109 protein-coding genes and 1 pseudogene (2 of these 110 running past the window's edge) are annotated in these 113,903 nt (G+C 62.6%); 56 read left to right on the forward strand and 54 right to left on the reverse strand.

What is annotated here, in order from left to right:
* Positions 1 to 1,293, forward strand: partial view of a TAXI family TRAP transporter solute-binding subunit gene (locus PW947_RS01005; RefSeq protein ID WP_299628850.1) — the 3' portion only. Its footprint begins 75 nt before the window's first position; the window shows 1,293 of its 1,368 coding nt (coding positions 76-1,368); its start codon lies off the left edge, out of view; its stop codon occupies positions 1,291 to 1,293.
* Between the two features lie 31 nt (positions 1,294 to 1,324).
* Here the strand turns inward: PW947_RS01005 and PW947_RS01010 are convergent, their stop codons facing one another.
* The gene (locus PW947_RS01010; protein ID WP_299628852.1) at positions 1,325 to 2,134 is read right to left on the reverse strand and encodes a ProQ/FinO family protein; all 810 of its coding nucleotides are present in this window, start codon (positions 2,132 to 2,134) and stop codon (positions 1,325 to 1,327) included.
* Between the two features lie 193 nt (positions 2,135 to 2,327).
* The gene (locus PW947_RS01015; protein ID WP_299628854.1) at positions 2,328 to 2,801 is read right to left on the reverse strand and encodes a PRC-barrel domain-containing protein; all 474 of its coding nucleotides are present in this window, start codon (positions 2,799 to 2,801) and stop codon (positions 2,328 to 2,330) included.
* A 419-nt stretch (positions 2,802 to 3,220) separates the two neighbouring features.
* Between PW947_RS01015 and PW947_RS01020 the strand changes: the two genes are divergently transcribed.
* From PW947_RS01020 to PW947_RS01040, 5 genes are all read left to right on the forward strand, one after another.
* Positions 3,221 to 5,551: a DUF3141 domain-containing protein gene (locus PW947_RS01020; RefSeq protein WP_299629284.1), complete on the forward strand. Its 2,331-nt coding sequence runs from the start codon at positions 3,221 to 3,223 to the stop codon at positions 5,549 to 5,551.
* An 81-nt stretch (positions 5,552 to 5,632) separates the two neighbouring features.
* Positions 5,633 to 6,592 carry a phosphate acetyltransferase gene (locus tag PW947_RS01025; RefSeq protein ID WP_299628855.1) on the forward strand — a complete coding sequence of 320 codons (960 nt, stop codon included), beginning with the start codon at positions 5,633 to 5,635 and terminating at the stop codon, positions 6,590 to 6,592.
* 9 nt (positions 6,593 to 6,601) lie between these two features.
* Entirely contained in the window at positions 6,602 to 7,780 is a 1,179-nt protein-coding gene (locus PW947_RS01030; protein ID WP_299628857.1) for an acetate/propionate family kinase, read from the forward strand.
* 2 nt (positions 7,781 to 7,782) lie between these two features.
* Positions 7,783 to 8,562 carry an enoyl-ACP reductase FabI gene (gene fabI / locus PW947_RS01035; protein WP_299628859.1) on the forward strand — a complete coding sequence of 260 codons (780 nt, stop codon included), beginning with the start codon at positions 7,783 to 7,785 and terminating at the stop codon, positions 8,560 to 8,562.
* A gap of 178 nt (positions 8,563 to 8,740) precedes the next feature.
* Positions 8,741 to 10,441, forward strand: a complete 1,701-nt coding sequence (locus PW947_RS01040; RefSeq protein ID WP_299628861.1) for a tetratricopeptide repeat-containing glycosyltransferase family protein — start codon at positions 8,741 to 8,743, stop codon at positions 10,439 to 10,441.
* A 30-nt stretch (positions 10,442 to 10,471) separates the two neighbouring features.
* Here the strand turns inward: PW947_RS01040 and PW947_RS01045 are convergent, their stop codons facing one another.
* Positions 10,472 to 10,867 (reverse strand): DUF3303 family protein, encoded by a 396-nt coding sequence (locus PW947_RS01045; RefSeq protein ID WP_366146080.1) that lies wholly within the window; start codon positions 10,865 to 10,867, stop codon positions 10,472 to 10,474.
* A gap of 175 nt (positions 10,868 to 11,042) precedes the next feature.
* Between PW947_RS01045 and PW947_RS01050 the strand changes: the two genes are divergently transcribed.
* Both PW947_RS01050 and PW947_RS01055 read left to right on the forward strand, forming a co-directional pair.
* Positions 11,043 to 12,140 carry a hypothetical protein gene (locus PW947_RS01050; protein WP_299628863.1) on the forward strand — a complete coding sequence of 366 codons (1,098 nt, stop codon included), beginning with the start codon at positions 11,043 to 11,045 and terminating at the stop codon, positions 12,138 to 12,140.
* A gap of 284 nt (positions 12,141 to 12,424) precedes the next feature.
* Complete coding sequence (locus PW947_RS01055) at positions 12,425 to 13,468, forward strand: DUF3089 domain-containing protein (protein WP_299628865.1); 1,044 nt, start codon at positions 12,425 to 12,427, stop codon at positions 13,466 to 13,468.
* A gap of 3 nt (positions 13,469 to 13,471) precedes the next feature.
* On the opposite strand, the gene PW947_RS01060 is transcribed toward PW947_RS01055, so the two are convergent.
* Positions 13,472 to 14,203 carry a winged helix-turn-helix domain-containing protein gene (locus PW947_RS01060; RefSeq protein ID WP_299628867.1) on the reverse strand — a complete coding sequence of 244 codons (732 nt, stop codon included), beginning with the start codon at positions 14,201 to 14,203 and terminating at the stop codon, positions 13,472 to 13,474.
* Positions 14,204 to 14,431: 228 nt separating this feature from the next.
* On the opposite strand from PW947_RS01060, the gene PW947_RS01065 reads away from it, so the two are divergent.
* Positions 14,432 to 15,451, forward strand: a complete 1,020-nt coding sequence (locus PW947_RS01065; RefSeq protein WP_299628869.1) for an NADP-dependent oxidoreductase — start codon at positions 14,432 to 14,434, stop codon at positions 15,449 to 15,451.
* Positions 15,452 to 15,468: 17 nt separating this feature from the next.
* Here the strand turns inward: PW947_RS01065 and PW947_RS01070 are convergent, their stop codons facing one another.
* Positions 15,469 to 16,374 carry a LysR family transcriptional regulator gene (locus PW947_RS01070; protein ID WP_299628871.1) on the reverse strand — a complete coding sequence of 302 codons (906 nt, stop codon included), beginning with the start codon at positions 16,372 to 16,374 and terminating at the stop codon, positions 15,469 to 15,471.
* A gap of 143 nt (positions 16,375 to 16,517) precedes the next feature.
* On the opposite strand from PW947_RS01070, the gene PW947_RS01075 reads away from it, so the two are divergent.
* The 3 genes from PW947_RS01075 to PW947_RS01085 all read left to right on the forward strand — a co-directional run bounded on the left by PW947_RS01075 (position 16,518) and on the right by PW947_RS01085 (position 19,107).
* Positions 16,518 to 17,627 (forward strand): alkene reductase, encoded by a 1,110-nt coding sequence (locus PW947_RS01075; RefSeq protein WP_299628873.1) that lies wholly within the window; start codon positions 16,518 to 16,520, stop codon positions 17,625 to 17,627.
* Positions 17,628 to 17,695: 68 nt separating this feature from the next.
* Positions 17,696 to 18,376 carry a type 1 glutamine amidotransferase domain-containing protein gene (locus PW947_RS01080; RefSeq protein WP_299628875.1) on the forward strand — a complete coding sequence of 227 codons (681 nt, stop codon included), beginning with the start codon at positions 17,696 to 17,698 and terminating at the stop codon, positions 18,374 to 18,376.
* A 326-nt stretch (positions 18,377 to 18,702) separates the two neighbouring features.
* A complete protein-coding gene (locus tag PW947_RS01085) occupies positions 18,703 to 19,107 on the forward strand; it encodes a DUF427 domain-containing protein (protein WP_299628877.1) in 405 nt (134 codons plus the stop codon).
* 113 nt (positions 19,108 to 19,220) lie between these two features.
* On the opposite strand, the gene PW947_RS01090 is transcribed toward PW947_RS01085, so the two are convergent.
* Positions 19,221 to 20,366, reverse strand: coding sequence for an FUSC family protein (locus PW947_RS01090; RefSeq protein WP_299628879.1), 1,146 nt, complete (start codon positions 20,364 to 20,366; stop codon positions 19,221 to 19,223).
* Between the two features lie 279 nt (positions 20,367 to 20,645).
* On the opposite strand from PW947_RS01090, the gene PW947_RS01095 reads away from it, so the two are divergent.
* Positions 20,646 to 21,188 (forward strand): DNA-3-methyladenine glycosylase I, encoded by a 543-nt coding sequence (locus PW947_RS01095; protein ID WP_299628881.1) that lies wholly within the window; start codon positions 20,646 to 20,648, stop codon positions 21,186 to 21,188.
* A gap of 34 nt (positions 21,189 to 21,222) precedes the next feature.
* Here PW947_RS01095 and PW947_RS01100 read toward each other — a convergent pair whose 3' ends face one another.
* Positions 21,223 to 22,146: a LysR family transcriptional regulator gene (locus PW947_RS01100; protein ID WP_299628883.1), complete on the reverse strand. Its 924-nt coding sequence runs from the start codon at positions 22,144 to 22,146 to the stop codon at positions 21,223 to 21,225.
* 287 nt (positions 22,147 to 22,433) lie between these two features.
* Here PW947_RS01100 and PW947_RS01105 point away from each other — a divergent pair, with 287 nt between their 5' ends.
* The 5 genes from PW947_RS01105 to dapA all read left to right on the forward strand — a co-directional run bounded on the left by PW947_RS01105 (position 22,434) and on the right by dapA (position 28,963).
* Complete coding sequence (locus PW947_RS01105; RefSeq protein WP_299628884.1) at positions 22,434 to 23,891, forward strand: FAD-binding oxidoreductase; 1,458 nt, start codon at positions 22,434 to 22,436, stop codon at positions 23,889 to 23,891.
* 72 nt (positions 23,892 to 23,963) lie between these two features.
* Positions 23,964 to 25,061, forward strand: coding sequence for an ABC transporter substrate-binding protein (locus tag PW947_RS01110; protein WP_299628885.1), 1,098 nt, complete (start codon positions 23,964 to 23,966; stop codon positions 25,059 to 25,061).
* A 34-nt stretch (positions 25,062 to 25,095) separates the two neighbouring features.
* Positions 25,096 to 26,196: an ABC transporter ATP-binding protein gene (locus PW947_RS01115; protein ID WP_299628887.1), complete on the forward strand. Its 1,101-nt coding sequence runs from the start codon at positions 25,096 to 25,098 to the stop codon at positions 26,194 to 26,196.
* Between the two features lie 123 nt (positions 26,197 to 26,319).
* Positions 26,320 to 28,032 carry an ABC transporter permease subunit gene (locus PW947_RS01120; protein ID WP_299629288.1) on the forward strand — a complete coding sequence of 571 codons (1,713 nt, stop codon included), beginning with the start codon at positions 26,320 to 26,322 and terminating at the stop codon, positions 28,030 to 28,032.
* 25 nt (positions 28,033 to 28,057) lie between these two features.
* Positions 28,058 to 28,963 carry a 4-hydroxy-tetrahydrodipicolinate synthase gene (gene dapA / locus PW947_RS01125; protein WP_299628888.1) on the forward strand — a complete coding sequence of 302 codons (906 nt, stop codon included), beginning with the start codon at positions 28,058 to 28,060 and terminating at the stop codon, positions 28,961 to 28,963.
* 30 nt (positions 28,964 to 28,993) lie between these two features.
* Here the strand turns inward: dapA and PW947_RS01130 are convergent, their stop codons facing one another.
* Positions 28,994 to 29,827 carry an IclR family transcriptional regulator gene (locus tag PW947_RS01130; protein ID WP_299628890.1) on the reverse strand — a complete coding sequence of 278 codons (834 nt, stop codon included), beginning with the start codon at positions 29,825 to 29,827 and terminating at the stop codon, positions 28,994 to 28,996.
* A gap of 185 nt (positions 29,828 to 30,012) precedes the next feature.
* On the opposite strand from PW947_RS01130, the gene PW947_RS01135 reads away from it, so the two are divergent.
* Positions 30,013 to 30,444 (forward strand): PRC-barrel domain-containing protein, encoded by a 432-nt coding sequence (locus PW947_RS01135; RefSeq protein ID WP_299628891.1) that lies wholly within the window; start codon positions 30,013 to 30,015, stop codon positions 30,442 to 30,444.
* A gap of 50 nt (positions 30,445 to 30,494) precedes the next feature.
* Here the strand turns inward: PW947_RS01135 and PW947_RS01140 are convergent, their stop codons facing one another.
* The 3 genes from PW947_RS01140 to PW947_RS01150 are packed head-to-tail and all read right to left on the reverse strand — an operon-like array spanning position 30,495 to position 33,854.
* Positions 30,495 to 31,499, reverse strand: a complete 1,005-nt coding sequence (locus tag PW947_RS01140) for an asparaginase (RefSeq protein WP_299628892.1) — start codon at positions 31,497 to 31,499, stop codon at positions 30,495 to 30,497.
* Positions 31,496 to 32,752: a D-amino acid dehydrogenase gene (locus PW947_RS01145; RefSeq protein WP_299628894.1), complete on the reverse strand. Its 1,257-nt coding sequence runs from the start codon at positions 32,750 to 32,752 to the stop codon at positions 31,496 to 31,498. The genes PW947_RS01140 and PW947_RS01145 overlap by 4 nt, the downstream gene beginning before the upstream one ends.
* A 7-nt stretch (positions 32,753 to 32,759) precedes the next feature.
* Positions 32,760 to 33,854 (reverse strand): branched-chain amino acid ABC transporter substrate-binding protein, encoded by a 1,095-nt coding sequence (locus PW947_RS01150; protein WP_299629290.1) that lies wholly within the window; start codon positions 33,852 to 33,854, stop codon positions 32,760 to 32,762.
* Positions 33,855 to 34,088: 234 nt separating this feature from the next.
* Between PW947_RS01150 and PW947_RS01155 the strand changes: the two genes are divergently transcribed.
* From PW947_RS01155 to PW947_RS01175, 5 genes are all read left to right on the forward strand, one after another.
* The gene (locus PW947_RS01155) at positions 34,089 to 35,258 is read left to right on the forward strand and encodes a helix-turn-helix domain-containing protein (RefSeq protein WP_299628896.1); all 1,170 of its coding nucleotides are present in this window, start codon (positions 34,089 to 34,091) and stop codon (positions 35,256 to 35,258) included.
* A gap of 54 nt (positions 35,259 to 35,312) precedes the next feature.
* Positions 35,313 to 36,062, forward strand: a complete 750-nt coding sequence (locus PW947_RS01160; protein ID WP_299628898.1) for an IclR family transcriptional regulator — start codon at positions 35,313 to 35,315, stop codon at positions 36,060 to 36,062.
* Between the two features lie 67 nt (positions 36,063 to 36,129).
* Positions 36,130 to 36,885, forward strand: a complete 756-nt coding sequence (locus tag PW947_RS01165) for a transporter substrate-binding domain-containing protein (RefSeq protein WP_299628900.1) — start codon at positions 36,130 to 36,132, stop codon at positions 36,883 to 36,885.
* 24 nt (positions 36,886 to 36,909) lie between these two features.
* Positions 36,910 to 37,578: an amino acid ABC transporter permease gene (locus PW947_RS01170; protein ID WP_299628902.1), complete on the forward strand. Its 669-nt coding sequence runs from the start codon at positions 36,910 to 36,912 to the stop codon at positions 37,576 to 37,578.
* Positions 37,575 to 38,360: an amino acid ABC transporter ATP-binding protein gene (locus PW947_RS01175; RefSeq protein ID WP_299628904.1), complete on the forward strand. Its 786-nt coding sequence runs from the start codon at positions 37,575 to 37,577 to the stop codon at positions 38,358 to 38,360. The genes PW947_RS01170 and PW947_RS01175 overlap by 4 nt, the downstream gene beginning before the upstream one ends.
* A gap of 72 nt (positions 38,361 to 38,432) precedes the next feature.
* On the opposite strand, the gene PW947_RS01180 is transcribed toward PW947_RS01175, so the two are convergent.
* From PW947_RS01180 to PW947_RS01190, 3 genes are read right to left on the reverse strand one after another with little or no spacing between them, the layout of a single operon-like run.
* Positions 38,433 to 39,191, reverse strand: coding sequence for an SDR family NAD(P)-dependent oxidoreductase (locus PW947_RS01180; RefSeq protein ID WP_299628906.1), 759 nt, complete (start codon positions 39,189 to 39,191; stop codon positions 38,433 to 38,435).
* 43 nt (positions 39,192 to 39,234) lie between these two features.
* Positions 39,235 to 39,963 carry a sulfite exporter TauE/SafE family protein gene (locus tag PW947_RS01185; protein ID WP_299628908.1) on the reverse strand — a complete coding sequence of 243 codons (729 nt, stop codon included), beginning with the start codon at positions 39,961 to 39,963 and terminating at the stop codon, positions 39,235 to 39,237.
* Positions 39,963 to 41,321, reverse strand: coding sequence for an aminotransferase class III-fold pyridoxal phosphate-dependent enzyme (locus tag PW947_RS01190; protein WP_299628910.1), 1,359 nt, complete (start codon positions 41,319 to 41,321; stop codon positions 39,963 to 39,965). Before PW947_RS01190 ends, PW947_RS01185 begins: the two co-directional genes overlap by 1 nt.
* A 91-nt stretch (positions 41,322 to 41,412) precedes the next feature.
* On the opposite strand from PW947_RS01190, the gene PW947_RS01195 reads away from it, so the two are divergent.
* The 4 genes and pseudogenes from PW947_RS01195 to PW947_RS01210 all read left to right on the forward strand — a co-directional run bounded on the left by PW947_RS01195 (position 41,413) and on the right by PW947_RS01210 (position 46,014).
* Positions 41,413 to 42,942: a PLP-dependent aminotransferase family protein gene (locus PW947_RS01195; RefSeq protein ID WP_299628912.1), complete on the forward strand. Its 1,530-nt coding sequence runs from the start codon at positions 41,413 to 41,415 to the stop codon at positions 42,940 to 42,942.
* 305 nt (positions 42,943 to 43,247) lie between these two features.
* Positions 43,248 to 44,308: pseudogene (gene tauA, locus PW947_RS01200) on the forward strand (taurine ABC transporter substrate-binding protein).
* A 42-nt stretch (positions 44,309 to 44,350) separates the two neighbouring features.
* Positions 44,351 to 45,136, forward strand: a complete 786-nt coding sequence (locus tag PW947_RS01205; RefSeq protein ID WP_299628914.1) for an ATP-binding cassette domain-containing protein — start codon at positions 44,351 to 44,353, stop codon at positions 45,134 to 45,136.
* Positions 45,136 to 46,014, forward strand: a complete 879-nt coding sequence (locus tag PW947_RS01210; RefSeq protein WP_299628915.1) for an ABC transporter permease subunit — start codon at positions 45,136 to 45,138, stop codon at positions 46,012 to 46,014. The genes PW947_RS01205 and PW947_RS01210 overlap by 1 nt, the downstream gene beginning before the upstream one ends.
* 122 nt (positions 46,015 to 46,136) lie before the next feature.
* On the opposite strand, the gene PW947_RS01215 is transcribed toward PW947_RS01210, so the two are convergent.
* The gene (locus PW947_RS01215; RefSeq protein WP_299628917.1) at positions 46,137 to 48,341 is read right to left on the reverse strand and encodes an OsmC domain/YcaO domain-containing protein; all 2,205 of its coding nucleotides are present in this window, start codon (positions 48,339 to 48,341) and stop codon (positions 46,137 to 46,139) included.
* Positions 48,342 to 48,676: 335 nt separating this feature from the next.
* Between PW947_RS01215 and PW947_RS01220 the strand changes: the two genes are divergently transcribed.
* Together PW947_RS01220 and PW947_RS01225 are read left to right on the forward strand one after the other, a co-directional pair.
* Entirely contained in the window at positions 48,677 to 49,078 is a 402-nt protein-coding gene (locus PW947_RS01220; RefSeq protein ID WP_299628919.1) for a GFA family protein, read from the forward strand.
* Positions 49,079 to 49,275: 197 nt separating this feature from the next.
* Complete coding sequence (locus PW947_RS01225; RefSeq protein WP_299628921.1) at positions 49,276 to 52,605, forward strand: metallophosphoesterase; 3,330 nt, start codon at positions 49,276 to 49,278, stop codon at positions 52,603 to 52,605.
* Between the two features lie 277 nt (positions 52,606 to 52,882).
* Here PW947_RS01225 and hpxZ read toward each other — a convergent pair whose 3' ends face one another.
* From hpxZ to PW947_RS01250, 5 genes are read right to left on the reverse strand one after another with little or no spacing between them, the layout of a single operon-like run.
* The gene (gene hpxZ / locus PW947_RS01230) at positions 52,883 to 53,299 is read right to left on the reverse strand and encodes an oxalurate catabolism protein HpxZ (protein ID WP_299628923.1); all 417 of its coding nucleotides are present in this window, start codon (positions 53,297 to 53,299) and stop codon (positions 52,883 to 52,885) included.
* Positions 53,299 to 54,732, reverse strand: coding sequence for an AtzE family amidohydrolase (locus tag PW947_RS01235; RefSeq protein ID WP_299628925.1), 1,434 nt, complete (start codon positions 54,730 to 54,732; stop codon positions 53,299 to 53,301). The genes hpxZ and PW947_RS01235 overlap by 1 nt, the downstream gene beginning before the upstream one ends.
* Entirely contained in the window at positions 54,729 to 54,929 is a 201-nt protein-coding gene (locus PW947_RS01240) for a DUF4089 domain-containing protein (protein ID WP_299628926.1), read from the reverse strand. The genes PW947_RS01235 and PW947_RS01240 overlap by 4 nt, the downstream gene beginning before the upstream one ends.
* An 11-nt stretch (positions 54,930 to 54,940) precedes the next feature.
* The gene (locus PW947_RS01245) at positions 54,941 to 56,098 is read right to left on the reverse strand and encodes an amidase (protein ID WP_299628928.1); all 1,158 of its coding nucleotides are present in this window, start codon (positions 56,096 to 56,098) and stop codon (positions 54,941 to 54,943) included.
* 11 nt (positions 56,099 to 56,109) lie between these two features.
* Positions 56,110 to 56,913, reverse strand: coding sequence for a cysteine hydrolase (locus PW947_RS01250; RefSeq protein ID WP_299628930.1), 804 nt, complete (start codon positions 56,911 to 56,913; stop codon positions 56,110 to 56,112).
* 210 nt (positions 56,914 to 57,123) lie between these two features.
* Here PW947_RS01250 and PW947_RS01255 point away from each other — a divergent pair, with 210 nt between their 5' ends.
* Genes PW947_RS01255 through PW947_RS01275 form a run of 5 tightly spaced genes read left to right on the forward strand, consistent with a single transcriptional unit; the run spans position 57,124 to position 62,640 of the window.
* Entirely contained in the window at positions 57,124 to 58,143 is a 1,020-nt protein-coding gene (locus PW947_RS01255; protein WP_299628932.1) for a BMP family protein, read from the forward strand.
* Entirely contained in the window at positions 58,140 to 59,744 is a 1,605-nt protein-coding gene (locus PW947_RS01260) for an ABC transporter ATP-binding protein (RefSeq protein WP_299628934.1), read from the forward strand. Before PW947_RS01255 ends, PW947_RS01260 begins: the two co-directional genes overlap by 4 nt.
* On the forward strand, positions 59,741 to 60,862 hold the full coding sequence (locus tag PW947_RS01265; protein WP_299628936.1) for an ABC transporter permease: 1,122 nt from the start codon (positions 59,741 to 59,743) through the stop codon (positions 60,860 to 60,862). Before PW947_RS01260 ends, PW947_RS01265 begins: the two co-directional genes overlap by 4 nt.
* Before the next feature lie 23 nt (positions 60,863 to 60,885).
* Positions 60,886 to 61,803 carry an ABC transporter permease gene (locus PW947_RS01270; protein WP_299628938.1) on the forward strand — a complete coding sequence of 306 codons (918 nt, stop codon included), beginning with the start codon at positions 60,886 to 60,888 and terminating at the stop codon, positions 61,801 to 61,803.
* 57 nt (positions 61,804 to 61,860) lie between these two features.
* A complete protein-coding gene (locus tag PW947_RS01275) occupies positions 61,861 to 62,640 on the forward strand; it encodes a TetR/AcrR family transcriptional regulator (protein WP_299628940.1) in 780 nt (259 codons plus the stop codon).
* 66 nt (positions 62,641 to 62,706) lie between these two features.
* Here PW947_RS01275 and PW947_RS01280 read toward each other — a convergent pair whose 3' ends face one another.
* The 3 genes from PW947_RS01280 to PW947_RS01290 form a co-directional block, all read right to left on the reverse strand.
* Complete coding sequence (locus PW947_RS01280; protein WP_299628942.1) at positions 62,707 to 63,009, reverse strand: H-NS family nucleoid-associated regulatory protein; 303 nt, start codon at positions 63,007 to 63,009, stop codon at positions 62,707 to 62,709.
* A gap of 361 nt (positions 63,010 to 63,370) precedes the next feature.
* On the reverse strand, positions 63,371 to 63,970 hold the full coding sequence (locus PW947_RS01285; protein ID WP_299628944.1) for a LysE family transporter: 600 nt from the start codon (positions 63,968 to 63,970) through the stop codon (positions 63,371 to 63,373).
* A gap of 41 nt (positions 63,971 to 64,011) precedes the next feature.
* A complete protein-coding gene (locus PW947_RS01290; protein WP_299628946.1) occupies positions 64,012 to 64,182 on the reverse strand; it encodes a hypothetical protein in 171 nt (56 codons plus the stop codon).
* 130 nt (positions 64,183 to 64,312) lie between these two features.
* On the opposite strand from PW947_RS01290, the gene PW947_RS01295 reads away from it, so the two are divergent.
* Positions 64,313 to 64,537: a hypothetical protein gene (locus PW947_RS01295; protein ID WP_299628948.1), complete on the forward strand. Its 225-nt coding sequence runs from the start codon at positions 64,313 to 64,315 to the stop codon at positions 64,535 to 64,537.
* Between the two features lie 121 nt (positions 64,538 to 64,658).
* On the forward strand, positions 64,659 to 65,006 hold the full coding sequence (locus tag PW947_RS01300; RefSeq protein WP_299628950.1) for a response regulator: 348 nt from the start codon (positions 64,659 to 64,661) through the stop codon (positions 65,004 to 65,006).
* A gap of 79 nt (positions 65,007 to 65,085) precedes the next feature.
* Here PW947_RS01300 and PW947_RS01305 read toward each other — a convergent pair whose 3' ends face one another.
* From PW947_RS01305 to PW947_RS01315, 3 genes are all read right to left on the reverse strand, one after another.
* Complete coding sequence (locus PW947_RS01305; RefSeq protein WP_299629292.1) at positions 65,086 to 65,361, reverse strand: GlsB/YeaQ/YmgE family stress response membrane protein; 276 nt, start codon at positions 65,359 to 65,361, stop codon at positions 65,086 to 65,088.
* Between the two features lie 186 nt (positions 65,362 to 65,547).
* Positions 65,548 to 66,675, reverse strand: coding sequence for a cell division protein ZapE (gene zapE / locus PW947_RS01310; RefSeq protein WP_299628952.1), 1,128 nt, complete (start codon positions 66,673 to 66,675; stop codon positions 65,548 to 65,550).
* 3 nt (positions 66,676 to 66,678) lie between these two features.
* Positions 66,679 to 67,305, reverse strand: a complete 627-nt coding sequence (locus tag PW947_RS01315) for a TetR/AcrR family transcriptional regulator (protein WP_299628954.1) — start codon at positions 67,303 to 67,305, stop codon at positions 66,679 to 66,681.
* A gap of 172 nt (positions 67,306 to 67,477) precedes the next feature.
* On the opposite strand from PW947_RS01315, the gene PW947_RS01320 reads away from it, so the two are divergent.
* A complete protein-coding gene (locus PW947_RS01320; protein ID WP_299628956.1) occupies positions 67,478 to 68,641 on the forward strand; it encodes an MFS transporter in 1,164 nt (387 codons plus the stop codon).
* Positions 68,642 to 68,773: 132 nt separating this feature from the next.
* Here the strand turns inward: PW947_RS01320 and PW947_RS01325 are convergent, their stop codons facing one another.
* Positions 68,774 to 69,358 carry a DUF4142 domain-containing protein gene (locus PW947_RS01325; protein WP_299628957.1) on the reverse strand — a complete coding sequence of 195 codons (585 nt, stop codon included), beginning with the start codon at positions 69,356 to 69,358 and terminating at the stop codon, positions 68,774 to 68,776.
* A gap of 166 nt (positions 69,359 to 69,524) precedes the next feature.
* Positions 69,525 to 70,586 carry a purine nucleoside permease gene (locus PW947_RS01330; protein WP_299628959.1) on the reverse strand — a complete coding sequence of 354 codons (1,062 nt, stop codon included), beginning with the start codon at positions 70,584 to 70,586 and terminating at the stop codon, positions 69,525 to 69,527.
* A 582-nt stretch (positions 70,587 to 71,168) separates the two neighbouring features.
* Here PW947_RS01330 and PW947_RS01335 point away from each other — a divergent pair.
* A complete protein-coding gene (locus PW947_RS01335; protein ID WP_366146081.1) occupies positions 71,169 to 72,146 on the forward strand; it encodes a ferritin-like domain-containing protein in 978 nt (325 codons plus the stop codon).
* A 66-nt stretch (positions 72,147 to 72,212) separates the two neighbouring features.
* Positions 72,213 to 73,523 (forward strand): Nramp family divalent metal transporter, encoded by a 1,311-nt coding sequence (locus PW947_RS01340; protein WP_299628963.1) that lies wholly within the window; start codon positions 72,213 to 72,215, stop codon positions 73,521 to 73,523.
* Here the strand turns inward: PW947_RS01340 and PW947_RS01345 are convergent.
* A complete protein-coding gene (locus tag PW947_RS01345; protein ID WP_299628965.1) occupies positions 73,493 to 74,221 on the reverse strand; it encodes a DUF899 family protein in 729 nt (242 codons plus the stop codon). The genes PW947_RS01340 and PW947_RS01345 overlap by 31 nt on opposite strands.
* Positions 74,222 to 74,279: 58 nt before the next feature.
* Positions 74,280 to 74,939 carry a glutathione S-transferase family protein gene (locus PW947_RS01350; protein WP_299628967.1) on the reverse strand — a complete coding sequence of 220 codons (660 nt, stop codon included), beginning with the start codon at positions 74,937 to 74,939 and terminating at the stop codon, positions 74,280 to 74,282.
* 439 nt (positions 74,940 to 75,378) lie between these two features.
* Here PW947_RS01350 and PW947_RS01355 point away from each other — a divergent pair, with 439 nt between their 5' ends.
* Positions 75,379 to 76,140, forward strand: a complete 762-nt coding sequence (locus PW947_RS01355) for a flagellar brake protein (protein ID WP_299628969.1) — start codon at positions 75,379 to 75,381, stop codon at positions 76,138 to 76,140.
* An 11-nt stretch (positions 76,141 to 76,151) separates the two neighbouring features.
* Here the strand turns inward: PW947_RS01355 and PW947_RS01360 are convergent, their stop codons facing one another.
* The 12 genes from PW947_RS01360 to PW947_RS01415 all read right to left on the reverse strand — a co-directional run bounded on the left by PW947_RS01360 (position 76,152) and on the right by PW947_RS01415 (position 86,837).
* Positions 76,152 to 76,985 (reverse strand): ThiF family adenylyltransferase, encoded by an 834-nt coding sequence (locus PW947_RS01360; RefSeq protein ID WP_299628971.1) that lies wholly within the window; start codon positions 76,983 to 76,985, stop codon positions 76,152 to 76,154.
* Positions 76,986 to 77,069: 84 nt separating this feature from the next.
* Positions 77,070 to 77,879, reverse strand: a complete 810-nt coding sequence (locus PW947_RS01365) for a helix-turn-helix transcriptional regulator (protein WP_299629294.1) — start codon at positions 77,877 to 77,879, stop codon at positions 77,070 to 77,072.
* Between the two features lie 187 nt (positions 77,880 to 78,066).
* A complete protein-coding gene (locus PW947_RS01370; protein ID WP_299628973.1) occupies positions 78,067 to 78,315 on the reverse strand; it encodes a hypothetical protein in 249 nt (82 codons plus the stop codon).
* Between the two features lie 157 nt (positions 78,316 to 78,472).
* Positions 78,473 to 78,781, reverse strand: a complete 309-nt coding sequence (locus tag PW947_RS01375; RefSeq protein ID WP_299628975.1) for an EthD family reductase — start codon at positions 78,779 to 78,781, stop codon at positions 78,473 to 78,475.
* Between the two features lie 60 nt (positions 78,782 to 78,841).
* Entirely contained in the window at positions 78,842 to 79,786 is a 945-nt protein-coding gene (locus tag PW947_RS01380; protein WP_299628977.1) for an MBL fold metallo-hydrolase, read from the reverse strand.
* A 77-nt stretch (positions 79,787 to 79,863) separates the two neighbouring features.
* A complete protein-coding gene (locus tag PW947_RS01385) occupies positions 79,864 to 80,748 on the reverse strand; it encodes a quinoprotein dehydrogenase-associated SoxYZ-like carrier (RefSeq protein WP_299628979.1) in 885 nt (294 codons plus the stop codon).
* 25 nt (positions 80,749 to 80,773) lie between these two features.
* On the reverse strand, positions 80,774 to 81,715 hold the full coding sequence (locus tag PW947_RS01390) for a quinoprotein relay system zinc metallohydrolase 2 (RefSeq protein ID WP_299628981.1): 942 nt from the start codon (positions 81,713 to 81,715) through the stop codon (positions 80,774 to 80,776).
* The gene (locus PW947_RS01395) at positions 81,712 to 82,719 is read right to left on the reverse strand and encodes a LysR family transcriptional regulator (RefSeq protein ID WP_299628983.1); all 1,008 of its coding nucleotides are present in this window, start codon (positions 82,717 to 82,719) and stop codon (positions 81,712 to 81,714) included. Before PW947_RS01395 ends, PW947_RS01390 begins: the two co-directional genes overlap by 4 nt.
* A 17-nt stretch (positions 82,720 to 82,736) precedes the next feature.
* The gene (locus PW947_RS01400) at positions 82,737 to 83,519 is read right to left on the reverse strand and encodes a hypothetical protein (RefSeq protein ID WP_299628985.1); all 783 of its coding nucleotides are present in this window, start codon (positions 83,517 to 83,519) and stop codon (positions 82,737 to 82,739) included.
* Entirely contained in the window at positions 83,516 to 84,346 is an 831-nt protein-coding gene (locus PW947_RS01405) for a substrate-binding domain-containing protein (protein ID WP_299629296.1), read from the reverse strand. The genes PW947_RS01400 and PW947_RS01405 overlap by 4 nt, the downstream gene beginning before the upstream one ends.
* 159 nt (positions 84,347 to 84,505) lie before the next feature.
* Positions 84,506 to 84,919, reverse strand: a complete 414-nt coding sequence (locus tag PW947_RS01410) for a c-type cytochrome (protein ID WP_299628987.1) — start codon at positions 84,917 to 84,919, stop codon at positions 84,506 to 84,508.
* Between the two features lie 100 nt (positions 84,920 to 85,019).
* Positions 85,020 to 86,837 (reverse strand): methanol/ethanol family PQQ-dependent dehydrogenase, encoded by a 1,818-nt coding sequence (locus PW947_RS01415; RefSeq protein ID WP_299628988.1) that lies wholly within the window; start codon positions 86,835 to 86,837, stop codon positions 85,020 to 85,022.
* Positions 86,838 to 87,236: 399 nt separating this feature from the next.
* Here PW947_RS01415 and PW947_RS01420 point away from each other — a divergent pair, with 399 nt between their 5' ends.
* The 9 genes from PW947_RS01420 to PW947_RS01460 all read left to right on the forward strand — a co-directional run bounded on the left by PW947_RS01420 (position 87,237) and on the right by PW947_RS01460 (position 95,331).
* On the forward strand, positions 87,237 to 87,623 hold the full coding sequence (locus PW947_RS01420) for a 4a-hydroxytetrahydrobiopterin dehydratase (RefSeq protein ID WP_299628990.1): 387 nt from the start codon (positions 87,237 to 87,239) through the stop codon (positions 87,621 to 87,623).
* Positions 87,624 to 87,819: 196 nt separating this feature from the next.
* Positions 87,820 to 88,869, forward strand: a complete 1,050-nt coding sequence (locus PW947_RS01425) for a beta-ribofuranosylaminobenzene 5'-phosphate synthase family protein (RefSeq protein WP_299628992.1) — start codon at positions 87,820 to 87,822, stop codon at positions 88,867 to 88,869.
* A gap of 114 nt (positions 88,870 to 88,983) precedes the next feature.
* Positions 88,984 to 89,910: an NAD(P)-dependent methylenetetrahydromethanopterin dehydrogenase gene (locus PW947_RS01430; RefSeq protein ID WP_299628994.1), complete on the forward strand. Its 927-nt coding sequence runs from the start codon at positions 88,984 to 88,986 to the stop codon at positions 89,908 to 89,910.
* 23 nt (positions 89,911 to 89,933) lie between these two features.
* Entirely contained in the window at positions 89,934 to 91,163 is a 1,230-nt protein-coding gene (locus tag PW947_RS01435) for an ATP-grasp domain-containing protein (RefSeq protein ID WP_299628996.1), read from the forward strand.
* Positions 91,126 to 92,190, forward strand: a complete 1,065-nt coding sequence (gene mch / locus PW947_RS01440; RefSeq protein ID WP_299628998.1) for a methenyltetrahydromethanopterin cyclohydrolase — start codon at positions 91,126 to 91,128, stop codon at positions 92,188 to 92,190. Before PW947_RS01435 ends, mch begins: the two co-directional genes overlap by 38 nt.
* Positions 92,187 to 93,215, forward strand: a complete 1,029-nt coding sequence (locus tag PW947_RS01445; RefSeq protein ID WP_299629000.1) for a RimK family alpha-L-glutamate ligase — start codon at positions 92,187 to 92,189, stop codon at positions 93,213 to 93,215. The genes mch and PW947_RS01445 overlap by 4 nt, the downstream gene beginning before the upstream one ends.
* 1 nt (position 93,216) lies before the next feature.
* Positions 93,217 to 94,110 carry a triphosphoribosyl-dephospho-CoA synthase gene (locus tag PW947_RS01450; RefSeq protein ID WP_299629001.1) on the forward strand — a complete coding sequence of 298 codons (894 nt, stop codon included), beginning with the start codon at positions 93,217 to 93,219 and terminating at the stop codon, positions 94,108 to 94,110.
* A 183-nt stretch (positions 94,111 to 94,293) separates the two neighbouring features.
* On the forward strand, positions 94,294 to 94,803 hold the full coding sequence (fae, locus tag PW947_RS01455; RefSeq protein WP_299629003.1) for a formaldehyde-activating enzyme: 510 nt from the start codon (positions 94,294 to 94,296) through the stop codon (positions 94,801 to 94,803).
* 108 nt (positions 94,804 to 94,911) lie between these two features.
* Positions 94,912 to 95,331: a hypothetical protein gene (locus PW947_RS01460; RefSeq protein ID WP_299629005.1), complete on the forward strand. Its 420-nt coding sequence runs from the start codon at positions 94,912 to 94,914 to the stop codon at positions 95,329 to 95,331.
* Between the two features lie 78 nt (positions 95,332 to 95,409).
* Here PW947_RS01460 and PW947_RS01465 read toward each other — a convergent pair whose 3' ends face one another.
* The gene (locus PW947_RS01465) at positions 95,410 to 95,877 is read right to left on the reverse strand and encodes a dihydroneopterin aldolase (RefSeq protein WP_299629298.1); all 468 of its coding nucleotides are present in this window, start codon (positions 95,875 to 95,877) and stop codon (positions 95,410 to 95,412) included.
* A 419-nt stretch (positions 95,878 to 96,296) separates the two neighbouring features.
* Here PW947_RS01465 and PW947_RS01470 point away from each other — a divergent pair, with 419 nt between their 5' ends.
* Genes PW947_RS01470 through PW947_RS01480 form a run of 3 tightly spaced genes read left to right on the forward strand, consistent with a single transcriptional unit; the run spans position 96,297 to position 100,401 of the window.
* Entirely contained in the window at positions 96,297 to 98,420 is a 2,124-nt protein-coding gene (locus PW947_RS01470) for a sigma-54-dependent Fis family transcriptional regulator (protein ID WP_299629007.1), read from the forward strand.
* On the forward strand, positions 98,417 to 99,016 hold the full coding sequence (locus PW947_RS01475; protein ID WP_299629009.1) for a flavoprotein: 600 nt from the start codon (positions 98,417 to 98,419) through the stop codon (positions 99,014 to 99,016). The genes PW947_RS01470 and PW947_RS01475 overlap by 4 nt, the downstream gene beginning before the upstream one ends.
* A complete protein-coding gene (locus tag PW947_RS01480; protein ID WP_299629011.1) occupies positions 98,995 to 100,401 on the forward strand; it encodes a DUF6513 domain-containing protein in 1,407 nt (468 codons plus the stop codon). Before PW947_RS01475 ends, PW947_RS01480 begins: the two co-directional genes overlap by 22 nt.
* Here the strand turns inward: PW947_RS01480 and PW947_RS01485 are convergent.
* From PW947_RS01485 to PW947_RS01520, 8 genes are all read right to left on the reverse strand, one after another.
* Positions 100,398 to 100,955 carry a thioredoxin family protein gene (locus PW947_RS01485; protein ID WP_299629013.1) on the reverse strand — a complete coding sequence of 186 codons (558 nt, stop codon included), beginning with the start codon at positions 100,953 to 100,955 and terminating at the stop codon, positions 100,398 to 100,400. The two genes, PW947_RS01480 and PW947_RS01485, sit on opposite strands and share 4 nt — an antisense overlap.
* A gap of 84 nt (positions 100,956 to 101,039) precedes the next feature.
* Positions 101,040 to 102,077: a class II fructose-bisphosphate aldolase gene (fba, locus tag PW947_RS01490; RefSeq protein ID WP_299629300.1), complete on the reverse strand. Its 1,038-nt coding sequence runs from the start codon at positions 102,075 to 102,077 to the stop codon at positions 101,040 to 101,042.
* An 18-nt stretch (positions 102,078 to 102,095) separates the two neighbouring features.
* Entirely contained in the window at positions 102,096 to 104,180 is a 2,085-nt protein-coding gene (gene tkt, locus PW947_RS01495) for a transketolase (RefSeq protein ID WP_299629015.1), read from the reverse strand.
* 57 nt (positions 104,181 to 104,237) lie between these two features.
* Positions 104,238 to 105,110 (reverse strand): phosphoribulokinase, encoded by an 873-nt coding sequence (locus tag PW947_RS01500; RefSeq protein ID WP_299629017.1) that lies wholly within the window; start codon positions 105,108 to 105,110, stop codon positions 104,238 to 104,240.
* Between the two features lie 76 nt (positions 105,111 to 105,186).
* A complete protein-coding gene (locus PW947_RS01505; RefSeq protein WP_299629019.1) occupies positions 105,187 to 106,284 on the reverse strand; it encodes a class 1 fructose-bisphosphatase in 1,098 nt (365 codons plus the stop codon).
* A gap of 18 nt (positions 106,285 to 106,302) precedes the next feature.
* Entirely contained in the window at positions 106,303 to 107,232 is a 930-nt protein-coding gene (cbbX, locus tag PW947_RS01510; RefSeq protein WP_299629021.1) for a CbbX protein, read from the reverse strand.
* 84 nt (positions 107,233 to 107,316) lie between these two features.
* Positions 107,317 to 107,745 carry a ribulose bisphosphate carboxylase small subunit gene (locus PW947_RS01515; protein ID WP_299629023.1) on the reverse strand — a complete coding sequence of 143 codons (429 nt, stop codon included), beginning with the start codon at positions 107,743 to 107,745 and terminating at the stop codon, positions 107,317 to 107,319.
* Between the two features lie 50 nt (positions 107,746 to 107,795).
* Positions 107,796 to 109,295, reverse strand: coding sequence for a ribulose-bisphosphate carboxylase large subunit (locus tag PW947_RS01520; RefSeq protein ID WP_299629025.1), 1,500 nt, complete (start codon positions 109,293 to 109,295; stop codon positions 107,796 to 107,798).
* Between the two features lie 369 nt (positions 109,296 to 109,664).
* On the opposite strand from PW947_RS01520, the gene pqqA reads away from it, so the two are divergent.
* The 3 genes from pqqA (at position 109,665) to PW947_RS01535 (ending at position 111,196) form a co-directional block, all read left to right on the forward strand.
* On the forward strand, positions 109,665 to 109,739 hold the full coding sequence (gene pqqA / locus PW947_RS01525; RefSeq protein ID WP_299629302.1) for a pyrroloquinoline quinone precursor peptide PqqA: 75 nt from the start codon (positions 109,665 to 109,667) through the stop codon (positions 109,737 to 109,739).
* 113 nt (positions 109,740 to 109,852) lie between these two features.
* A complete protein-coding gene (locus PW947_RS01530; RefSeq protein WP_299629027.1) occupies positions 109,853 to 110,437 on the forward strand; it encodes a DUF447 domain-containing protein in 585 nt (194 codons plus the stop codon).
* Between the two features lie 48 nt (positions 110,438 to 110,485).
* Positions 110,486 to 111,196 (forward strand): (5-formylfuran-3-yl)methyl phosphate synthase, encoded by a 711-nt coding sequence (locus tag PW947_RS01535; protein WP_299629029.1) that lies wholly within the window; start codon positions 110,486 to 110,488, stop codon positions 111,194 to 111,196.
* A gap of 30 nt (positions 111,197 to 111,226) precedes the next feature.
* Here PW947_RS01535 and PW947_RS01540 read toward each other — a convergent pair whose 3' ends face one another.
* The 3 genes from PW947_RS01540 to PW947_RS01550 all read right to left on the reverse strand — a co-directional run.
* Positions 111,227 to 111,817, reverse strand: a complete 591-nt coding sequence (locus PW947_RS01540) for an aspartate kinase (protein WP_299629303.1) — start codon at positions 111,815 to 111,817, stop codon at positions 111,227 to 111,229.
* 129 nt (positions 111,818 to 111,946) lie between these two features.
* Positions 111,947 to 113,056: a hydantoinase/oxoprolinase family protein gene (locus PW947_RS01545; RefSeq protein WP_299629305.1), complete on the reverse strand. Its 1,110-nt coding sequence runs from the start codon at positions 113,054 to 113,056 to the stop codon at positions 111,947 to 111,949.
* Positions 113,057 to 113,094: 38 nt separating this feature from the next.
* Positions 113,095 to 113,903 carry the 3' portion of an ATP-grasp domain-containing protein gene (locus PW947_RS01550; RefSeq protein WP_299629031.1) on the reverse strand. It continues 283 nt past the right edge of the window, so only the last 809 of its 1,092 coding nucleotides appear in the window; its start codon lies beyond the right edge, outside the window; its stop codon occupies positions 113,095 to 113,097.

The raw sequence follows: 113,903 nt of genomic DNA on the forward strand, positions 1-113,903 counted from the left end.
GTGTTCCTGCTGACGTTCGTGCCGGTCGCGCTGCTGATCGTCGTGGCGGTGTCGCTGGTGGTGTGGCTGGTCGATCCCGCGCCGCCGCACACCATCACGATGAGCGCGGGGCCGCGCGACAGTTCGTTCTTCGCGGCCGCGCAAGACTACAAAAAGATTCTCGCGCGCAACGGCGTCACGCTCGACGTGCTGGAGTCGGACGGCTCGCTGCAAAATCTTCAGCGGCTGCTCGATCCGAAACAGCATGTCGATCTCGCGCTGGTTCAGGGCGGCGTGTCGGACGGGCTGGCGACGTCGTCGCTGATGTCACTCGGTAGCGTGTTCTATGCGCCCGTGATCGTGTTTTATCGCGGCCGCGGGCTGACGCAGCTGTCGGCACTGGAAGGCAAGCGGGTTGCGATCGGCCGCGAAGGCAGCGGCACGCGCGTGCTGGCGCTCAAGCTGCTGGACGCGAACGGAATCGAGGCGAACGGCAACACCACGCTCGTGCCGATCGACGGCATTCAGGCGGCGACCGCGCTGGTGTCGGGCGAGGTCGATGCGGCGATCCTGAACGGCGATTCGGCGACGCGCGCGTTGATGCTGCGGCTGCTCAAGGTGCCGGGCATTTCGGTGATGAATTTCGACGAGGCGAGCGCATATACACGGCTCTTTCCGTTTCTCGACGAGATCGATCTGCCGCCGGGCGTGCTCGATCTGAAGCGGCGTATTCCGCCTGAAACGGTGCATTTGATCAGCCCGACCGTGGAGCTCGTCGCACGGCCGAATCTGCATCCGGCGATTTCCGACCTGCTGGTCGAGGCCGCGCAGGAAGTGCACGGTTTGCCGGGTCTGTTGCAACACGCCGGCCAGTTTCCGAGTCCGATTCCGCGCGAATATCCGGTCAGCGAGGACGCACAGCGCTATTACCGGACCGGCAAGAGTTTTCTGTACCGGACCTTGCCGTTCTGGCTCGCGAGCGCGGGCGACCGCACGCTGGTGCTGTTGCTGCCGATGGCCGTGCTGCTGTTCCCGGCGATGCGGCTGATACCGGCGCTGTACCGATGGCGCGTGAGATCGCGAATCTACCGGTATTACGGCGCGCTGATCGCGATCGAACGCGGCGCGTTGAGCAAGGACACGACGGAAAGCGAACGGCGGGCGCTGTTCGAGGAACTGGATGGGATCGAGGAGTCGCTGAACCGCTTGCGGATGCCGCTCGCACACGCGGATGCGTTGTACGTATTACGCGAACATGTCGGGTTCGTGCGATCGCGGCTGAGCGCGACGGCGCGGCAGTCGGGCCACGTCTAGCGGTGGCCCGATTGCCGCGCAACGAGACAGATCAGGCAGCCGGGCTCGGCGTGGACGCCGGTGCGGGGGTTGCTTCTGCGGCCGGAGCGGGGGTTGCTTCGGCGCTTGCTTCGGTGTTCGCGGCGACGTTGGTTTCAACGTTCGCTGCCGCATCCGCGTCGGGCGTCGCTTCGGCCTGTGCAGCCGGTGCTGCGGCGTCGCCTTGCGTCACGGCTTCGGCGGATGCTTCCGCGCCTGCCGCTGCGGGCGTTGCCGCGCCGTCGACTGCGGGCGTGCGCGCAGCCGCGCGTGCGGCGCGATGCGCTTGCAGACGTTGCGCGCCGGCAGCTTCCGTCGGCGAAACACGACCGGCTTCGGCACCCGACAGATCGACGCGGATCGCGTTTTCGACGAGGCTCGTCCAGTAACGCGCGCCACGGCACCACGTCTTGATTGCGTCGCGCAGTTCAGCTTCCGTCAGCGACAACTCGGCGACGTGCGCCTTCAGGTCTTCGAAGATACCGACCTTCAGCGGCAGCTTGGGTGCCGGGCTTTTCGGGAACACCGTCGGGAAGCGCTTTTGCAGGCGGCCGATGGTCCGGACTGTCGGGTCAACCGGCTTCGCATTGGCAGGCTTCGCGTGCGCGGGCTTGCCGTTTGCATGTTTTGCATGCGTGGGCTTCGGGCCCGCGGGCTTCGCCTGAACCGGCTTCGAGTTCGCCGATTGTGCATCGGCGGGCTGTGCATTTGCCGCGGGCGCGGGGCGACGCGCCTGCTGCGGCCGCGGCTTCGCCTTCGGCTTTGCTGCTTCAGCCTGCTTTGCGAGTTGTTTCTTTAATTCAGCGAGTTGTTCGAAACCCATATCCGACAGCCAATAGAGAAGAAACGAGATTGTAGCAGCGCGTCGATAAACGGCTTGTGACAACGTCTGCCGGGATGTAACGGTGACGCGGGCATACAGCATCACGCCATCGCGATGCCCTGCGATGGCGTGATGAAAACTCCCCTACCGGCGCGCATCGACCGCTATGCGCGCTGGATGCGGCGTATCGCCGTCAATGTTCGAGGGGCCGGGTTGCCGGGTCGCTTTCGACGACGTCACGCGTAGCGGACCAGTACGGCTGACGGTTGTAATACGTGTGCGTGGAGAGTCCCCACTGCGTATCGGCCATCGACGGCCAATGATCCTTGTCGAAACCCGGATCGTCTTTCAGACGTTGCGCGAGAATATCCACGTGGAAGCATTTCTGATCCGTATCGAGCGTCAGCGCAGTCCAGGGAATCGCGTGCAGCGTCGATCCCATTCCGAGAAAGCCGCCTTCGGACAATACCGCATATGCAATTCTGCCGCTGCGCACATCGAGCATGATGTCAGAAATTTTACCCACGTCTTCGCCATCCGACGACATCACTTTATTACCGTCGAGCGTCGCTGCGGCCATGATGTCCGGCCCCGGACCGTCGCCCATGCCGCCGCCTACGATGTTCGCGCCGCGTTGTGTGTCGCCTAGCGGATTGATCGAGCCCATGATTCACCTCCTTGAGAAAAATGGTGCATTCGAATCGCGCAAGCGCCATACCCGCCAAACTTTCACACAATATTTAGAAAATCAATTCCGGTCGCGCCACACGTTTCGATTTACGTATCTGTTTTCCGCATGATTCACGGCCTGATTCGCGATGCTGAAAGCTTTTTCAGTTGATGCAACGCAGTACGCACTTTGTTTCAAACATTTTGCGTTGCTTTAAGGATTAGCGGCTCCTAGACTGATTTCGTGCCGCAATGCAGCAAGCGTTTTTGCGATGCCTTGTCGATTGTTCATCTTTCAGGGAGTTCACAGCAGCTATGGTTCAGCCTCCCCTGCAGTCCGGATTCAATTTCTTCAGCGCGTTCCCGCTTTCCGGCGACGCCGCCACGCCGCAGATTCCTTTCGATGTCACCGCGCTGATGCCCGCGCGCCGCTGGCTCGCCACGTCGGCGGCCGGGTATTCGATCGACGCGTGGCAGCGCTTCGTGCTGTACGCCGACGTGATGCGTCAGCGCGGCAACCAGTACCAGACGCATCTCGCGGAACTCACGCCCAACGTACTGGACTTCGAAGCAACCCTCGTGATGGACGGCCGCGATTTGCCGCGTCCGGTGAATTACGGGCTGGTGCGCATCGTCGCCCCCGACGATCTCGCGCCGCCGTCGGAGCGCGTCACCGCCGACCCCGGCCGCCTGCGTCCGTTCGTGGTGGTCGATCCGCGCGCGGGGCATGGTCCCGGCATCGGCGGCTTCAAGCGCGACAGCGAGATCGGCGCCGCGTTGCGGGCCGGTCATCCGTGCTATTTCATCGGCTTTCTGCCCGATCCGGTGCCCGGCCAGACCGTCGAAGACGTGATGCACGCCGAAGCCGCGTTCCTCGAAAAAGTCATTGCGCTGCATCCGGACAGTCCCGGCAAACCGGCGGTCATCGGCAACTGCCAGGCGGGCTGGCAAATCCTGATAACGGCGGCGATGCGCCCGGAACTGTTCGGCCCGATCATCGTCGCGGGCGCGCCGGTGTCGTACTGGGCCGGCTGGCGCGGCAAGAATCCGATGCGCTATTCGGGCGGTCTGCTCGGCGGTTCGTGGCTGACCGCGCTGACGGGCGATCTCGGCAGCGGGCGTTTCGACGGCGCGTGGCTGGTGCAGAACTTCGAGAACCTGAACCCGGCCAACACGCTCTGGCACAAGAACTACGCGCTCTACGCGAACATCGACACCGAAGCGCCGCGCTACCTCGGTTTCGAGAAATACTGGGGCGGCCATGTATTTCTGAACGCGGGCGAAATGCAGTACATCGTCGATAACCTGTTCGTCGGCAACCGGCTCAGCAGCAGCGAGATCGTCACCGCCGACGGCACGCGCCTCGACCTGCGCAAGATCCGCTCGCCGATCGTCGTGTTCTGCTCGTACGGCGACAACATCACGCCGCCGCCGCAAGCGCTCGGCTGGATCACGGACCTCTATGCTGACGACACGGACCTGCACGCGCACGATCAAACCATCGTCTACGCGACCCACGAGAGCATCGGCCATCTCGGCATTTTCGTGTCGAGCAGCACCGGCCGTAAGGAACATCGCGAGTTCATCAGCAATATCGATCTGATCGATCTGCTGCCGCCGGGTCTCTACGAAGCGCAAATGGGCGACAAGACCGCCGCCACCGAGCACTCGGAACTGGTCGAAGGCGATCACGTGCTGTCCATCGCGCGCCGCACGATCGACGACGTCCGCACGATCGTCACGCCCGACGCCGACAGCGACCGCCGCTTTGCAACCGCCGCGTGGCTGTCCAACGTGAATCTCGGCCTGTATCGCAGCTTTCTGCAACCGTGGGTGCGCGCGTGCGTGACGCCGAACGCCAGTTACGCGATGACCATGCTGCATCCGCTGCGGGTTTCTTACGAAACATGGTCCGACCGTCATCCGCTTGCCGGCGTGGTCGAGCAGCAGGCGGAGCGGATTCGCGAAAGCCGCACGCCGGTCGATGCGGACAACCCGTTCCTGCAGATGCAGCGCGTGGTATCGGACGCGATCGAGGCGTCGCTGAATTTTTACCGCGATATTCGCGACGACCTCAGCGAGAAAACCTTCGAGACGGTCTACAGCATGCCGTGGCTTCAGGCGCTGGCCGGTTTCGGCGTGGATCGTGAAGGTCATACCGCCAGTCCGCGGCCGCATCCGGGCACGTCGCCGCAGGAACACGCGCAAGCCATGCTCGAACAGGAGCGGTTACGCGGCGAAATGGCCAACGGCGGTCTCGTCGATGCCGCCGTGCGGGCGTTGCTGTACGTGCGCCACTCGGGCGGCGAAGCCGACGAGCGACGCTTCAATCTCGCGCGGACCTTGCTCGAAACCGTGTCGGATCGCGGCATCCTGTCGTTCAAACCGGTGGTCCGCCAACAGGCCGCGTTGCTGCATCTCGACACCGATGCCGCCCTCGCCGCGTTGCCGTCGATGCTGGCCGGCGCACCGGACGACGACATTCGCGGGGTCGCCCGCGATATGGAAAAGCTGTGCGGCACGACGCCGCTGAGCGACGCGGAAGGCCACGCATTGGCGCAAGTGTTGGCCATTTTCGACGCCGCCGCGAACGCGAAGGAACCACCGAAGACGTCGGCGAAACCCGCGACCAGGCCTGCCCCCAAGGCCGCACCCAAACCCGCGACGAAAGCGGCGGCCAAGCCTGTCACCAAACCCGTCACGAAGCCCAGCGCGAAGCGCACGACCCGCGAACGCCCGGTGGAATGACACGCCGGCTGGCGCGCGCCGGTGTCCGCACCGGCGCGCATCGTCAAGTTCACACCGACCGGAACCCGTCAGGACATCTCTATGCAACCGACGCAGCCACAGCCGCACGCACGCGAAAAATACGAACGTCTGGTCAGCTTCGCGGCGACCTTGCCGCCCACGCCCACCGCCGTCGCACATCCGTGCGATTACGAGTCGCTGGAAGCCGCGATCGAAGCCGCGAAACTCGGTCTGATCGCGCCGATCCTCGTCGGTCCGACCGAAAAAATCCAGGCCGTTGCCGCGCAACACGGCCTCGACCTCGGCAAGCTGCCGATCGTCGATGCGCCGCACAGCCACGCCGCCGCCGAAACCGCCGTGCGTCTCGTGCATGAAGGCAAAGCGCAGGCGCTGATGAAAGGCTCGCTGCATACCGACGAACTGATGGGCGCGGTGGTCGCGCGCGACACGGGTTTGCGCACCGAGCGGCGCATCACGCATTGCTTCGTGATGGACGTGCCCGGTCACGAAGAAGCGCTGATCATCAGCGACGCCGCGATCAACATCGCGCCCACGCTCGAAGACAAGCGCCATATCGTCCAGAACGCCATCGACCTCGCGCTCGCGCTGCGCTTTCCCGAAGCGCGCGTCGCGATTCTGTCCGCGATGGAAACCGTCAATCCGAAAGTGCCGTCCACCATCGAAGCCGCTGCGTTGTGCAAGATGGCCGACCGTGGCCAGATCACCGGCGGTCTGGTGGACGGTCCGCTCGCGCTCGACAACGCGATCAGCCCGCAGGCCGCGCAGATCAAGCACATCGTGTCGCCGGTCGCCGGGCGCGCCAACATCCTCGTCGTGCCCGACCTCGAAGCCGGCAATCTGCTCGCGAAAAGCCTGTCGTTTCTGGCCGGTGCGGACGCCGCGGGCATCGTGCTCGGCGCGCGCGTGCCGATCATCCTGACCAGTCGCGCGGATTCGATCATCACGCGGCTGGCGTCGTGCGCGGTGGCGTCGATGGTGGCGCTGGCGCGTCGCGCGACGCCTGCCGCCATCGTCAACTGAGGAGCCGCGATGGACGTCATTCTGGTGATCAACGCGGGCTCGTCGAGCATCAAGTTTTCAGCGTTTTCGGTGTCGGGCGACACGCTGACGCCGCTGGCCGCCGGCAAGCTCGAAGAGATCTATACGAATCCGCGTTTTCAGGTCAAACGCCAATCCGGCGAAACCATCGAAGACAAGCGCTGGCCCGAAGGCGAGCGTCTCGGTCACGACGCGGCGATCAAGTTCCTGCTCGCGTGGCTCGGCGACCATTCGCAAGGGGCGAATCTGCTCGCGGTCGGTCACCGCATCGTTCACGGCGGCAGCCGCTACACGGAGCCGGTGCGCATCACGCCCGCGGTGATGACGCAACTCGAAGCGCTGATTCCGCTCGCGCCGCTGCATCAGCCGCACAATCTCGCGGCAATCGACGCGATCGCCTCGCACGATCCCGATCTGCCGCAAGTCGCCTGTTTCGACACCGCGTTTCATCACACGCAGCCCAACCTCGCCACGCGCTTTGCGTTACCGCCGGAAATCACCGGGCGCGGGGTGCGGCGTTACGGCTTTCACGGTCTGTCGTACGAGTACATCGCGCGCACGCTGCCGGATTACGACGCGCGCGCTGCGCTCGGTAAAACCGTGGTGCTGCATCTGGGCAACGGCGCGAGCATGACGGCGATGTCCGCGAGCAAGAGCGTCGCGAGCACGATGGGCTTTACCGCCGTCGAAGGACTGCCGATGGGCACGCGTTCGGGCAGCCTCGATCCCGGCGTCGTGCTGTGGATGATGGAAGAGGCGCAGATGGATGCGAATGCGATCAGCGCCCTGCTCTACAAGCGTTCAGGGCTGCTCGGCGTATCCGGCATTTCGAGCGATATGCGCACGTTGCTCGACAGCGACGACCCCCGCGCCGCCGAAGCGGTCGATCTGTTCTGCTATCGCATTTCGCGCGAACTCGGCTCGCTGGCGGCGGCGCTCGGCGGGCTCGACGCGATCGTGTTCACGGCGGGCATCGGCGAGCGCGCCGCCGCGGTGCGCGAGCGCGTCGGCAAGCTGGCGAGCTGGCTCGGCGTGTCGATCGACCCCGCCGCGAACGCGCGTCACGGGCCGCGCATCAGCACCGCCGACAGCCGCGTCGATGTCTGGGTGATTCCCACCAACGAGGAACTGATGATCGCGTTACACACCTTCCACCGACTGGAGCGCTGAATATGGACAAGCTGACCGGCCAGCCGTTCAACGGCCACAAGGTGCTGATCGTCGGCGTGGCAAACGAGCATTCGATCGCCTGGGGTTGCGCGCGCGCGTTTCACGAACTCGGCGCGGAGCTCGCCATCACGTATCTGAACGACAAGGCGAAACCGTATGTCGCGCCGCTCGCGGAATCGGTCGGTGCGTCGATCTTCCTGCCGCTCGACGTGTCGAATCCCGGCGAGCTCGAAGCGGTATTCGACGCGATCCGCACGAAATGGGGCAAGCTCGACGTCGCCGTGCATTCGATCGCGTTCGCACCGAAAGCCGATCTACAAGGCGGCCTGCTGAACAGTTCCGCCGAAGGCTTCGCGACCGCGATGGACATCTCGTGCCATTCGTTTATCCGGATGGCGCGGCTCGCCGCGCCGCTGATGACCGACGGCGGCTCGATGTTCGCGATGAGCTATCTCGGCGCCACGCGCGTGGTGCCGAACTACGATCTGATGGGCCCGGTCAAGGCCGCGCTCGAAGCCAGTTGCCGCTACCTCGCGCACGAACTCGGCCCGCGCCGGATCCGCGTGCATCCGATCTCGCCGGGACCGCTGAAAACGCGCGCGGCATCGGGTCTGAAAGATTTCGATCTGCTGCTGACCGACGCCGCATCGCGCGCGCCGATCGGCGAAATGGTCGACATCATGGACGTCGGCTACGCCTGCGCATTTCTTGCAACGCCTTACGCGCGGCGCATGACCGGCAACACGGTTTTCGTCGACGGCGGCGTCAGCATCATGGACTGACGGGGGTTTCGCGGATGTGCGGCGCACACGCCGCACATCCGCGCGTCGGCCGATGAAAGACTTGTAACCGCCATCTCACGAATAACCCAAAAAAATCCGCGCATATCTGGCGCTTGGACCGTCCGCGCGTCCCTTATCCTGCAACCCAATCGACTTCAACATGTGGGTATTCGGGGTTATGGCAGTTCTGGTTCAAGCACAGTCGCTTTGTCTGTCCGGTCGCTTCGCCGATGCGCTGGCGTTGCTCGCGCCGCTGCTTGCGTCGCCCGACACGGCACACGCCGAACGCGTCAAGTCGCTGGACATCGCCGCCGTCTGCTCGCTTGGCGTCGGTGAAATGGCCGATGCCGAAACCTACTGGCGCCGCGCGATCGAAATCGAGCCCGATTTCATCGATTCGTACAACAACCTCGGCATCATGCTGAAAGGTCTCGGCCGTTTCGCCGAAGCCGAAGCGCTGTTTCGTCAGTTGCTGATGCAGCGTCCGGACATCGTCGAGGCGCACAACAATCTCGGCACCGTGCTGTATGCGCTGAAACGGGTACCGGAAGCCGAACGCGCATACCGTCATGCCATTTTGCTGCGCGACGGTTATGCCGACGCGCGCTACAACCTCGCGCTGCTGCTGTTCCACGCCGACCGACTGACCGAAGCCGAAGTCGAATACCGTCAGGTGCTGCGGCTTCGCCCGGACGCCGCCGAAGCGCACAACAATCTCGGCAATCTGCGTCAGGTGCTCAACCACCTGTCGGACGCTGAAGTGCATTACCGGATGGCGATCGGGCTGCAACCCGGTCTGGCCGAAGCGCATTACAACCTCGGCAGCGTCACGCGCGAAGGCGGCCGCCTCGACGAGGCCGAAGCGGCGTACCGTCAGGCGCTCGCGTTGCGTCCCGACTATCGCGATGCGCAATTCGGTCTCGCGACGCTGCTGATCAGCACCGGCCGTTTCGACGAAGGCTGGCAGCGTTACGAATCGCGCTACGACAATCCGCTATTCATCCACGGACAAACGCGGGCCCTGCTGCACTGCGCGCAATGGCGCGGCGAATCGCTGGCGGGAAAATCGGTGCTGGTGTGGCAGGAAGACGGTCTCGGCGACATGATCCAGTTCGGCCGTTATCTGCCGCTGCTGAAGGCGGCCGGGGCGCGCCATATCACGCTCGCGTGCGTGCCGGCGTTGCATCGGTTGATGGCGAACGTCGAAGGCGTCGATGCGGTGCTCGATCACGACACCGCGCAGGCACAGGCGTCCGGCCACGATTACTGGACCAGTCTGCTGAGCGCGCCGCTGCATCTGCGCACCCGCTTCGACGCGATTCCCGCGCCGCTGCACGTGCCGCACGATCCGGCGCTGCACGCGCCGTGGCAAGCCTCGCTCGATGCGTTGCCCGACGGCGTCAGGATCGGTCTGGTGTGGAAAGGCAACCCGAAGCATCACAACGACGCGAATCGTTCGCTGCCGTCGCTATCAACACTCGCGCCGCTGTGGGAGCTGCCGGACGCGCAGTTCGTGAGTCTGCAAAAAGGCCAGGGCGAGGACGAAGCGCTCGCGGCGCCGGGCGGCATGCCACTGCTGCATCTGGGCTCGACAGTGACGGATTTTGCGGACAGCGCAGCGGTGATCGCACAACTCGACCTGCTGATTTGCGTCGATACGTCGATGGCGCATCTGGCGGCGTCGCTGGGAAAGCCGTGCTGGCTGCTGTTGCCCGCGCGCGATATCGACTGGCGCTGGATGCACGACCGCGACGATTCGCCGTGGTATCCGGAAACGATGCGGCTGTTCCGGCAGGCTCGCGGCGAAACGTGGGCGGACGTGGTGATCAGGATGAAAGCGGCGTGCGCGACATGGCTCGGGGAAACCGTAACGGCGTGAGCCGTCGGACCGTGCGCACCGCCGCGCGACTCAAGGCGCTGCCGCGCGATTCGCGGCCAGCGCCGCCCCCGCCTCTTCATCGGTCAGCGCCGGTGAAATCTTGAACGTCAGCAAGTCGTTCCACTGAAGCACCCAAAGGGAAAGCGCGGTGAGGTCGTCGGTCTCGGCGATGGCCACGCCACGCGATTCACCGATCGCATGCCAGCGCCCCAGCATTCGCACGCCTTCGGGCGGCCGTCCACCGGTTTTCAGAAAACGCTCGGTGGTTTCGCGTTCTCGCGTCGGTTCTCCAGTCCACTGCACCAAAAATCTCATGGCACGCTCCTGCGACAGGTCGTAAGCGGCTTCATCAGTCAGTGAAACAGAAGCCGTCCGGAAAAAGCCCCAAACCTGTCCAGAATGCGATCCGGCCAGGCCGCGATTCAAATATCTGATTAACAATAGATCGCGCGCGTGGCATTGATAGTGGGTTTATCCCGAGTTCGCGAAACGTGCAGATTAAAAAGGTGACAAAGCCGTTTTTCCGCGTTTATTATCGATTCGACTCAATGTTTAAACTAAGTATATTTTTATAAACATCGAACCACGGAACCGATAATTTATGAAACTGCTTACCGCGGCGGGTCATATGCTGTGCGTCGGTTTACTGTTTACGGGATGCTCGACGACCGGCGATGTCAGTCGAAACTGGTCGAGCACAATGCGCGAGCTTGGCATCTATCCGGTTTTTCCACCCAGCGCCGATTATCGCGTCGGCGATATCCGTACTATTCCACTGTGCGAATTCGACGACCGCACGAGTAAATATCAGGGAATCGGCTTGCTGGCTGGATCGATCGAACCGTTCCTGCTAACGGCTTCCAGCACGGACCTGGCTGCTACCCCGGCTCTCAGCCAGACGCTGGTCGATCGCAACACCCACCGCGCGGCATTCCCCGACTATCCGCAGCCCGCCTCGGGCGCAAGTGACGCGGCGACGACCTTTGTCCCGGCAACTGCGCCGAAATCGGGTTCAAATGAATTGCCGTTATCACAAGTGGCATTTCCGGGTTTCGTCAATGTCACAGCGCGTGGCGCAGAAATCTCCGCACTATTTCCTCTTGCCGGACTTCCGGTGCCAATGGGCGCCAGCTTTACACAAAATGCATCCGCGAACGTCAATATTAGCGTCGCCGACTCTTATTCGATGCCAGCCGGGCCATTATTGAAGATTTTCGAATCTCATGAATCGTCGCTATTGCCGTCGAAATTATTTCTCGCAAGCCAGACTGATAAACGACGACCATGCAGCGGCAAACTCGTCGTCACATTAATTAACGAAGTGTTCTATGGCCGCGTGTTCGACGTCACGCTGAATGAAGAGGCCGCTGCCGCATTAAGCGCGTCGATCCAGCGAGCAACCCTTCAGACCGCGACCTTGCCCGTCACCGCCGGCGTCGCGGCCGCGTCGGGCGCGGCCAGCGACGCAATAGCGGCGGCGACTAGCGCTGCCGCATCGGCCGCATCGGGCGTCGCCGTGACGCTTTGGACGGCCACCTCGTCGTCGATCAGTCTGCGACGCACGTATCAGCAACCGATTGCCGTCGGATACCGGGGAATCCGGATGATCTATTCGTTGGGCGCCCGCGGCTTGCAGATTGATGGAATAACCAGTTCGAACGACAGCAACGGCGCCGTCCGTGCTGCCGCACCGGAGTGAAAGCTCGCGTCACCGCAACTGCCTGGCACCGGATCGGGCTGCGGCCAGGAACACCCTCAGCGGATCACGGCACGGACGCGAAACGATCCCACAGATTTCGACGACGTAAGCGTTGATGTCAATCCATGTCACGGCGTGCCAGACGCCATCAAGCGGCGGAATATGGGCGTCCACCTGAATGTCCCGCGTATCCGCGTGGCCGACATCCGCCGATACCTTTTAGAGAGCGTTCCGTTATGCCGTTTGTACGCGTACAGAGAGCCGTCGTTCTGGCGATCGTGTTCATGCTTGGCAGTTGTTCGTTGATGAGCAACGCGCAATCGTTCGACCCGTCGAACGTGCCGCCTTTACCCGACTACAGCCGTCCCGACGCGTGGCTGGCATTTCCTGGCCGGCCGGGTCTCGAACACGCCGCGCCGACAGGCGAAGCGCCCGTAAATGACCATCTGGCGCGTGTGGACGTATTTTTCATTCACCCCACCACGGTCATGGGCGGCGGCATCACCAACGCCCGCTATGACGCGGTTGCGCCGTTCAACGCAGCGGTTCTGGTGCAACAGGTCAGCGTCTTCAACAGTTGCTGCCGCCTCTTCGCTCCGCAATACCGGCAAGCCACCTTGCGCGCATTGAATGACGACCAGGCGGTTGAACTCGCCTACTCCGATGTCTTGCGTGCGTTCCGCTACTACATCGCTCACGAGAATCACGGTCGCCCATTCATCATCGCGTCGCATAGTCAGGGGACGACGCACGCGGTCCGGCTTCTCCAGGAAGCGATCCTGGGCACGCCTTTGCAAAGCAGAATGGTGGCAGCGTATCTGATCGGAGGATACGTTCCCGACAACTTCGGAGACCTGGGCTTGCCGACTTGCGATAGTGCAACCCAGACCGGATGCGTCCTCTCTTACAACACGAGTCAGACCGGCCGTTCGGGCGCGCGGTTTTTGATCGATAGCAAGACGTATTGGTGGCGCGGCGAAAACACACCGCGCGCGCAGCAACCGGCCATTTGCGTGAATCCGTTGACGTGGAACGAGAGCGGGTCCGCACCTGCGGCGGCGAATCCGGGCAGTCTGCCGTTGCTGCGACGCCCAGTCGAACAGAAGCCGGGCCCGCTCGATCTCGCTGCGAATTTAACGGGTGCCGTTTGCCGCAACGGGCTGCTGGAAGTCGATATTCCGGCATCGTCGCCGCCGGGCTTTCACGACAGGTTGAGCGTCCTCACCGGCAGCTACCATCTGAACGACTACGGAATTTTCTATGAGAGCCTTCGTCGCAATGCGCGGCAGCGGGCCGACGCGTGGCTTGCGTCCCGGCACAAACCTTAATCCTCAAGCGATCGACGCCAGACCGCGCTCGCCGTCCGGCACGAACATATAACCGCGTCCACGGACGGTCTGAATCAAGCGCGGTGACGACGGGTCACGTTCGAGGATGCGGCGCAGACGCCAGACCCGCACGTCGACGCCGCGATCGCTGACGTCGTATTCCGGGCCGAGCATCGTTTTCAGCAGACGGTCGCGGCTGAGCGTGCACATCGGTGCATTGACGAAAATCGTCAGCAAAGCAAATTCACCGGCAGACAAGGCCATCGGTTGATTGTCGAGCGTCAGCGCGCGCGCCTGGAAATCCAGCGTGAAACGGCCGAACCTGAACGGCAGACGAACTTGCGGCACGGACGCGGGCGGCGCCGGGCGGTTCCGTCGCAACACCGCCTGAATGCGCGCCAGCAATTCCCGTGGATCGCATGTCTTCGCCACACAATCGTCCGCGCCGCTGTCCAGTCCGACGATGCGTTCGTCGTCGTTCGCCGTGCCGGTCAGCAGGACGACCGGCGTTTCGTCGCCGGATTCGCGCAACCTGCGCAACGCGGACAAACCGCCGACACCGGTTTTCGGCATCGGCGTCAGCACGATCATGTCCGGCCGGTCGCGTTCGACGCGATAAGCTAGCGCACGCACATCGTGCAGCACATGGACTTCGAGCGCCGGGTTGGTCAGATAGCGGCGAAGCGCGTGGCCCAGTTCGGCGTCTTCGTCTACGACAAGAAGGTGAGTCGGCATCGGTTCAGAATAGGCATGCGAAGATGCGTCGATTGCCAACGCCCGCGTCGCGGTATGACAGGGCCGCGAAATCAGACACGATGACGTCGAACGCCGTTTCGAGATTCGAGGACGCCGAATGTAGCGGAGTTCTTTTTCGCGAGAAATCGGAAAAACATGTCAATTCATGTCACGTGCGGACCGGGCACTCAACCCTCATTCACCGTAACGCTTCACGGAGAAAAGACAATGGCGGATCCCATCATCAACCGGCGTATCGTGCTGGCGAAATATCTTGAGGGCGAGCCCAGCGACAGCCACTTCCGGATCGAACAGACTCCAATGCGAGAACTGGGCGACGGGGAAGTCCTGCTGAAATCTGTGTTCCTTTCGCTCGATCCCTACGTGCGTAACCGGATGACGAACGCGCAGTCGTATGCGAAGGGATTGTCGATCGGGGATGTCGTGATCGGCGAAACGGTTGCCGAGGTCGTCGCGTCCAGGCATTCCGCATTCGGTCCCGGCGATCGGGTTTTGAGTTGGGTCGGATGGCAGGAGTACGCGATCTCGGACGGCTCGGATCTTCGTCTTCTGCCGTATGCCGATGTGCCACCGTCGACATTTCTGGGCGTGCTGGGGATGCCCGGCATGACCGCCTATACCGGCCTCGCGGAGATCGGAAAACCTCAGGCAGGCGAAACCGTCGTGGTGCCGGCTGCGAGTGGTCCCGTCGGATCGGCGGTCGGCCAGATCGCGCGGATTCAAGGTGCGCGTGCCGTGGGAATAGCGGGCGGTGCAACGAAATGCAAGCGCCTGATCGACGACTACGGTTTCGACGCAGCGGTCGACCATCGCGCCCCCGACTTCGAAGCGCAATTGCGTCACGCGTGCCCAAATGGAATCGACGTGTACTTCGATAGCGTGGGCGGGCACCCTCTCACCGTCGCGACATCGATGCTGAACGATTTCAGCCGGATCCCGCTGTGCGGCACGATTGCCGACTACACGCTGCCCGCGTCGCCTCCGGGACCGGACCGCAGACCGTCGTTCGTACGGGCGCTACTGACGCATCGCGTGACGATGCGCGGCTTTATCGTCTACGACTTTGCGCATCGCAAGGCGGAGTTCGAAGAAGCGATGAGCGCATGGATACGCGCCGGCACGATCAGATATCGCGAGGATATATCGGTCGGTCTCGAATCCGCGCCTGGCACTTTTATCGGGATGCTGGGCGGGAAGAACGACGGCAAGGTGATTGTCGCGTTGTAGGTCGAGTCTTGGGTCGACTAACCGGACGCCAACGCCGGGCTCAACGTCTCCACGAGAAAATCGATAAACACGCGCACCCGCGCCGTCATATGACGCTGGCTGCTGAAAATCACGTGGATATCTTCGATGTCGCCCGGATTGTACGAAGGCAGCAGTTCGACGAGCCGTCCCGACGCCAGATCGTCCTTGATGTGAAACAGCCCAAGGCGGCTGATGCCGAGTCCGGCGAGGGTCAACTGGCGCATGGTCGCGCCGTTGTTCGTCAGGATGTCGCCGCGCACCGGAAAGTGAAAAGTCCGCCCGTCGATCCGGAACGGCCACTCGTCCAGCGATCGCCTGAAATTGAAGTTGAAGCAGCGGTGTTGTTCGAGATCGTCGGGCTTGTGCGGTGTTCCGTGTGCCTCCAGATAGCCCGGCGAGGCCACCACCGCGCGCCCTGTCGACCCCAGCTTGCGGGCGTGGAAATTCGCGTCGGACAGCGGACCCGTGCGCACCGCCACGTCGACGCCTTCGCGCTGAAGATCCACCACCGCGTCCGTCAACGACAGATCCACCCTGATGCCCGGATAGCGCGCGGTAAACAGCGGCATCAGCGGCACGATGTAATGCGTTCCCATCGGAATCGACACGTTGATGCGCAGCGCGCCGTGCGGCGCAGTCATGCCGTCGGAAATGCCGTGCTCGGCTTCGTCGATGTCGTCGAGGATGCGCACGCAGCTGTCGTAAAAGAGCCTGCCCTCGTCAGTCATCGCGAGGTGGCGCGTCGAACGCTGAAACAACAGCACGCCAAGCCGCTCTTCAAGCCGGCTGATCACCTTGCTGACCGCCGACGCGGTCAACTCCAGCGTCCTGCCGGCCGACGAAAAACTGCCGGTTTCGACCACCCGCGTGAACACCCGCATTTCGCCGCTTCGACTGTCCATACACTCATTCGAGAAAATAATTCACAAATGATATTCCATTGCACCGGCTAGGAAAAGGAATCGGAGGGTCTCGCAATTTATGGCTGGAAGACGTGCCGCCGCGCTTGCGCGCGAACGCCGTTGCAAACCGAACAGGAAACGAAATGACGACACTTTTTGACGCTTACGATCTCTCTGGCCGGATGCTCAGGAACCGCGTCGTGATGGCGCCGATGACGCGCGCCCGCGCGCCGGGCCATTTGCCCAACGACGAAACGGCGCGCTATTACGCGCAGCGCGCCAGCGCAGGCCTGATCGTCACCGAGGGCACGCCGATCAGCCCCGAAGGCAACGGTTTCGTCGATTGCCCCGGGCTCTGGAACGATGCGCAGGTCACGGCATGGCGAACCGTCACCGACGCGGTTCACGACCTCGGCGGCACGATCTTCACGCAGATCTGGCACGTCGGCCGGATGAGTCATGTGTCGCTGCAGCCGGGCGGCGCCGCGCCGGTCAGCTCGACGTCCGTGCAAGCGGCGAAAAGCTCGGCATTCGGCTACGACGAGACCGGCAAACCGGCTTTCGTGACCGCGAGCAAGCCGCACGCGCTCACACTCGACGAGATTCCGCGCGTCGTCGAAGACTTCGCCAATGCAGCGCAGAACGCCGTGGCCGCAGGCTTCGACGGCGTGGAAATCCACGGCGCGAACGGCTATCTGGTCGAGCAGTTCATCAACGGCGCGGTGAACGACCGCACGGATGCGTACGGCGGCGACACCGTGGAGAATCGCGCGCGCTTCGCGCTCGACGTGGTGGACGCCTGCATCGCGCGAATCGGACCCGAGCGTGTGGGCATCCGGCTGTCGCCTTTCGGGCGGCTTCACGAACTCGGCGACTTCGCAGGCGAAGACGAGACGTTTATCTATCTCGCCCGCGAACTCGGCGCGCGCGGCGTCGCTTATGTGCACATCATGGATCAGGCGAGCCGCGGCGCGCCCGCGATGCCCGAGGGCTTTCTCGAACGGTTCCGCGAAGCGTTTTCCGGCACGCTGATCCTCGCGGGCGGGCTCGATTTCCGGAAGGCCAGCGACCTTATCGGCAACGGCACCATCGACCTCGCGGCATTCGGCGCGCCGTATATCGCCAATCCGGACCTCGTCGAACGGTTCCGTCACGGCTGGTCGATCGCGAAGGTCGATCAAAGCACGTACTACGGCGGCACCGCGCACGGCTACACCGACTACCCGCATTACACGGGCGCAGAAACGGTCTGAAACACCGTCGTCGCCGTCCGGACCCTTCACCGATCCACGAACCTTTCTTCTCTCTCGCGAGCATCAGAATGAAACCTGTACTTTTTGTCATGACCAGCCACGGCACCCAAGGCGAAAGCGGGGAACCGACGGGCTTCTACCTGTCCGAAGTCACGCATCCGCTCGCCGTACTCGACGAAGCCGGCATACCCGTCGAGTTCGCATCGATCCAGGGCGGTGAGCCGCCTGTCGATGGTCTGGATCTCGACGATCAGACCAATGCACGCTACTGGAACGACGCGCAATTTCGCGCTGCGATTGCGCAGTCGAAAGCCCTTGCCGATATCGACGCAAGCGCTTATTCCGGGATCTTTTTTGCAGGCGGCCACGGCGCGATGTGGGACTTCCCGACGAGCGCGGCCGTGACCGCGAAAACCCGTGACGTGTGGAACGCAGGCGGCGTCGTGGGCGCGGTCTGCCACGGTCCTGCGGCCTTGGTCAATGTGACGCTCGACGACGGCAGCTACCTCGTTGCGGGGCGAAAAGTCGCCGCTTTCACCGATGCGGAAGAAGAAGCGGTCGGCTTGACGCAAGTCGTGCCGTTCCTGCTGTCCAGCACGCTCGCGCAACGCGGCGCCGACATGCAGCCGGGCGCCGAATGGACCCGCACGGTCGCGGTCGATGGCAAGCTCGTGACCGGTCAGAATCCGCAATCCGCGACGGCCGTGGGCGAAGCCATGCGCGATCTGCTGAAGCCGACGCAATCCTGATTGTCAGTGGCTGAGCGGATGCGGCCGAAGCGAACAGGTTTTGCGGCCGCTACCCTCGTGGCGTCTGGATCACGCCCGGCGTCGTGTCCGGTTGCTTCGGACCATCACCGCCTGGCTTTATGTCCGGATACGTTGCGATAGTCGCCTTATATTACGGCTGGGCATTCCGTTAGCGCGCTGTTAGCGCGCTGTCGGCGTATGCTGCATCGATGGCGGCTCGAATCGCTGAACGGCGACGGTGTCACAAACACGGCCTTGACGCGTGACATCGAAGCGAGGCCTCGAACCACGGCTGTAATCACGCGATTCCTGCAAGGAGAACGAGCATGTCCAGTCAGACTGCGAATGCTGTCGGCGCAACCCGTACGGTGAAGGTGCCCGGCCCCGATCATCCGATCACGATCGAGCGTCATCCCGCGCGGGTGGTGGTCACGGTCGCGGGACGCGTGATCGCCGATACGCGCGACGCGTTGTCGCTTCGCGAAGCGACATATCCGGCAGTGCTCTACATCCCGCGCAAGGATGCGGACATGTCGCTGCTGACGCGCACCGACCACGCCACCTATTGTCCGTACAAGGGCGATTGCGCGTATTACTCGATCGGCGTCGGCGGCGAGCGCTCGGTGAATGCGGTGTGGACGTACGAAAGCCCGTACACGGCGGTGGTCGAGATCAAGGATCACCTCGCGTTCTATGCGGATCGCGTCGATTCGATCGAAGAAAGCGTGTGAATGCGCGATGACGGTCGCGTGATGCCAGCATGACCGTTCGAAGGCGTCGCGCCGGTTTCGGGTGACGCCTTCGTCCGTTTGCGCGGGCCACGCCGTGCGGGACCGCCGCGTCGTTATTGGCGTGCGCGAACCCGCCAGCGGATCTGGACGTATCGTGTGATCCAGCACACCGCATACAGTCCGGCGACGCCCGCCGCGACGCCGCCGAGCCGTTCCGCGACGCGCAGATAATCCGCCGTCCAGCCGCGGTCCTGAACGAAAACCATGATGAACGCGACCACGAACTGCGTGGACAAGTAGCCGAATCGCGGCCCGCCGCCCTGGCCGTAAGCGCCCGCCCACACGCCGACGCACAGCACCAGTTGGCACATCACCGGCACGCCGCCCACCAGCGGCAGCAGCGCGGCGGCCAGTCCACCCGCGAGCAGGCAGCCGGCGAGCCGCTGCGTCATCCGGTCGAACACGGCCGCGCGCGCGGCGAAACGGTCCGCGCCGAGCGGCACGACCAGCACGGCGAGCGTCGTGACCATCGCCTGAGGGAATACGCGCCAGTCCATCGCGTGACTGACCAGCGCCAGCAAGCCGACGCAGATCGCGCCGTCGAGTGCGTGCAGCGCGGCAATGCGCCGTTCCACCGCGATAGCATCCGGCACGACCGTGCTGGCCGCACTGGCCGAACTGGTCAAACCAGCCGCGCCGCTGGCCGCCGATGCCGGATCGTGCTTGCCCCGAGGCGAGCGAAACAGCACGACGCGAAACACCGGATCGCAGATTGCCGCGACCATCGTGCAGACGCCGCACCCCACCGCGACGTCCACGATACGCGCCAGCGCGAACGCGTTCAGCGTGTCGTGCTGATGAACGGCGGCGAGCGTCACCATCAGGAACGTGACCGTGCCGAGCACCCACGCATAGCTCTGGCGCTGCGTGAGCGCGGCCCACAGTCCCGCCCAGGTCGCGACCGCCAGAGCGGTCGCCCACAGCGCCGGATGTCCGGCCAGCCACGGACCGAGCAGCGCGCCGAGCGCGGCGCCCGCCAGCGTCCCGGCGATCCGCAACAGCGCGCGCCGCGATGAACTCGCGAGATTGGCCTGCGTCACCGTGAATGCGGTGATCGCGACCCACCAGGTATCGGCGAGGCCAAGCGCATGCGCGACCAGCACCGACACTGCCACCGACACCACCGCTTGCGTCGCCCGGGCCGCCCGAGGGCCGCGTAACGAAAACGGACGACGACCGTGCGCGTCGAGTGTGACCAAGAATGTCTCCTGAAAAAGCGGGCGCACGGGGCGCGTGCGGGAAATCCGAACCGGTCACGCATTGTAGCCACGGATATCCGCCGTCAATGCGCCCCTAGCCGTCAGAGCGCCGTCGTCGTCCGCCAACGTAAGCGCAACCTGGGCACGCCAGGATCGGGTATCGTGCGCTTCGGCACTCCGACCCGAACGATTATCTTGGCACGCACCGCTCCCCCTTCCGCTCCACGCCCGACCACCGTCGTCATCGGTCCGGACGGCCTTGCACGACCGCCCTGGGCGATGGACAGCCCGTTGCTCCAGGCGTACTACGACACCGAATGGGGCATGCCCGTACGCGACGAGCGCGGCCTGTACGAGCGGATTGCGCTCGAAGCATTCCAGGCGGGTTTGTCATGGGCGACCGTGCTGGCCAAACGCCCCGCATTTCGCGATGCGTTCCGCCAGTTCGATCCCGACACCGTCGCCGCTTTCGACGACACCGACATCGCCCGGCTGCTCGCCGAACCGGCCATCATCCGTAACCGCGCGAAAATCGTCGCGGCGATCACCAACGCGCGCGCGACCATCGCGCTTCGCAATGAAGGCGGCCTCGTCGAGTTCGTCTGGTCGTTCCAGCCCGCGCGCACGCCCGAGCCGCGCACGGTCGGCGAAATTCCGACGCAATCGGCGGAATCTCTTGCGTTGAGCCAGGCGTTGCGCAAGAAGGGCTTCGCGTTCGTCGGTCCGACCACGATGTATGCGCTGATGGAGGCGGTGGGGATTGTCGATACGCATCTGCTCGACAGTCATCGTCGGGGCAGTTCGGGCGTGTGGCCGCGCTGACGATTCGCGGCACCGTGCCCGAATGGCCGCGCGTTCACTTCAGATACGCGTCCAGCGTTTGCGATGCCTCGGCGAAGCGTTCGACGAGGAAATCGAGCAATGCGCGCACGCGCGGCGCCATGTATTGCGTGCGCTGATACAGCGCGTGAACCGGCACATCGGGACCGCGCCATGCCGGCATCACGATCTGTAGCCGTCCGGCCTGCAAATCCTCGCCGACATCCCAGATCGACTTCATCACGATTCCCGCGCCTTCGACGGCCCAATCGCGCGCGAGCGCGCCGTCGTTGGTTTCGCGCGCTTTCGCCAGCGACACCTGAAACGCGGCCGTGTCGTCGCCGTTGGTGAAACGCCATTCGTTCGCGACACCCGCCGCCGACGACAGCACGATCGGGTCGAAGCGCGCCAGATCCTCCGGATGATGCGGCTCGCCATGCGCGTCGATATACGACGGCGACGCGCACAACACGCGCCGGTTCGGCGCAAGACGCCGCGCGACCATCGAACTGTCGGCGGGCACGCCGAAGCGGATCGCCAGATCGATATCGTCGTGCAACAGGTGCGATAGCGAGTCCGACAGCATCAGCGCGAAGCTCACATCGGGATGCGCGGCGTTGAATTCGTCGAGCCAGCGCTTGACGACATGGCGACCGAAATCCGAAGTCGCCGACACGCGGATCTTGCCGCTCACCATGCTGTGTCCGGCATGCAGCGCGGCGTGCGCATCGTCGAGCGTCTGCAATGCGTGCTGACAATGGGCGAGATACATGCGCCCTTCTTCGGTCAGACGCAGCGAGCGCGTGGTGCGCTCGAACAGTTGCGTGCGCAACGCGCCTTCGAGTTTGACCAGCCGCGCACTCGCCGCTGCCGGCGACAAACCGAGCTTGCGCCCCGCCGCCGACAACCCGCCCACATTGGCCGCTTCGACGAACAGCCGGATGTCGCCGAGGTTATCCACGATTGTTCTGTCCCGTGAGTGAATCGGTGAAAGAGTGCGGACATTATTTAGTGGGACGAAGGTCGTAGCAAGCGCGTTCGCGGAAGACGCTTGAGCCCAAACCTCAGACCAGCCATCCGTTCATCCCCACCCCACAACCCTCTCCGCGCTGCCCCCCTCTTCTCCCTCAGTAAATACACGCACTTTAATCGCATTGCGATTAAACGCATTTCAATGCGATTTTTGTGCTCCTATTCTTTTTTCAAGCACGCTGCATTCGTATCGAAGCCCGCCCCGTGGAGTCCGAGATGAAAGAGGTTTTGCCGTTGATCGCTGCGCTGAAATCCGAGCTGGGTTCGGGCGCAGTGCTGACCGAAGCGCCCGATGTCGACGGCTTCACCGAAGACTGGCGCGGCCGCTTCAAGGGACGCGCCACCTGCGTCGTGCAGCCGTCGAACACAGCGCAGGTCGCGGCGGTGGTCCGCTTGTGCGCGGCGCACGGCGTGCCGGTTCTCGCGCAAGGCGGCAACACCAGTCTGTGCGGCGGCGCCGTGCCCGCCGCCGACGGCATCGCGCCCGTGATCGTCAACCTGGCGCGGATGCGCCGCATCCGTCATATCGACGCCGCCAACGGCTCGATGGAAGTCGAAGCCGGTTGCGTGCTGAAAACCATCCAGGACGCCGCCGCTGCCGAACAGCGTCTTTATCCCATCAGCCTCGGCGCGGAAGGTTCGTGCCAGATCGGCGGCAATCTCTCCACCAACGCGGGTGGCACCGGCGTGCTGCGCTACGGCAATACGCGCGACAACGTGCTCGGCGTCGAAGTCGTGCTCGCCGACGGCACGGTCTGGAACGGCTTGCGCGCGCTGCGCAAGGACAACACCGGGCTCGATCTCAAGCATCTGTTTATCGGCACGGAAGGCACGCTCGGCATCATCACCGCAGCGGTGCTGAAGCTGCACCCGCTGCCGACCCATCACGCGCTCGGCTGGTTCGCGCCGGTCGATCCCGCCGCCGCGCTGGCCGTGCTCGGCATGTTCCAGGCCGCATGCGGATCGAAACTCAATGCATTCGAAATGATCAACCGTCGACAGCTCGAACTGGTGATCGAACACGTGCCCGACCGCCGCAATCCGCTCGGCGACCTGCACGACTGGCACGTGCTGGTCGAACTCGCGGATATGCAGGGCAGCGACGAGTTGGCCGCCGCGATGCAGCACACGCTCGAACAAGCCGCCGAAGCCGGGCTGATCGTCGATGCGGTGCTGGCCAGCAACGAATCGCAACGCGCCGCGCTGTGGGAGATTCGCCATAGCGTGTCGGAGGCGAACAAGAAAGCCGGCGTCGGCCTGACGACCGATTGCGCGGTGCCGGTTTCCGCCGTCCCCGCATTTATCGCGCAGGCGACGCGCGCCGTCCATGCGATCGTGCCCGGCCTCGACGTGCTGGTGGTCGCGCATCTCGGCGACGGCAACGCGCACTTCATCCCGTTCTTCACGTTCGGCGCGTGGGAATCGCTGTCGGACGCCGGATCGACCGGCGCCGCGCTGAAGCGCTGCGTCAACGACGTCGCGCACGAATTGCACGGCACGTTCAGCGCCGAGCACGGCGTCGGACAAACCGGCCTGAGCGAAATGGCGCACTACAAGTCGTCCGTCGAACTGACGTTGATGCGCGCCGTCAAGCACGCGCTCGATCCGCACGCGCTGCTCAATCCGGGACGCCTGCTACCGGCCTCGGCCGCCTCGCCATCACCCACATCCTGACCGCCTGACGCGGCGTCCTATCGCATTACCGGCCGTTCACGTAACACGCCTTCTTTTCTTTCTGGAGCCGACATGAAAAAGCAGCCCGCACGCGATCAGATTCAACAGCCTGGCCGCCGCACCGTCATCAAGTCCGCGCTCGCGGGCGCGGCAGCGGTCGCGTTCCCGTTCGTGTGGACGCCGTCGCGCGCGGCAAGCAAGCGCATCGTGATCCGCGATGACGGCGGCATCTATACGAAGGCCTACGGCGCGGTGTTCTACCGGCCGTTCACCGAAAAGACCGGCATCGAAGTGGTCGGCGTGCAGGCCAACGCGGAACCGACCGCGCTGATCAAGAGCATGGTCGATACCGGCAGCTACACGTGGGACATGGCGAAGATCAGCCAGCCCGCGATCCTGCTGCTGACGGGCGGCGGCAAGGACTATCTGGAGAAACACGGTCTCGAAGCCGATCCGATGGTCGCGAAGATTCCGTCGCAATACATGTCGCCGTACGGCGTCGGCACCAATGTCTACACCACCGTGCTCGCGTATCGCACCGACGCGTTCAAGGGCCGCAAGGCGCCGACCTCGTGGGCCGACATGTGGAACGTGAAGGATTTTCCCGCCCGTCGCGGCCTGCGCAAATATCCGTTCGATACGATCGAGCAGGCGTTGATGGCCGACGGCGTGCCGACCGGCCAGGTCTATCCGTGCAACCTCGATCGCGGCTTCGCGAGCCTCGACAAGATCTCGAAACACGTCGACGTCTGGTGGAATACCGGCGCGCAGGTCGAGCAAATGCTCGGCTCCGGCGAAGTGGACATGATCAGCACGTGGGTCTCGCGCGCGCAATCGGCGATCGCGAACGGCGCGCCGGTCGGCATCGTGTGGAACCAGAACATCTGGGGCTGCGATAACTGGTCGATCCTCAAAGGCACGCCGAATGCCGACGCCTGCCGCGAATTCATCAAGTTCGCGTCCGACCCGAAACGCCAGGCCGCGCTGGTCGAATATTTCCCGGCCGGCATGACGCAACCGGAAGCGTTCAACTACGTGAAGCCGGAAATCGCGAAGAACTCGCCCACATTCGAAGCGAACATCAAGACCGGCCTGCATATCGACGCGAAATTCTGGCAGGAAAAACAGAGCGTCGCGCTCGAACGCTTCAACCGCTGGATCCTGACCTGACGTCTCGCTGTCACTTTTCACGGAAGCCGATCCCATGCCTGCCTCGAACCTTCAAGTCACCGGACTGTGCAAACGCTATGGCGATTTCGTCGCGCTTGCCCCGACCGATCTCGACGTCGCCCAAGGCGAATTCCTGACGCTGCTCGGACCGAGCGGCTCCGGCAAGACCACGCTGCTGAGTCTGATCGCCGGTCTTGCGCAACCGGATGCAGGCCAGATTCGCATCAACGGCGTCGATGTGACGTACGGCGCGCCGTACGAGCGGGACATCGGCATGGTGTTCCAGAACTACGCGCTGTTCCCGCATATGACGGTCGCGGAAAACATCGCGTTTCCGCTGCAAATGCGCAAGACCGATGCGAAAGCGACCCGCGACAAGGTGATGCAAGCGCTCGACATGGTGCATCTGCCGCATGTCGCGCAACGCTATCCGCGCGAGTTGTCCGGCGGACAGCAACAGCGGATCGCGCTCGCGCGTTGCATGGTCTATCGTCCGTCGATCATCCTGATGGACGAACCACTCGGCGCGCTCGATAAAAAGCTGCGCGACCACATGCAACTCGAGATCAAGCGGATTCACCGCGAACTCGGCACCACCATCGTGTACGTCACGCACGATCAGGAAGAAGCGATGACGATGTCGGATCGCATCTGCCTGATGAACGCGGGTTCGATCGCGCAACTCGGCACGCCTGCGGACCTTTATTTCCGGCCGAAAAGCGTGTTCGTCGCGGACTTCCTCGGCGAATCGAATCTGCTCGACGCGGTCGTCACCGCGCGCAGCGGCGATCAGGTGCAGGTCAGCATGGACGGCGTCGCACACGGCAGCGCAACCGTCTACGACCCGGTGATCGCGAACGGCAAGCCGGTCAAGCTGATGCTGCGTCCACAGAATCTGCGCGTCCACGACGCCGCGCAACACAGCGCGACCGGCGACGGCGGCACGCTGTCGGCGAAGCTCACCGACATCATGGTGACGGGCAGCATGACGCGCCTCTATCTGCAACCGCACGCGGCCGATGCCGCGCCGCTGGTCGCCGCGTTTCCGACCAACCGTTTCGGCAGTCAGTATGCAATCGGACAGACGCTCGGCCTGTCGTGGGTCGCCGACGACGCCGTCGCCATCGCGGGGTAAGCCATGACCGCTCAATCCGCCATGACCGCCCATCCCGATTCCGATTCCGATCTCGCCAGCGCTCCGCATCCCGGCCCTTCGCACCGTCCAGCGGCATGGCGCGCGTGGCTGCGCCCGACCGCGATGGGCGCGCCGATCGTGATCCTGCTGCTGGTGATGCTGATCTACCCGGTCGGCCAGTTGCTGATGCTCAGCGTGAACAACGGCAACGGCTTTTCGCTGGTCGAATATCGCCGCCTGTTCGCGTCGTCGGTGTATGTCGAAGTGCTGCTGATCACGCTGAAAGTGTCGCTATGGACGACGTTCTTTTCCGTGCTGACCGGCTATCCGATTGCGTATCTGATTTCGTCGCTGACGCGCGAGCGCAAGAACCGTTTGCTGTTCTGGGTGCTGCTGTCGTTCTGGACCAGCTTTCTGGTGCGCACCTTTGCGTGGGTCGTGCTCCTCGGACGCAACGGCGTGATCAACTCGCTGCTGATGCATCTCGGCATCATCGATCAGCCGCTCAACCTGCTCTACAACTTCTGGAGCGTGATCGTCGGGATGGTGCATGCACTGATGCCGCTGGCCGTGCTGACGATGCTCTCCGTGATGGAAAACATCGACCGCCGCTTGCCGAGCGCAGCGGCGACACTCGGCGCGCGTCCCGGCACGGTGTTCTGGAAAGTGTATTTCCCGCTGTCGTTGCCGGGCGTCGCGGCAGGCGCGCTGATGGTGTTCGTCACCGCGATCGGCTTCTTCATTACGCCGACGCTGCTCGGCGGCCGCCATCAAACCATGATTACGCAACTCATCATCGATCAGGTGATGCAGGCGATGAACTGGGGCTTCGCCGGTGCGATCTCGGTACTGCTGCTGGCCGTCGTGCTGGTCGTGTTTCTCGTCTACGACCGGATGGTCGGACTGTCGACGATGGCCGGCGGCGCATCGACCGCGGCCGCATCGCGCAAGCCCGGCGGCTGGAGCCGCAAGCTCGGCGATACGATCCTGACGCTGCTCGGCAATGCGACGGATCTCGTGATCGGCATTCTGCCGAAACGCCGCAGGCGCGCGGCGAACGGCGAAAGCGTCGGCCTTCGCGTGGTCGTGGTGTTGCTGCTGGTGTTCCTCAGCGCGCCCGCATTCCTGATGATTCCGCTGTCGTTCGATTCGGCTTCGGGCCTCGCTTGGCCGCCGCACGGTTTCTCGTTGCAGTGGTACCGGCAGATGTTCGACTCGCCGTTGTGGATGCAGGCCATTACGCGCTCGATGCTGATCGGTGTCGGCACCGGCGTGCTGTCGATGCTGATCGGCACGCCCGCGGCCTTCCTGATGGTGCGCGGCGGCATGCGCGGCAAGGCGGCGATGCTCGCCTTCGTGCTCGCGCCGATCGTCGTGCCACGGATGATCGTCGCGGTCGGCGTGTTCTATTTCTTCGCGAAGATCGGTCTGGTCGGTTCGTCGTTGGGGCTGGTGCTGGCGCACACGATGGTCGCGGTGCCGTATGTGGTGATCACGATGATGGCCGTGCTGCGCAACTACGACACCCGCCTCGATCTCGCCGCGCAAAGCATGGGCGCGCGGCCGTGGGCGACGCTGCGCCGCGTCACGTTCCCGATTCTCGGCGCGGGGTTGATGTCGTCGTTCCTGTTCGCGTTCGCCACCTCGTTCGACGAACTGACGATTGCGCTGTTCACGTCGGGCGGCCTGAGCACGACCTTGCCCAAGCAGTTCTGGGACGAAATCACGATGCAGATTTCGCCGGTGATCGCCGCCGTGTCGACCTGCCTGTTCGCATTTATCGCTGTGTTGATCTGGACCGCCGACCGCTTCCGTCGACGCAGCCTCGCCTCCTGAACTCATCTCAAACCGAGACATTTCCATGCTTTCAGCACGACAACTGCACGGCGTGATGCCGGCGATTCCGACCCCCGTCCACGCCGACGACACGATCAACGTCGACGCCGCGCGCGCGTTGATCTCGTATCTGCTCAAACAGGGTATCGACGGTATCGTGCCGCTTGGCGGCACCGGCGAATACGGTGCGTTGTCGCGCGCCGAACGGATCAGGATGGCCGAAATCACCGTGAAAGAAGCGGCCGGACGCGTGCCGGTGATCGCGGGCGTGCTCGACCCCGGCTATCACGACGCGATGCAGGCCGCGCGCGATTTCGCGGCCGCAGGCACGGACGGCTTGCTGGTGCTGACGCCCTACTACACGAACCCGACGCAAGCGGGCATTCGCGATTACTTCATGCGCTATGCCGATGAATCGCCGCTGCCGATCCTGCTGTACGAGATTCCGTATCGCACGCGGATCGCGATTGCGCCCGAGGTGCTGCACGAACTGTCGCGCCATGAACGGATCATCGGCATGAAGGCGTGCAATACCGACATGTGGCATTTTCTGCGCACGGTGGCAGGCGTCGATGAATCGTTCGCGGTGTTGAGCGGCGAAGACACGCTGTTTCCGTTGCATATCGCGGCCGGTGCGCGCGGCGGAATCGTCGTCACCGCGTCGTTGCTGCCGACCGCGTGGCGCACCATTTATCAGCTCGCCGCCGACGGCAAGACCCAGGAAGCACTCGCGCTGCATCGCACGCTGATTCCGTTGATGAACCTCGCATTCGCCGAAACCAATCCGGGGCCGATGAAGTCGGTGATGGATCTGATCGGCGTGCATGCGCCGGACATGCTCGCGCCGCTGGTGCAGGCCGCGCCGGATGTGTCGGCGAAACTGCGGGTCGAACTCGACAAGCAACTCGACGTATTCGAGCGCCGAGCCTAAGCGGTTTCGCGCGGCGGGTGCGGTGTCGCGTCAGCGCGGATAGCCGGACAGCCGCGCTTTCGAAATCGACGTGGCCGCGACCTGCACATGTTGCGCGAGTTCGGCTTCGACGCGCTCGCGCGACCAGCGCGAAGTCGGCACTGAAATATTGATCGCGGCAACGCCGATCCCGCCATGATCCGTGACCGGCGCCGCCACCGAAATATCGCCGAGCACGGTTTCGTTTTCGATGACCGCGTAGCCGCGCCGCGCGACTTTGCGCACGCGCTCCAGCAGTTTGTCGGGATGGGTTTCGGTGTAATGCGTGAGTGGATCGAGCGGCGTTTGCGCAAGGATTTCGCGCACGCGTTCATCGGACAGACGCGACAGGATCGCGATGCCCGCCGCCGTGAACAACGCCGGCAAACGCGCACCGACGACGATGTCGATATTCACCAGATGCTGGCCCGGAAAGCGCGCAACGAACACGATCTCGCGCCCGTCGAGTTCGAGCAGATTGGTGGTTTCGCCGAGCCGTCTGCTGATGTCGAGCAGATACGGCGACGCCTTGTCGATCAACTCGTTCGCGCGCACGTAGTTGTAGGAAAACTGCAGCACCTTGGTGGTCAGGCCGTAGCTGCGCGTATCGGGCACACGCGACAGATAACCCAGCACTTCCAGCGTGTGGACGAGCCGCTGCGTGGCACTGCGATCGAGCCCGGAGACGCGGGCGATATCGCCGAGTGTCATGTGTCGCGTGGGACCGTCGAACGCATGCAGCACCTGAAATGCTTTTTCGGTCGATCCAACGAACAGCGACGAACGCGGCGCGTCGGGATCACGCTCGGTGGGCTTGCGGGCCGGGTCTGTCGCGCGAGTTGACATGGTCGTATCGAGATTGGAAGAAATCGCATTGCAGTCATCCTGATTGTAATGCAATCGATTCGCGCAAATAAGCGCTTTTCTCGCGCCGCACGCTGCGTCAAACCACGCGACACGTTTCGACGTCCACACTCCCAGGCATGAAGTGTGCTGCTCCGTTCGTCCCAATCGTCGACGAGGAGAATCCATTGAAAGCCAGGACACTGATCTGCACCGTCGCACTCGCCACGGCCTGCGTTTCGCAAACGGCCTTCGCACAGATCGCGGGCGTGCAACCGCTCGGCGCGACCGTCGAACAGGCAACCGGTTTACTGCAAGGCTGGAGCGTGCGCAAGGCGCTTGTCGATGAACCGGTCTACAACGATACCAACGAGAAAGTAGGCAGCATCTACGACATCATCATCGCGCCCGACCGCAAGGCGACGTACGCGATTCTGTCGGTTGGCGGTTTCCTCGGCATGGGCAAGCACTATGTCGCGATTCCCATCGATCACTTCCAGATTCACGACGGCAATCTCTATCTGGCGGGCGCCACCAAAGATGCGCTGAAGGCCGTGCCGGAGTTCCAGTACAACAAGCTGGAAAAAGCCACCAAGCCGAAGAAGATCAAGCCGCAATAACGCGGTTCGGCGCACGCGTCGGCGTACGCCGAACGTTGCGACGGCCGGGTTCAGTAGGTCAGAAACGCGCGTTGCAGCGCATCCGCGTCGCATGCGCCGGTGAGTGCGAGCATCGTCAGGATGCGCGCCTTGTGCGGGACATGATCGTCGGCGGCGAGCCAGTCGTAGCGGTCGTCGGGTTGCGCGGCGTTGCGGATCACCACGCCGCCGCCCGTGCGCGATGCACGCACCACATGCACCGCGCGCGAACGCGCATCGCGCAACGCCGCCACCACCGACGCCGCGACATTGCCGTTGCCGGTCGCCGCATACACGATGGCCCGCACACCGGTATCGAGCATCGCGCGCACGCCGTGATCGGTCATCCCGCCATGCGCGTAGACGATGCCCACCTCGGGCAAGTCGTGTATCTCCGCGATCGACCACTCGGTTTGCACCGTATGACGGCGCGCCGCAAGCCGGTAAAAACGCGGCACGCCTTCGACGATATAACCGAGCGGACCATACGGCGATCTGAACGCTTCCTGCTTGAACGTGTTCGTCTTGACGACATCGCGCGCGGTGTGAATTTCATCGTTCGCGACGACCAGTGTGCCCTTGCCGTGCGCATCGCGGCTCGCCGCGACCACAATTGCGTGGTACAGATTTAGCGGCCCGTCCGAACTCAGCGCGGACGGCGGCCGCATCGCGCCCACCACCACGACCGGCTTCGCGCTCTTCAGCGTGAGATGCAGGAAATACGCGGTTTCGTCGAGGGTATCGGTGCCGTGCGTAATCACGACGCCGTCCACGTCGTCACGCTGCAACAGCGCCGCAACGCGCTTGCCGAGTTGCAACAGATGCGCGGTGCCGAAATTTTCCGAGCCGATCTGGAACAGCTGCTCGGTGCGGATATCGGCGATCTCCGCTGCAGCGGGCAAGCCGGTCAGAATCTCGTCGATACCGAGCACCGAACAATCGTACGCCGACGTATTCACCGCGGAGCCGCCGCGCCCTGCAATCGTGCCGCCGGTGCCGATCAGCACCAGACGCGCCTTTCCGGTGTGCGCGGTCATGCGCGCCCGCCCGGTTCGAACAGCGTCGCGTCGATCGATGTCGCGCGACCGCCGATGCGTTCCCCCAGCAATTGCGCCGCCCCCGCCGCGAGCGTGAACCCGAGCGCGCCGTGTCCGATATTCAGCCACAGATTGCGCACGTGCGTAGCGCCGACGAGCGGCGTGCCGCGCGGCGTCGCGGGTCGCAAGCCCGCCCATGCTTCGGCGGCCGAGTAGTCGCCTGCATCGGGAAACATCGCTTCGGATTCGCGGCGCAAGGTGGCAAGGCGGCGACGGTTCAACTGACGCGAATAGCCGACGATATCGGCCATGCCCGCCACCCGCAGCCGATCGCCGAGTCGCGCATAGACGACCTTGCGCGCGAAATCGGTGACGCTGATCGACGGCGTTTTCGAGGCGGTTTCGACCGGGACGGTCAGGCTATACCCCTTCAACGGATAAACCGGCACGTCGATTCCAAGCGGCTTCAGCAAGCCGGTGCTTTCGCAACCGAGCGCGATCACGATCTGCTCGCCCGGCAGACGTCGCGCACCCGACCACGCTTCGGCCCGGCCGCCCGCGCGCGACGTCAGCGCGGTCACCGGCGTACCGAGTTCGAACGACACACCGCGCGCCCTCAGCAACCGTTCGAGACTCGTGCAAAAGCGATAGCAATCGGCGGTGTCTTCGCTGGCGGTGTAAATGCCGCCCGCGAACTGGTCGCGCAGATGGCCGAGCGCCGGTTCGACGTCGATGCACGCGTCGGCGTCGAGCGCGACCTGATCGCAACCGAGCGTGCGCTGAAACGCGAGTTGCCCGACCGCCGATTCGAACGCCGCGCCGTCACGATGCACGACCAGTTTGCCCGAGCGCACGAAGTCGAAATCCAGCGACGGCTCCGAGTCGATCAAGCCGTGCATCAAGCTGCGGCTCAGAAACGACAGTTCGAGCAGCGCACGCGTGGAGCGCGCACTCTGCTCCGTCGTACACGCGCGCATGAACTGCATGCACCAGCGCCATTGATCGATATCCAGCGCCGGACGAAACCGCATCGGCGCGTCGCCGTCCATCAGCCAGCCGGGAATCTTCGCGAGCACGCCGGGCCCCGCGAGCGGCGCGACATAGCTGTACGACAGTTGCGCGCCATTCGCAAAGCTCGTCTCTCTCGCAACCGACGGATGACGATCGACGACCGTGACCGAATGACCCGCCGCGTGCAGAAACCACGCGCTGGTCAAGCCGATCACGCCCGCGCCGAGAACAAGAACTTCCATGCTTCCCTCACATCTTCACGACGTCGAGCAGGTTCTGCTTTCCGCTGCGGTAGTCGTACAGTGAAATCGCGCCCTGCTTCAGGTCGCCTTTCGCGTCGAACTGCGTCTTGCCGAGCACGCCCATGAAATCGGTGCCGGGCATCGCTGCGAGAATATCGGCGGCACGGATCGATTTTGCGCGCTTCATCGCATCGACGACGATATACACCGCATCGTATGCGAACGGCGCATTCAGCTGCACACGCTGGTTGAAGCGCGCTTCGTAGCGTTTCTCGAACGCCGGACCATTCGGCATTTTCGCGAGCGGCATCCCGGCAATCGAACAGACGACGTTATCGGTCGCGTCGCCCGCGAGCGTGACCAACGAATCCGCGCACAGCCCGTCGCCGCCCAGCACGCGCGCGCCGATCGCCAGTTGCCGCGCCTGCTTCGCGAACGGACCGCCGGTCGCGTCCATGCCGCCGTACATGATGATGTCCGGATGCTCACCCTTGATCTTCGTGAGAATCGCGCGGAAATCGACGGCTTTATCCGTCGTTGCATCGTGCGACAGCACGGTCAGGCCGTCGGCTTTCGCCTGCTTTTCGAACTCGTTGGCGAGACCCTGCCCGTAAGCGGTCGCATCGTCGACGATCGCCACCGACTTCGCTTTCAACGTCGCCTTTGCATAATTCGCCAACGCCGGACCTTGCTGCGCGTCGGTCGCAACCACACGGTAAGCGGTCCTGAAGCCCTGCTGCGTGTACGCCGGATTCGTCGCGGACGGTGAAATCTGCACGATCCCCGCGTCGCTATAGATTTTCGACGCCGGAATGCTGGTGCCCGAATTCATATGACCGACGACCGCCACCACGTGATCGTCCACCAGTTTTTGTGCGACCTGCGTGCCTTGGCGCGGATCGGACGCATCGTCCTGCGCGTCGAGTTCGAGCGTGACGGCCTGGCCATTGATGACCAGACCGCGCGCGTTGATCTCTTCGATCGCGAGGCGCGCGCCGTTTTCGGTGTCTTTGCCGAGATGCGCATTCGGGCCGGTCAGCGGTGCGGCATGGCCAATTTTGACAATTTCGCCGGCGATGGCCGCCGTGGTGCCGAGCACCATCAAACTGCTGCCGATGCTCACGCAAAGCGTGCGATGAAACGTAGCGGACATGGGATTCTCCTGTAGGGTCGGTGTCGTCGAAGACTGGGCACTGGCGCCAATTTAGGTCCGCAAAAAACCGCCGCATTGCAGCGCTTCGCTAAAAAATAGAAGAAATGCGACATCGCGGATCCGCGACTTTTTTGCGTGGCTATACTCGTTGCATCGCCGCTTCGCGAACCCGCGATGACCGCCATGACCACCCGCACAGCACCGCCCCGTTCATCCGAAGACGCCGATCCGCACGCCGGACGCGGCATCGTCGCGCAGCTGGACCGCGCCGCGTCCGGGCCGAAGCCGGGCGCGAAACACGAACTGAATATCGGCTTTCTGCTGTGGCCGAGCTTTCCGATGCTGTCGCTGGCGGGCTTTTGCGACGCATTGCGCCACGCCGCCGACCTCGGCGATCAAAGCCGCCCGTTGCGGTGCGCGTGGACGCTGCTCGGGATCGGCACCCGCGCGGTCGAAGCGAGTTGCGGCATCGCCGTACCGGTCGAGCCCGTGCAAGGTTCGCCGCGCCAGTTCGACTATCTGGTCGTGATCGGCGGCTTGCTGCCCAATCTCGATCACGTCGATCGCCGCTACTGGGACTATCTCCACGAAGCCGACGCGGCCGGCGTGCCGCTGGTCGGCCTGTGCACCGGCAGTTTCGTGCTTGCGAAAGCGGGCTTGATGCGCGACCACGTCGCATGCGTGCACGCGTTTCATTTCGAGGACTACAAGACGCGCTTCCCCGGACTGCGCGCCGTCACGCACACCGACTATCTGATCGACGGTGCGCGCACGACCTGCGCGGGCGGCGTATCGGTGATCGAACTCGCGACACGGCTGATCACGTTGCATTGCGGCCCCGATCGCGCGTCGAAGGTGATTCACCAGATGACGGTCAACCGCCAGCACGGCACGTCGTTCGTCGAGCGTCGCAAGGCGTTGGGTTATCTCGCGGTCGGCGATCTCGTCGTCCGGCACGCGCTGGTGCTGATGGAAGAAAACCTCGAAGCACCGCTGACGATTGCAGGCATCGCCCGGATGACCGGCAGCAGCGTGCGGCAACTGGAACGCAATTTCCTCGCTGAGATGGGCGTGTCGCCGAAAGAGTTTTACCGGTCGATGCGGCTTCGTTACGCGCGCTGGTTACTGCTGAATTCCGCGAAGCAGATCACCGTGATTGCCTACGAATGCGGTTTCGCCGATGCCGCGCATTTCATTCGCGATTTCAAACAGGTGTATGGCGTGACGCCCGGAAAACTGCGCGCGTCGCTCGACGGCCGGACGGCCGCAGTTGCCGCCCCCGCCAGCGCGCCGCAATCGATTGCCGCTGCAACCCGTCAAAAAATTCCCACTCGCCGGGAAAGTGATTTTTGAAAACCGGGAAGCTTCTGGCATGCTGACTCCGTCATTCATCACTCTGGCTTTGCCGTGAATTCGAACGAGAACGTCACCGGCGCCGAACGTGTGCTGCTGGTGCTATCCGCGCTGGCGGGCCACGGCAAGGCGATTGCCGTCAAGGATCTGTTAGCCGTGACCGGCCTCGCGCAAAGTACCTTGTACCGGCAGATTGCGCTGCTCAAGCGCTGGGGCTTCGTCGCGGAAAACGCCGGACATTACGCGCCCGGTCCGATCAGCCTGCAACTCGCACTCGGCTTCGACATGAACTCGCTGCTGGTCGAAGCGAGCCGCAACGCAATGCACGAACTCGCGCGCGCGTCCGGCGAAAGCGTCGGGCTGGTGGTCGCCGTCAAGGCTCAGGTGATGTGCATCGAGATGGTCGATAGCGAGCACGCGTTGCGCTGCTCGTTCGAAAAAGGCCGCGCGGTGCCGCTCAAGGCGGGCGCGTCGGCGAAATCGCTGCTTGCCTTCATGTCCGCCAGGGACCGCGCGGAAGCGCTCGAACGCGTGTTCGCAACCGATCCCGCCGGATGCGCCGCGCTCGAAGCCGAACTCGAAACGATCCGCACGCAAGGCTACGCCGTCAGCGACAGCGAGGTCGATTCCGGCGTGTGGGGCGTCAGCGCACCGATCTTCCGGCGGCATGGCCGTGGCGCGGGCAGCACCGCATCGATCACGCTGATGGCGCCTTCGACCCGCGCGACCGGCCGCGAAACCCAGTTTATCGACGGGACGCTGCGCGCGGCCCGAACCATTTCAACGCATATGCAGACCGGCTGACACGTCGTCGACCGAACGCCTGCCCGGCCGGGCTTTGCACCCACTTTCCCCGCAAGGAGCCTTACCCATGAAGTTGAACCGACTGCTGTCCCTCGCCTGCGTGACGCTTGCCGTGACGTTGACGGGCATGTCCACCGCCGCGTCCGCACAAACGCCCGCCGCGCTGAACGTCGCCACCGACGCCACCTTCCCGCCGATGGAGTTTTCCGAAAACGGCGCACGCACCGGCTTCGACGTGGACATCATGAACGCGCTCGCGAAGGCGATGAACCGCCAGGTTCAATGGACCGATATCGACTTCAAGGGCTTGATTCCCGGTGTGATCGCGCATCGGTTCGACGTCGCGATCTCCGCGATCTACATCACCGACGAACGCGCGAAAGTGGTCGATTTCACCGACCCGTACTTCGCGGGCGGCCTGGTCGCGCTGGTGAAAAGCGACTCGCCGTATAAATCGATCGCCGATCTGAACGGCAAGAAAGTGTCGGTGCAGGTCGGCACGAAGTCGGTCAGTTTCCTGCGCGACAACTATCCGCAGATCAACCGCGTCGAAGTGGAAAAGAACCAGGAAATGTTCGATCTGGTCGGGATCGGCCGTGCCGATGCTGCCGTGACCGGCAAGCCGGCCGCGTATCAACTGGCGCGCACGCGCCCCGGTTTCCGCGTGCTCGACAAGGCGCTGACCACCGAAGCGTACGGCATCGCCGTGCGTAAGGACGAACCGCAACTGCGCACCGACCTGAACGCGGCACTGGCGAAAATCAAGGCCGACGGCACCTATGCCGCGATCGTCAAGAAGTGGTTTGGCGGCAGCGCGCAATAAGCGCAAACGGCACGGACGCTCACGATGGATCTCGACTTTTCGCCGGCAATCGCGGGCTGGCACGACATACTGCACGGCGCCGTCGTCACGGTCGAAGTGACCGCCGCGGCGCTGGTTCTCAGCTGCATTCTCGGGCTGTTGATCGGTATCGGCCGGCTCACGCCGAAGAACCGCTTCATCTATGGTTTCTGCACGGTCTATCTGACCTTCTTTCGCGGCACGCCGCTGCTGGTGCAACTCTTTTTGCTGTTCTTCGGTTTGCCGCAATTCAATATCCTGCTACCTGCATTCGTCTGCGGCGTGCTCGGATTAGGCTTGTATTCGGCCGCTTATGTGTCGGAGATCGTGCGCGGCGCGATCCAGTCGGTGGATCGCGGGCAGATGGAAGCGGCGCGGTCTATCGGCATGTCGTCGGGTCAGGCGATGCGCGCGATCATCCTGCCGCAAGCCGTGGTGCGGATGATTCCCCCGCTCGGTAACGAGTTCATCGCCTTGATCAAGAACTCGGCGCTGGTGTCGCTGCTGACCATCAACGACCTGATGCACGAAGGTCAGAAAATCATCAGCGTGTCGTACCGGTCGCTCGAGGTCTATATCGTGATCGCGCTGGTGTATCTGGTGCTGACGCAAGCGACCAACTTCGCGCTGCATCGGGTCGAGCGGCGTTTGCGCGCAGGAGGGATGGTGCAATGAGCGTCACGGATAACACATTGCCCGCCGCCGAACCCATCGTCAGGATTCGCGGGCTGACCAAATCGTTCGGTGAACACGTCGTGCTCAACGGCATCGACTTCGATATCCAGCCGCAACAGGTGGTGGTCGTTATCGGTCCGAGCGGCTCGGGAAAAAGCACCTTCCTGCGCTGCTGCAACGGTCTCGAACAGGCCGAAGGCGGCACCGTCGATATCTGTGGTCATCGTCTGGTCGATCAGGGCGTGATGCTCAAAGAGCGTTCGCTCAACGCACTGCGCACCGAAGTCGGCATGGTGTTTCAGTCGTTCAACCTGTTTCCGCATCTGTCGGTGCTGCATAACATCACGGTCGGTCCGCGCATGTTGCGCGGCGCGGCGAAAGCCGAAGCCGAACAGGCGGCGCTCGCGCTGCTCGACAAAGTGGGGCTCGCGCACAAGGCGAACGTGATGCCCGCGAGTCTGTCGGGCGGACAGAAGCAACGTGTCGCGATTGCGCGTGCGCTGGCGATGAAACCGCGCGTGATGCTGTTCGACGAGCCGACGTCCGCACTCGATCCCGAACTGGTCGGTGAAGTGTTGCAGGTGATGAAACTGCTGGCCAGCGAAGGCATGACGATGGTGGTCGTCACGCATGAAATGGGCTTTGCGAAGGACGTCGCGGATGTGGTCGTGGTGATGGACGGCGGCGTGATCGTCGAAGCCGCGCCGCCGTCGGAGATTTTCTCGGCGCCGAAACAGCCGCGCACGCAGGCGTTTTTGCAGGCGGTGTTGTCGCGCGCGTAGTCTGTGCGCCGAAGCGCGACGTGATGCAACACACTGGCCCGCCGATGCGGGCCAGTGTGTTTTCGGACAGCGTCAAGCCGGTGCGGCCTGCCGCACGATATTGAAATTGCCCGATGCCTGACTCGTCGGCATCATTTCGATTGCGTTGATATTGACGTGCGGCGGCAGCGCCAGCAGCCACGAGATCGTGTGCGCGATATCCACGGCGGTCAGCGGAGTCGCGTCTTCGTAGACCCGTGCCGCGCGTTCCGCATCGCCGTGAAAACGCGTCACCGAAAACTCGGTGCCGCCGCACAGACCCGGCTCGATCGACGTCACGCGCACCTGCTTGCCGGCGAGATCCGCGCGCAGGTTCAGGCTGAACTGATGAACGAATGCCTTGGTCGCGCCGTACACATTGCCGCCCGGATACGGATACGTGCCCGCAATCGAGCCAAGATTGAAAATCCAGCCGCGATTGCGCGCCACCATGCCCGGCAACGCCGCGTGCGTGCAATACATCAAGCCCTTGATATTGGTGTCGACCATCGCTTCCCAATCGGCGAGCGGCACGTCGTACGCGGGGTCCGCATTCAGCGCGAGACCCGCATTGTTGACCAGCACGTCGATCGGTCCGTATTCGCTTTCGATCTCCGCGAACAGCGCGGCGACGCGCGCGCCGTCGCGCACGTCGAGCGTTTTCGGCACCAGTTGCGGGCCGCATTTTCCGGCGAGCGCGCTCAGGCGATCCAGACGCCGCGCGGTGGCAAAGACGCGATGTCCTTCGCTGCACAGGCGTTCGCTGATCGCTTCGCCAAAACCGGCACTTGCGCCGGTTACGAGAATATTCATCCGTGATACTCCGACATCATCTTTACCGCATTGAAAAAGAGGCTTACGTCAGCAACGCAAGCACGCCCGACGACAACAGCAAGCCGCACACGATCCGGTCGAACCAGACGGGCGCGAGCAGTCCGCACGCGCGCTCGCCCGCACAGACGCCGAGTGCGAACACCGGCGTCAGCACGGCGGCCGTGTAGAGCTGCGGCAACCGGATCTGATGATTGGCCATCAGCAGCAGCGTCGCGCCGCCGAACAGCACAGTGAAATAGCCGAGCAGGTTCGCGCGCAATGCCGAACCCTTCGCCATCGCCGAAAAATAGAACACGGCGGGCGGACCGCCGAGCCCGGCAAGCGCCGTCAATGCGCCGCTGACGACACCGGCCGCAAGCGTCGGGCGCCACGATCCGCTGTGCTGCCAGCGCCATCCGCCCATATGCAGCGCGGTCGCGAGCAACACTGCGCACGCCACCAGCTGACGCAAGCCGAGTGCGTTGCCGTGCGCAATCCAGTGCGAGGTCAGCGCCGTACAGACCAGCGCGACCAGCGCCAGCGGAATCACCGACCGCCATCGCACCGCACCGCCCCACTCGCGCACGCCTTGCAGCGACGTCGCGCAATGCACCAGCACGATCAGCGCGCCGGCGTCGGGTGCGCTGATCAGCAGGCCGAACAACGGCGCCATCACCAGCGCGCCGCCAAAGCCCGTCAATCCTTTCGCCGCGCCCGCCGCGAATGCGATTGCCGCAAGCCATCCAACACTCGCGAGCGGCGCGACCAGCATCACGATCCGGACAGTTCGAGCGACTTCAGCGTGTCGCGCAGCACGGCCACGGTACGGTCGATATGCTCGCGATCGAACACGAATTGCGGCGAGAGAATCGCGCAATCGCCGGTGGTTTTCAGATGCACGCCCGCGTCGAACAGCATCTTTTGCAGCAGATGACCACGACGCCCCGGCTTGCCGTCCGATTTCACATCGACGCCCGCGACCATGCCGTAACCGCGAATGTCGGTGACGATCGAAATATCGCGCAGGCTCGCCACCTGTTCGAGGAAATAGCCGGACAGATCGTGCGCGCGTTCGAACAGCTTTTCGTCGCGGTAGATATCGAGCGCTGCCAGCGCGGCCGCGCAGGCGACCGGATGCGCGGACCACGTATAGCCGTGGAAAAATTCGATCGCGCCTTCGGGCGCGGTATCGACGATCGCATCGTGAACGTGCTTCGCCACCGCGACGGCCGCCATCGGCACCGCGCCGTTGGTCAGCGCCTTCGCCATCGTGATGAGGTCGGGCGTCACGTTGAAGCTCTGCGCGGCAAACGCGTGGCCGGTCCGGCCGAAACCGCAGATCACTTCGTCGAACACCAGCAGAATACCGTGCGCCGTGCAGATTTCGCGCAGCCGTTCCAGATATCCGACCGGTGGCACGAGCACGCCCGTCGAACCGGCGATCGGCTCGACGAAACACCCGGCGATATTTTCCGCGCCATGCAGATTGATCAGGCGCAGCAGGTCGTCGGCGAGTTCGCGGCCATGTTGCGGTTGCCCCATCTGGAAGCGATTTTCTTCGAGCCAGGTATCGCGCATATGCACGACGCCGTGCACCAGATTGCCGTATGCGCGCCGGTTGTTGACCATCCCCGACAACGCGATTCCACCGAAATTCACGCCGTGATACGCGCGTTCGCGCGACACGAACATGGTGCGTCCCGGCGCGCCTTTCGCCCGTTGATACGCGAGACAGATCTTCATCGCGGTATCGACGGCTTCGGACCCCGAACCGACGAAGAACAGCTTGTCGAGGCCGTCGGGCAGCAAGTCCGCGAGACGGTTCGACAGTTCGAACGACTTCGGATGCGCGCGCAGAAAGCTCGGCGTGAAATCGAGTTCGAGCAGTTGCGCGTGCACGGCATCGGCTATTTCGGTGCGGCAATGGCCGGCGGGTGTCGTGAACAGACCGGAGCCCGCATCGAGAATCGCGCGGCCGTCGAGGTCGTAGAAATACTGGTCTTTGGCGCGCGCGAACAGTTTCGGATCTTCCTTGAATTCCCGGTTCGGCGTGAAGGGCAGCCATTGATGCTGCATCGACGGTACAGCGGAAGAAGTGACGGATGACGCGGCGTTTAGCGTAGTGCTCATGGTGGCGGTTCCTCGAAGAGTGTCACCATCATTGCAATTTTTTTGGCGCCAGCATAATGCCAACAGAATCATTCGATGGTGCCAGCAAGGAATGAACGTGCATCGCAGCGAACACGATCTGATGTGGCGGCAATTGCTGCCCGTTCCCGAGCGCGGCAGCGCGCCGCTGCAAGTGCAATTGCGCACCGCACTCGTCAACGCGATTCTCGACGGGCGCCTGCCGGCAGGTTTGCGCCTGCCATCGGGGCGTGAACTGGCCGTGCTCGCCGACGTGTCGCGCAACACCGCCGTGCTCGTCTACGAGCGGCTGGTCGCCGACGGCTATCTGGAAGCGCGGGCGCGCGACGGCTTCTACGTGTGCGATGCGATCGGCCGCGCGGAGGTCGCGCCGGTCGTCGGCAGCGGCACTCCGCATCAACCCGACTGGCACGCGCGCACCGCCCCCACCGGCGACGCGTTGCGCTGGCTCGACCGCCCTGCCGGCTGGCAGAAATTCCGCTATCCGTTCGTCTACGGGCAGTTCGATCCAAAGCTGTTTCCGTTATCCGACTGGCGCGAATGCAGCCGTCAGGCGCTCGATGTGGCGTCCGTCGAAAGCTGGGCGCAGGACGGCGCGCACGGCGATTCCGCACGGCTGATCGAGCAGTTGATCCGTCGCGTGCTGCCGCGTCGCGGGATCGCCGCGACGCCCGATCAGATCCTGCTGACGATGGGCACGCAGCACGGGCTGTATCTGTTGTCCGAGCTGTTTGCAAAACCGGGCACGGTGTTCGGCGTCGAGAACCCCGGCTATATGGATGCGCGCAATATCTTCGCGCGCAGCGGCGCGCGGGTCGCGCCGTTGCCGGTCGATGAATTCGGCGTCGAGCGGTCGCCGGAACTGGCGCACTGCGACTACATCTACTGCACGCCGAGCCACCAATGCCCGACCGGCGTGACGATGAGCACCGACCGCCGCCTCGCGCTGCTCGACCATGCCGCGCGTCACGATCAGGTGATTTTCGAAGACGACTACGATCCGGAAACGCAGTACGTCGGCCAGCCGCTGCCCGCGCTCAAAGCCATCGACAGATGCGATCGCGTGATCTATCTGAGCAGCCTGTCGAAGCTGCTGTCGCCGGGTTTGCGGCTCGGCTACGTGGTCGGCCCCGCACCGGTGATCGACAGGCTGCGCGTGATTCGCCGCCTGATGATCCGTCACGCGCCCGGCAACAATCAGGTCGCCGCCGCGCTGTTTATCGAGCAGGGCCATTACGACCGTCTGCTGAACCAGACACGGCAAACCTTGAGCAAGCGCGCCGCCGCATTGATCGACGCGGTTCGGCGTTATCTGCCCGACGCGGTCTTTTGCGATCCGCACGGCGGGTCGTCGGCGTGGGTCAAGCTGCCGGGCCATCCGGACATGTCGGCGCTGCGCGCGGCGTGCATCGCGCAAGGCGTGCTGTTCGATCCAGGCGAACCGTTCTTTTACGACACGATGCGCGAGCCTTATATCCGGCTCGGTTACTCGTCGATACCGGTGGAGCGGATCGAACCCGGCGTGCGCGAACTCGCGAAGCTGGTGGAGCGTTATACGCGGCGCAACGGCTCGCGTCGTACGGCACTCGCGTCGGCGTCTTAGCAGGCGCGGTCGCATTCTTCGCGACCCAGCGTTGTGCAGCGACGCACAACGAGCGGCACCGTATCGCACTACAACGGGGCTACGCACGACACATCCAGCACGAGTCGCGCGACGCGAACGGGCGATGCGCGACGACATTCGCGGTGAGATTCGCGACGTCGGCTGCGAGTGCGTTGCTGGCCCAATCGAAAACCCTCGCTGGCCCCATCGGCTGGTCAGGAACGTGCATCAACACAATACGAACCCTGCGCGGGCATGCGCGGGCGTCATCGACTCAATCATCCAAGACCAAAGAGGATCACCGCATGAAAGCGTTTGCCCCGTTCCCCAATGCGAAGCGTGTTTCCCTTCCCCGTCTGCTTCGCACGGTTGCTGCGATCTGCGCAGCTGCTCTGGTGACGAGCGCGTTTGCTGCCGACAAGGAAGTCACGATCGCCTATCAGGACATGATGGTGCCATGGCGCTACGCGCAACAGCTCGACGAAGCGGGCAAGGCAACCGGCTACAAGGTCAACTACCGCAAATTCGGCGGCGGCGGCGACGTGATCCGCGCGATGGCGTCGGGCAACGTGCAGCTCGGCGAAGCCGGTTCGAGCCCGGTTGCGGCCGGTCTGAGCCAGGGCTTGCCGATCCAGTTGTTCTGGATTCTCGACAACATCAACGACGCCGAAGCGATGGTCGCGCGTGACGGCAGCGGCGTGACGGGGCGTCGGTCGCGCAACTGAAGGGCAAGCGCCTCGGCGTGCCGTTCGTATCGACCAGCCATTTCCACGCGCTGCTCGCGCTCAAGAAAGCCGGTCTCAGCGATAGCGACGTCAAGGTGCTGAACATGCGCCCCGCTGAAATCGCGGCAGCGTGGGCTCGCGGCGATATCGACTCGGCCTACGTATGGAACCCGGTGCTGTCGAAGATCGAAGCGAACGGCAAGGTCATCACCACGTCGGGCAAGATCGCGTCGCAAACCGGCCTCGCCACCTTCGACGGCTTCGTGGTCAATAGCGACTGGGCGAAGGCGAATCCGCAATTCATGACGAGCTTCGTGAAGATTCTCGCGAAGGGCGATGCGGATTACCGTGCGCATCCGGATCAATGGGTCGGCACCACGCCGCAAGGCAAGGCGGTGGCGGAAGTCAGCGGCGGCGCGCCGGCCGAAGTGAAGGAATCGCTCGCGCTGTACCAGTTCCCGACGCCGCAACAACAGATGTCGGCGGAATGGCTGGGCGGCGGCAAGACGTCGGGCGCGGCGAAGTCGCTGCTCGCCACCGCGAACTTCCTGAAGGAACAGAAGACGCTGCAAAGCACGCTGCCGGATTATTCGACCGGCGTGACGGATCAGTACATCAAGTCGGCACTGGCCGCGAAGTAAGCGACGCAGTCAGCGACCATCGTTCATCCACGGACATCGATCATGCTTGAAATCAGGGATCTTTCGATTGAATATCCGGCCCGCAAGGGACCGCCCGCGCTCGCGCTCGACAATGTGTCGCTGACCATCGAAGCAGGCGAATTCGTCGTCGCGCTGGGTGCGTCGGGTTGCGGCAAGACGACCTTGCTCAATACGATCGCGGGCTTCATTCCGCCCACGCGCGGCGAGGTGGTGCTGGACGGCAAGCCGGTCGAAGGGCCGGGTTTCGAACGCGGCGTGGTGTTTCAGAAGCACGCGCTGATGCCGTGGATGAACGTGATCGAAAACGTCGAGTTCGGTCTGCGGCTGCGTCATATGCCGCTCAACGAGCGCCGCCGGATCGGCATGGAGTGTCTGCGCCGGGTCGGCCTGTCGCAGGTCGCGCAGCGGCCCGTGTACGAGCTGTCGGGCGGGATGCAGCAACGGGTGGGCGTCGCGCGTGCAATCGCGTCGTCGCCGCACGTGATGCTGCTCGACGAACCGCTCGGCGCACTCGACGCGTTCACGCGCGAGTCGATTCAGGAACTGCTGCTCGACTTGTGGAACGATTCGAAAGGCGTGTTCTTCTTCATCACGCACGATGTCGAGGAAGCGCTGTTTCTCGCGACGCGGCTGATCATCATGGCGCCGCATCCCGGACGGATCGTCCACGAACTCGAACTGCCGTTCGCGCGGCAATTTCTGGAGACACGCGACGCTCGCGCCACCAAGGCAAGCGCCGCGTTTATCGCGATGCGCGAACAGGTGCTGTCGCTGGTGCATCAAACGTCGTCGGGAGGGATCCACTGATGTCGAATTCACGTACCGACGTGCTGATCGAGCCGCCCGTCAAACCACAGCCCGCCGCGCTCAAGCCCCGCGCGCGACGCAAGCGCGCCGCCAGTTATGGCGCGTTGGGCCAGGGCAACACGTTCCCGATCAGTCTCGCGACCACGCTCGTGCTGGTGGCGTTGTGGTGGACCAGTACGCGCTTCGGCTGGATCAAGCCGCTGTTCCTGCCGTCGCCGGGCGCGACGTTCGACGCGTTGATCGGCGCGATCCGGGGCGACACGCAAGGCGGCACCCTGCTCGTCCAGCACATCACGATCAGCGTGATCCGCGTGCTCGCGGCATTCGCGCTGGCGGTCGTCACCGCCGTGCCGGTCGGGATCGCGATGGGTACCTCGCGGATCGCGCGCGGCATCTTCGACCCGGTGATCGAGTTCTACCGGCCGCTGCCGCCGCTCGCGTATCTGCCGCTGATCGTGATCTGGCTCGGCATCGACGAAAGCGCGAAGATCACGCTGATTTTTCTGGCGTGTTTCGCGCCGCTCGCCATGGCATCGAAAGCAGGCGTACGCTCGGTCGCCATCGAACAGATCAACGCCGCGCGCTCGCTCGGCGCGACACGCTGGCAAGTGATTCGGCTCGTGGTGTTCCCCGCCGCGTTGCCGGAAATCCTGACCGGCATGCGGATCGCGATCGGCTTCGGCTGGACCACGCTGGTCGCCGCGGAAATGGTCGCGGCCACGGCCGGACTCGGTCAGATGGTGCTGAACGCGTCGAACTTCCTGCGCACCGATATCGTCATCATGGGCATCGTGGTGATCGGCGTGCTCGCGTATTGCTTCGATCTGCTGATGCGGCAAATGGAGCGCGCGCTGACGCCGTGGAAAGGCAGGATGTAAAGCGGTGGGTGGTCAGGCGGGATGGGTTCAGGCCGGGTTGCCCGAAGCGGGAATCTTGACTGCTGTAGGTGGTTAAAAACGAGGGCCACCGAAGGCCCTCGTTCTGCGATGCGCCGCGCGCGTTACTTCGCGGCAGCCGCCGCTTCGGCTCGCGCCTTATGCAGTTTCGTGTAACTGTCGATCAGGCGGTGGTGCCTTTCGAGGCCTTCCAGTTTCGTACTCGTCGGCGTGAGACCGTAGAAACGCACGCTGCCGTCCACTGACCCCAAAACCGCATCCATCCGGGCGTCGCCAAACATCCGGCGGAAGTTGACCACGTAGTCGTCCAGATCGAGCTCGTCATCGAGCATCACTTCCAGCACCACGTTCAGCGCCTGATAAAACAATCCGCGCTCGACCGTGTTGTCGTTGTATTGCAGGAAGGCGCCCACCAGTTCCTGGGTCTCTTCGAATTTCTGCAACGCGAGATTGATAAGCAGCTTCAACTCGACAACGGTCAGTTGGCCCCAGTCCGTATTCTCGTCGAATTCGATGCCGATCAGCGTGGCGATATCGGAGTATTCGTCCAGCTCGCTGTTATCCAGTCGCTCGAGCATTGCTTCCAGCGCCGCATCGTCCAGACGATGCAAATTCAGAATATCGGCGCGGAACAACAGCGATTTATTCGTGTTATCCCAGATCAGATCTTCTACCGGATAAACTTCCGAATAATCCGGCACGAGAATCCGGCACGCTACTGCACCCAGCTGGTCATACACCGCCGTGTAGACCTCTTTGCCCATCTCTTCGAGAATGCCGAACAATGTTTCCGCTTCTTCGACATTGGAGTTTTCACCGTGGCCGGAGAAATCCCATTCGACAAACTCGTAATTCGCTTTCGCGCTGAAAAAGCGCCACGACACCACACCGCTGGAATCGATGAAATGCTCGACAAAGTTATTCGATTCAGTCACCGCATTACTGACAAAGGTGGGCGGCGGCAAATCGTTCAGCCCTTCAAAACTGCGCCCTTGCAGCAATTCCGTAAGACTGCGCTCCAGCGCCACCTCGAAGCTCGGATGTGCGCCGAACGAGGCAAAGACACCGCCGGTTCGCGGATTCATCAACGTAACGCACATCAACGGATAAACCCCGCCCAGCGACGCGTCTTTGACCAGCACAGGGAAGCCCTGCTCTTCCAGCCCACGAATCCCGGCCAGGATGCCCGGATACTTCGCCAGCACCTCCTGCGGCACATCGGGCAGCGCGATTTCGCCTTCCAGAATTTCACGCTTGACCGCACGCTCGAAGATTTCGGACAGACATTGCACCTGCGCTTCGGCCAGCGTATTACCGGCACTCATGCCGTTGCTAACGAACAGGTTCTCGATCAGGTTGGACGGAAAGTACACGACTTCACCATCCGACTTCCGCACAAACGGCAGCGAGCAGATACCACGCTCGACGTTGCCCGAGTTGGTGTCGTACAGATGCGAACCGCGCAACTCGCCATCGGGATTATAAATTTCCCGGCAGTATGCATCCAGAATCTCAGCCGGCAACGCATCCTTGCGGCCAGGTTTAAACCAGCGCTCGTCCGGATAATGCACGAACGGTGCATTGGCGATCTCTTCACCCCAATACGCGCCGCCATAGAAATGGTTGCAGTTCAGACGTTCGATAAACTCGCCCAACGCCGAAGCCAATGCGCTTTCTTTGGTCGCGCCCTTGCCGTTGGTGAAGCACATCGGCGAGTGCGCATCGCGAATATGCAGCGACCACACATTGGGCACGATATTGCGCCACGAAGCAATTTCGATCTTCATGCCCAAACCCGCCAGAATGCCCGACATATTGGCGATGGTTTGTTCCAGCGGCAGATCTTTGCCTGCAATGTAGGTGCTGACGTCGGAAGCCGGCTTTAACGTCAGCAACGACTGGGCATCGGCATCGAGGTTTTCTACTTCTTCGATAATAAACTCGGGGCCGGCTTGCACCACTTTTTTGACCGTACACCGGTCGATAAAACGCAAAATACCCCGGCGATCGACTTCCGACATATCCGGCGGCAATTCGACCTGAATCTTGAAAATCTGCTGATACCGATTTTCCGGATCGACGATATTGTTCTGCGACAGCCGGATATTTTCCGTAGGAATATTGCGATTCACGCAATACAACTTCACGAAGTAAGCTGCACACAAGGCCGATGAAGCCAGAAAATAATCGAACGGGCCCGGCGCCGAGCCATCGCCCTTATAGCGGATAGGCTGGTCGGCCACGACCGTGAAGTCATCGAACTTGGCTTCAAGACGGAGCTTGTCGAGGAAGTTGACTTTAATTTCCATGGGAGAATCCTAAACTGGTGCTCAAAATGACGTAGCCGCTATTATCCGTCACCCGGTGCCGTTGCTGTTGCAGATCGCGAATCTGGCGGCGGTGACGGTCGATGACGGTGGCGGCGCGCTGGCGTCGGGGAGCATGAAGTTGCTGAAGTTGCGGGCCGGAAGGGGTGACGATGCGGCGCGATGGGCCGGCTATCTTAGTGACGTGGGTTGGTCCTGTTGTTCGTTATCTCGCCGCCAATCGCGCAGGGTGCGGTGCGTCGTTCGACGCGGACGCTCCAATTCTCGACGATCTGTCGGGCACAACCGCTGGGACAGTCTGAAGAATGCAATCATCGATGCGAAACTACCTTGGCTCCTGCCATTGCGGTGCGGTGAAATTCACCATCACCGCAGATGTGCGTGAGCTAACCACATGCGATTGCTCGATATGTGCCAGAAAAAATGCGTTGATGACCAAGGTCAGTGAACGCGAGTTGCACATCACCGAGGGCGAAGAATTCCTCACGCTTTATCAATGGAACACGGGACGAGCCAAGCATTACTTTTGTTCGCGTTGTGGGATTTATACGTTCCATAGAAAGAGGGCTGCGCCCGATCATTTTGGGGTGAACGTGTATTGCCTCGAAGGGTTCGATCCGTCGTTGGTCCCTACGCGAAAGACGGCTGGCGCTTCCATGTCGGTTGTGGGTGCGGAAGCGCGTGAAGAATGGGTGGGGCCGCGGGATGAAGGGGTGTGAGCGTGGGTGTGGATGGGGTTGTTTTGTTTAGGGGGGGCTGGGCGCGTGGGCCGGTTTCTGCCAAAAGCGGCCATTCGACATCATTCGCGGGATCGTCGACAATTGGTACGTGGCTTCTGGATATCGCATGCTGATAGCCGACCATCTCTAATGGATGATGCTGGTTCACTTACCTACTGGTTCCAAAAAACTAAAACATGACGTCCGATCAATTCTCTTGGCTTCACATCAGCGATCTTCACGTCGGTCAGCATTCATCTGGTTGGCTCTGGCCTTCATTCAAAGCGATCTTCCTTGACGACCTTGTCCGACTCGCTGAAGTTGCAGGCCCGCTGAATTTGGTGGTTTTCTCGGGGGATCTAACTCAGTCCGGTAAGGCCGAAGAATATGTCGCCTTGAGCAATATCCTAGCGGACATTTGGGAACGCCTTGACAAGCTCGGTCAAAATCCGCCGCTTTTCTGTGTCCCGGGGAATCACGATTTGGTGCGGCCACCGTCGACTGATGCGCACGTCCGGGTGCTAAAGCGATGGTGGGACGAACCAGAGGTGATGAGAGAGTTTTGGGAGAATGACACAAATGGATATCGGAACACAATCCAAAACGCGTTTGCGAACTACACCGCGTGGCACGAGGACATTCAAAAATCAGGGATTACAGCCCTCCCTCTAAACCAAGGCTTGTTGCCCGGAGATGCGTCCGCGTCCGTCCTAGCTGATGGTGTATCTGTTGGCGTGATTGGACTGAACTCTGCCTTCCTCCAGATCGGCAGTGAAGATTACGAAAGAAAGTTGGCGCTTGACCCCCGCCAACTAAACGCTGTCACGGGCGACGATCCTTCGGCATGGTGTTCGCGCCACGACGTCAATTTCCTTGTAACTCACCATCCGTCGACCTGGTTGCACGAAAAGGCGCATCGGGACTTTCAGTCGGAAATCTACGCTTCAGGCAGATTCACCGCTCATCTATACGGCCATATGCATGAAGCCGATGCTGTAACCCACTATCGCGGCGGAGAATCAGTACGCAAATACGTACAGAGTACGTCCCTCTTTGGGCTACAACATTTCAAAAACGAGAGCATCGAACGCGTGCACGGCTATTCAGTCGGCAAAATTCTGTTTGACCAAGGAGAAGGCACTTGGCAGTTATGGCCGCGGATCGCGCGCGTCAACCGTGCCGGCGATCGATTGATCGTTCCTGACTATGATTTCCCGCTCTCGCCAGGTACCGAGTTTTTAACAGAGCGAATGCTCATCAGCCGAACTGCTGTGTCGAAGGCCGTTGTTGTCGCCGCATTGCCGACCGTCGACCTAGCCGACGCCGTTTCCCAAAGCACCGCACTTTGGGACGAAGCTCTCTCTACCACGCTATATCCTCTTCCGGAACAAGCTCAGCACCTCGCTGTCCGGCCGCTACAACAGAAAGCTTGCATCGAAAGCCTGCGCAAGAACAAGATGGCTTGGATCTGCGCAGACTGGGGGCTTGGAATCGATGGCTTCCTTTGGTCGGTAGCCAAGCGTTCATCGCACGATGCGCACCCAGTCTTTAAGGTAAATCTGGGGAGCTACGCTTCCCGTGCGGACTTTTTAGAGCAGTTCGCAACGCAAGCGGGTTGCGCATTCTCAGAGTTTTGCAAGGCCTTGGCCAACACCGGGAAAGCGACGTTGATTTTCGATGAAGCTCCTGTTGGCATGGGCGACGCGGCGACGCAAATCGAACACGACGTTGAAGCCCTCGCAAGGATGGTTCAAGACTTCTGCCCAGAGGTCATGGTTTTCATGGTTAGCCGCGCCATGCCGCGTGCCCGAAGTCTCGAGCCAATCGAGCTCCATACGTTGGACGAACCGGATACACGCGCCTATATCGTAGGCCACCCGAGGTCAACGCCCGAGATCAGGACACCGCGAGCGGTTAGCGAGATTTTTCGACATACCGACGGAGTTCCGGGAAAGATTGACGAAGCGCTGAAGGCCCTTCGGATCGTCAACTTGTCGGAACTGGGGTCCGTGACGGCCGGCGTCCCCAACGCTATCGTCGTCGCCAGCGAAACGGTCCCTCAGTCATTGGTGAACACTGTTGCTGAGCTGTCGAATTCTCCGCACCAATTTGTCAAGCGCGCATTTCTCCTGCTAAAAGTGATGGCAATTTTGCCGCACGGGGAATCACTGCAACGCTTGAAATATTTCGAGAATCAGTCACCGTTCCATGCGAAACAAGCCATTGAACTGCTGGATCGAGGGCTGCTTGACGTTCGAACTACCAGTATTCTCTTGCAAGCATCGGGCGGAGATGAGGAGCGGCTGAAGGTGCTCGTTGCGCCGCGCCCTGTGCGAGATTACGTTCTTTCGTTGATGACAGAGCGCGAGATCGATGCGTTAACCCGAAAGGCAACTTCATTGTATTTTGGAGAAGAGTGGCGTACCGGCCGTGCACGGTTGCAAAAACTTGACGGCGCGTTGACATCGGACGATGGCACCCTCCTGCGAAATCCCCATTCGTTGGTTTTAAGTATGCTAACCAACGCCGCTACTTGGCGCAGTGCAGATAAAGCTGGACCAATCTTGAATCTTTGCCGAATCTACTGCGGCGCGCTAATGAAGGGCAAATCGTATAGAAACTGTGCCACGGTCTGCCGCGACGTGTTGTCAGTCGTCCCCGACGTCGGTTACGACGACGATCGAGACACCCTAGAGTTGCTTCTCGCGACGAGCACTCGGATGATGGGGGAGCATGGCGACGCCAAAATTCTTCTGGAACGCCTTCTGGCCCGCAAGAGATCGAAAGAAGTTCGAGCGTCCACGCTGCTTGATTACGCTCTCTGTCTTCAGTCGCTGAATGATCCAGATGCGCTACGGGTCGCGAAGGAGATCATTGTGTTGACACCCAAATCCTATGAGGCTTTGCAAGCGCGATCTATTATTCTGGAGGTCGAGGACGAGGCTGACAAGGAGAGTCAACTACTGAAACTCGAGGCGGAAGCACGGAAAAAAGGCGCAAACGTAGTAGCGAACAACCTTGTATTGGCTCGCGCTGCCAAGTTGGACGGTGACTCCGACTTGATTTCGGCTCTCCGAGAAGTTCATATGACGGCGACCGCTGCGGGCGACGCATATAACGCAGCCCGTGCGGCGGTGAAATTGGGTGCAATTATCTTAAAGGAAGCGGGTACGATGAGCCGTTCGGATCTGAACAACCTCATCCGCGCATATCAGTACTTTTACGGAGAGAGATCAGGCACCCTCTTTCTGGCGGCTCACAAATCCCTTTGGCAGTCGTTTGAAGCGCACAACGACACGAGGAATCTTCTTAGCCTTTTTCGACACAGCTCGTTTCTGTGGCGTCTATACGGGAACGATGATCGCGAACGTTCATACGTCGAAAGGCTCACCAAGGCGGCCCGCCATCTCTTGACTGAGGATGTTCTGACGGCAGACCAAGACACCGCTTATTTCTTGGTGCGCGCGACCGACTGGAAATCCGACGGTCGAGCACTGCTTGGCAACAGCGCGTCCCTTGGTAGCTAATGTCTAGCCCCAATTGCGGCTCTACGGGCCTGCGCAACGTCGCCGAATCCGGTTCTGACACGGAGGGAGTGTTGAACATGATATGGGGCTCTCCCAGTCCGAAATCCAAACTGGGATTCGGCTTCTATCCGCCGTGCTTTGGCCAATCTGACCGACCGCTTTCCGTAAGCAAGAGTGTCTCATGTGGCTCGATTTGCAACTTCCGCAGCGCCAAGCCAGGAAGACCGCCGACTCACTCCAATGGCGTATCTGCCCCGAACGACACACATCTCCCCCCTCACCCCCGCATCAAACTCACATGCGCCGCAACCACGCGCCAGCCACCCGCCGTCTTCACCCAGGTCTGACTCTGCCGACCAATCCGCGGATCACCATCGCGCTGAAACTCGATGTTCGCGACCGCGAACGCATCGCCGTAAGTCGTGACGACCCGCGCAGTCACGCTACGCGCCAGCCCCGCCGACGGCCGCGACGCTCGAAACTCCCGGATCGCGTCGTACCCGTAGAGGTTTTCAGTCGCGCCGTAACGCAGCGTGTGCGGCGAATCGAAGAACAATGCGTCCAGCACCGCGACGTCGTTCGTGACGAGCGCCTGCTCGTACGCATCGAACGCGGCGTTCACTTGCGCAAGCACGTCCGGTCGGTTGATCTCGGGGGTGGGTTCCGTTGTGTTCATCGCGTAGGTATCGGTCATCAGTCGTTTCCGCTAGAGACGGTTTGCGTTGTCGCTGCATCGAAGCACGGCGCGGGCGGGCACCAGGCCAGTTGCGCCTGTTCGAGACGACGCGCGGCGTCGAAGGCGAGGTCTTCGCGCCACGGCGGCGCGATCAGTTGTACCGCGAGCGGCAAGCCGGATGCCGTGCGCATCGGCACCGCGACCACCGGCAGGCCCAGGCACGAGATCGGTTGCGTCAGCAGGCCGAGATTCGGCCGCATCGCGAGACGCTGACCGTTCACGTCCATGAACTCGTCGCCGATCCTCGGCGCGACCACCGGCGTCGCGGGTGCGACCAGCACGTCGTAACGCTCGAACAGTTCGAGCATCCGCTTGCGCAACACCGCGCGCACGCGCTGCGCCTGCAACACCCACGCGGCAGGCAGCAACGCGCCGGAAATCAGACGGTCGCGCGACAGCGGTTCGTGCTCGTCGTAGCGCGTGCGCAAGGTCGGCATATGAAGCTGACCGCCCTCGGCTGCGGTAATCAGGAACGCCGCGCCGCGCGCCGCCGCCGCATCGGCGAAATCGACGGTCTCGGTGACGTTCAATGCACGCGATGCCGTCAACGCCATCTCGCGTGCATCGACACCGGCGTTGTCGTCGAAATAACCGCCCAGACGCGCGACCCGCAACGGCCGCCCGAGCGTGCTCGCGCTGACGGGTTCAAGCGCGCGCGCCGAGCACGCCGGATCGTACGGATCGAGATACTGCAACGCGTCGTAGGTGGCGGCGAGATCGTCGACGCTGCGCGCGAACGCGCCCATATGATCGATGCTCGCGACGAACGGATACGTGCCATGCCGCGACAGACGCCCGTACGTGGGCTTCACGCCGAACACGCCGCACAACGAAGCGGGCACGCGCACCGAGCCGTTGGTGTCGGTGCCGAGCGTCAACGGTACGAAACCGGCAGCGACCGCGGCCGCGCTGCCGCCCGACGAACCGCCTGCGATTCGCGTCAGATCGTGCGGATTGCGGCACACGCCGACATGCGAATTCTCGGTGGTGAAGCCATACGCGAATTCGTCCATATTCAGCGCGCCCACGAGGATCGCGCCATGCTCGCGCATCTGCCGCACCAGCGTCGAATCGGCACTGGCGGGCGCGCGATCCGCCAGCACGCGCGAACCGGCGAGCGTCGTCACGCCTTCGATATCGAACAGGTTTTTGACGGCGAACGGCACGCCTGCCAGCGGCGGCAGCTTCGCACCTTGCGCGCGCAGCGCATCGAGCCGGTCCGCGTCGGCGAGTGCGCGCCCAGCAGTCAGCGCGGTGAACGCATTCACTTTGGCATCGTGCGCGTCGATCCGGCTCAACGTGGCTTCGATCAGCTCGCGCGACGTGAATTCATGTTGCGCAAAGGCGCGCGCGATATCGAGCGCGCCGGTGGGGAAACGGGGTGTCGTCATGGGCGATACACCGGTGCGGGTTCGTCGTCGGCATTCAGCGGAAAGTCGAGCACGACGGCCGCCAGCGAGGCGACCCGCGCGAACTGTTCGTGAACCCGCGCGACGGCGTCGGCAGGCAACGCGGGAAAATGAAGGTCGAGCGCCGCGTCGATATACGCGGCGTGAGACGGTTGGGAAACCTGCGAACCATCGGACATAGGCAGCACCTTTACTGGAGTGTGGGAAACAGACTGCGCGCGAGCGCAATCAATGCGCGGTCGCTGCCGCGCGGTCCGATCAACGACAAAGCCAGCGGCCGGTCGAGACCGTCGGCGAGCGGCACGGTGACTTGCGGCAATCCCGCGAACGCGGCAATCGCGTTCATCGTCAGCGCGTCGCGATAAAACGCGTTGATGCTTTCCGGCGACGCGCCCTTGCCGATCAACGCGAGCGGCGTGGTCGGCTGCAGAATCACGGTCGTCTTGACCAGCAGTTCGATATTGCGTGCGAGCGTCGCGTATAACGCTTTCGCTTGCGCGACTTCGTCGTCGTCGAGAGTTTGCAGACGGGCGAAACGCGGTGCGATAGCCGGACCGAACCTCGGCCCGGTCTCGCCGATCCACGCGCCCAGCGACGCACGAATCGCGTCGTCCTGAAGCAGTTGATAGCACCGCAGCCAGCCCGCTTCGTCGCCGTCGAATACGCTGATCGCGTCGGCGGCGCCGGCGTCCATCGACATCGTGCGCAGTGCGCCCGCGTCGTCCGGTTCGTTGACCGCGCGCGCGCCGAACGCTTCGGTGCAGCGCGCGAGCGCTTTCGGCGTGTCCGCGTACGAATCGGCGAGCAGCACGTTCGCCACGCGCGCCAGCATCTCGCCGGTGCGTGCAAACCAGCCGACGGTATCGAAGCACGGCGCGAACGGCAGCACGCCATCGGCACTGATCGCGTCGTGTGTCGGACGAAACCCCCACAGTCCGCAGAACGCGGCGGGCACGCGCACCGATCCGCCGGTGTCGGTGCCGAGCGCGAAATCCACGGCGCCGCTCGCCACCGCCGACGCCGATCCGCTCGACGACCCGCCCGGCAACGCATGCGGCCAGCGCGGATTGAGCGGCGTGCCGTAGTGATGGTTGACGCCTTCGAGGCTGTACGCGAGTTCGTCGGTAATGGTCTTGCCATCCACCGACGCCCCCGCCGCCAGCAACGCCGACACGCTCGGCGCGTGGCGGCTGGCCGGTTGGTGCGTGGCGAGCCAGTCGGGATTGCCGCCACCCGTCACCACGCCTTCGACGTCGATCAGATCTTTCACGCCGAAGCGCAAGCCGTCGAGCAGACCGCTGCCGGTTGCCGCGACATGAAGCCGGGGACCGGGCATGAATGCGTTCATCGCCATTCTCCTCAGGCGTCGCGTTGCAGCGCGTCCGCCAGTTGCGTCGAATTCGCCACGAAACCAAAGCACTTCTTCACGTTCCATACCGTGGCTTCCGTACAGAACGCCGGCGACGACGTCGCGCAGCAGTCTTCCAGCAACACGCAGCCGTAGCCGAGAAAATTCGCGTCGGTCAACGTGTGCAGCACGCATTGATCGGTGTTGACGCCCGCGAAGAACACCGTGCGCACGCCCAGATTGCGCAGGATGCTGTCGAGCGGCGTGTCCCAGAACCCGCTGATCCGGTATTTGTCGACGCAGATATCGTTGGGCTCGGGCGCGAGTTCATCGACCACCGCCGCGGCCCACGAATCCTTCTCCAGCACATGCGCGCCATGCTCCGGCAACGGCTCGCCGAGACCGATTCCCGTGCCGGTCGGCTTGTACAGATGCAGCTGGTTCGGCGGCATGTTCGCGAGGTCGGGCCGGTTGCCCCAGTTGACCCAGATCACCGGCACGCCCGCTTGCCGCGCGATCGGCAGCACGCGCTGCAATGGTGCAATCGGCGCGCGGTCCGCGTCGTAGTCGCCCCCAAGATGGGCAACCCAACCTCCTTTGGTGCAGAAGTCATTCTGCATATCGATCACCACGATCGCCGCTTTCCCGAGGTCGAAACGCACCTGTTGCGGCGCCGAATCGAGTGTCGTCAGACGCGGCGCGGGTGTCGGCGGCGCCATATCGACAAGCGCGGGCGTGGCCGTCCAGCGGGTCTGCGCGGACCGGCCGAGCGGGCCGGAAAGCGTTGCGGCATCGGGTTTCAGCGCTGTATCCAAAGTTTTCTCCTGAGTCGTGACGACCGTTATGACGCGTGGCGCGCGACGCCTTTTTCGCGTCGCTTCGCAATCCGTGGCATTCACCCCGATCACATTGCATATCGCATACCGCCTGCACGTTCCCGCTCGCAGATGGCATCAAAGTTGCGTTGTGCGTTTCGTTCATGAATAACCTACTTACCCAAACTCAACGCAAAAGGAATGCCAGTGATGAAACCCACCAAGCCGCTCCCGTCACGTATCGGCGCTCGCCGTCTGGTGTCGCGCACGCTCGTCGCGGCCACGCTCGTCGCCGTCGGTGCGCCCGCGTTCTTCATGAGCGCTGCGCACGCGGACGACGCAATGCGGGTCGGCGTGCTGATTCCCGGTTCGAAGACGGACAAGGGCTGGATGGAATCGGGCTATGACGGCGTGGTCGCCGCGCAGAAGGAATTCGGCCCGAAGCTGAAGACGCAGATCATCGAAAACATCAACTACGCGGACATGGAACAGGCGCTGACCAATCTCGCGTCGAAGAACCAGCTGGTGATCGGTGTCGGTGGACAGACGCAGGCGGCGGTGATCAAGATAGCCAAGCGTTTTCCGAACGTGAAGTTCTCGATCGTTGGCGGCAGCAAGGGTGAGACGATGCCGCCGAACGTCGCCGGATACGACGTGAAGCAGGCCGAAATCGCGTTCGTCGCGGGCGCGGCGGCAGCGATGCTGACGAAGACCAATGCGGTGAGCTACGTGGGCGGCATGGAGATTCCGTCGATCGTGAACGCGGGCAAGGAATTCGGCAACGGCGCGCGCTACATCAATCCGAAGATCAAGTACTTCGAGAGCTACACCGGCGACTTCGACAACGTCGCGAAAGCGCGCGAAGCCACCGCTGCCGCGATCGCCCAGGGCGCCGACATCCACTATCACATTCTCAACCTCGGCTTGCGCGGACTCGAACAGGCCGCCAAGGAAAAGAACACGCACGTGATCGGCAGCTACACGGACCGTTGCGGCAGCGATCCGCTGTACGTCGCGTACAGCATCACGGGCGTCGGCTATCAGGCGCAATACGCGATCGAGCAACTGGAAAAAGGCACGTGGCAACCGGGCTACAAGGCGTTCGGCCTCGCGATGGGACCGAAGGCGTCCGGCATGGTCGTCTGCCAGCCGACACCTGCGATGGATGCGAAGATCAAGCAGATCGAGCAGGACATCCTGAGCGGCAAGATCAAGGTGTCGGAAGGATGAGTCCCGCCGCCGCTTCTGCTCACGCCGCGCCGCGCGCAGACGCGGCGCCGATCCTGTCGTTGACGGGGATCGGCAAACGCTTCGGCACGTTTCAGGCGCTCGACGATGTGTCGCTCGACCTGATGCCGGGCGATGTCCATTGCCTGCTCGGCGAAAACGGTGCAGGCAAATCCACGCTGTGCAACGTGATCTTCGGCGTGCATCAGCCGGATGCGGGTTCGATGCGTGTCGATGGCGCGCCGTACCAGCCGCGCAATCCGCGCGAGGCGCTGACGCACGGCATCGCGATGGTCCACCAGCATTTCAGCCTCGTCGACGATGCGACCGTGCTCGACAATCTGCTGCTCGGCCAGGCACGCGGCTGGCTCGATCGTACGGCGCATGCGAAGCGCATCCAGGCCGTGCTCGACAGCGTCGGGCTCGAACTGCCGCTCGACGCGCGGATTGCGGATCTGTCGGTCGGTGAGCGGCAACGGGTCGAAATCGTCAAATGCCTGATGCGCGAGCCGCGTCTGCTGCTGCTCGACGAACCGACCGCCGTGCTGCTGCCCGCGCAGATCGATGCGCTGCTCGACACCTGCGCGCGGGTCGCCGCGCGCGGCTGCGCGGTCGTGCTGGTTACGCATAAACTGAAGGAAATCTCGCGGATCGCGTCGCACGCCACCGTGCTGCAATCGGGGCGCGTGGTCGCGCGATCGGATGCGCCTTCGACCGACATCGACCGGCTGGTTCACGCGATGATCCATCGCGCGTCGCACGATACGCCGGAGGCGAACGAAGCGAACACGATGAACCGACTGTCGCTGGTCGAGGCCGCGAGTCCGTCGCCGTATTCGCGGCCGCTCAACGACGAGGTGTTGCAGATCGACGCGCTCAGCGCCACCGACGCCGACGGCGTCACCCGCCTCTCGGACTGCACGCTGGTCGTCAATCGCGGCGAGATCGTCGGGATTGCGGGCGTCGAAGGCAACGGCCAGAGCGAACTCGGCGCGGTGCTCGCCGGGATGATGCCGGCCGCCGGCGGGCGCTTCTTCATCGCGGGCAACGACATGACGCAAGCCAGTCCGCGCGCGTTGACCCAGGCGGGCGTCGGCATCGTGCCGGAAGACCGTCACGCGGTGGGTTGCGTGACCGGCATGAGCCTCGCCGACAACCTGCTGCTCAATCACCTCGACCGCTACACGCGCGGCGGTTTTTTGCGCCGACGCGCGATGCGCGATGCCGCGCTCGAACTGATGACACGCTTCGACGTGCGCGCGAGCGGCCCCGATGCGCTGTTCGGCGGGCTGTCGGGCGGCAACCAGCAAAAGGCCGTGCTCGCGCGCGAACTGACGCTCGATCCGCTGCTGTTTCTGCTCGCCGCGCAACCCACCCGAGGTCTCGACGTCGGTGCGGTCGCGGCAGTCTACGGCCATATCCGCGCGGCCCGCGATCGCGGCGTCGGCGTGTTGCTGATTTCTTCCGAACTCGACGAACTGATGAGCGTCGCCGACCGCATCGTCGTGCTATATCGCGGCCGCATCATGGGCAGTTGCACGCCCGAAGCGGCCAATCGCGCGCGTATCGGTGCATGGATGGCCGGCGCTGGAGACACTGCATGAACCCCGATCTGAAACTGCATCGTTCTCACGGTGCCTTCGCACGGCTGCGCGACTGGCGCGCCGTCAGCGAAAACTCGCCGCAACTGCGCGTGGCGCTGGTGATCGGCGCGTCGGTTGCGCTGGCGATGCTCGCGGCGCTGGCGCTGATCGCGCTCGTCGGCGTGCCGATCCGCGATGCGCTCGCCGCGTTCGCCGACGGCGCGTGGGGTTCGCCGTATGCGATCGGCGCCTCGGTCAATCGCAGTCTCGCGTTCGCGCTGGTCGGTACCGGCTTCGTGATCGCGAATCGCGCGCGGCTCACCAACGTAGGCGGCGAAGGACAACTCGCGATCGGCGGCATTGCGGCCACCGCGATGAGCCTTTACGGCGGCTGCGCGGGCTTGCCGTTCGGGCTGTCGTTCGTGGTACCGATGCTGACGGCCGCCGCCGCTGGCGCGCTGTGGGGCGGCGTGCCGGGCGTGCTGAAGGCAAAGGCCGGCACCAACGAAGTGATCAGCACGCTGCTGCTGTCGTTTATCGCGGTATGGCTGCTTTACTGGTGCGTGCAAAGCGAAGTGCTGCTGCGCCAGCCGATGACCAGCGGCGCGACCTTGCCCGAATCGCTGGAGATTCCCGATCCGACCAAACTGCCCGGCATCTTCGTCGCGAGCGGGATGAATCTGCATATCGGCTTGCCGGTCACGCTGGTGCTCGCCGTCGCGGCCGCGATCATGCTGCGTCGCACGCGCTTCGGCCTGTGTCTGCAAGCGGCCGGTCTGAACCCGGTCGCCGCGCGCCGCGCCGGTTTGCCGATGACCTCCGCGCTGGTCGGCGCGCTCGCGCTCGCGGGCGCGTTCAGCGGACTCGCCGGTGCGTTGATGCTGCAAGGCGACCAGTACTCGTTGAAAGCGGGTTTTTCGTCGGGCTACGGCTTCGACGGACTGGTGGTCGGTCTGCTGGCGCGCGGGTCGATCACGGGCGTGTTCGCGGCCGCGTTGCTGTTCGGCTTCCTGCGCTCGGGCGGCATCAATATGGAAATGGTCGCGTCGGTGCCCTCGGCGCTGGTGCTGATCGTTCAGGGCATCGTGACGGTCGCGCTGGCGGGCGGCGCGATCTGGCTCGAACGCGGTCGCGCGTGATTTCGGATTGACGGAGAACCACAATGAATCTTGAGCTTCTGGCGGTATTCGGCGGCGCATCGATCCGGCTCGCCGCACCGATGATGCTCGCATCGACCGGCGAGTTGATCAGCGAACGCGCGGGCGTGCTGAACATGAGCGTCGAAGGGATGATGCTGACGGGCGCGTTTCTCGGCGCGCTGTTTTCGTGGCTGACCGGACATCCGGCCGTGGGTCTCGTCTGCGCGATGATCGGCATCGTGCCGCTCGCGCTGTTGCAGGCGTTTCTCAGCATCACGTTGCGCGCAAACCAGATCGTGACCGGAATCGGCATCAACATTCTGGCGCTGGGCGGCACGACGCTCGCATATCGCGAGGTTTTCGGCGAGCGCTCCAGCGCGGTGATTCCTGGCCTCGCGCGCTGGTCGCCGCCCGGTCTCGGCAGCTTGCCGGTGATCGGCGAGCCGGTGTTTCATCAGGTATGGCTGCTGTATGCGGGATTGGTCGTGCTGATCGGCACGTCGATGGTGATGCGTAAAACCTCGCTCGGGATCGCGTTGCACGCGAGCGGCGTCGCGCCGCGCGCGGTCGATCAATCCGGCTTGCCGGTCACGCGCATCCGTTACGGTGCAGTGGTGTTTTCGGGCGTGATGTCTGCGGCGGCGGGATGTTTTATTTCGATCGGCGACATCCACACGTTCACCGAAGGCATGACCAACGGCACCGGTTATCTGGCGATTGCCGCGATCATTTTCGGTAACTGGAAAATCGGCCGTACCGCGTTTGCGTGTCTGCTGTTCGGCGCGGCCACGGCGATGCAATTCCAGTTGCCGATGTTCGGCATTCATGTGCCGACCGCATTGCTGATCATGCTGCCGTATCTGCTGGCGCTGATCGCGGTGGCGGGACTGATCGGACGGCAGACCGCGCCGCCGGCGTTGACCCAGCCGTTCCGGCGTTGATCGCGACGGCTCTGCTACCCTTCCGCTCACATTCCGATTTCAATACCGAACTTGTCCATGCCCAGCAAGACGTCGTCACCCGCGAAACCGCTTCGAAATACGCCGGCACGCGCCGTCCGCACGTCGAAGAAAATCGCCGCCGCAACCGGAACCGCCGCACCGCCGACCAGGCGCGCGCAGCTTGCCGCGAAAACCCGCGACCGTCTGCTCAAAATCGCGATTCGCGAATTCGCGGATAAAGGCTTTAGCGGTGCGCGCGTCGAAACGATTGCGAGCCGTTCCAAAGTCAATATACGAATGATCTACCACTACTTCGGTGGTAAAGAAAAACTGTATGTGGAAGTACTCGAACACGTGCTCGGCCGACTGCGCGAAGCCGAACTCGCCGTCACGCTCGACGTCGAAAAAATCGATCCGGCCAGCGGCATTCTGCAACTGTACGATTTCACCGAAGGACACTTCGCGCGGCATCCGGAACTGCTGTGTCTGCTGTCGTGGGAAAACCTGAATCGCGCGCGCTATATGAAGCAGTCGCGGACCATTCCGGCGATGTCGTCGCCGGTGCTCGACAAGCTGCGCACGCTGATTACGCGTGGCGAAGCAGCCGGAACATTACGTACCGGCATCGATCCCTTACATCTTTATGTCACGCTGGTCAGTCTTGCTTACTTTCACAAGTCGAACGCTTATACGCTGTCGCGGATGTTCGAAACGGAAATGCTCGACGATGCCTGGCAAGCCGCGCATAAACACCAGGCGCATGAGCTGGTGAATGCTTTCCTGCAACGCGACATAGTGCCCGCGGATGCACTGCGGAATGCGGCAATAAAAGCCTGAATGCTTTTAATAAAATGCACGCACCAGCCGCTCAAGCCGCACGAGCCGCGCAGGTGCCGCGTGCAATTACCGGCTGAAAAAGAAAGCGGGGGCTTCGCGGTCGTCGTGCGACGCGGCGGAGGCCGTTGAATCGACGCGGAAAAACTCCGGATCGACCCCGGCGTGCTTCGCCGCTTTCAGCCAGTCCGGCATGTCGCCGCTGCCGTTCCACTGGTTTCCCTTGGCATCCTGGTAGACCGGGCGATGCGCCTGATCGGCGTTGATCGCGGTGGCGAGGTCGTCGTATGAAATGCCGAATTCTTCCATGCGCCGGCGAATCCAGACGATAAGACGGTCTCGCGCTTCACCGTCAAAATGCTTGTTTGTCATGTGTGTCGTCAATCAGTCTGCGAACCTACGGTCAATACGGCAATAACGGCCATGCATGTGTGGCAAGTGCAGAAGAGTTTACAGGATTAACACCAGACAACGCGGTCATAACCGACAGTACGACGGTAAATGTGTTGCCCGCGCCACGAGGTGTACTCCATATAAGCGCTTGCCAGTACGACAATCCAGTTGTTCAGTTGCATCGCATCGCCCTCGATAGACTGCGGGAATACGGAGTGTTCCCGTAAATTCAGTCTATGACCGGAGAGGGCCGGTCAATCTGGCGAAAAGAGGCAACTGTCGAGATCAGTTTCGGGAATCGCGTGGCAGGGGATGAAGCGCCCGCTGCATACACGCGTTTTTAATGAAACGCCGTCCATGCAATCGTCAAAGAGAATACAGCAAGTACGACCGACGCCGAGCGCTGGACGCCAACCGGATCGAGCCACGGTAATCTGCCGCTGCCCAATGCCGCGCCGAGCGCAATCCAGCCTGTGCCGATCGGCACCAGCAACGCCGCGAAAAGCGTCATTGCCTCGATAAAACAAGCGGGAGTCGCGAATGCGGCGGCGGGGAAAATCGTACTTCCGAACAGGATACCTTTTGGATTCAGCAATGTCGCGATAAACAGCGTAAAAGGCCTTACCGCGTGTCGATCCGACGAAAAAACCGCCAGCGTCGCACGCCACATCCGGATCGCGAGCCACGCAATGTACAGGCCGCTCGCGATTCGAACGGTCATCGACAGCCACGGCATCGTATCGCCAACGCGCGTGAAACACAGGCCCCAAACCGAAACGGCAATGACATAGCCGGCCAGCTCGACGAGCGTCAGGCGCACCGAACGCGCCACGCCCTGCTGTGCGCCGGCAGCGGCAAGCAAGGTATTGGTCGGGCCGGGCACGCTCAGGATCACGGCAATGCCGAGCCCGAAAGCGATCAGGGTGGAGACTGGAAACATGCGGCAAACGGAAGGGTCGTGCTTTTCGAATTGCCACCGTTTTACCACGGATGCGTGCAACGACGTTCTGTCGGGTCATGGAGCGGCGTCGGCAATTGTTGACAGTGCATGCGGCGCGCCGGATATGTCGCCCGCTTAAGCCCGTCCGGGCTCAAAACGCCGATCACCGTTTTCTCGCGCGCGGTCAGCCGGTTGGCATGCGGAATTCGCATGCTACGATTCCCGATTGATCTGAACCGGCATAGACATGAACACGGCATCGATAAATCAGCCACGCGCGCCGCGTGCGCAAAACCATGTGCGCAGTGCCGGGAATCCTCGGGCGACGAATCCGGAGCGTCGATGAAACTCTGGATCCAACCCTGCGACGCCTGCGCGCAACTGTACGGCGAACCGGCCAGCACCGAGCCGCATGAAAAGCTGACGCTCAACGGCGTCGGTTTCGTCAAGGATGCGACGGCCGAACAGCACTTCACCTGCGCCCGTTGCGGCGGCGTATTCGCGCGAATCCTGACGGGACCGGCGCCGCGCCAGATCTGGATGATGCTGAACGCCGGCCAGCACTGACGCGATGAATCGACCCACTCACAACGACCGCGAATCCGCGCACGTCCCGACCGCACAGTGCTCGCCGCGTCGCGCGTGGGAACGGTTGTTGCGACCCGTCTTCGCAGGAGGAAGCGCATAAATGGCCCTTGTTCTGCTGGTCGAAGACGATGCGAATCTGCTGCGAGCGCTGGAAACACTCGTCAGCACCGATGGCCATGCGGTCAGAACTGCTGTCAACGGTGTCGATGCGCTGTCGGTGGCGCGGGCGGAACGACCCGACGTGGTCGTTTCGGACTGCATGATGCCGCTGATGGACGGCGTGGAATTACTACGCGAAATGAAATCGATGCCCGCGTTGCAGGCGATTCCGTTCGTGATGACATCGGCGATTGCGAGCGCGCCGAACGCGTCGGTCTATGCGTTTTTGCGCAAGCCGTTTCCCGCCAAGGAATTGTTGCGCGTGATCCGCCGCGCGCTGTCCTCGTGATCGCCGGCAGCGACGCGCGAAAGACGTAAAAAAACCGGCTCGCAAGCCGGTTTTTTTATTGCACCAACGCGACCTCCCGTCAGAGCGACCCCGCTCGTCCGCGACTGAAAAGCCGAACGATTGCAAGCAGGATGACCGCGCCGATCAATGCGGTAATCAGCGAACCGATGATGCCGCTGCCCAGGTGCAGCCCCAGCGCGCCGCCCAGCCATCCGCCGATAAACGCGCCGATGATGCCGACCACGATATCGATAATGATCCCGAAGCCGCCGCCGTCGACGATTCGTCCTGCCAACGCGCCCGCAATACCGCCGATGATCAACCAAAAGATAATGCCGTGTGAGACGGGTTCCATAGAATCCTCCGAGAGTGTCGCCAGGTATGCGAACGGTTTGACCAACGCGACAGCCTGTGCGTTCCAGCAATTGACGTGCCGCGTCGCGTGGCGAACTTCGGAAACTGCGGATTCGGGCGCGTGGAACCGGCGGATGCACCGGTCGATACGCTCGCTAACGTGCAAGTGCGTAAGCGTGTCCGTGCGTTAGCGTACGGGCAACGACGTCCGCGAAAATATCTGCGTCAGCCGCGAGATCACCCGGCCCACGTCGATCAGGTTCTTCGCCGACTGTTCGAGCGCGGGCAAGACCGGCGCATCGGACGACAGAAACAGGTTCAACTCGCGGTCGTAGACAATATCCACGAGCCAGATAAGCCGCTGCACGACGAACGGTTCGCGCAATCGCGCCACGTGAAGCCGGTCGAGCAGAATCGTGTCGTACCGCCCCGCCACGTCCAGATAATCGAGGTACGAACGGCTCGCGACGCACATCTCGTCGAAATTGCACCACACCGCGGACTTGCCCGCGCCCGCAACCTGAAGCGGCCGGTAGCGTAATTCGATGCGCTGCGGTTGCGGCGGCGCATCTTCGAAAGACGCGAATACGGCCGAGAGATCGCGGTGCGTGGTGGCGTCGGCGAGTTCGGCAGCACTCAGCAGCGTACTTCCGTTCTTGCCGCCCTCGCCGCTCGCATTCGACGACGCCGGCGCTTGCCGGTAGTCGATCTGCGCATCGAGTTCGATGACCGCAAAAGTGCGCTCGATCCTTTCGATGGTCGGCACGAAGCGGGGATGCAACTCCGGATCGGGCAACAATCCGTCCGGACGATAGTTCGACGTGACCAGCAGGAAGATGCGATGACTCGCTAGAAACTCGACCAGCCGCGCGAGAATCAGCGCATCGGCGATATCGTGAACATGGAACTCCTCGAACCACAGATACCGCGTCGCGCCGAGCCATTCGGTCAATGCGGCGCTCATGCGGTCGGTCGATCCCGTCGGCACGCTGACCAGCAACCTGCCGATATCGCGCTGGAACTCGTGGAAGTGGACGCGGCGTTTTTCGCACGCAAGCGCATCGAAGATCACGCCTGCCATCAAGGTTTTGCCGCGTCCCGGCGGACCGTAGACGTATGCGCCGCGCACGCCGTCGCGCCCGGTGTCGGCGAACGCGGCGCGGATCGTATCGACCTGCGTGCGGCCGACGTGCGTCTGCTCGCGATCGGCGGAGAAACCGCGTTCGGCCAGCGCCTCCGGCACGTCGAACGACGCATCGAGGACGGCGTCTGTCGAAGACGTGGAAAACGTATTGCTGCTACCTGATTTCATCATTCACTACGTGGACGTGTGCTGCATCCCGGCCTGATGACGCAGACCGAGCCCTTCGCACAGCACGCGCGCGCAATCGCGCGCGGCCTGGGTTCGTTTTGCGCGGCTGCCGGAGTCGCGCGCCATCTGATCGATCATGCCGACAAAAATCTTGCCGATCTGTTTTGCCGAAATATCGGCGCGAAAAATACCGCTTTTCTGTTCTTTAGCGATATTCGATGCGATCCACGATGCCAGCCCTTTCTTGGTTTCCGTGCAGCCGGGCGGCTGAAAAAAACCGATCTCGGTGAGGTCGAGATCTTCAGCCAGAAAGTGCAGAAACTTCAAAAAGCTCAGCGTAACGAGATCGAGCAGTTCGGCTGCGGCCACGTCGCGCTCGATCAGCAGCGTGACGGTCAACGCCTGCAAACGGCGTCGAAATTCAGCGACCAGTTCTTCGTATGCCGCTTCCTTGCTGTCGAAGTAGATATAGAAACTCGGTTGGCTCAAGCCGGCACTGCTGACGATATCGCCGACTTTGGTGTTGTGATAGCCGAGCCGCGCAAACTCCGCGGCCGCGACGGCCAGCAGTTTTGCACGGGTTCTTTCCCCTTTCGACGGTATCGGCTCGATCTGTTTCGCAGCGCGGGTCATGTCCTGGCCAAGGCATCGTGTCTCGTGTGGAACGGCATGTTACCACCGGATAACCCGCGCGAGACCCCGCTTTAACCCGCGTCCGGGGCCGTCGTTCCATCATTTTTATTACTTGCCAGTAACTTGAGCGGCACGTACCATTGCGCCCAAACATTACTTTTTAGTAACCTCCATGAGAATCGTTTTATTTGCGCTCGCACTCGCGGCATTCGCGATCGGCACCACGGAGTTCGCGCCGATGGGCCTGTTGCCGGTGATCGCCACCGGCGTCGGCGTGTCGATTCCCACTGCGGGCATGCTGGTCAGCGCGTACGCAGTCGGCGTGATGATCGGTGCGCCGGTGATGACGCTCGCACTCAGTCCGATCAGCCGCAAATCGGCGCTGATCGGTTTGATGGCGATCTTCACGGTCGGCAATCTGCTGTCGGCGGTGGCACCGGGCTATACGTCTCTGCTGATCGCACGCGTCGTCACGAGCCTCGCGCATGGCGCGTTCTTCGGTCTAGGCTCACTCGTCGCGGCGAATATCGCGCCTAAGGAGAAACGCGCGGCCGCCGTCTCGACCATGTTCATGGGCCTGACCATCGCCAATATCGGCGGCGTACCGGCCGCGACGTGGATCGGTCAACTGGTGGGCTGGCGCGTCGCGTTCGCCGGCACGGCGGGGCTCGGCGTGGTCGCCATGATCGCAATCGCATTCGCGCTGCCGCGCGGCGAGAAAGGCGAGATGCCCGAGGTACGCCGCGAACTGCGCGTGCTGATGCGCCCGCCCGTGCTGCGCGCACTCGCCACCACGGTGCTGGGCGCGGGCGCGATGTTCACGCTCTACACCTATGTCGCGGCCGTGCTGGAACACGTCACGCAGGCGTCGCCGCACTTCGTCACGCTGGCTTTGATCGTGATCGGCGTGGGCTTCACGATCGGCAATTTCGTCAGCGGCAAGCTGACCGACCACTCGTTGCGCGGCACGTTGATCGGTTGCTTCGCGATGCTCGCGGTGATCATGTTCGTGTTCCCGTGGCTCGCGCAGACCGATCCGGGCGCGATCTTCGCGTTGCTGCTGTGGGGCGCGGCCACCTTCGCCGTCGTGCCGCCGTTGCAGATGCGCGTGATGCAGGCCGCGCACGACGCGCCTGGGCTCGCGTCGTCGGTGAATATCGGTGCGTTCAATCTGGGGAATGCGCTCGGCGCGGCAGCGGGCGGCGTCGTGCTTGCGGCGGGTCTGAGCTATGCGTGGATCGCCCCGGCCGGCGGTGTGCTCGCGATTGCCGGCCTGGTCATGGTGATGGCCAGCAAACGTCCGCCGTCGGCGGAAGGCGCGCTCGCGTCGGCCTGAAGCGCGTCACGCGCAGACGATGAAACAAACGGCTTCGACACAAGAAAAACCGCGCGCCATGGGTCAAGCATGGCGCGCGGTTTTGCGTTGACGGTACACACGTCAACGTGTCGACACATCAACGCATCATGCTTACTGCAGATGCTTGCGCTTCGCGAGTTCCTGCGCTTCCGCGTAATGCGCCTGAATCGTCGGCAACGCTTTGCGTGCGGCGTCCTTCAACTGTTCGTTTCGTCCGGACGCAATTTCCGCCTGGAATGCGGACAGTGCTTTCTGTTCGTCGGCGAGCGCGACCTGCTGGATATAGAGCTTGTCGAATGCATCGCCGCGCAAATCCTTGATGCTGTCGATGGTCGCGGTGTCGGGATCGTCGCGCGGCACATCCACGCCGCGCGGGCTTGCAGCGCGCAAACTCGCGGTCAGCTTCGTGTTATCGGCAGCGACTTTTTCGGCGAAGGCTTTCACATCGCGATCCGTCGAACGCGACGTCGCGAGACGCGCGGCATCGCGTTGCGTCGATACGGCTTTGGTCGCGTCGGCCACGAACGCTTCGTCGGCGGCATGCAATTTCGTGTCGGCCGAAGCGGCCGGTTGTGCGGTTTGCGCATGCGCTACGTTAGCCAGCAGCAGCAAGCTTGCGGCCGATGCACACGCAACCGAACCGAGCGACTTGAGTGACGGAATCGACTTCAGCGAAGCGAAAGAGAAACGGGACATGCGGACTCCTTTCATGGGCTTAGAGCAGTCGGTGCCGTCAATCCTCTGACGACACCAGCGGTTGCATTCTAGGTGCCCATGAAAGGCCAAGGTGATACGAGTCTGTCGCGGGTGTAACGGGTGGTAACGCATGTATCGCGAGTCACGTCACCGCGATAAGCATGCGTCAGCGAGTCGGCACGCCTTCCCGCCACTCGCCCCAATGCGTGGCGATATCCTGCACAAGAGGATTCCCGGCGCGATACAGATTCTCGATTGCCGGTGCGAAGCCACCTTGCGTCGCGTAGTTGACGAGATTGTCCGACGCGGACTGTCCGTCATAAGGCCGGTCGAAATCCGAACCCGAGCGCAATGCCGCCACACGATCGAGATCGACACGCCCCGTACTCGCGGCGCGCTTCAACGCTTCGTACGTCGCGTTGTCTTCCTGTTGCGTCGTGCAATACGTGCCCTTGTTGTCCGTCATCTGTTTGGTCCAGACACGCGCGCGCTCGCCGATGTACTTGCCGGACCACCACGTGTCGCCCGCCAGCGTATCGCACTGGATCACTTTCGGCGGCAGGTTCGCAGGCGCATAGCTGTATTTCGCGCGCGCCGTCTGCGCGTCCGCGCTGTCCATCAATGCAACGTTGCGCGACAACGCAAACGCGGCATCCGCAAGAGCGGGATTCAGCGTGAACGTTTCCGTCCGGTAATCGAGCGGTGGCTTTTCGGTCGGCGATTTGGTATTGATGCCAAGAAAACCGCTCGGCCAGCTATCGGGCTTTTCACGTGCGTCGATTTCCCATTGGATACCGAAATCCACCAGGTACTTCGCCCATGCCGCCGATCCGATCGTTCCTTGCATCGGGTCGATCCCGGCGATGCCGGCAATCATGAAATAGGTGTGGCGCAAATCGAATTTATCGGAGAACGTGAGCGCCATCAGCGATGCCGATGCATTGCTGTGTCCCATCCCCGTCGTCATCACACAGACGTCCTGCCGATTGCAATGCACGACCGGATAGTCGGGCGACAGACCCGGCACCTTGATCTCTTTCCACGGCCCGAGGCGGTCGAGCCACACCTGCCCTTCCGGTCCGAACATCGAAATGATCATCACCTTCACATCGCGGCCGCCGCCGTGACTGTTGCCGCGCGAGGAGTCGTCCGAGTCTTGCGCGAAGGTGGACGAACATGCGCCGAACGCAATCGTCGCTGCGAGCGCGACCAGACTGCGCGCGATCACGCGTGCCGGAGAGCGGACGCGGCGCGAACGCGGGGAATCACGGGAATCGTGGGCGTGGCGGGAATGGCTGACGTGCGGGGATGTCGACTGTGCAATCACGTTCATCTGGCGGTTCTCCGAAGTTGGGAAGCGGACGCATGAACAGCACGATCGGGCGGCGCGACCGGCTGCGGACGTGCCGCCGGAATGCCCGAACCCGGCGATTATAAAGTCGACAAAATAATTGGTAAGGTGGACGCCACGCATTTGTCAGAAATTTGAAAGCACGGTAATTCACGCCTGACGACGTGCTTCACTCGTTGCACGTTCAACCATCTGCAAATCACACCGCGCGCAAAAGACTGCGCCCACGCGCGCCGCCGAAAAAATATCTTTCCATTTATTGCATCCACCGTTCTCCCGATGCCGTAAGTGCGGTTGGAGACTCGCTTCTACGCAGCGATACGAATTCGTTCACGACTGAGCGGAGGGGAGCCTTTGTGTCCGCCATTCGCGTCGTCGCACTCCACGTGCCGTTCGGTTGTCTCCACGTCAGTGTCGCGAATCCGCGGTCTCCCTGCGATTCCTCTGAGGAGCACGGTCATGTCCGAATCCAAAACACAGTCAGAATCCCTAATCGATGTTTTCGATCGCCGCGTCGAACGGCGTTTGCAGCGCAGACAATTTTTCAGGAACGCCGGTGGTCTCGGCCTCGGTCTGGTTGGCGGCACACTCATCAGCGCATGCGGCGGCGGTTCCGGCGATAACGCATCGGCCGCGAGCGGCCCCACCGACGCGGAGATTCTCAACTTCGCGCTCAACCTCGAATACCTCGAATCGCAGTTCTACGCGTATGCGACGACCGGCGCCGGATTGCCCGCCAGCATGACCACCGGCGTCGGAACAGCAGGCACGGTGATCGCGGGCACGCAAGTGCCGTTTCAGGATGCAGTCGTCAAAGCCTATGCAAACGAGATCGCGAAGGACGAGCTGGAGCACGTGACGTTCCTGCGCAGCGCGTTGGGTTCGTCGGCCGTTGCGCAACCGTCGATCGACATCGGCGGCACCGATCCGAACGGCGCATTCTCGAATGCGGCACGCGCCGCCGGACTGGTCGGCTCGGGCGTCGCGTTCAATCCGTACGAGAGCGACAACAACTTTCTGCTCGGCGCGTTCATCTTCGAAGACGTCGGCGTGACGGCCTATAAAGGCGCGTCGCCGCTGATCAGCAACAAGACCTTCCTCGAAGCCGCTGCCGGGATTCTCGCCGCCGAGGCCTATCACGCGGGTCTGGTCCGCACCGTGCTGTACGCAAAAGGAATCGACACGTCGAGCATCGCGAGCGCGGCCAACGCCATCTCCGCCGCGCGTGCCGCGCTCGACAACAACGGTCACGACGATCAGGGCATCACCGGTGCGACGACGGACATCTCGAACATCGTTCCGCTCGACAGCAACGGGCTTGCGTACAGCCGCAACTACGCGAACGTGCTGAACATCGTGTATCTGACGAGTACGGCGGCGGTCAAGGGCGGCTTCTTCCCGAACGGCGTCAACGGCACGCTGCATATGAGCGCGTGACGCGTCGCCCGGTTCCCGTCGCGATTAGCGGCGGGAACCGGTATTCGAGCTTGCGAAGGAGCCAGCATGAACGAAGCGATCAGCACGTCGGCGGTCCCGCAGACGTTGACCGAACAAACCTGCGTCGATATCCGCGAGACGCTGGCCGGCCGGCGACGCGGTTTGCGCGCGATGCTGCCGTTCGCGGGCCCGGCCGTGGTCGCGTCGATTGCGTATATGGACCCCGGCAACTTCGCGACCAATATCCAGGCGGGCGCGGGTTACGGCTACACGCTGCTCTGGGTCGTGGCGATTGCGAATATCGTCGCGATGCTGTTCCAGTCGCTGTCGGCGAAACTCGGGCTCGTGACCGGCCGCAATCTCGCGGAGTTGTGCCGCGAATCGCTACCGCGACGCTACGTGATCGCGATGTGGCTCATCAGCGAAATCGCGGCGATGGCAACCGATCTCGCGGAATTCGTCGGCGGTGCGATCGGCGTGTCGCTACTCACCCATCTACCGATGTTGCCGGGCATGCTGATCACGGCAGCCGTCACGTATGGGCTGCTGCAATTCGAACGACGCGGCTTTCGTCCGCTCGAACTGGCAATTGCCGCACTGGTCGGCGTGATCGGTCTGTCGTATCTGGCCGAACTGCTGATTGCGCCGGTGCACTGGCCGTCGGTGGCGAAGCATGTGTTTACGCCGTCGATTCCCGATAACGCCGCGCTGACGATCGCCGTCGGGATCGTCGGCGCAACCGTGATGCCGCATGCGTTGTTCCTGCATTCGGGACTGACGCAGCATCGCGTGACGCCCCGCAACGATCGCGAACGCGATCGGCTGCTGACGTTTTCGAATATCGAAGTCGCGGTCGCGCTCGGCGTTGCCGGATTGATCAACATGGCGATGGTGATCATGGCCGCCAGCGCGTTTCATCTGTCGCACCCGGCGATTGCCAGCATCGAAAGCGCATGGCGCACGCTGGAGCCGTTGCTCGGCAGCGCGGCGGCGGGCCTGTTTCTCGCGGCGTTGATCGCGTCGGGCGTGTCGAGCTCCGTGGTCGGCACGATGGCCGGACAGATGATCATGCAAGGCTTCGTCGGCTTTCATATTCCGACGTGGGTACGGCGCCTGGTCACGATGGTGCCGGCCTTCATCGTGGTCGCATACGGAGTCGATGCGACGCGCGCGCTGATCGTGAGCCAGGTCGTCCTGAGCATCGCGCTGCCGGTGCCGATGGTCGCGCTGGTGTGGTTCACGTCGCGCAGCGCGCTGATGGGCCGCTACAGGAACCGTCGCTCGACCACCGCCGCGGCGGTCGCCGGGACGGTGGCCGTGCTGGCGCTAAACGGCGTTCTGCTGCTTCAGGTGGCGGGTGTCGCGTTCGCCGGATAGTCGAGCCGCGGATACCAGTTGCCGCCGCGCCCTTCCGGCGTCATGTCGAGGATCATCCAGATCGGCATCGGATCGGGTGCGCCGCGTGGATCTTGCCCAGGATCGGCCGTGACGGCGCCCATTTCACCGCTCCAGAAATGACGGATCGTGCCGTCGCGTCGCGTGAATACGTTGATCGCCGGCAAGTCGAAATCGTCGTCGCCGATCGCGTGATAGTCGCGGCTGAATTCGCCGTTGAGATCGGTGTACAGCTTCAGGTCGCGCCAGCCGCGCTCTTTTGCGAACGCCGTCAACCGCTCGACCGGCGAACGCGCCACGACCGCGAGCGCGACGCGCTGTTCGATATCGCGCGCTTCGCCATTCCATGCACCAAGCAGCGACGTGCACATCGGACACGGCCGCTCGCTGTTCGGGCCGAACATGTAGCTGTAGATCACCAGCGTCTGCCGGTCGCCGAACAGGCCCGCGAAATCGAGCGGACCGTGTTCGCCTTCGAAGCGGTAATCGCCGCCCACTTCGCCGCCGGGCGGCAACGCGCGGCGGAGTTCCGCAACCCGTTCGATATGCCGGCGCAATTCGATTTCCTCGACCAGCAACGCGTCGCGCGCACGACGGTACGCGTCGCTTTCGTTCGGAAACGTGACGCCGTTGCGCTTTGCCAGTTCGACGGCGGGTGTCAGTGACTGTGCTTGAGTCATATGGCTCTCCTGTGTACGTCCAACCAAGGTGCGTGTTGCGCGCGCCGCGCAGCGCTAGTCAGTCGCGATCGGGCGCGCCGAGCGGAAACAGCGGCCGGTATGGCCGCGCCTCATCGACGGCACGAGCAAACGACGGGCGCGCCAGCAAGCGCTTGCGATAAGCGATCACGTTGCCGAACGACGGCGCGATGCGATGTGTCCAGTCCGCATAGAACAGCGACGGCGCAGCCGCGCAATCGGCGAGGCCGAAGGTGTCGCCCGCGGCCCATTCGCGGTCCGCGATGGTCCGATCCAGCCACGCGTAAGCGGTGTCGAGCATGGCGCGTGCCTCGGCGACGCCGTAGCCATCGCGCACCGTTTCCGGCCGCATGCTGTCGAACACGATCTTTTGCTGCGGCGTGGACAGATAGTTGTCGAAAAACCGGTCCATCTTGCGGGCTTCTAGCGCGGCGCGCGGATCGGCGGGAATCATCGGCACCGGCCCCGGATGATGCAGTGCGAGATGCTCGATGATGACCGTCGATTCGATCACCGTGCGCCCGCCATCGACCAGCAACGGAAACCGCTTCAACGGCCACAGCGTGGCGAATTCGTCCATCGTGCGAGGGTCGTCGTGCGACAGCGCGCGCATCTCGAACGGCGTGCCGTTCTCATAGAGCGCAATCAATACCTTCTGGCAATACGACGAAAACGGGTGAGCGTAGAGCGTCAACGACATCGTGGCCACCTCCGGCGCAAACGTGAGTAACAGGCGTCTTTCCCTGACGACGACCGGCGCGCGTGCGGATCGACACGCACGTCGCAGAATTTTTGAAGCAGGCGTTTCGACACGTGCGATGTGTAGCCTGCGCGACGTGCGTGTGTGCCGTAACGAAGCCGCTGACGTTACGTAGCGCCGCGTGTTCCGGAACACACGTTTGCGTCGTGCCGATTTCTCGTCGAATCCTGCGAATGCCCATTCCAGAAGGCTCACGGCGCGTCACGCAGATCGCCGGCCGGCGACGTGCGCGGCAAGTTTGCGATTGGCACGATTGCTGCAGTAACGAAAGCGCGACTGGCCTCACCGGGGAAACAAACGGGGCCGCTTGAGCGCTACGAACCGCAGCGACGCACCACGGCCACGAACGACAGCCTGATCACGACACACGGATAACACGATGACAACCGCCCTCCTGCTGGAAGCCGACGCCTCCACCCAAACCCAAGAATCGGGCCCGGATTTTGGGCAGCGCCATCCGTTGCAGATCGCGATGTGTCTGCGCAACCTGACGACGCGCGGCGATTTCGTCACCGTCGAATTCGGCCGTCGGCAGATCGTCACGCAGGTGCTCGATGTCGATTCGCGCAACGGCACGTTCACTTTCGACCTCGGCAATATCGAAAGCGACAATGCGGCATTGCTCGACGCCGGAGAACTGACGTTCCGCAGCCTGCCGGGCGGCATTCAGACGCGCTTCACGACAGGCGCGGCGAGCAAGGTGCGTTACGACGAGCGGCCTGCGTTCGAGGCGCAATTCCCGGCGGTGCTGTATTACGTGCAACGTCGCGAGTTTTTCCGTGTCCAGACACCGGTGCTCGATCCCTTCGTCGCACTCGGCGTGTATGCGGACGGTGGACGCTTCCGGCTCGAACTGCAGGATCTGTCGCTGGGCGGCATCGCATTGCGCAGCTACGACGCACGCTTTGCCGACGCCGAAAACGGCCGCGTGCTGACCAGCGTGGTGCTGCAACTCGGCCATTTCGGCTCGTTGAGCGTCGATCTGGAAATCGTCGCGCCGCGTCAATCGACGACACCCAAAGGCGACGTGCGCTACGTGCTCGGTTGCCGCTTCGTCGGGTTGTCGGGCGCGGCGGAACGCGTGCTGCAACGCGTCGTCACGCAACTCGAAACGAAACGTCAGACGCTGGCGCGCGGCTGAGCCGTGCAGGCTCAGTAACTGAGCTTCGCCACCGAGCGCAGCACGTCGGGCGTGGTCGCCGGAAAGCCGAAGAACTCCAGATAGGCCGGAATCTGTTCGAACAGCATGTCCGAGCCGACCTGAAAGCGGCAACCGCGCGCCTGCACGGCTTTGAGGAAGGCCGTCATTTCGCTTTTCATCACCACTTCGCCGACGAACGTATCCGGCGCGATGCGCGCGACATCCACCGGCAACGGATCGCCGTCGTTCATGCCCATCGGCGTTGCGTTGACGACCACGTCGTGGCCGGCCGGGTCGTTGCTGCCGGTCGAAACCTGCAACGCCGGATAGTGCTGCATCAGCCGCTGTCCGAGCCCTTCCGCCGACGCCGTGTGCGCGTCGAACAGACTCAACGCGGCGACACCCGCCGCCGCGAGCGACGCCGCGATCGCCGAGCCGACGCCGCCGCAACCGACCACCAGCACGCGTGCGCCGTCGAGCGTGCAGCCTTTGCGGCACACGCCGCGCACGAAGCCCTCGCCGTCGAACATATCGCCCCTCAGGCGTCCGTCTTCGCCGCGCCGGACCGCATTGCACGAACCGGCAATCGCGACGGTCGGCGTCGCGACATCGACGAGTCCGGCAGTGACGACTTTATGCGGCATCGTGATCAGCGCGCCGGCGATGTTGTCGAGCGTGAAAACCGACTTCAGGAAGCCCGGAAAATGTTCCGGCCGGCAGCCCATCGGCACGACCACCGCGTTGACGCCGACGTGCTCGAAATACGGGTTGTAGATCATCGGCGACTTGAAGGCGTGGGTCGGGAAGCCGATATGCGCGATGAGCGAAGTGCTGCCGTTGATCATGGTGATCTCCCGTGCTTACATCCGATGCATGGCGCCTGATGCGCGAGGTGTGTCTGTGCCGGCTGCCGACCTGACCGACCCGCGCTAACCGTTGCCGGACATCGCCAGATGGCGGCGTTCGGTGACATCGTCGGCGGGGAACATGGATTCGATCCGCAGTTCCTGCGCGACGACGGTTTGCGGCGTGCCGACCGTCGTCACCATCGAAAAATAGTTCAACGCGGCGCCGTCCTTGACGAACGTCATCGGAATCACCGGCATCGCGGACGGCGCCATCGGCGTCGCCGACTCGGCCGTGACATCGCCCGTGTCTAACGATTTCCATGCGGGTTCGACGTCCGGATACGCGAGCAGCGTGTCGAGCAGTTCTCTGGTTTTATCATCGATCACGCGTCCGATGGACTCGCGGTAAACCCGCTGGATCAAGCTTTTTGCCAGCGTGTCCCAATTCGCGATGAAGGGGCGCATGCCGTCGGGATCGAACATCAGATGAAGCATGTTGCGCGGCCCCTTGCGCGCCGACATGTCGATGAAACGGTTGAACAGACGCGGCGCGGCGTCGTTCGCCATCAGCACGTTCCAGTAGCGGTCCATCACGACCGCCGGAAACGGCTCGTGCTGCCGCAGCATCCGGCCGAGCGCGCGCGTGACGCCCGGTATCGCCTGCGCGTCCCACGCGCCATCCGGATACAGCGGCGCGTAGCCGGCGGCGAGCAGCAGCGTATTGCGCTCGCGAAACGGAATGTCGAGCGCCTGAGCGAGATCCATCAATGTTTGACGGCCGGGCGCGCTGCGCCCGCTCTCGATAAAGCTGATGTGGCGCTGCGACACGCCTGCGTCGAGCGACAGGTCGAACTGGCTGCGTCCGCGTACATCGCGCCAGTGGCGCAGCAGCGCGCCGAGATCGCCGCCCGTGGCTCTGGACGACGCGGCGCGCGTCGCGTCGGGTCGCGCTGAGGTGTCTGTGTTCACGTGATGGCCTCGATGGTGAAGCTTCCATCATAGGCATCGTGCGCGGTGTTTCAATTACCCAAGAGGTTATCGCGCGCGGTTTGTATTCAGCGGCGCGCGGCGGCAGCCACTACCTGGCAGCGCGTTCGCTATGAACGATTGCCTGCACCGGAGAGCGCGGCATCGGCGCACCGTCGACAAATGCGCTCGCACAGCGCACTGCGAACTCGTACGCGCACGCGTGGCTGGCGAACTGGCCGAGATCGCCCAACGACGTCGAGTCGCCGTCTTCCTTCAGGACGCAGGCGCGGGCAATGAATATGTTGCCGTACCTGACGGCCGATGCCTGAATCGCTGCACCACGGTGGAACAGAACCATTACGCACCTCCAATCCGGAAATAGAAAGGCGATTGTAATGTGTCGGTTTTCGGCTGTGGGGACTGTTACCTTTCCGCACGAGGCGCTTAAGTTCGATTGCGCGCGGCAAGACCGCGCGCCCCGCTGCGAGCTGAACAGCCGCCGCCCGATCGCGTCGTCACACGTCCTTGGTTTCGAACATCAGCAACTCCGCGCCGGCTTGCGCGAAATTCCCGAGGTCTGCGGCCGCCGCCTTTCCCGCAGGCGAATTGAGCGCCTGCGCGATCGCGTCGGTGGACGCGAAATGCAGCGTCGCGATCAGGTAGTACTCGGATTGGCCGCCTACGGGTTTGATCGGCCCGGCACTGACTTCATACCGTTCGAGTCCGGGCAGCTTCTTTGCAAGCTGAACGTGGGTCGTGAAATAGTGATCGTCGAAAGCGTTGGGGTCGCTGGGGTTTTTATAGAGAACGACGAGTTTTGCCATGATGGCCTCCTTGAGAATTGATGGATACCGCATCAACAGAAATTCGAAGCGCATCCGGAGTCATTGCTTCTCCAGTTGCAGATACAGACGCTGCACGTTTTGCGCTTGTACGACCGGGTACAGCTTGTCGCGACGAAACTCCGGCAGATCGATACCGTGCATCGCGTCCGTCAAGCCGGTTCCCGCGCCGTACGCCTGCCGCACGGCCGCATCCAGCTCACGCAGATAGATGCCCGTGCGCGCGACGTCGTCATTGCGCCCGGTCGGGTCCAGCGTCACCAGCGGTCCGAACCCCGGCACGATCACGCGCGGCGACACGGTGCGGAGTGTGTCGAGCGCATCGAGCCAACCGGGAATGTTTTCGTTGCGCAATTCGGGAATGCGCCCGGCATTCACCAGCGCACCCGCAAACAGCACGCCGCTGGATGAGTCGAGCACCGCAAGATCGCCAGGTGTGCTGGCCGGACCGAAATACAGCAGGTCGAGTTGCCGTCCACCCACTTCGATATGCGTGGTTTCATCGACGGTACGCTCGGGCACCGTCACCCGCGACCCAGCCATTTCGTCGTCGCCGAGCGTGCGTTGCAGGTTTTTCAGGCAGATCGCGCAGCGCTCGCGAATCAGGGTGGCGGCACGACGGTGCGCGAGAATCGGCACATCCCGATCGCGAAACGCCGATGCGCCGAACACGAACTCCGGTGCCTGATGCGTGAGAATGACGAGCTGGACGGGCAGCGGCGTGATCTGCCGGATCGCGTCGATCATCGCGCGGCCGTAGCGATACGACGCGCCGGTGTCGATAACCGTAACGCCGCTCGGCCCCACCACAAAACCATTGTTCGCAACGACGCCCCGGTTGGCGGGTGTCACCGCATCGCCACTGCCCTGCATCACATACACGCCTTGCGCGACCGCGCGTGGAACCGGAACATGCAGCGCCGACGGCATCGCGACCGGCCGCTCATCGCTGGCATGCGCTGCACGCATGCCAGCATGCAGCGTCATGAGCCACAGCGCCACGAGCATCCATGCGCTGCGCACATGCCAAGGATGAGCCCGCGTCAGTCTCCGCCAGGCTCGCATCAGGGTGTGGTCGACGAGGTCTGTTGCGTGCTCGACGGCGATCCCGAGCCGGTATTCACCGCCACCTGACTGTCGAACTCCTTGTTTTTCGTATCCTGGACACGCACTTTCAACACGCCACTTGCGTGCGGCACGAAGTAGAAACGAAAGTTCGGGTTCTCGCTGATCGAGAAATTCACATCGGCGGTCATCACCGGTTTATCCGCATAGGAAACCATCACCTTGCGCACGAAATACGCCGACGCATACAGCCGCGTCACCTGATTCATCGCCATTCCGGTGCGGTTCGGATGCCGGACCATCAACTGGACCAGTTGCGGCTTGTCCGCCACCGTCTTTCCTTCCGCTTGCAAACGCACGGATCCCGCGCTTGCCTCCGCCGCCGCATCGTCCTTACCCACAGGTGCGGAACACCCGCCGGACGCCTTCACGAAGCGCACAGCGCTGTACAGATGGCCGTCGTTGGTTTCGGCTACCACGCGCATGAAGGTGTAATCCTCGACCCGTACCCGCGTTTCGATACTCGCCAGCCCCGAGTCGGGCGTGAATTCGAACGAACCCGCATAGGGTTCGGGGTTTTCGTCGATAAACAGATAGATCTTTCGAATGTAGCGCGACGGCGTTTGCGGGAATTGCGCGGTAATCGCAATCGGCACGACGGACGCATCCGCCGCACGCGCAGGCGCATCGAGTTTGATCACGGCGTCGCCGTGCATCTCGACCGGCCGGTCCTTGAACATGCCTTCCTTGAAGTCCTGCCAGCGCGCATTCTTCGACGGATTGTCGTTGGGTTGCGCCGCACGAACGGGCGGCGCCGCGAGTACGGTCATCAATGCGCTCGCGGTCAGCACACCGCCCAGCGTGGTTCGCGTTATCGTCATCATGGTGTTCCTCCTGCCTGCTGCGTGCTTACTGTTCCCACTCCAGCTCCGCATATGCGGCCGTCACATTGCGCGCATGGTATTGATCGAACAGCAGCCACTTGCGACGCTGATCGCGACCGATCGTATCGACCGCCTGCTGCATCGTTTTGCCCGCCTTGATCGCTGCACGCACATCGCGCGCCAGCGCCGCGAGATAAGCCTGCTCCGCGTCCAGCCCGACTTGCCAGCGGCCGTCGAACGGGCCGTGTCCGGGCACGATGTGACGCGGATTCATCTGCCGAATCGCCGCTATCGCATCGAGCCAGCCGGTCAGACTGCCGTCGATCACCGGAATGCATCGGACGAACAGCAGATCGGCCGCCCACAGCGTGTGACTACTCTCATCGTAGACCGTCAGGTCGCTGTTCGTATGCGCTGTTTTCCAGCGCTTGAGTACAAGTTTGCGCGCGCCCAGATCGAGTGTCGTTTCATCGTCGACGGTGAGCGTCGGCCCGATGATTTCGCTGCCGTCGGCGAGCGCCCCGAGTTCGCGATGCAATACGCGCAGATAGCTGTCTGCGTGCGACGCCTCCGCTTCGCCCAATGTACTGCTGCCGACGAATTGCGGTCGATCCGCCTTGAAAGCGGCGTTGCCGAGAATATGGTCGGGATGCATATGCGTATTGATGACATAACACACCGGCAACGGTGTCACCGCGCGAATCGACGCACGGAGCGCGCGCCCCTCGTGTGCCGTGCCGCCCGTATCGATCACCGCAACGCAGCGCGTCCCGACGATAAAACCGACATTGGCGATATCGCCACCGTTTGCGCGTGTCGCGACGTCGTCATGCCCACGATGCACGTAAATGCCGGGGACGAACATCGTCACCGGTAACGGCGATGGTGTTCCCGCCGCATGTACGTCCTGCGCGGCAATCATCACGCATGCGCACAGCGCATGACAGAATCCGGTCCGGTATCTCATCGGGCGAGATCCGTGTCGCCTCGTTGCAGTACGGTGTCTGCGGCGCGCATCGCGGCGCGTCTCGAAGGGCGCAACGCGAAGCGCGCATATTCGCTTTCGAGGAACGGCTCGGCATGTTCGAGCAGAAATCGACGGAAGGCCAGACAGGTCGGCGATAGTTGTTTCGAACCCGCGTGCACGAGTTGCCACGTCCGCTCGATCGGTGTGCCGTTCACGTCGAGCAACGCGATTTCACCGGTTCGCAATTCGAGCGCCAACGTATGCAGCGAAATCAGGCTGACGCCCATTCCCGCCATCACCGCCTGCTTGATGGTCTCGTTGCTGCCTAGCGTGACGCTGCGTGCTGGAACGAACAGGTTTTGCCGGAACATATGTTCGACGACCGCGCGCGTGCCGGAGCCCGGTTCGCGCAGCAGGAACGTATCACCCGCGAGTTCCTGCAGATCGAAGCCGCGCGCGTTGCACAGCGGATGCGACAACGGCGCGACGATCACGTGAGGATGATAGGCAAGCGGCTCGGCCGTCGTGCCGAGTTCAGGCGGCGGGCGCCCCATGATCGCGAGATCGGTGGCATTGTCCGCGAGCAGACGCAGCAAGGTCTCGCGATTTCCGACCGAAAACTTCACGTCGACCTTCGGATAGCGCTGCGAATACAGCGCGAGTAGTTTCGGTGCGAAGTACGTCGCCGAACTGACGATGCTGACCGCGATCGATCCGCTATCGGCCTGAGTGAGCGACATCATCGCGTCTTCGGCATCCTTGATCTCACCGAGTATGCGGCTGGCATGATGCGAGAACCGTTCGCCGGCCTCGGTCAGCGAAAGCTTGCGCGCAACGCGCTCGAATAGCGCAAGACCGATCGCATCCTCAAGCTGGCGGATTTGCATCGACACCGCCGGTTGCGTCAGATGCAGTTCCTCGGCCGCGCGCGCGAAGCTCGGCGAATGACTCGCGACCACGAAGATCTGCAACTGGCGCAAAGTCAGCGAACGGATGAAGTTCACGCGTCAGCACCGCGCGATCAGGGCGATGTGGCCGGACGCACCGCCTTGACCGGTGCCATCGGTGAGTTGGGTCCGGGCTTGGCGCCTTTCCCCGGTGCGCCGGGCGGCGGCGTCAGCGTATGCATCGAGCCGGAAAAGGTCAGCGTCTCCGTCTGCAACGGATGCGCGAAGTCGTTGCCCGCACCGGGAACCTCGGTGCGAATCTGCATCACGCGTCCTGGCACGTCCTGATCGGCAATCACGAAGGTATAGCGCTTGCCGACATACTGTGCGAAACGCTCGCCGTTAGGATCGCCCAGAAACGGTTGAATCACGATCTTTTGCGCCTTGATCTCCTTGCCGTCGGCCTTCATCGTCACGTGCGCGATAGGTGGGTTCGCGGCAAGCGCGAGCCTCACGCGCCGCTGGAAATAGCGCCGCTGTCCGCCCGTCAACTGCTCCATTTCGGCTATGTCATGCTCCAGAAAATAGAGGATCACCGGGTTGCATGGCAGGCCGGTGTCCGGCACATCCACATTGCCGCTGTGATCGGTCACGTGCGCATCGCTTTTTGCATTGCCGTCGCTGACCACCAGCACGCGAACCGTGTCGTTCTGCTTTTGCTTCGGACCGGACAACGCCAGCGCATAGTCGAGCTCCGTTTGCGGTCCCACGCCGGTCATGTGTGTTGTCATGAACAGCAACTTTTCGGCGGGGGCGATCTCATTGCTCGCATGCGCGTACGTGATGCCAACCCACACGACGACAGCCGCGTGCCCAAGCGCGGCCACGGCCGCGCGAACCCGTTTCTGTCCAATCATTTCGACACGACCGGTGCACTGGCGACCGGTAACAGCGGCACTTCGTAACTCGCGAGAATCTTGTCGATCTTGCTCTGGTTCGACCCGATCCATTGATCGACCTTCGTATTCCACGCTTTCTCGCCGTAACGCGTACCCATCGAAATCTCGTAGTCGAAGCGGATGCCGGGTGTGGGCGGAAACGGTACGAGCTTCATCGTGTCGCCCGCGCGCTTCGTGAAATAGCCCGCGATTGGGCCCCACAGGAACACGACATCCACGTTGCCCGCGACAAGATCGTGCTCGATCATCTCGCCGGGAAACGCGGCGGGATCGCCGCTTTGCGCCTGATAGGACACAGCCTGTTCGATCAGGTTGTTGCCGAGCAGCCAGTCCACCGCCGGCGTCTGCGAAAAAATGCCGAGCCGCAGTTTCCTGAGTTGATCGGGCGGCAGCTTCAGCAGGTCGGATGGCGTGTTGATAGTGGAAAATTCAGGGCGCTTCGCGAACACCATCGCATAGGTGGAATGCAGATACGGCCGCGTCGTGGCGGTCAGGTCGTAACCCTTCGGCACACCGATGATCAGGTCGCATTTGAAGTTTTCCGTGTCGGGCACCTTGTCGCGCAACGTGCGTCGCACGAAGCCCATGCGCTGCGGAAAATACGTGTATTCCAGCTTGTAGCCGAAGTCGCTGGCCATCTGGCTCGCGATCCGGTTCTCATAGCCTTCGCCCTTGTTGTTCGACAGCGGCATATTGTTCGGATCTGCGCAGACCCGCAATACGCCGTCGGCGCCGTCGTTGTTGGGCAACGTCGGGTCGGCATGCGCGGCATGCATGGCAAGCATCGCGCCGCCCAGCACCACCCATGCTCGCATGAATTTTCGGAATGTGAATGCAGCAGCTGAAACGGTATTGCGGTCGGACATCGAATCCTCCGGAAAACAACCCGCACGCGCGGTGGACAAAACAGACGCTGCATCTCGACGAAAGCGGGACATGTGTCCTTACTTCGGATCCATCGATTGCAGATCGCCCGGATTGATCTTGCCGTCGGAGCGTCCTTTCAGATACGCGTACAGATTCTCCCAGTTCTTCTGCATCATCGTGCTGGTGCTGAAATCGGGCATGCCCTTCTCGACGCGTCCACCAAACACCGTGCGATGAAACTCGTTCTTGTCGAGCGTCTTGAAGGCTTCGATCAGCGAAGGCCCGACCATCCCTTCCTGCTTCGCGCCGTGACAGCGTTCGCAGGCCAGCGCACGCCACGTTTTCCAGCCCTGCAACGTGTCGCCATCGACCTTGTTGCCATCGACGACCTTGTATGCGACCGGCTTCATCGCACCACCGGACGTCTGCGCGAACGACGCGGGCAACATGAACAGTACTAGTGCGAGCGGCAAGAGTGATTGGCCTTTCATGCGTTCGTCTCCATCGATTTTTCAGGTTGCGCACGCGCCGCTCCTGCGGCGCCATGCGCAACACCACTTACTGCGTTTTCAGATGCGGGAGTGGCCGCGTTCAGCCATTTCCGCCGGGAATGGCGAACACGAACAGCGTGCCGCCGAGCGCCGTGTACTTCGCAAGTTCGCGATAACCGCCCACTGCGCCCAGACCTTCATTCGACTTTTCGAGGCCCGCTGCCATGCCGATCCCGGCCCAGCCGCCAATCCCCGAATACACGCCCACGTACTGCTTGCCCTGGAAGGTGTACGTGAACACGTTGCCGATAATCCCGGACGGGGTCTTGAACTTCCACAACTCCTTGCCATCCTTGATACGCACTGCCTTGATATAGCCTTCCAGCGTGCCGTAGAACGCGATGCCGCCTGCGGTTGCGAGCGCGCCCGACCATACCGAGAACTTCTCCGGCTTCGACCATGCCACCTTGCCCTTGGCCGCATCCCACGCGATGAAATTGCCCATCGCGCCGTTCTCGTTCGGACCCGGATACATCGACAGGGTCGCACCGACGAACGGCTGGCCGGACACGTATTCGACCTCGAACGGCTCGTAGTCCATGCAGACGTGATTAGTCGGCACGAGGAACAGTTTCGATGCGGGGTCGAACGCGGCAGGTTGCTGGTCTTTCGAACCGAGTGCGGCAGGACAGATGCCTTTCACGTTGTGATCCGCACCGGCTTTCTGCGTCGAATAACTCGCATTGCGAACCGGCAGACCCGACTTCACATCGACCTTGTCCGCCCAGTTGACGGCCGGGTCGTACTTGTCGGCCACCAGCAGTTCACCCGTTTGACGATTGAGCGTATAGCCGAAACCGTTACGGTCGAAGTGGACGATTGCAGGTGTGGTCTTGCCGTTCATCGGCAGATCCACCAGGATCATCTCGTTGACGCCGTCATAGTCCCATTCGTCGTGAGGGGTCATCTGATACACCCACTTCGCCTTACCTGTGTTCAGATCGCGCGCGAAAATCGACATCGACCACTTGTTGTCACCCGGACGTTGCGACGGGTTCCATGTGCCCGGATTGCCGGTGCCGTAGTACACAAGATTCAGCTTCGGATCCCATGCATACCAGCCCCAGGTCGTGCCGCCGCCCGATTTCCACTGGTCCCCCTTCCAGCTCTTCAACGACGAGTCCGTCCCGACCGGCACCATCTTGCCGTCCGTCCAGGTCATCGTCTGCTGCGGATCGATCAGCATTTCGTTGTCGGGGCCCGTGCTAAAGGCCTTCCAGGCTTCCTTGCCGGTCTTGATGTCGTAAGCGATCAGTCGTCCGCGCACGCCGAATTCGCCGCCCGAAATGCCCGTCAACACCTTGTCGCCAAACACATGCGGCGCGTTGGTGTTGGTTTCACCGGCTTTCGGATTGCCGTTCTGCGCACTCCAGACCACTTCGCCGGTTTGCGCATTCAACGCAACCAGTTTGGTGTCCGCCTGTTGAAGGAAGATCTTGCCGTCGCCGTACGCGAGTCCACGGTTGACGGTGTCGCAGCACATCACCGAAATCACCTGACTGTCCTGCTTGGGCTCGTATTGCCACTTGAACGTCTGGTCCTTCAGATTGATTGCGATGACCTTGTTGGGGAACGGAGAGTGGATATACATCGTGTCGCCGATGACGAGCGGCGAGCCTTCATGGCCGCGTAATACGCCAGTCGACATCGTCCATGCAACCTGAAGCTTGTTGACGTTGCTCTCGTTGATCTGCTTGAGCGGGCTATAGCGATGATTCGCGTAGTCGCCCGCTTGTGCTGCCCAGTTCGATGGGTTCTTGATGGCGGTGTCGAGCTGCGAATCGGCCTGTGCAAGCAGTGAATTCAGGGCCGTCGCCGCTACCACCGCCAGTCCGAGAACCAGGGTGCGTAAGTTCATGTCTCCTCCAGATTGGATGATGCCGTCCGACTCGGGAATGACCGCGCTACCTCTAATGCACCGAACGCGCCTGCTCGTATGCGGGTAACGACCACGCCGCGCCTGATTCATCGCCAGGCTTCATGCGTGAGAACGGCATTTGCATATTCCATGCCGGTATGCCGCACGCGATGCACTTCGCCGGTCACCGCCTTGCGATACCGTGGACAGTGGTCGTACGCGTCATCCGGATGCCGGTGCCGGTTGCACCAGCCTCTGGCCGATCTGCGACACGCCGCGCGCTTTAGCGATACATACTGTGTCAAATACGCGATGCATCGCCACACAGGGCCAATGGCGCATCGTTTGCAGGCCGTCTCACCGGGCTCTTCAACCGATCCACTCCACAGAGGCAACGCGATGAACTCCCCCGAAAAAACCTATACCGACGACGAGATCCAGCAGCGTCTGAACGGTGCACTGCAACACTGGTACGTCGAGGATGGCTGGCTGCGGCGCAAATACAAAACCGAAAGCTGGAAAGGCACGCTGATGGTCGTCAATACGGTCGGACATCTCGCCGAGGCGGCATGGCACCACCCGGATCTGACGGTCTCGTACGCATTCGTGGTGGTCAAACTCAAGACGCATTCGGCGAAAGGCATCACCGATAAAGACTTCGCGCTCGCGACGAAAATCGAGGACGTGATCCAGTGGCAGCCGGGCCATGAAGCGGGACCGCTGGAAGGCACACCGACCGACGACCAACGCTTCCGCTATATCAAGTACGACGCGCCGAAATCGTGACGCATGCGCGTAAAGCATGCATGCGTTGCGCGCATGAATCCACGATGCGCGACGCGCATCGGTCCGGTCGCTGGTACGGCTCTTGCCTTGGATCACGGCGGCGCCGCCCGTGAGCGGCGAGGCGTTGCGATGCCGGTTCGACGCAGCGTCACGATCCGTCTCGAGACCATGAACCAGCCAGCGGGGAACCTTCGCGATGCAGATTCCTACCGGTAACCTCGCGCCGCTTCCGGCCGTGACGGTCGATGCACCGGCTCGGCTACACCTCGGATTTCTCGACCCGAACGGCACGCTGGGGCGTCCGTTCGGCAGCATCGGCGTGACCGTCGATGGACGCGGCACGCGTCTGACCATGCGCCGGGCGGCGCAAACCCGGATCGAAGGCGCACGCAGCGATGCGGAACTCGCGCGCATCGAACAGTATCTCGCGCTGTTGCGCGCGCAATGGAACGGCCCGCAGATCGCTGTCGAACTCCTGCGCGCGCCGCGTGCGCACACGGGGCTCGGCTCCGGCACGCAACTCGCGCTGGCAATCGGCACCGCGTATGCGCGGCTCGCCGGAAAAGCCGCGAGCACCGCCGAGCTGGCCCATCTGTTGGGTCGGGGTGCGCGATCCGGCATCGGCATTCTGGGCTTCGATCACGGCGGCCTGATCGTAGACGGCGGCCCCGGTCCGCACTCTCATTCAGACGGTGCCGGACTCGCCGAGCCTCACGTGCCGCCGCTTCTATTCAGACAGCCGTTCCCCGACGCATGGCGCATTCTGCTCATCGACGACACACATCGTGAAGGCTTGCATGGCGACAGCGAGCGTCGCGGACTCGCTGCGCTGTCGCCATTTCCGGAGACGTTGGCCGCGCATCTGTGTCATCTGGTGTTGCTGCGCGTGTTGCCGGGCATTGCCGAAGGCGATTTCGATGCATTCGCTGGCGGCATCACCGAATTGCAGCAAACGATCGGCGAATATTTCGCACCGGTACAAGGCGGCGTGTTCGCCAGCCCGGCGGTTGCGACCGCCCTCGACGCCGTCGCACTCACCCAGGCCGCGGGCATCGGCCAGACCTCGTGGGGACCGACAGGATTCGCGTTTCTACGCGACCAGGACGATGCGTCCCGCGCCCTTGGCGCTGCACAGGACGCCACGCGCGGCATGCCGGGAATCGTCTGTTCGGTCGTCACCGGACGCAATCGCGGCGCCACGTTGCGCGCGGTCGATCTACAGCAATGCGGCGTCGACGCCGGGTAACAGCGGCGCACGCTCACGTGCCCGGCGCATCGCGCATCGGATTCCGCCGCACGCGATGCGTCCACCGCACGACGAACCGGCAGCCGGACATCAACCTGAAACGAGCCTACTACCATGCCTGAAAGCACCGAAAGGCCCTATATCCTGCACATGTTCACAGCGACGCCGCAGATGAGTCCGTTCGACGTCAACATGGCAGCCGATGCCGGCTATCAGATCGTCGTTCCGTACTGCAACGTCGGCAAGGAGAGCGTCGTCCAGCTGACACAGGATGCGATCTTTTCGCGCGGACCAAAAGGCGTTTCGCGGACCGGCATTTTCATCGGCGGGCGCGACGTGATGCTTGCCGCCGACATGCTCGATCTCGCGCGTCAGGCAATGGTGCCGCCCTTCGAAGTCTCGGTTTTCGCCGACCCGAGCGGCTCATACACCACCGCCGCCGCACTTGTCGCGCTCGTCGAATCGCATCTGAGACGCGAACACGCAGCGGAAATGGATGGAAAGCGCGTGCTTATTCTGGGTGGCACCGGCGCAGTCGGACGAGTCGCGGCGGCGATGGCGGCGTCGCTGGGCGCAGACGTGGTGGTTGCCAGCCATAGCGACCGGAATCGCGCCACGCACGTGAGCGATGAAATCAACCGCCGCTTCGACGTGGCGACCCATGGCGTCGCCACCGGAACGCCCGCCGAATTGCACGCCGCGCTCGCAAAGGCCGAGATCGTGTTCGCCACCGCTGTCGCGGGCGTGCAAGTCGTGACCCGGCCCGATCTGTCGCATGCGAAACATATGTTGATCGCCGCGGATGTCAACGCCGTGCCACCCGAAGGCATTGCCGGCGTGAACGTGATGGATGACGGCAAGCCGCTGGTTGGTGCGGTGCGTCATAACTCAATTGGCATCGGCGCGCTCGCGATCGGCAACGTCAAGTATCAGGTCGAGCACCGGTTGTTCGTGAAGATGCGGACCGCAGGAAAGCCGATGTATATCGGTTTTCCCGAAGCATTCGACGAAGCGCGCGCAATCGTCTCGGGCAATGCGTGACTATCATGCGACGCGTCGCTCGCATGCGCCGCTCATCGATGCATGCGTCACACGCATGCATGCCGTTCGTCGCGGTAGTCGGGCTGTCGGCGCGCATGCTGGCGGAATCGGCGACGCGTGCCGGATTGAATATCGTCGCGCTCGATCTGTTTGGTGACCGCGATACGCAACGCGATGCGCAACACTGGTTCGATATCGGCGACGGCGCACTGTCCGTCGATCCCGATCGTCTGGTCGCCGCACTGCAACGGGCCGCCCGTTTGCCCAATCTGCTCGGTTTCGTCACGGCGAGCGGGCTAGAAGGGCTTGCAACGCGCCTGTCGAATACACCGGGATTGCCTCGCATCATCGGCAACACCGCCGACGAAGCCGCCGCCGTGCGCAACCCCGAACGCTTCTTCGCAATGCTCGACACGATGGGCATCGCCCATCCCGAGATCGCGCGCGCGATGCCCGACGATTCCGCACAATGGCTCATCAAGGACGCGAACGGCTGCGGCGGCACGCATATCGTCGCAGCGAATGTCATATCGGGCGCGGCCATGTCCGCCACTACGCAGTCCACGTATTTTCAGCGCGTTTGCGCAGGCCAACCGTTCTCTGCACTGTTCGTCGCGGCTCGTCGCGAAGCCTGCGTGATCGGCTTTGCGGAGCAGCACGTGACGAGCGTCGGCACTCTGCGCTACGTGCATTCGGGATCGCTCGGTCCCGTCGATCTGCCCGCTCATATCGTCGATCAGGTCGAAACGTCAATCCATGCGATCGTTGCATGCACGCCTCTGAGCGGCCTGAACAGCCTCGATTTTCTGCTGGATGGCGATACGGTTCGCGTGCTGGAAATCAATGCCCGCCCTTCCGCGACGATGGCGCTTTACGAGGCGGCCTCACCGCGCACGTGGCCACGTGGCCTGCTCGACTGCCATATCGATGCGTGCCTGAACGGCCGTCTCCCTCGGGAACCGTCGTCGCGATTGCCGCCGCGCTGGCGGGCGGCGCAGAAAGTGATCTATGCGCCACACGCATTCGTCGCATCGGCGCGCTTCAGTCAGACCTGTTTCGACGACCCGGCTTGTCGCGACATTCCGCAATCCGGCACGCTGATCGAAGCCGGACAACCGGTTTGCACCGCCGTCGTGATCGCGTCGACAATCGCCGCCGCGCGTGACGCACTGGGCGCGCAACATGCGCGAATTCTGCAACGCATTGCAACCTGCCATGAGCTTTCCCATGACTTCATCGCTCTGTCAAACTGACGCACAAGCATCCGTGCCAGGGGTTAACGCGCTGAGTGCACCGCTCGTTGCACGTCTGATCGACGACGCCGCGCGCTTCCGCGTCGCGCTGTCGCGCACGAACGACGGCACCACGATTGTCGATGCAGGCGTGGCCGCGCCCGGAAGCATCGACGCGGGCGTGCTGATCGCGCGGATCTGCATGGGCGGTCTCGGCCACGTCAGCACCCGCATGAGTTCCGATGCTGCGCCGTTGTGGCCGGTGATGATCGACGTACGCACCTCCACGCCTGTCATTGCATGCCTCGGCAGCCAGTACGCCGGTTGGAGTCTTGCCGCCACCAAGGAAGAAACCGGCGGAAAGAAGTTCTTTTCGCTTGGATCGGGCCCTGCACGCGCGCTCGCCGGCAAGGAAGCGTTATTCGATGAACTCGGCTATCACGAACGACATGACCGGGGCGTCCTCGTGATGGAAGTGGACCGCCTGCCGCCGCAAATCGTGATCGACAAGGTGTTGCGCGATTGCGGTCTCGCGCCCGAGCACCTCACGCTGATCGTCACGCCGACACACTCTGTCGCGGGCACGGTGCAAGTCGTCGCGCGCGTAGTCGAGGTCGCGCTGCACAAGGCGCATGTGATCGGCGTGGAACTGCATGATATCGTCGAAGCGAGCGGCTGCGCGCCGTTACCGCCCCCCGCACCCAACGGCATTCAGGCGATGGGCCGCACCAACGACGCCATCCTGTACGGCGGCCGGGTGCATCTGACCGTGACGCACGACATCCTCGCGCAGCGTCTTGCGGCGGAATTGCCATCGTCGAATGCGCGCGATTACGGACGACCGTTCGCCGATATTTTCACGGCGTTCAACTTCGATTTCTATCAGATCGATGCGGCCTTGTTCGCACCGGCGGAAGTGTGGATCAGCAGTCTCGAAAGCGGTGCGACCTACCACGGCGGACACGTGAACAGCGAGCTGCTCCATGCGCAATGGCGTTCGGCCAACCCCGCCGAACCTCCGCACGAACCCGGAGAAGTGCAGGCATGAGCGACGCGTTGCACAAGGGCCCGCGACGCGTCGCGATCATGGCCGACGAAACCGGCTGGCACACCTCGCGCCTGAGAAAAGCGTTTCGCGCGCGCGGCGTCGATGCGCGCTGCATCGACCTCGCCGATTGCCGGATCGATACCCAATGGGCGCCGCACGGCCTGATCCTGCCTGGCTTCGGTCGCACCTTGCCCGATGCGGTTTTCGTACGCGGGATAGCGGGTGGAAGCTTCGAGCAGGTCACGCTGCGCCTCGGTATCCTGCATGCGCTGCGCGAATGCGGCGTACCGGTCTACAACGACGCGCGCGCGATCGAACGCAGCGTCGACAAATCGATGACGAGCTTTCTGTTACACCGTCACGGCATACCAACCCCGCACGCGTGGGCCGGCGAATCGGTCGCATGCGCGCAGCGCATGCTGATGCGCGAAGCGGCCGCCGGCCGCCAGTTGGTGCTGAAACCACTGTTCGGATCGCAGGGAAAGGGCTTGAAGCGGCTCGGCGCAAGCACCGCGCGAACGAATCCCGGCACGCTGAAACCACTACCGCCGCTGCGCGCCTATCAAAACGTCGCCTATTTGCAGCGATATATTCCCGGCAATGATCGCATCGGCTTCGACTGGCGGGTTCTGGTCATCGGCACGCGTGCGATTGCGGCAATGCGGCGCGTCGGTGGCCGTGGCTGGATTCACAACGTCGCGCAAGGCGCCCGATGCGAACCCCTGCTGCTCGATGCGTCGGACCCGTTGCACGCCGCACTGATCGATCATTCGATTCGTGCGTGCGCAGCGCTTGGCCTCGACTACGCAGGCGTCGATCTGATTCCCGACCCTGAGCATGCGCACTGTCCACTCGTGCTCGAAGTCAATGGCGTAGCCGCATGGCGCGGCTTGCAATCGGTGACGCCAACCGATATTGCCGCCGCGCTGGTCGACGATCTGATCGACCGCAAAGCCGGTTGGTGCGATGCGCCATCGGTTTCATCGCTCGACGCGCTGCGTCGATCGGGACATGCGGGGCGCTGATATGCACCGCCCCGATCTCGCGCGCAAGGCGTTCCTCGATGCGTGTCGTCTCGACGTCGAAACAGCGAAGCCCGGCAATGTCAGCGTCGATCGCGCGGGTCATGGAATGAGCGCTTCGCAGTTCATTGCGAGCGCCGAAGCGTCGGTGGACGCGCTGTTTGCGCACGGCAAGCCCGTGGGCGAGCGGATTCTCGACGCGGTGATCCGCACCCGGCAGGCTGTCGGCTGTAATACGAACCTTGGCATTTTGCTGCTGGTCGCACCGCTGGCCGCCGCGCTCGACAAGCCCGATGCACATGCAAGCGCGCACGCATGGCATGCCGCTACGGAATGCGTGCTGGCCGCCCTCACCATCGACGATGCGCGCCACGCATACCACGCTATCGCACTCGCCAATCCGGGAGGACTCGGCGACGCGCCCGAGCAATCGGTGCACGCCTTACCGACCGTCACCCTGCGCGAAGCGATGCGACTGGCGGCATCGCGCGACAGCATTGCCCGCCAGTACGCAAAAGGCTTCCACGACGTGTTTTTCACCGGCCTCGCCGCGATCGAGTCGTGGTCCGCCGACGCCGCGCCCGGCACTACGCCCGACACCACCGTCACCCTCGACCTGTACCTGACGTATCTAAGCCGCTGGCCCGATTCGCACATTGTGCGCAAGCATGGCGAGCACGTGGCGCAAAGTGTCACGCAAGACGCGGGTTTGCGGCATGCGCGATGGCGCGCCGATGCGATCCATGCGCGTGACGCATGCCAGCATGCGTATCCATCGGACCTCGCCGAATGGGACCTGGCGCTCAAATCACGCGGCATCAATCCCGGCACGAGCGCCGATCTGACGGTCGCCACGCTGTTCGTCAGCCGATGTTTGACCTCCGCGTCAAACGGCTGAAGCGCCCGCAATTCGAATCGCCACGCGGCGGCGTATCTATCTGCGTCGCGAGCCGGAAATTGGCACGGAACATGTTAGGAATACCTCGCTTAACCCACATGAGTTTCCGTCTGGAGCCGCCGGCCTTGCGGCGCGCGCTAATCGCAGTCCGACATATCGAACACCATTCACTGGAGGAACAGCATGGCCAAGATCAACCGCGTCATGGTAGGGGAATCGCTTATCGGCGAAGGCAATGAAGTCGCGCATATCGATCTGCTGATCGGACCGCGAGGATCGGCCGCCGAATCGGCCTTCTGTCACGCGCTGACCAACAACAAGGACGGCTTCACGTCGCTCCTCGCCGTCGTCGCGCCGAATCTGCTGACCAAGCCGAATACCGTGATGTTCAACAAGGTGACGATCAAGGGAGCAAAGCAGGCCGTACAGATGTTCGGACCCGCGCAACATGCGGTAGCACTGGCCGTCGCGGATAGCGTCGAAGACGGCACCATTCCAAAGGACGAAGCGGACGATCTGTTCGTCTGCGTCGGCGTGTTCATTCACTGGGAAGCCGACGACGACAAGAAGATTCAGGAGTTCAACTACAAGGCAACCCGCGAAGCGATCCAGCGCGCGGTGGCAGGCGAGCCGAGCGCTGCCGAGGTCGTGTCGAAGAAGGCTTCTGTCGCGCATCCGTTTGCGGCTAACTGACGAGCCTTCTCTCTGTTCGCTCATTGCGGCCCCGCAGGGCGGAAATATTCCGCCCTGCGTCATCCATGCGCACATCGCATGGCAACCCATGATCTTTGAGGAAACAGTATGACTCTACGATGTCGCGCCTGGCTGCTGGTTGCCGGCCTCGCGCTGGCTTCCCCGCTTGCACTGGCGGCAGATCCGGCCGCGGATGGAAATCCGGCGCAAGGACACGACTATCCGACGCAAGGGCGCGTCGAATACGTGCTGGGCTGCATGGACGACAACGGCCACGACTTCTCGAACGTCTACAAATGCTCGTGCGCGATCGATCGTATTGCGCAAGCGCTGCCCTACGACGACTTCGTCGAACAGTCGACCTTCGCCAAATATGCGACCCTGGGCGGCGAAGGCGGCGCCGAGTTTCGCGTCGACCGGGCAAAGGCGCAGACCAAAAAGTTTCTGTCGATCCAGGCGGATGCGTATCGCGCATGCGGCGTCGTCAAGCAGGCGGCAGCGGCCACCCCGGCGATTCCACCCAAATAACCGTCCACATAGCGCCTCTCACACACGCGTGGTTTGAGGCTCTGCGGCGCCGCCGGCATCCGCGCGGCGCCATGAACATCAATTAGGTATCAAGCCCTCGCCGAGCGCCGCGCAGGTCGCGTAGGCCGTATGCGGCGATGCGCGAACCCGCCGCCGTTCGATCAACACGCCCACTGATTCCACGTCGTCGAATTTCGCGGGCTTCGCCAGCGACACCCGAACCCAGTGCGCGCCGAACTGGCCAATCAGCAACTGCGCGACCTTTTCGGCAAGCGCTTCAAGCAACTGCGTGCCGTGGCTCGCAAGCAAGGCGTGCAATGCGTCGCGAACCGCCGCGTAGTTAACCGTGTCGTCGATCCGGTCCGATGTGCACGCGCGAATCGTCGGCACGCCGATCGCGAGGCTCATCTTCACGATTTGCGGAACGTGGAGTTCGCTCGGGTCGATGCCGATCACCGTCCGGCCTGTGAAACCTTCGATATACACAATGTCCATCGGTACCGGGCCCGCGTGTCGGTGCGCCGCGTCGCCGGGCGCATGTTGCATCGCCGCATCGAATGCAGTCGAACTGGAATAGCCATGCGCGAATGACCCGGCAGATGTGTTGTCGGGACTTAAGGTATCGAAACGTTCCATCAGGGTTCCTCCCGTAAATCGTGCTGGCTTCCTAAGCAAATTCCGGGCGCATTGCTAAAACACCTGTAAAAAAGGCGTCTTATTGGTGGGACTATTGATTGAATACACGCGCTATCGGTTGTAGAGTTTTGAAAGTCAGCGCGTCAGGCGCACTCTCGGGATTTTCCTCAGGCCGCTCACGCCGGAAATCCATCGGGACAACAGGCGCAATCTGACATCATGCGCACGCACGCGGAGACGTGCAGCGCGCCGCAGGGCCATATAGACAGATACGCGCCGCAGCGCCCTGCCAGTTCGGGCAGCGAGCGAGCGCCAGGAGACAACGCCCCATGTCGTCGCTTGTAGACATCGATACGCACGTCCGGGAAGTCCTCAGCACCGTCAATCATCAACTGGCGACGCGTCCTACCAGCGATTCCGTTGCGCAGTCCTGGACCCGTTGCCTCAACGAGTTCAGACTCGACCCCGCTCGATTCGTAATGCCGCCCATTTTGACGCAGCAGGAACTCGCGAGTTGCCGGGATGCGGCGAGCGATCTGATTGCGTGTTCGAAGCTGGAAATGACCACGTTGTATCAGCAACTCGCCGACCCGGAGCTCGCGGTCGTGCTGGTCAATGCCGATGGCGTGATCGTGCATCAGGTGTCGTCGGTGCCGTTCGGCGAAGCCGTTGCGGCCGACGGCTTGCGGGTCGGCGCGTTGTGGAGCGAGCGCGAAGCCGGCACCAACGGGATGGGCACCTGCCTTGTGGAACGCGAATGTATCGCGGTGTACCAGCATGAGCACTTCTATCCACGCTATACGTCGCTCACCTGCTCGGCCGCGCCGATCTTCGACGACCACGGCGAAATAGCCGGCGTGCTCGACGTGACGAGCCGCTCGAAATTGCTGCAACAACACTCGCTCGTGCTGGTGGGCATGTCGCGCCAGATGATCGAAAACCGGCTGATCGACGCACGGTATCGCCATGCGAACATGATCCATTTTCATAGCCGGCCGGAATTCGTCGGTACGCTGCATGCCGGCAAGCTCGCCGTCAGCGACGACGGCGTCGTGCTCGCGGCAAGTCGTAGCGCGCTGTTCCAGCTCGACTTCCGCTCGCATGCGGAACTGATCGGTCGCCGCGTCGAAGATGCATTCAATTCGTCGCTCGAAGATATGATTGCGCGCAGCATTCGCGGCTCGTTCCATCCGGTCACCGTGTACAGCGCGAACGCGAATAACCGCTTCTTTCTGATTGCGCAAACGCCGCGCGACGCGGCATCGGGCAGCACGCGCTTCCTCGTGACCGATCCGAACAGCGTGCGTGACATCACGCGGGATGGCGGCGCGCGACGTTCAAGCGGCGCGTCGGCCAAAGGACGCGACGGACGCGAGGCCCGCGAACAGGCCGGGCGGCTCGACAAACTCGCGCATCTGGAGTTCGGCGATCCGAGTATGGCGTCGCAGATACAGCTTGCCGCGCGCGTCATTCAGCGAAAAATTCCGATCATTCTGCGTGGCCAGACCGGCACCGGCAAAGAGGTCTTCGCGAATGCATTGCACAGCATCAGTCCGAATTGCAATGGCGCTTTCGTCGCGGTGAATTGTGCGTCGTTGCCTGAGAACCTGATCGAGAGCGAGCTGTTCGGTTATCGCGCGGGCGCGTTCACTGGCGCGCAACGCGAAGGACGTCGCGGAAAGATCGTTCAGGCCAATAACGGCACCCTGTTTCTCGATGAAATCGGCGATATGCCGCTCGCGTTGCAGGCGCGTTTGCTACGTGTGCTCGAAGAACGGAAGGTGACCCCACTAGGCAGCGAGAATGTCGTCGCCGTGGATTTTCAACTGATCAGTGCGAGTCACCGCAATCTGATGGAACTCGTTCAGAGCGGACAGTTTCGCGAAGACCTCTACTACCGGCTCAATGGCATCGAACTGAATCTGCCCGCGCTGCGCGACCGCGCGGATACGCTCGCATTGATCCGCCATATTCTCGAAAGCGAATCGGACGATCCGCCTTCGCTGAGTGCGGAGGCGCAGCATGCGTTGTTGAGTTATCCGTGGCCCGGCAACATCCGCCAGTTACGGCACGTATTGCAGATGGCGATTGCACTGTGCGACGGCAGCGAAATCCGCTGCTCGCATTTGCCCAGCGACATCCTCAACGGCGCCGGCGCAGCGGCCGCGCGCGCCGTCGGCGCGCCCGGTGCGCCGGCCACGACGTCTGCCTATGCGACGGGCACGGCACACAGTGCGCCCGCCCATCTCGCCGACGAAGCGGATACGTCCGGGCTCAACGCGATTCAACTCAAAGAGCGCGAGACCGTACTGGGTCTGCTCGACGAGCATCGATGGAATGTGAGCAACGTCGCGAAGGGACTGGGCATCAGCCGCAACACGTTGTACCGGAAGATGCACAGACTGCATATCCGTCTGTCACACGACGGATCGTCCGCACCCGCCGACGCATGAATGCCCCGACGCCAGCCCGTCGGCTCGACGAATTCAAAGCCGATGCGCGCTTCGCATGGTGCGTAACGGGCTCGGGACATATGCTCGATGAATCGATTGCACTCGCGCTGCGACTGCCTGGCGTCGACGTATTTCTGTCCGCAGCGGGCGAAGAAGTATTGCCGCTGTACGGCTGGACCATCGAGAAACTGCGCGGTCATTTTCGCGTGATGCGGGACAACAGTGCGAGCAGCGTGCCGGTCGGCATGCTGTACACCGGCGAATATCACACCGTGGTCATCGCGCCTGCAACCAGCAATACCGTGGCGAAGTGCGCGCTCGGCATCTCCGATACGTTGCCGACGAATCTCTATGCGCAAGCGGGCAAGCAATGCGTGCCGGGCATCGTTTTCGCATGCGACACCGAACCGAGCGTGATTACGCATGCGCCACGGGAATGGGTCGAAGTAAGGCCGCGTTCGATCGAATTCGACAACGTCGAACGGCTTTCACGCTTCGACTATACGACCGTGGCGCGCTCGCTCGACGAACTCGAAACCGCACTCGATCAACGGATCGCGACACTCAGGCTTGCATGGAACACATCGTCTTCCTGACCGGCAGACTCGCCGAAAAGAGCCTGACGCAGGTGCTCGAAGGCATTGCGCCTCCAGACGGAAATTCGGCTGGCACGCCCACGCCGTTCACATGGGAAGTACGCGAAATCGGCTTGCAGGTTGCCGGCCTGATGACGGCCGATATGATCCGCCGACGCGTCGAACTCGCACCGCACGTCAACCGTGTAGTCGTTCCCGGCCGCTGTCGCGGCGACCTCGACGCATTGAGCGCTCACTATGGCGTCCGGTTCGACCGCGGCCCCGAAGAGGTAAAAGATCTGCCGCAGTTCTTCGGACGCGAGGCCAGGCATTTCGATCTATCCCGCTACGAAACCGAGATTTTCGCGGAAATAGTCGATGCGCCACGTCTCGATCTCGACCAGATTGCAGCGCGCGCAAAACGCTATAAGGACGATGGTGCGGACGTCATCGATCTCGGCTGTTTGCCGGAGACGCCGTTCGCCCATCTTGAAGACGCCGTCGCGATGTTGAAGGCGAGCGGCTATCGCGTCAGCGTGGATTCGATGCAGACCGCGGAGCTCGTGCGTGGCGGACGCGCGGGCGCCGACTATCTGATGAGCCTGAACGCCGACACACTGTGGGTGGCGGACGAAGTATCGTCCACACCGATTCTCGTTGCTCGCGAACCGCGTGACGTCGCGTCGCTCGATGCGGCAATCGATGCAATGACGCAACGTGGCCGCCCGTTTCTCGCGGACCCGATTCTCGATCCGATTCCGTTCGGTCTCGCCGGGTCTATCGCTCGCTATGTGTCGTTGCGCGAGCGGTATCCGTTGATCGGCATCATGATGGGAATCGGCAACGTGACCGAATTGACCGAAGCCGACACGACCGGCATGCACGCGGTGCTGCTCGGCATGGCAGCGGAATTGCGGATCAATGCCGTGTTGACCACGTCGGTCAGTTTGCATGCCCGGCGCGCAGTGCGCGAAGCCGACGTCGCACGACGCGTGATGCATGCCGCACACGAGGCGCAAGTGCTTCCTAAAGGGATATCCACGGACTTATCCGCGTTGCATGCCAAGCGGCCGTTTCCCTATAACGCCGAGGAAATAGACGCGTTCGCGCGCGCGGTTCGCGACCCGAACTTCCGCGTTCAGGTCGCGCAGGACGGCATCCACGTCTACAACCGCGATGGCCACCAGACCGCCGCCGATCCCTTCGCGCTCTATGCGGGTCTGAAACTCGAACACGACGGCGGCCACGCGTTTTACATGGGCGTGCAACTCGCGCGCGCGGAAATCGCATGGCAACTCGGCAAACGCTTCGATCAGGACCAAGCGCTCGACTGGGGTTGCGAAGTAGATCGACCGGCTGAAAATCTCGACGTCTGGTGTGCGCCCGGCGCGACGAAGAAACGCTAGTCCACGTCCGCCTTCCATTTCACCGAACACCCCAGCGCAGGCCACTGCTTGTGTGGACCTTCGCCTGTGCGCGCAATCATCTGCATCGCGTCGAACAGGTCGCGCGGCACATCGACGAGCGGCTCCTTGCGCGACGCATCGACACGCCCCCGATAGCGCAACAGCAATTCCGCATCGAAGCCGAAGCACTCGGGCGTGCAGACCGCACCGTACGCCTGGGCGACCGCCTGTGACTCGTCGTACAGATACGGAAACGGCAATTGCCACTTCTCCGCGAAATGGATCATCGCGTCGAACGAGTCTTCCGGATACGCGACCGCGTCGTTCGCATTGATCGCGACGACATTGACGCCCGCAGCAACGAGTTCGCGCGCGTCGCGCATCAGGCCAAGCAAAGCTGCCTGCACATAAGGACAGTGATTGCACATGAACACCACGACGAGGCCCCGCTCGCCGCGTAATTCGCCGAGTGAACAGCTCTGACCGTTTGTGGCAATTAAAGAAAAATCGGGCGCGGGCGCGCCCAGTTCGCCAGCAGGAGACTCCGTCGCCATTGCGCCCTCTTCATGTCAGTCCGCGCAGGCGATCACATCGCGCGGTGGCCAGACAACAGGATACGCCCGCTGTCCGGTTGCGGCTCAGTGATAGCGCTGCGCCATCGCGTCGAGCGGCAACGGCTTGATTCGCGCGGCGTGGCCCGCGCATCCGAACGCATCGAAGCGTGCGATGCAAAGATCGCGTGCAGCCGCGGTCGCCGCCTTCAACGCGTGACGCGGATCGAATTCGGAACGCGACGATGCCATCGCGCGTCGCATCGCGCCGCTCATCGCAAGCCGGATATCGGTATCGATGTTGACCTTGCGGACGCCATTCGCGATACCGCGTTGTATCTCTTCCACGGGCACGCCCCACGTCGCTGGAATGTCGCCGCCGTACTCGCGGATCGTCGCCAGCCATTCTTGCGGCACGGACGACGATCCATGCATGACCAGATGCGTATTCGGCAAGCGCCGATGTATCGCCACGATCCGGTCGATCGCGAGAATGTCCCCCGTCGGCGCGCGACTGAATTTATATGCGCCGTGCGATGTGCCGATTGCGATCGCCAATGCATCCACACCGGTCGCATCGACGAACGCATGCGCTTCGTCCGGGTCCGTCAGTAGATCATCACGCGACAGCTTGCCTTGCGCGCCTACACCATCCTCATCGCCCGCCGTCCCCGTTTCGAGCGACCCGAGGCATCCCAGTTCGCCTTCGACGGAGACGCCCACCGCATGCGCCGCTTCGACCACACGCCGACTGACATCGACGTTGTAGTCGTATGCCGCCGGCGTCTTTTGATCGGGCAATAGCGAGCCGTCCATCATCACCGACGTAAAGCCCGAACGTATCGCCTGCTGACACACGGACGGACTCGCGCCGTGATCCTGATGCAGCACGACCGGCAAGTCGGGATGCGCTTCGACGGCAGCCAGAACCAGATGCCGCAGATAGGCCTCGCCCGCGTATTTGCGCGCGCCCGCCGACGCCTGAAGAATCACCGGACTCTGCGTCGCGTCGGCGGCCTGCATGATGGCCTGGATCTGCTCCATGTTGTTGACGTTGAACGCGGGCACGCCGTAGCCGTGCTCCGCTGCGTGGTCCAGCAATTGACGCAATGCGATAAATGGCATCATCGGTCTCCTTCCGGTTCATGCTTCGGACTGACGCGCATCGACGCCGCACACGCGCCGCGCTTCGTCGGCGACCGCCTGCGCGGTCACGCTGAAATGGTCGAATAACGCATCGGCGGGGGCCGATTCACCAAACCGGTCGATGCCGACCACGCCGCCTTCGAGTCCGACGTACTGTCGCCAGAATCCCGTCACTCCCGCTTCGACCGCAACACGCGGCACGCCCGACGGCAGCACGCGCGAACGCCACGTACTCGATTGCCGGTCGAACACGTTCGAGCACGGCATCGACACCACGCGTGCCAGTATGCCCTCGTCGCACAGCACGCTCGCAGCCTTCAATGCCAGCTCCACCTCCGAGCCCGTCGCGATCAGCACCACATGCCGCGCGTTCGCGGTGGACTGCGCCGGCCAGTCCCGAAGTACGTAGCCGCCACGCTCGATCGCATCGATCTGTGCTTCGTCGCGTTCGACGAACGGCAGGTTCTGCCGGCTCAACAACAAACACGACGGCGCGTCGCGTTCGATCGCGCAGATCCACGCCTGCGCGGTTTCCACCGCATCGCACGGCCGCCAGACGTCGAGACCGGGAATCAGCCGCAAGCTTGCAGCGTGTTCGATCGATTGATGCGTTGGCCCGTCTTCGCCGAGGCCAATCGAATCGTGCGTGAATACGAACACCGTACGGATCCGCATCAATGCGGCCATGCGAAGCGCGTTGCGCGAATAATCGGAGAACGTCAGAAACGTCCCGCCGAACGGAATATAGCCACCATGTAGTGCGATTCCGTTCAACGCGGCACTCATGCCGAATTCGCGGACGCCGAAATGAATGTAGTTACCGCCGCGCAGGCCGCCGCCGTCGGAACGATCCACGCACACCGATTTCGCACCGGACCATCGCGTCAGGTTGGACCCTGTCAGGTCCGCCGATCCGCCAAGCAGTTCGGGTAACGCACGAGCGAGTCCATCCAGCGTGTTCTGCGACGCCTTGCGCGTCGCGATGGATTGCGACGCACGATTCGCTTCGGCGACGATCTGCTGCGCGGCATCGCGCCAACGCGTCGGCAACGCACCACGGGTTCTGCGCACGAATTCCGCTGCCTCGTGCGGATACTCGCGACGGTACGCATCGAAGCGCCGCGACCAATCCAGCTGGCTTGTGTCGCCCGCGTCACGCGCATCCCACAAGCGGCGAATCGATGCGGGAATTTCGAACGGCGCATAAGGCCAATCCAGTGCTTCGCGCGTCGCTTCGATTTCGGCGGCACCGAGCGGCGCGCCATGTACCGTATGCGACCCCGCCATCGACGCCGCGCCCTGCCCGATCACGGTCTTGCAGCAGATCAGCGTCGGCCGATTGGCGCTCCGTGCTAGCCGCAGTGCACGATCCACTTCCGCCACGTCATGCCCGTCGATATCGCGGATCACATGCCAACCGTATGCGGCGAAGCGTGCCGGCGTGTCGTCCGCAAACCATTGCTCGACGTGACCGTCGATCGAGATGCCGTTGTCGTCGTACAGCACGACCAGTTTCCCGAGGCCCAAGGTGCCCGCGAGCGACGCGGCTTCATGAGAGATGCCTTCCATCAGACAGCCATCGCCTGCGAACACGTAGGTCCGATGATCGACGATCCGATGACCCGGCCGGTTGAACTCTTGCGCCAGTAGTGCTTCGGCCATCGCCATCCCGACTGCATTCGCGAGCCCTTGTCCCAACGGGCCGGTGGTCGTTTCCACACCCGGCGTGATACCCACTTCCGGATGCCCCGGCGTCTTGCTGTGCAATTGACGAAACCGCTTCAGTTCGTCCAGCGGCAAATGGTAGCCGGTCAGATGAAGCAGCCCGTACAGCAGCATCGAACCGTGTCCGTTCGACAGCACGAATCGGTCGCGATCTACCCAACCGGGATCGCGCGGATTGTGTTTCAGATGGCGACTCCACAACGCGACTGCGATTTCCGCCATGCCCATCGGCATGCCGGGATGACCGGAATTCGCGTGCTGTACCGCATCGATCGCCAGCATGCGCAACGCGTTAGCCATCGATCGCGAATCCGCATGTATTGCATTCTCGGGCAAACACTCTACCGTGGCGTTCATAGGAAAGCCTCCTTTCAAGCACTGGAATCAGGAAAGACGAGCGAGACGAACCCTGCGTCAACTCCGCGCGCGGCGGTCGATCAGTTGCAGGATCATCGGCGTGAAAATCAACTGCATCGCGAGTCCCATCTTGCCGCCGGGCACCACGATCACGTTCGGACGCGACATGAAGGAGTCGTGCAGCATCGTCAGCAGATAGGGGAAATCGATGGCTTTCGGGCGCGCGAAGCGGATCACGACAAAGCTTTCGTCCGGCTGCGGAATCTCGCGTGCCGTGAAGGGATTCGACGTATCGACCGTTGGTACACGTTGAAAATTCACGTGCGTGCGTGAAAACTGAGGGCAAATGTAGTTCACGTAGTCCGGCATGCGTCGCAAGATCGTATCGACCACGGCCTCGTGCGAATAGCCCCGCATGGTCTGGTCGCGATGCAGCTTTTGAATCCATTCCAGGTTGATGATGGGCACCACGCCCACCAGCAGATCGGCATGCCGTGCAATGTCCACCGTATCGGTCACGGCGGCACCGTGAAGGCCTTCGTAAAACAGCAGATCGGTGCCGCCATCCACGTCGCTCCACGGCGTGAAGGTGCCCGCATCCTGTTGGTACGTGAGCGCGTCCGCGTCGTCATGCACATAGCGACGAAACTGCCCGGTACCGTTATCGCCGTAGTTGCGAAACAAGGTTTCCAGTTCGACCAGCAGATTCGCTTCGGGACCAAAGTGACTGAAGTTGCGGATGCCGTCGCGTTCGGTTTGCTGCAACGCTTCGCGCATCCCTTTACGGTCGAAGCGATGAAACGCATCGCCTTCGACGATTTGCGCATTGATCCGTTCTCGACGAAAGATATGCGTGAAACTTTTCATGACCGTCGTCGTGCCAGCGCCGCTGGAACCCGTGACGGCAACGATCGGGTGTTTGACTGACATACGCGTGTCTCCCTGAATAATTATTCCCGGTGTGCGCATGCATGCGTTTTAGTCATGCGAGCATGGATCGAATCCGTCAGACCGGCGCCTCCGGCAAAAACAGCGAGCGCTCGTTGAAAAGCGGCGACGTATACGGCTTGTCCGCGCCGCGATCGTATTCGTCGTGATAACGGCGAATCCGCACCACTTCGTTCTTCGATCCGAGAATCACCGGTACACGCTGGTGCAAACGCTCGGGCACGACATCGAGAATCCGCTCACGACCCGTGATCGCACATCCGCCCGCCTGTTCGATCAGAAAGCTCATCGGGCTCGCTTCGTACAGCAGACGCAGTCTCCCTTCCATTTCCGGCGTCTTGAAGTCGCGTGGATACATAAAGACGCCGCCGCGCATCAGGATGCGATGTACTTCCGCAACCATCGATGCGATCCAGCGCATATTGAAGTCGCGCGCGCGGCACCCGCTGCGGCCGTCCTTGCACTCCTGCACGTAACGCCGCACCGGCGGCTCCCAGAAACGCTCGTTCGATGCGTTGATTGCGAACTCGCCACTGTCTTCGGGAATGCGGATATCGGAATGCGTCAGCACGAAGTTGCCGACGTCACGTTCCAGCGTAAAGCCATGCGTGCCGTTTCCGACCGACAGCACCAGCATCGTCGCCGGGCCATAGATCGCATAACCGGCCGCGACCTGCTCGTGCCCGGCCCGCAGGAATGCCGTGTCGACGCTCGCTGCGTCGGGCGCGTCACGATTCACGCGCAGCACGGAGAAGATCGATCCGACCACGCCGTTGATGTCGATATTCGACGAGCCGTCGAGCGGGTCGAAGGCAAGCAGGTAATCACCGCGCGGGTAAGCGGCCGGAATCGCGTAGACATCGTCCATCTCTTCCGACACCATGCCCGCCAGCAAGCCATCCCACTCGCAATGCTGCACGAAGATATCGTTGGTCACGATATCGAGCGTCTTCTGTTCCTCGCCGTGCGTATTGACGGTGTGCGCCGAGCCGTAGTGACCGCCGAGCGCGCCTTTGGTCAGTGCGGCGGAGATCGTCTTGATCGATGCCGCCACATCGACCAGCAGTGCAGACAGGCCGCTCGTCGATACGGTAGAGGGCTGACGATCGAGTGTGTCGATCAGAAACTTCGAGAGGGTGGTGCGTCCGTCCTGCATGGCGGTCTCCTGAGATGACTATCGAATCGGGTCTGGCGGCGGCGTGTCGTTGAACACACGGCTCGCGCGAATATCGATGGCGGACAGCAGCGTCAGCGCAGCTGCGTCGGTGGGCATGGCGCCGTTCAATGCGTCGTCGAACAGACGGCTCGCCTGGCGCAACCGCGCGCGGTCGAGTGCATTTCGCACCGAACGCGCGTTGGCAAAATTCGGGAGTTGAATGCGGCGCGACAGATAGTGAGCGAAAACGCCGCGCGCATCGTCGTCGAAACGGTAATGCATCGAGTCGAGCATCCGCTCCGCGATGTCGAGCAGTTCGGCGGCACCGTAGTCGGGGAAAGTGATGTGATGCGCAATGCGCGAACGAAAGCCCGGATTGCTCTCGAAAAGCGTATCCATCCGCGCTTCATAGCCCGCGAGGATCACGACCAGATCGTCACGCTGGTTTTCCATGATCTGCAGCAGGATTTCGATCGCTTCCTGACCGTAGTCACGCTCGTTTTCCGGGCGATACAGGTAATACGCTTCGTCGATAAACAACACGCCGCCCATCGCGCGCTTCAGCACCTCTCGCGTTTTCGGCGCCGTATGGCCGATGTATTGCCCGACCAGGTCGTCGCGCGTGACCGACACGAGATGATTACGGCGGATATAACCAAGCCGGTGCAGCACTTCCGCCATACGGAGCGCGACCGTCGTTTTCCCAGTGCCTGGATTGCCCGAGAAACACATGTGGAGCGTGGGTGCGCCGCTCGCGATACCCAAGGTATCGCGAGCCCGTTCAACCAGCAGGTGAGCCGCAATCTCGCGGATCCGCGTTTTGACCGGAATCAGCCCGACGAGATCACGATCGAGCTCGGCCAGTACGTCGCCGATACCCGACTCGCGAAACAGCCGCATCAGATCGACGCGCGCATCGGTTGCCATGCTCGCATGCGAATCTTGCATGCGAGCGTCCGTGGCGGCCGGAATATCGAGTATCGCATCGTCGCGCATGGCTTCGCTCCTCGCCGTTCAAGGTGTGTCTCCCGTTCAACCACCGTGCGTATACCGCTGGCCGGACGGTCTGTCGCTCGCGTAACTCCTGATGCTATAACGCTGAATCCTGCCCTCGCCGTCCTGTCTTTCGAGCCTGAAGCCCGGCTCGACATCGGGCCGGTTGACGATGAACGACAACCTCATCGTTTCGAAACCGCGTACCGCGTCGAACGCATTCACCTTGATGTAGTGCTGCGGATTCGCGTCACGGCATGCGTTGACTTCCTGAAGCACACCGGCCGCGTCGTGCAGATCGAACATCGGCAATCCCCACATTTCCCAATACGTGTTGCGAGGATGCGGGTCGTCCGTGTACTCGACCGAACAGGCCCAACCTTGTTGCAACGCGTAGTCGATCTGCAACGTGATCTCGGCGTCGGTCAGTTCCGGTAAAAACGAAAACGTGCCTTGAGTAATACGCATGTCGGCGCTCCTTGCAGGGGGTGATATTCCGAGACTACTGCGGCCGCTCACTAAGCCGCGGTCGGCGTGGCGGCAAAATCCGGCGTGTCGGTGGGCGCATAGTTAAACGTCACGTCGCGCCACGTATCCAGCGCCTGCTTCAACGGTTTGCACCCACGTGCGGCGTTTTCGAGCATGTCGGCCCCTTCGTTCACAATGTCCCGGCCCTCGTTGCGCGCTTTGACAATGGTTTCGAGTGCCACGCGATTCGCCTGCGCACCGGCCTGAATGCCTCCCGGATGTCCGATCGTGCCGCCGCCGAACTGAAGGATCGCGTCGTCGCCGAAGAGATCGATCAACTGGTGCATCTGTCCGGCATGAATGCCCCCTGACGCGACCGGCATGACCTTGCGCAGACTCGCCCAAGGTTGGTCGAAGAACAGACCGCGCGACAGATCGACAGGGTTGTGCGCTTCGCGGCACACGTTGTAATAGCCTTGTACCGAAAGTGGATCGCCTTCGAGCTTGCCGACCGCCGTGCCCGCATGTGCATGATCTACGCCAGCCATGCGCAACCACTTCGCGATCACGCGAAACGAGATGCCATGATTGCGTTGCCGCGTGTAGGTGCCGTGCCCGGCGCGATGCAGATGCAGAATCATGTCGTTGCGCCGGGCCCATTTCGACATCGACTGGATCGCCGTCCATCCGATCACGAGGTCGATCATCACGATGCACGAGCCCAACTGTTTTGCGAATTCCGCGCGCTCATACATGTCTTCCATCGTGCCGGCGGTTACGTTCAGATAGTGTCCTTTGATCTCACCGGTTTCGGCCTGCGCGCGGTTCACCGCTTCCATCGCAAACAGATACCGGTCCCGCCAATGCATGAACGCCTGCGAGTTGATGTTCTCGTCGTCCTTCAGAAAATCGAGTCCGCCTTTGAGGCCTTCGTAGACGACGCGCCCGTAGTTCTTTCCCGATAGACCGAGCTTCGGCTTGACCGTCGCGCCGAGCAAAGGACGCCCGTATTTATCCAGACGCTCGCGCTCGACGATGATGCCGGTCGGCGGCCCCTGAAACGTCTTCAGATAGGCGACGGGAATACGCATGTCTTCGAGGCGCAGCGCTTTTAGCGGCTTGAAACCGAACACATTGCCGATGATCGACGCAGTGAGATTGGCGACCGATCCTTCTTCGAACAGATCCAGTTCGTAAGCGATGTACGCGAAAAATTGCGGCTCCGCTGCGTTGGAGGCCGGCACGGGCTCAACGCGGTACGCCTTCGCGCGATAACGGTCGCATGCGGTCAACCGGTCCGTCCACACCACCGTCCACGTCGCCGTCGACGATTCTCCCGCGACTGCAGCCGCAGCTTCTTCGGGCTCGACACCCGGTTGCGGCGTGATCCGGAACAGCGCAATCACATCGGTATCCGACGGCGTGTAATCCGGCTGCCAGTAGCCCATTTCGCGGTACTTCATCACGCCCGCCGAATAGCGGGAACGCGGATCGGCGGGGTTGCGAAGGGTCGTTGCCGGTTCGATGGCGGCCTTACTGAAGTCGTTCATTGGGGTTTTCCTCAAGAGTGGAAAAACACGCTGCGGTGAGATCAACTCTAGGCCCGTACCCAATGAAACGTAATTCACGAATTTCTTTGCCATCCCTAAGCGATTCTTTAGCTGTCGATCGAAAACGATCGTGCATTGAAATCTGAAGCTCGTATGATGGTGGAACACTTTGCTGCGTTTCTGCGACAGTCGCAGTGGCAAACCGGCAAAGTATCCTGTGTCTGCTTAAGGACGTGTAGTGCGCTTCCTTCCGGCGCTGGTGGCACGACGCTTGCATGGCAGACAGATGCCGACGCAAGGTGGAATCCGGGTTTTTGGCAACCGCACTGCAGAGGCGCCAACCGTTGTTACAACAGTGGAGACATGACTATGGAATGGACAACACCGAGTTACACCGATATGCGTCTTGGTTTCGAAATCACGATGTATATCGCCACCCGTTAATGACGCATCGCGCTGCACAGGCCGCTTTTTAGCGGCTTTGGCGCGCGTCGTCATTGATGTCCGTTAGCATTTCGCCGGCTCGTAGTACGCCGCAGAGACCAGCGTTCCCCGCCATGATTCACGAAACGATCGTCACCACTGCGGCGCGCGATGGCCGGCCCCACATTGCACCGATGGGCGTGCGCTTCGAACAGGAGCGTGCGATCCTCGCGCCGTTCCGGCCTTCCGCGACACTGGACAATATTCTCGCCACTCGCGTGGCCGTGATTAATTTCACCACCGACGTGCGCGTCTTCGCGGGATGCGTAACGGGTCTGCATTGGGATTGGCCCACGCTGCCGGCAAGCCACGTATCGAGTGTCAGACTCGACGGTGCACTGGCTCACACCGAACTCGCCCTCGACGAAGTTCAGGACGACGGTGAGCGCCCGGTGCTACGGATGCGTTGCGTGCACAGCGAGACGCATGCGCCGTTTGGCGGATTCAACCGCGCGCAGGCCGCGGTACTCGAAGGCGCGATTCTCGTCAGCCGTCTGTTCATGCTACCCGCCGACAAGGTGGATCGTGAAATGGCTTATCTGCAGATTGCTATCGACAAAACAGCCGGCGACGCCGAGCGGCTCGCATGGAGCTGGCTCACCGAAGCAATCGCACGACATCGCGCGGCGGTCGTTTCATCGAACACTTCGCATGCGTAAATCCGCTCGACCCGACATTGTCGTCACGTATCTACCGGGAGACTTTCGATGACCGCCATGCTCGCAAGCGTCCGTTCATCCGGCGAAGCATTCGACGCCGCGCAAGCGGGCGCCGAACTGATCGATCTGAAAGAACCGGATCACGGCGCACTCGGCGGTGTTCGCGTCGATGAAATTGCGCGCATCGTACTGGCATTGCGCGCACGTTTTCCAGTCAAACCGATCAGCGCGACAATCGGCGATGTGGCCTCCGATGCATTGGACGAAATCGCCGCGCGGGTGATCAGCGTCGGCGATGCCGGGGTGGACTACATCAAGGTAGGCGTCACGCCCGGCCCGGCAGCGCGACGCTGCCTTGTGCATCTCGCGAGCCTGCCCGGCGCTGTCGTACCGGTTTTGCTATGCGACGACGGTCTCGATCCGTCGCTGGCCGCGTACGCGGCCGGGTTGGGATTTGCCGGGATCATGTTCGATACCGCGACCAAGGACGGCGGCACGCTATTCGATTGCGTCGATGTCGGCACGCTCTCGGAGAGCCTTGCGCAGATTCGCGCGTCCGGTGCGATGAGCGGAGTCGCGGGATCGCTCGGCTGGCAACACCTCGATCAAATCCGTTCGCTTTCGCCGGATTTTGCGGGGTTTCGTACCGCGCTCTGTGCAGGCGGGCGAACGGCACAACTCGATCCGGAGCGTGTCGCGCGTTGGGTGGAAGCACTGCATCGCGCGCCCGAAGAAACATCGGTGGCGGGGCTTGGGTGACTCGACGTTGCCGGTAACTCGCGCCGTTCGCTACGCGACCGGCACGTGCATCAGTCGGTCGCGCATCAACGCAACGTCTTCCTTGTTCAGCAGTTCGACCACGTAGTTCGCGTCTCTGACACTGTCTGCAAATCGCGCGTCGAGCACGCCGGCCGACGTAAGATCGGCGAGTGGCGCGTCCGCATCGAGCGGGCACGATTTGACGACCGTGAGCCGTTCCGCGTTTAACGTACTGGACAACCATGCGGCGAGACTGTCGGAGCTCGTGTCCCAGTTGCTCATTTGATCCGGCGTGTCGCGCATCAATCCCGTCGGCACCCACACCGCAACCTGTCCGTCGCGTAACGCGGTGCGAATCCGGGCCTCGCTCGCGGCAAGGACGAGGTTCGGCAACAGCCCCTGCATCAGAATCGCGTATTGGGTCATCGCGAGCAGACACATGTTATGGGCCGCGAGGTCGTTAAAGCGCCATTCCCGTTGATATTGCCGGACGTCGTCGGCGAAATCGCCGCCGCCGGGGACGATCACCACGCGTCCGCCGCCCAGTTCCCAAAGCTGCGTCAACCACGCACGCAGCAACGGATCGTGACTGAGACTGCCACCGATCTTCACCACCCACATGACAGTCGCCCTCATTTAAGTGTGACGCGATCGACCTGTGCGCGAGGACGCGCGTCAGGCATCCATACTCTCGACGGCCGCCGCGTATTCATGCATGAGCGGTACGCATGACTGACTCATGCGCGCCGCTCATGCAGCCCGATAAAGATGCGCCCGTGGCGTGTGTGCGGCCAGCATCGCCACGGCGACGGCAGGCGCACACGTTGCAATCCATTCCGCGCATTGCGGATCAGCCAACGTTTCTTCGCCGCACAGGGACATCTCGCCCAGCGACGAAATATCGATCATCGCGCAGCGATCGTGCTGCGCAAGATGGGTGACGAGAAAGCGTCCACAACCCGCAGCGACGAGCGGCGCACCCACGAGCGATGGATGTGCATGCCGCACGCGCGCGAGATTCATGTACAGCGTGTCGAGTTGGACCGCACGCCAATGACGTGCAAAATTCCGCCACTCGACTTCGCTCGCGTCGGCGGCATCGCGTCCAATCATGCGTGCCAGCCGCGCGCAGCTCGCCGCCATCGTCTTCGGTCCGTTGTCCGCGCTGGGATGCTGGTCGTGCGGCGGCCACAATTCGCCCGTGAGCCGATAGACGTCGGCCGTGGTTGCAAACCACTCGTTCATCACATTGGTCGTGCGGTTACGAAACACGATACGGTGTGCGACACCGCATAGCGGCGTTCGCACCACGCCTTGATAAACGAGTTCGCCGTGGATCAACCGATCCGCGTCGTTACCGCCAATTGCCGCGACCCACCCTCTTACGATGGGAATGATGTCCGTGGTCGTGCTGCCGATATCGATCAGCAATGCATCGTGGACGCAGCTTGCCACCCAGCTGGCGGTCGCAAGCCAGTTCGCGGACGCGATCTCGTGCCACGCGGCTGCGCAAGCCGACGCGTCGAACCAGCGTCCGCCGCCGAAAAACATCAAACGTCCGTGCAGTTTCGATGCAAGCGCGTTTGCGATAGCGCGCACACCGTCGGCGCGATCGGCGAACAGATCGACCATTTCGCCGGTCATCGTGACGGCATGAGACGCGCCTGCGCTGCGCGCGTCGGGCCAGCGATCGAGCACCGCATCTATCGACTGATGCAACTGATCGAGACCTTGCCACAAGCGACACGGCCACTGCGCGACATCGATCAGCGCGCCGGTGCGATCGACCTTCGACACCTTCAGATGCGCGCCGCCCACGTCCCAGCCGAAGACGGGCATGCCGACATCCGTGCCTGACATTCCCGACGCATGCGTGACAGCCGATCCATGCGTTGACGTCATGGCAACGCTCCGCCGCTCAAGCAATCGCCGGACGGCTTCGGCACATGGGGCCGCGCGCCGAAGCCGGAAACGCCGTGCGCGGTCAGCAACGAGGACGCGAGATTACGGCCAAGCCGTGCTGAAAGCTCCACATAGGCTGCGGTCAAGCGAGGATTGACTTCGATCACGACCGGGCCGCGTCGCGGATGCCAGACCAGATCGACGCCCACGAAGCCACGCAAGCCCGGCAGTGCCGCGACGATATCCTGCGTCAACGTTTCGAGCACCCGGCCCTGGTCACTATCACGTGAAATCTGGTCGACATCGACGCCACTGAATTCAACGACGTGCGCTGGACGCGACGAACCGGCTGCGTCGGGAATGCCTATCCGCTGGCGATTGATGCTGACGAGTTCAGCCTGCCCGTAGCCCGCGATCAGCGACAAGCTCAGCGGTTCGCCCTCCACCCACGCCTGCAATACCGGGTCGCGCCCGGCCGCTTCGCGCGCGGTGTACTCCGCGCACGCATCGTCGAGCCGCTCGTAGACGAACGTATCGAGGCCACCCGCGCCGTCGTCCGGCTTGACGACCCAGCGCGTCGCGTCGTCTGCGGCCGCGCTGGACACGCAAATGCCCGGCGGCAATGCAGGCGTCACCGCAATGCCATGCGCGGCCAGGCAGGCGGCCGTCGCGCGCTTGCTGGATGCAATGCGAATCGCATCGCGCCGGCAGCCGAGCCAGCACACATCGCCGACGACATCGTGCAGTTGCAACAGCAAGCCGTCGCACTCCGGCGCAATCACGCATGTGTAATCATGCTCATGCG

The organism is Paraburkholderia sp. (assembly GCF_028283785.1).
In the GTDB taxonomy this organism is placed as follows: domain Bacteria; phylum Pseudomonadota; class Gammaproteobacteria; order Burkholderiales; family Burkholderiaceae; genus Paraburkholderia.

Bases quoted from the DNA above. Each gene is read 5' to 3' on its own strand.
- PW947_RS01010 (WP_299628852.1), bottom strand. From the start codon at position 2,134: ATGGGTTTCGAACAACTCGCTGAATTAAAGAAACAACTCGCAAAGCAG.
- PW947_RS01015 (WP_299628854.1), bottom strand. From the start codon at position 2,801: ATGGGCTCGATCAATCCGCTAGGCGACACACAACGCGGCGCGAACATC.
- PW947_RS01020 (WP_299629284.1), top strand. From the start codon at position 3,221: ATGCCCGCGCGCCGCTGGCTCGCCACGTCGGCGGCCGGGTATTCGATC.
- PW947_RS01025 (WP_299628855.1), top strand. From the start codon at position 5,633: ATGCAACCGACGCAGCCACAGCCGCACGCACGCGAAAAATACGAACGT.
- PW947_RS01030 (WP_299628857.1), top strand. From the start codon at position 6,602: ATGGACGTCATTCTGGTGATCAACGCGGGCTCGTCGAGCATCAAGTTT.
- fabI (WP_299628859.1), top strand. From the start codon at position 7,783: ATGGACAAGCTGACCGGCCAGCCGTTCAACGGCCACAAGGTGCTGATC.
- PW947_RS01040 (WP_299628861.1), top strand. From the start codon at position 8,741: ATGGCAGTTCTGGTTCAAGCACAGTCGCTTTGTCTGTCCGGTCGCTTC.
- PW947_RS01050 (WP_299628863.1), top strand. From the start codon at position 11,043: ATGAAACTGCTTACCGCGGCGGGTCATATGCTGTGCGTCGGTTTACTG.
- PW947_RS01055 (WP_299628865.1), top strand. From the start codon at position 12,425: ATGCTTGGCAGTTGTTCGTTGATGAGCAACGCGCAATCGTTCGACCCG.
- PW947_RS01060 (WP_299628867.1), bottom strand. From the start codon at position 14,203: ATGCCGACTCACCTTCTTGTCGTAGACGAAGACGCCGAACTGGGCCAC.
- PW947_RS01065 (WP_299628869.1), top strand. From the start codon at position 14,432: ATGGCGGATCCCATCATCAACCGGCGTATCGTGCTGGCGAAATATCTT.
- PW947_RS01070 (WP_299628871.1), bottom strand. From the start codon at position 16,374: ATGGACAGTCGAAGCGGCGAAATGCGGGTGTTCACGCGGGTGGTCGAA.
- PW947_RS01075 (WP_299628873.1), top strand. From the start codon at position 16,518: ATGACGACACTTTTTGACGCTTACGATCTCTCTGGCCGGATGCTCAGG.
- PW947_RS01080 (WP_299628875.1), top strand. From the start codon at position 17,696: ATGAAACCTGTACTTTTTGTCATGACCAGCCACGGCACCCAAGGCGAA.
- PW947_RS01085 (WP_299628877.1), top strand. From the start codon at position 18,703: ATGTCCAGTCAGACTGCGAATGCTGTCGGCGCAACCCGTACGGTGAAG.
- PW947_RS01095 (WP_299628881.1), top strand. From the start codon at position 20,646: ATGGACAGCCCGTTGCTCCAGGCGTACTACGACACCGAATGGGGCATG.
- PW947_RS01105 (WP_299628884.1), top strand. From the start codon at position 22,434: ATGAAAGAGGTTTTGCCGTTGATCGCTGCGCTGAAATCCGAGCTGGGT.
- PW947_RS01110 (WP_299628885.1), top strand. From the start codon at position 23,964: ATGAAAAAGCAGCCCGCACGCGATCAGATTCAACAGCCTGGCCGCCGC.
- PW947_RS01115 (WP_299628887.1), top strand. From the start codon at position 25,096: ATGCCTGCCTCGAACCTTCAAGTCACCGGACTGTGCAAACGCTATGGC.
- PW947_RS01120 (WP_299629288.1), top strand. From the start codon at position 26,320: ATGGGCGCGCCGATCGTGATCCTGCTGCTGGTGATGCTGATCTACCCG.
- dapA (WP_299628888.1), top strand. From the start codon at position 28,058: ATGCTTTCAGCACGACAACTGCACGGCGTGATGCCGGCGATTCCGACC.
- PW947_RS01130 (WP_299628890.1), bottom strand. From the start codon at position 29,827: ATGTCAACTCGCGCGACAGACCCGGCCCGCAAGCCCACCGAGCGTGAT.
- PW947_RS01140 (WP_299628892.1), bottom strand. From the start codon at position 31,499: ATGACCGCGCACACCGGAAAGGCGCGTCTGGTGCTGATCGGCACCGGC.
- PW947_RS01145 (WP_299628894.1), bottom strand. From the start codon at position 32,752: ATGGAAGTTCTTGTTCTCGGCGCGGGCGTGATCGGCTTGACCAGCGCG.
- PW947_RS01150 (WP_299629290.1), bottom strand. From the start codon at position 33,854: ATGGTGCTCGGCACCACGGCGGCCATCGCCGGCGAAATTGTCAAAATT.
- PW947_RS01155 (WP_299628896.1), top strand. From the start codon at position 34,089: ATGACCACCCGCACAGCACCGCCCCGTTCATCCGAAGACGCCGATCCG.
- PW947_RS01165 (WP_299628900.1), top strand. From the start codon at position 36,130: ATGAAGTTGAACCGACTGCTGTCCCTCGCCTGCGTGACGCTTGCCGTG.
- PW947_RS01170 (WP_299628902.1), top strand. From the start codon at position 36,910: ATGGATCTCGACTTTTCGCCGGCAATCGCGGGCTGGCACGACATACTG.
- PW947_RS01175 (WP_299628904.1), top strand. From the start codon at position 37,575: ATGAGCGTCACGGATAACACATTGCCCGCCGCCGAACCCATCGTCAGG.
- PW947_RS01180 (WP_299628906.1), bottom strand. From the start codon at position 39,191: ATGAATATTCTCGTAACCGGCGCAAGTGCCGGTTTTGGCGAAGCGATC.
- PW947_RS01185 (WP_299628908.1), bottom strand. From the start codon at position 39,963: ATGCTGGTCGCGCCGCTCGCGAGTGTTGGATGGCTTGCGGCAATCGCA.
- PW947_RS01190 (WP_299628910.1), bottom strand. From the start codon at position 41,321: ATGAGCACTACGCTAAACGCCGCGTCATCCGTCACTTCTTCCGCTGTA.
- PW947_RS01195 (WP_299628912.1), top strand. From the start codon at position 41,413: ATGAACGTGCATCGCAGCGAACACGATCTGATGTGGCGGCAATTGCTG.
- PW947_RS01205 (WP_299628914.1), top strand. From the start codon at position 44,351: ATGCTTGAAATCAGGGATCTTTCGATTGAATATCCGGCCCGCAAGGGA.
- PW947_RS01210 (WP_299628915.1), top strand. From the start codon at position 45,136: ATGTCGAATTCACGTACCGACGTGCTGATCGAGCCGCCCGTCAAACCA.
- PW947_RS01215 (WP_299628917.1), bottom strand. From the start codon at position 48,341: ATGGAAATTAAAGTCAACTTCCTCGACAAGCTCCGTCTTGAAGCCAAG.
- PW947_RS01220 (WP_299628919.1), top strand. From the start codon at position 48,677: ATGCGAAACTACCTTGGCTCCTGCCATTGCGGTGCGGTGAAATTCACC.
- PW947_RS01225 (WP_299628921.1), top strand. From the start codon at position 49,276: ATGACGTCCGATCAATTCTCTTGGCTTCACATCAGCGATCTTCACGTC.
- hpxZ (WP_299628923.1), bottom strand. From the start codon at position 53,299: ATGACCGATACCTACGCGATGAACACAACGGAACCCACCCCCGAGATC.
- PW947_RS01235 (WP_299628925.1), bottom strand. From the start codon at position 54,732: ATGACGACACCCCGTTTCCCCACCGGCGCGCTCGATATCGCGCGCGCC.
- PW947_RS01240 (WP_299628926.1), bottom strand. From the start codon at position 54,929: ATGTCCGATGGTTCGCAGGTTTCCCAACCGTCTCACGCCGCGTATATC.
- PW947_RS01245 (WP_299628928.1), bottom strand. From the start codon at position 56,098: ATGAACGCATTCATGCCCGGTCCCCGGCTTCATGTCGCGGCAACCGGC.
- PW947_RS01255 (WP_299628932.1), top strand. From the start codon at position 57,124: ATGAAACCCACCAAGCCGCTCCCGTCACGTATCGGCGCTCGCCGTCTG.
- PW947_RS01260 (WP_299628934.1), top strand. From the start codon at position 58,140: ATGAGTCCCGCCGCCGCTTCTGCTCACGCCGCGCCGCGCGCAGACGCG.
- PW947_RS01265 (WP_299628936.1), top strand. From the start codon at position 59,741: ATGAACCCCGATCTGAAACTGCATCGTTCTCACGGTGCCTTCGCACGG.
- PW947_RS01270 (WP_299628938.1), top strand. From the start codon at position 60,886: ATGAATCTTGAGCTTCTGGCGGTATTCGGCGGCGCATCGATCCGGCTC.
- PW947_RS01275 (WP_299628940.1), top strand. From the start codon at position 61,861: ATGCCCAGCAAGACGTCGTCACCCGCGAAACCGCTTCGAAATACGCCG.
- PW947_RS01280 (WP_299628942.1), bottom strand. From the start codon at position 63,009: ATGACAAACAAGCATTTTGACGGTGAAGCGCGAGACCGTCTTATCGTC.
- PW947_RS01285 (WP_299628944.1), bottom strand. From the start codon at position 63,970: ATGTTTCCAGTCTCCACCCTGATCGCTTTCGGGCTCGGCATTGCCGTG.
- PW947_RS01290 (WP_299628946.1), bottom strand. From the start codon at position 64,182: ATGCGAATTCCGCATGCCAACCGGCTGACCGCGCGCGAGAAAACGGTG.
- PW947_RS01295 (WP_299628948.1), top strand. From the start codon at position 64,313: ATGAAACTCTGGATCCAACCCTGCGACGCCTGCGCGCAACTGTACGGC.
- PW947_RS01300 (WP_299628950.1), top strand. From the start codon at position 64,659: ATGGCCCTTGTTCTGCTGGTCGAAGACGATGCGAATCTGCTGCGAGCG.
- PW947_RS01305 (WP_299629292.1), bottom strand. From the start codon at position 65,361: ATGGAACCCGTCTCACACGGCATTATCTTTTGGTTGATCATCGGCGGT.
- zapE (WP_299628952.1), bottom strand. From the start codon at position 66,675: ATGATGAAATCAGGTAGCAGCAATACGTTTTCCACGTCTTCGACAGAC.
- PW947_RS01315 (WP_299628954.1), bottom strand. From the start codon at position 67,305: ATGACCCGCGCTGCGAAACAGATCGAGCCGATACCGTCGAAAGGGGAA.
- PW947_RS01320 (WP_299628956.1), top strand. From the start codon at position 67,478: ATGAGAATCGTTTTATTTGCGCTCGCACTCGCGGCATTCGCGATCGGC.
- PW947_RS01325 (WP_299628957.1), bottom strand. From the start codon at position 69,358: ATGTCCCGTTTCTCTTTCGCTTCGCTGAAGTCGATTCCGTCACTCAAG.
- PW947_RS01335 (WP_366146081.1), top strand. From the start codon at position 71,169: ATGTCCGAATCCAAAACACAGTCAGAATCCCTAATCGATGTTTTCGAT.
- PW947_RS01340 (WP_299628963.1), top strand. From the start codon at position 72,213: ATGAACGAAGCGATCAGCACGTCGGCGGTCCCGCAGACGTTGACCGAA.
- PW947_RS01345 (WP_299628965.1), bottom strand. From the start codon at position 74,221: ATGACTCAAGCACAGTCACTGACACCCGCCGTCGAACTGGCAAAGCGC.
- PW947_RS01350 (WP_299628967.1), bottom strand. From the start codon at position 74,939: ATGTCGTTGACGCTCTACGCTCACCCGTTTTCGTCGTATTGCCAGAAG.
- PW947_RS01355 (WP_299628969.1), top strand. From the start codon at position 75,379: ATGACAACCGCCCTCCTGCTGGAAGCCGACGCCTCCACCCAAACCCAA.
- PW947_RS01360 (WP_299628971.1), bottom strand. From the start codon at position 76,985: ATGATCAACGGCAGCACTTCGCTCATCGCGCATATCGGCTTCCCGACC.
- PW947_RS01370 (WP_299628973.1), bottom strand. From the start codon at position 78,315: ATGGTTCTGTTCCACCGTGGTGCAGCGATTCAGGCATCGGCCGTCAGG.
- PW947_RS01375 (WP_299628975.1), bottom strand. From the start codon at position 78,781: ATGGCAAAACTCGTCGTTCTCTATAAAAACCCCAGCGACCCCAACGCT.
- PW947_RS01380 (WP_299628977.1), bottom strand. From the start codon at position 79,786: ATGACGCTGCATGCTGGCATGCGTGCAGCGCATGCCAGCGATGAGCGG.
- PW947_RS01385 (WP_299628979.1), bottom strand. From the start codon at position 80,748: ATGATGACGATAACGCGAACCACGCTGGGCGGTGTGCTGACCGCGAGC.
- PW947_RS01390 (WP_299628981.1), bottom strand. From the start codon at position 81,715: ATGAGATACCGGACCGGATTCTGTCATGCGCTGTGCGCATGCGTGATG.
- PW947_RS01400 (WP_299628985.1), bottom strand. From the start codon at position 83,519: ATGATTGGACAGAAACGGGTTCGCGCGGCCGTGGCCGCGCTTGGGCAC.
- PW947_RS01405 (WP_299629296.1), bottom strand. From the start codon at position 84,346: ATGCTTGCCATGCATGCCGCGCATGCCGACCCGACGTTGCCCAACAAC.
- PW947_RS01410 (WP_299628987.1), bottom strand. From the start codon at position 84,919: ATGAAAGGCCAATCACTCTTGCCGCTCGCACTAGTACTGTTCATGTTG.
- PW947_RS01415 (WP_299628988.1), bottom strand. From the start codon at position 86,837: ATGAACTTACGCACCCTGGTTCTCGGACTGGCGGTGGTAGCGGCGACG.
- PW947_RS01420 (WP_299628990.1), top strand. From the start codon at position 87,237: ATGAACTCCCCCGAAAAAACCTATACCGACGACGAGATCCAGCAGCGT.
- PW947_RS01425 (WP_299628992.1), top strand. From the start codon at position 87,820: ATGCAGATTCCTACCGGTAACCTCGCGCCGCTTCCGGCCGTGACGGTC.
- PW947_RS01430 (WP_299628994.1), top strand. From the start codon at position 88,984: ATGCCTGAAAGCACCGAAAGGCCCTATATCCTGCACATGTTCACAGCG.
- PW947_RS01435 (WP_299628996.1), top strand. From the start codon at position 89,934: ATGCGCCGCTCATCGATGCATGCGTCACACGCATGCATGCCGTTCGTC.
- mch (WP_299628998.1), top strand. From the start codon at position 91,126: ATGAGCTTTCCCATGACTTCATCGCTCTGTCAAACTGACGCACAAGCA.
- PW947_RS01445 (WP_299629000.1), top strand. From the start codon at position 92,187: ATGAGCGACGCGTTGCACAAGGGCCCGCGACGCGTCGCGATCATGGCC.
- PW947_RS01450 (WP_299629001.1), top strand. From the start codon at position 93,217: ATGCACCGCCCCGATCTCGCGCGCAAGGCGTTCCTCGATGCGTGTCGT.
- fae (WP_299629003.1), top strand. From the start codon at position 94,294: ATGGCCAAGATCAACCGCGTCATGGTAGGGGAATCGCTTATCGGCGAA.
- PW947_RS01460 (WP_299629005.1), top strand. From the start codon at position 94,912: ATGACTCTACGATGTCGCGCCTGGCTGCTGGTTGCCGGCCTCGCGCTG.
- PW947_RS01465 (WP_299629298.1), bottom strand. From the start codon at position 95,877: ATGCAACATGCGCCCGGCGACGCGGCGCACCGACACGCGGGCCCGGTA.
- PW947_RS01470 (WP_299629007.1), top strand. From the start codon at position 96,297: ATGTCGTCGCTTGTAGACATCGATACGCACGTCCGGGAAGTCCTCAGC.
- PW947_RS01475 (WP_299629009.1), top strand. From the start codon at position 98,417: ATGAATGCCCCGACGCCAGCCCGTCGGCTCGACGAATTCAAAGCCGAT.
- PW947_RS01480 (WP_299629011.1), top strand. From the start codon at position 98,995: ATGGAACACATCGTCTTCCTGACCGGCAGACTCGCCGAAAAGAGCCTG.
- PW947_RS01485 (WP_299629013.1), bottom strand. From the start codon at position 100,955: ATGGCGACGGAGTCTCCTGCTGGCGAACTGGGCGCGCCCGCGCCCGAT.
- fba (WP_299629300.1), bottom strand. From the start codon at position 102,077: ATGCCATTTATCGCATTGCGTCAATTGCTGGACCACGCAGCGGAGCAC.
- tkt (WP_299629015.1), bottom strand. From the start codon at position 104,180: ATGAACGCCACGGTAGAGTGTTTGCCCGAGAATGCAATACATGCGGAT.
- PW947_RS01500 (WP_299629017.1), bottom strand. From the start codon at position 105,110: ATGTCAGTCAAACACCCGATCGTTGCCGTCACGGGTTCCAGCGGCGCT.
- PW947_RS01505 (WP_299629019.1), bottom strand. From the start codon at position 106,284: ATGCAGGACGGACGCACCACCCTCTCGAAGTTTCTGATCGACACACTC.
- cbbX (WP_299629021.1), bottom strand. From the start codon at position 107,232: ATGCAAGATTCGCATGCGAGCATGGCAACCGATGCGCGCGTCGATCTG.
- PW947_RS01515 (WP_299629023.1), bottom strand. From the start codon at position 107,745: ATGCGTATTACTCAAGGCACGTTTTCGTTTTTACCGGAACTGACCGAC.
- PW947_RS01520 (WP_299629025.1), bottom strand. From the start codon at position 109,295: ATGAACGACTTCAGTAAGGCCGCCATCGAACCGGCAACGACCCTTCGC.
- PW947_RS01530 (WP_299629027.1), top strand. From the start codon at position 109,853: ATGATTCACGAAACGATCGTCACCACTGCGGCGCGCGATGGCCGGCCC.
- PW947_RS01535 (WP_299629029.1), top strand. From the start codon at position 110,486: ATGACCGCCATGCTCGCAAGCGTCCGTTCATCCGGCGAAGCATTCGAC.
- PW947_RS01540 (WP_299629303.1), bottom strand. From the start codon at position 111,817: ATGTGGGTGGTGAAGATCGGTGGCAGTCTCAGTCACGATCCGTTGCTG.
- PW947_RS01545 (WP_299629305.1), bottom strand. From the start codon at position 113,056: ATGTCAGGCACGGATGTCGGCATGCCCGTCTTCGGCTGGGACGTGGGC.